Consider the following 108134-nt stretch of genomic DNA (forward strand, 5'->3'; position numbering starts at 1 on the left):
TCGAAGGCAAGATCTGCGCGGCGCGTTTTGCCCGCGAAACCAAGATTCCTTACCTGGGCATCTGCTTGGGGATGCAAGTGGCCACCATCGAATTTGCACGCCATGTGGCAGGGCTGACCGACGCCAACAGCACCGAATTTGTGCCCGATTGCCCCCATCCGGTGATCGCCCTGATCACCGAATGGAAAGACGCGGACGGCAGCATCAAGACACGCACCGAAGACTCGGACCTGGGCGGCACCATGCGCCTGGGCGCTCAAAGCTCGGACGTGGTCAAGGGCACGCTGGCGCACAAGATTTATGGCAACGTGGTCACCGAACGGCACCGTCACCGGTTTGAAGCGAATGTGAATTACCTCGACAAGCTGCGCCAGGCCGGTCTGGTGATCTCGGCGTTGACCCAGCGTGAACACCTGACTGAGATTGTCGAATTGCCGCAAGCGGTGCACCCGTGGTTCATGGGGGTGCAGTTCCACCCCGAGTTCAAATCCACCCCCTGGGCTGGTCATCCGCTGTTCAACGCGTTTGTGCGCGCAGCCCTGGACCAGCAAGTCACCTCCACCCCTGAGAAAGCGCTGGCCTGATGAAACTCTGTGGTTTTGAGATTGGCCTGGATCGGCCGTTTTTCCTGATTGCCGGGCCCTGTGTGATCGAGTCAGAACAATTGCAGATGGACACGGCGGGCACGCTGAAAGAGATCACGACCAGCCTGGGCATCCCGTTCATTTTCAAAAGCAGTTTTGACAAGGCCAACCGTTCCAGCGGTAACACCTTCCGTGGCCCGGGCATCGACAAAGGCCTGGAGATTCTGGCCAAGGTCAAACGTGAACTGGGTTTGCCGGTGCTCACCGACATCCATTCTGAAGACCAGATCGCCCAGGTGTGTTCGGTGGTGGATGTGTTGCAGACACCGGCCTTTTTGTGCCGCCAGACCGATTTCATCCGCGCTGTGGCCCAGAGTGGCAAACCAGTGAACATCAAAAAGGGCCAGTTCCTGGCCCCCGGCGACATGAAAAACGTCATCGACAAAGCCCGCGCAGCGGCGCGTGAAGCAGGCCTGGTGGAGGACAACTTCATGGTCTGTGAACGGGGTGCCAGTTTTGGCTACAACAACCTGGTGAGCGACATGCGTTCGCTGGCCATCATGCGTGACACCCAGGCGCCTGTGGTGTTTGATGCCACCCACTCGGTGCAACTGCCCGGCGGCCAAGGCACCAGCAGTGGCGGCCAGCGCGAGATGGTGCCGGTGCTGGCACGTGCGGCGGTGGCCGTGGGTGTGGCGGGCCTGTTCATGGAGACCCACCCGAACCCGGCGCAGGCTTTGAGCGACGGCCCCAATGCGGTGCCGCTCAAACACATGAAAGCCTTGCTGGAAACCCTGCTGGACCTGGACCGGGTTACCAAAAAGCATGGTTTTCTTGAAAATGACTTCTCGGCGTGATGCAATCACACCCCACAAATAACTATTTTTCCCTTGTGTTTAACTACTGAAAGAAGCCAATGAGTGCAATTGTAGATATCGTAGGTCGTGAAATTCTGGACTCCCGTGGCAACCCCACGGTCGAGTGCGACGTGTTGCTGGAAAGCGGCACCATGGGTCGCGCCGCAGTCCCAAGCGGCGCTTCTACCGGAAGCCGCGAAGCGATCGAACTGCGTGATGGTGACAAGACCCGTTACCTCGGCAAAGGCGTGTTGAAAGCCGTTGAGCACATCAACACCGAAATCTCGGAAGCCGTTCTCGGCCTGGACGCGTCGGAACAAGCTTTCCTGGACAAGACCCTGATTGACCTGGACGGCACCGAAAACAAATCCCGCCTGGGCGCCAACGCGATGTTGGCCGTCTCGATGGCTGTGGCCCGTGCTGCTGCTGAAGAGTCTGGCCTGCCGCTGTACCGCTACTTCGGCGGCATGGGTGGCATGCAAATGCCCGTGCCGATGATGAACGTGATCAACGGTGGCGAACACGCCAACAACAACCTGGACTTGCAAGAGTTCATGATCATCCCCGTGGGTGCCCCCAGCTTCCGTGAAGCCCTGCGTTACGGCGCAGAAGTGTTCCACGCCCTCAAGTCCATCCTGCACGACAAGGGCATCAGCACCGCCGTGGGTGACGAAGGTGGTTTTGCGCCCAAGGTTGAAGGTGGCCATGAAGCCGCGATCCAGCTGATTTTGCAGGCGATTGACAAAGCCGGTTTTGTCGCTGGTGAACACATCGCCCTGGGCCTGGACTGCGCTGCCAGCGAGTTCTACAAAGATGGCAAATACCACCTCGAAGGTGAAGGCCTGGTCTTGAGCGCCGAAGAGTGGACCGACATGTTGGCCACCTGGGTCGACAAGTACCCGATCATCAGCATCGAAGACGGCATGGCCGAAGGCGACTGGGACGGCTGGAAAGTCTTGACCGACCGCCTGGGCAAAAACGTGCAGATCGTGGGTGACGATTTGTTCGTGACCAACACCAAGATCTTCAAAGAAGGCATCGACAAAGGCATTGCCAACTCGATCCTGATCAAGATCAACCAGATCGGTACCTTGACCGAAACCTTCGCCGCCATCGAAATGGCCAAACGCGCCGGTTACACCGCCGTGATCAGCCACCGCTCTGGCGAAACCGAAGACTCAACCATTGCCGACATCGCCGTGGGTATGAACGCCTTGCAGATCAAGACCGGTTCCCTGAGCCGCTCTGACCGCATGGCCAAGTACAACCAACTGCTGCGCATCGAAGAAGACTTGGGTGAAGTCGCTTCCTACCCTGGCCGCGCTGCGTTCTACAACCTGCGCTAAACGCCAGTTGTGGGCAGACGCCTCGTCCCGACCCTGCTGATCACGCTGCTGCTGCTGTTGCACGCGCAGCTGTGGTTGGGCCGGGGCAGTTTGCCCAAGGTGGCGCAATTGCGCGCCGATCTGGCCGACCAGCTTCTGAAAAATGAACAGTCACTGCAGGCCAACAGCCAGCTGGAGGCTGAGGTGCAAGACCTGAAAGAAGGCCTGGAAATGGTCGAGGAAAAAGCCCGCATGGAACTGGGCATGGTGAAAACCAACGAAATCTATGTTCAGATTTCACGTTGAGGCCGACCCGCTCGGCCTTGAACGGATGGCAGGCTGACGTCCAGCCCCTCGCAACAAAAAACCCTCTCACAGCGTGTTGTCCACGCATCGCCGCCTACAATGGGGTCGTCTGTCGTGTTCGCTGGGCTGTATATTCCTTGAACCAATGCTCATTGAGCCAGGGCTTGGAACATTGTGTTGTTGGCGTGATCATCTCGCGTTAGATGAACCCAAGACGACACTGACCTCGCCCACCTGAACCCCGGTTCAGGATGCCGGTCTGGTGCCACGGCAGACACCTTTCTTTGAACACCGCCATCTTGGTGTTCACCGCACACGAAGTGCCGGCCCATACTCAATGGGTACAGTGCACAGCCTTTCCCAAAATAGAATAAGCTTTTTGACCTCCAGCCCTTATATATCAAGGGCTGGTAGCTATCAATTAACAATCACCGAAAAAGCCGGAGAATCTCAATTTGTGATCCACTCAAAGCGGCATTACGGGGTCGCTAACGCGCCCCTCAACTCTTTATGCCACCTATCGGTGGCGTTTATCTCCGCAACTCAAGCTGATCAAGTCTTTCATCTTCCTGATCTTGATGCCGCATGCGATGTCAGATCACTTGCTCGTTTCGTCCGTGATCGGTAAGCGCGCAGCCAACCCATCTTGACCGCAGCGCCGAAGTTGAGGCAGTTGCCAGGAATCAAATAGCATAGCCAGAACTGGTGGCTGACAGCGATGGGGCAATAGATCTGCGATCTGGCTATTGCGCTGAGTCGGCAGTCGTGTCAGCACATCTTTCAAGTAGGCAAACGGATCATGCCCATTGAGCTTGGCACTCTGGATCAGACTCATCACCGCCGCAGCGCGCTTGCCCGCGCGCAGTGAACCGGCAAACAACCAGTTGTTCCTGCCGATGGCAATGGGACGAATCTGGTTCTCGATATGGTTGTTGTCCACCGGCAGTTGCCCGTCGTAGAGGAAACGCGTGAGAGGCCCCCAACGTCTGAGGCTGTAATCAAGCGCTTTGGCCGTAGCTGCTCCATCAGGGACCTTCTGCCGATTCAAGATCATCCACTGATGCAAAGCATCCAGCAGTGGTTTTGATTTCTCCTGGCGTATTCGCATTCGTTCATCGGGCGGCAGTTCTTTGACTTCGCGCTCAATCTCGTAGACCCTGGCAATCTGCTCCAGTGCACTGTGTGCGATCTGACTCTTGTTGCTGGCATGCAAATCAAAGAACTTGCGCCGTGCATGGGCCAGACAGCCCACTTCGGTCACCCCCTGGGTCATCAATTGCTTGTAACCACTGAAGTCATCACACACCAAGCTGCCACGCCAGTCACCCAGAAACAGTTTGGCATGCTCCCCAGCGCGGCTGTCGCAGAAGTCATAGACCACCGCCTTGGTGTCCTCAAAGGCCCCGGCCGCATACGCCCACAGGTAAGCGCGGTGGGTTTTACCGGTACCGGGCTTGAGCATCTGCACTGGGGTCTCATCGGCATGAATGACACTTTGGCTGAGGATGTCGGCCTTCAGTGCATCGACCAAAGGTTGCAACTGCACCCCGCAACTGCCCACCCAGGCGCCAAGTGTGGAGCGCGGTATGGCCACGCCCGCGCGACCAAAGATGACTTCTTGCCGATACAGCGGTAGATGGTCTGCAAACTTGGCCACCAGCACCTGGGCCAGAAGACCCGTGGTGGGAATGCCTTTGTCGATGATGTGTGCCTCCACCGGGGCCTGGATCAGCGTTTGGCACTGGGCACAGACCCATTTGCCACGGATGTGACGCTGCACACTGAAGACACCGGGCTGGTAATCGAGCTTCTCGGCGACATCCTCACCGATGCGCTTCATCTGACAGCCGCAAGCGCAGGTAGTGGAGTCCGGTTCGTGCTGGACCTCCACACGGGGAAGATTCGCTGGCAGTGGCTGGCGTTTGGGTTGTTCCTTGATCCGGGGTGCCGGTGCATCGGTGGCACTGATCTGTTCGATCTCGTCGCTCACTGCTTGCAGGTCCTCATCAAGCGTTTCGTCAAGCAGGCTTCTTTGCTCTGCGCTGAAGCGCTCACTCTGGGCAGCAAACTTCAGGCGCTTGAGATACGCGTTCTCATGCGTGAGTTTGTCGATGGTGGCTTGTTTGAAGGTGACCGTCTGCAGCAGGGACTGCACCACGTCGCGCAGTTCGTCTGCACTCATGTGGGGGAGTTGCTCAGGGGTGAACACCATGACACGCAGTGTATTTCTGGTGAACGAAAGGCACCATTGGTGCTTATCTGTATTGACTCAAATGCTATCTATTTCGATGATTCAGACCATGGTGATGATGCCTGCCTCGCCCAAGCGTTGCCAGGGTAGTCCCAACACCAGGGCATCCAATTGGATGCGGCTCAAAGTCACACGGTTGGAGCCATTGAACGCACTGGTCAGAGGCCACACGAAGTGGCCCTGGTGCAGCCGTCTGGCGGCCAGCCAGATGCCAATGCCGTCGTGCACCAAGACTTTGATGCGAGTAGCTCGTTTGTTCGCGAACAAATAGGCCGTGTGCGGGTGGGCCGCACCAAACACCGACACAACCCTGGCCAAGGCAGTGTCGGTGCCAGCGCGCATGTCCATGGGCGCAGTTGCCAGCCAGATGGCGTCGATGCGGATCATTTGAAGGATTACTTGAGAATGGCCCGGCTCCATTGCGCCAAGTCGGCAGCGGCACTGGCGGGCCAGGTGAGAATCATGGACACGGCGCCTTTGTGCAGCTCAACCTTGATGAGGTCTGTGTTCGGCAGTTCAGGCGTTGCAGTGGCGGGGAGTTTGACGGCAATGAACGCGGGCTCGGGTGGTGAAGTTACCAGTGACTGAGCAGCGGAGCTGCAGACGATGCGTTGGTGGCGCCCACTTTGTTGGTGTTCTTTGAGCCAACGGTGCAGCACGTTGGCGTTCATGCCATGCTGCCCGGCTATGGCAGCGATGGAAGCACTGGGAATTTGGCAGGCCGCTACCAGCTCAGCTTTGAACTGGCTGCTATAGGTACGGTGGGTGCGTCGGGCCAGATACTTGGCGAGGTCTGGGTCTTTGAGCATGGTGTGCACGATGGGTTACGTGCACACGATCTTGCGAGATGCGAGAGTTCAGTTCAAGATGGGTTGGCTGGACGCTTACCGTGATCGACCATGGGGTGTCCCTCCTCCATACGGTAGCTCTTTTGATGCGTCAGACTTCGAAACACTTCCCCCAGATACTTGCGCAGCTCCGCGTACAACGCCTTTCGTCATATCAGGCAATAAAAAAGGGAGCCGAAGCTCCCCTTTTTTAATTGAACTGACATCAGCTGTTTTTTCTGCGACGTGAATAACTCAAGCCTGCAACTGCCAAACCAATCAAGGCAAGTGAGCCTGGCTCTGGCACTGACTGGGTGTTCGACAATTCAAATCTGGCAGTGTGAGTTGAACCTGAGGCATTCAGGTCATCAATTGCGTACAAAACAGACCCACTGGAATCCTTGAACACAATATCGTAAATATCGCGAGAAGAGCAGCAGTCCGTGCGACCCCAAATTTGAAACAAATCAAGTTCAGCAACGCTGGCAAAAGTGATCGTCAGCGTATCGAAACTGGTGTCTCTTCCTTCATGGAAGATATTTCCACTGCCAAAGTCGCCCAACGTGCTGCCATCAATTGCCTTTGCTGGCATTGAAATCGAGCTCCACCAGTCAGGTGCATTGGCGGTAGCACCGTTCGATGCAAGTGCCACATTCACCGCCGATGTGTTGAATGCTTGCACTTCAGCCACCTGGAGATAAAGGTTCATCGCGTTGGAAATTTCAATTGTTTTAACGCCAACCAATCCGGCATGCGCCGTGACAGTCAACCCCGTCAACAACGATAAGGCAATAGTTGCGCCTTTTAAAAACCGGGGAATAGCAGAGTTCAACATGCAGAAAGTTTCATAAAAGTTTGCGATAGACAATTTAAAGCAAAAAACGCGCCAAATATCAAATACAGAAAAAAACCAAGCAAAATCAATAGCCAAGAAATCAAAAGTTGAACTGCCATAGTGACTCACCTGCGGGAAAGGAAAAAATGTAAAAAATTCCGACAGTTGACAGTGAATGTGCAAAGAAGAAGAGACAGAAACACGTTGACAAGCAAATTTCAGTCCTTGGCAGTTTGGACAAGTTGCATGTGCTGCGCCAGCTTGGTCAACACCATGTCAATGTGCAGATATTGTTCTGCGTAAGCACGGGCGGCCACACCTAGACGATTGCGAAGTACCTCATCGTTCAAAAGCACTTTAATCGCCGCCAGCATCGCTGCTGCGTTCTCGGGTTGCACAACCAAACCGCACTGCGTGTCTGGCCCAGACCCGGCAACCACGCGGGAAAGTTCTGTACCTGCATGCGCGGTTGCTATCACGGGTTTGCCGCTAGCCAAAATACCTGTCAATTTACTAGGCATCACCAAATCAGCAGCATCTGCGCGTTGTGGCAGCAAATGAATGTCCGCCATGACCAACAAATCGTTTAGTCGGTCTAGTGGTTGCAGTGGCAAAAAAAACACGTTTATCAAACCAGTGCACGCCAATTGCAACGCAGACTTACCAGCACCATCACCACAAAACACAAACACAAGGGGCCTGCTGTCAGATTTAGCGAGGTCAGTTGCATGCAAACGGGCAACTTCGGCCAAGATCTCCAAACCTTGTTTGCCCCCCATGTTGCCGCTGTAAAGCGCCACCACGCAGTCTGTGGGCAAACCCAATAACACCCGATAGGGGTTGTCGCCAACGTATTTGGTCTTGGGGCGGATGGCAGCTATATCCACCCAGTTGGGTGCCAAAAACGTATGTCGTGCAGGCACACCCTTGGCCAGCAACAAATCCAGCATCCTGCTGGAAATGGTGGAAACCACGTCAAACCGCCGCATCAGCCAGCTCTCACAGCGTTCAACCACCTCGCGGATACGCTTACCACGCAGCAAGCCCATACTGAAGGCAGCGTCCACCTCAAAGTCTTGAATGTGCAGCCACGCCTTGGCCCCCGACAAACGCGCCACCACGACAGCGCAGGGCGCGCAAAACAAGGCGGGCTCTACCACCCACACCACATCAGGCCGCCAAAAAATCTGGCGCAGCATGACCGGCACGCTTGACAAGGCGAAACTGGCCAGATGCACAAGCCGACTGGCGCCACCGGGCTTGGCTGGCACCCACAGCGGACAGCGCCAGACATCCACCCCCATAGTTTTTTCAGTTGACCATGTCCTGGCGCTGTAACCCACACTGACTGCCCACGCTGGGTAATAAGGCGGTGCAGTCACCACGCGGACCTCATGCCCATGACTGACAAGCCACGCAGCCATTTCGCCGGTGTATTTGCCAATGCCTGTGAGTTCGGGGGAAAAGTTGATGCCGTACAGAAGAATTTTCAAGTCGCCAACCTATTTTTTAATTCGTTTCGGGAAGAAATTGAATGCTAAATCGCGTTCAAAACAACGCTCAACAGACTGTTGCACCAACAAAGAATGATGGGCAAATTAGGAGGCTGCCTTTTTTTGACCCAAAAATGCAATCGAAGTCAAATTGAATTTACTAAGCAAGACATGTACAGCGATTGGGCCAGATATCCCCATGACCATTCCAAAGAAAATATTGACTAATACATCAGTAATGCCAAGCTTGACTAACACCACCCTTACTGCCGCAAGAAAAAAAACATGGTACAAGTAAATAGAAAAAGAAAAATTACCAATGAATATCAGTATTCTATTTTGGATTCCCAAGGAATACAACATAAAACAAGAGATTAAACCAAATATCAATCCAAACAAACTGTCTTTGCCCCAGCCACCACTTCCATATGACTCAAATTTATAGTAGGCAAAAATCAGGAATATCGCAATTGCTACAAGTTTTACGGCTCGATCGGATTTAAAGTCGTCAATTCGCAAAATGCCAAGCAACGCCCCAAAAGAGAAAAAAGGCAGCAAAAAGAAGAATCCGGAAAGAGAAAATATATTTATATCAGACGGAAGTAAAATCAGACAAATAGAACCAAAAATCATCCCTAACAAATACTGGATTAGTGGTTTCTTGACAAGAAATGATAGAAGCAAATGAAAAGAAAAAACCAGAAACATTGCTTGTAAAAACCAATAATGAAATCGACTCATCCACAACACACTGAGATAGTAATCAATGGAATCACCTGTAACACCGATATTTGCTACGCCACTATTTTTTTGGACATAAACGAATAACGGCCCAACAAAAATCAGAGGCACAAGTAGCCGAACTACCTTGCCTTTCAGAAATGCCGACCTTTTGCCAGCGACAATACCTCTAAAGGAAAAAACAATACCGCCAAGAAAGGCGAATAAAGGCATGCGTGTGTGTTCAAGCGTAACGTTGAATAGGTGAAAAACGTTTCCCTCATCAAGCCGAAGCCCAGAAGTTAACGGGTAGCCAATCAAATGGCCAAAAACCAATAAGAAACAAGCAAGCCCTCTCAAGGTCTCTAGATTTAAGTCGCCTTTTTTAGCTATTACAGCGTGTTGGCTTGTTGCGGTCTTCACAGGGTTTCTGACATAACAAAATTTCAGTTACCCGTTGCGTTTTTGGCAGGTGGTCCTGCAAACGCCCGCGCGCCCATGAACTTCATCTGGTAGTCGCTAACATTGCGGTGACTCTGCGCCGACACGATGAGGTAGAAGTTCTGCAGGCGCGCCACCTCGGGCACATAGGGCGGCCCTGCTTCCAGCACCTTCTGGCCGTTGAGCCACCACCGCACCGTCAACGTCTTGGGTTCGTACGACACCCCGAACACATTGGGCTGCATACGATCTAGCGGCACCTTTGACGTCGGGTTGGGGTTCTGGATTTTTTTGTGATTGGGCCAGATGCCAGACCACGAAATGGCCGTATGGTGCCCGCCAGGTCCAAAGCCACCTTCATCAATATCCAGCTCAAACCATCGCTCAAAACCGCTCGGATCCGGATCGTAGACATCCTCCATCCGCAGGTTGTGCTCGATCGGCATCAGCCAGACGGCCGGAAAATTGTCGCGGTCATTAGAAGAGATGGAGACCTGTGCCTCGATGTAAAACGGCCTATCCCCTTTCAGCAAAGGAAAAAAGCCCCGGTAGGAGTTCGTCTTGACCATGGCCACCAAGGCACCCCGTTTGATGATCAGGCCGTCGTCTGCCTGCGCGTAAAAGCTTGAGTCCTTGGGTTTGCCGAACCACACCCCGCTGTAATACTTCTTGCCATCGGCCTTCCCGGTGAAATCCACGTCAACAATCTGCGGACAGTCCCGGAACAAGGGTTGATCAGCGCCAACTTCGGCGGCCCCGGCCGGTATCCCGTCTAGCCGGCAGATCAGTTGATCGGCAGAATGAACAATGCCTGCCCATGACAGGCACGAGGCCGCCAGAGCAAGTTGGCAAAGGAGAACGGTGGACTTGATATGCATATGGTTCATCCCAAAGAAGTTGTGTTGCCACGGCCATCCGGGGCCGCCGTCAGCGCCACCAGCTTGTGCCCGGTGTGGCGGCTCAGCTCGGCGCATATCTCGGCCTTGTCGCTCAGGTGGGCAATGGCACGCTCCAGCTCCATAACCTTTGTGCCCACCAAAAAGCGGTACCAGTAACCTTGCAGAAAGTGGTAAACCAGCCCACTGCGGCCATCCAGAAAGCCCAACTGAAAGATATAGCGCCACAAAAAGTACAGCGTGGCGCTCAGTGTGAACGGGATGCGGTTGTACACACGCTCTTTGGCCCAGCGCTTGAATGAGGCTTGCACGGATGCGCTCCCGCTGTTCAGTGTCTCGTCCCGGGCGAACAGCTGCAAACGGTGATTGAGCACCTCAATGGCCTCACGTGTGGCGTACTTGTTGTGCTTGTCCGTGAAGTAGGTCAGATCGTTCAGATTGTGGTCGGCAAACCCGCCCTCAAACGTGACCGTGCGCCCATCGGTGACGGTGATGTGCTCGTCCATCCAGCGGTCTTCAACGCGACCTTTGCCACGCCGAAATACACGCAGCATCAGCAGCGGGTAACGCCCACCATGCCGAACCCAGCGGTCCATGAAGATGTGCTTGCGCTTGAGATTGATGCCAGTGACTTCGTTTGGCAGCTGGGGCAGCTTCGCTGCAATTTCGCGGGACAGATCGGGCTCAATGATTTCGTCGGCGTCCAGCCGTAGCACCCAACTGGTAGCCAGCGGCGCGTTGTCCATGGCCCATTGAAATTGCTTTGCCTGATTAACAAACGGGTGGTACAGCACTTGTGCACCGCGTTCGGTGGCGATGCGTACGGTGTCGTCCGTCGAGCCCGAATCGATTACGAAAACTTCTGTTGCAATGCCCTTAACTGAATCCATCGCACGTGCAAGGTGCATGGACTCGTTGTAGGTAAGAATGATGACGGCAAGGTCAGGTGTCATGAACATCTTTCATCTGGCGGGCCTTGATCAGCTTGGCCGGGTGGCCCGCCCAAACCGACCACGGCGTATTGATTGAGCGGGTGACGACCGCCCGCGCCCCGACGACGACGCCATCTGCAATGGTGACACCCGGTGCAATAAAAGCCTCAGCTGCGACCCAGCATTCGGAGCCGATGCTGATGGGCTTAAACGTTAGCGGCATCGCCTGGTCTGAATAGTCGTGGCTGCCGGTGCACAAATAGCACCGTTGCGACACAACGCTCATGCGACGAATGCGGATCAGGGCAAAGTTGTAGAGGTCCACGGAGTGTCCTATCGCAACAAACTCGTCAAGCTCCAGGTTCCAGGGCATCAACACCTTGACGCCTGGCATCACCAGGCAGTTCTTCCCGATGCGTGCGCCGAACACTCGCAAGAAAAAGATTCGGATGAAACTGCAAGACTTCGGCAGCCAGCGCACCAGAGGTTCCGCAACAAATGTCCATAGGCCTCTGGCAATTTGGCTTTGCCAGCCCCACCGCGTTTTACTTTTGGACAAGTCAATCATGGCGAGCCACCCGCCTTCAAGCGGTTGACCAGCTTTTTTGCCGATGCACTTGTCAGATACAAACCTCTGATGCAAAGCCGCGCGACTAATGGCACACGAAGAATGTCGCGCTGAACCGCCCAATTTTCCGATCGTCCTTTTCCCTGCTGTTGATTTGAAACGCCACTCATGTCAAACCGGCAGATAGGCACGGACAGCCGCAAACATTTGGCCCCCCGCATGATGGTCTGGGAGGTAAATGCATAGTCGCCCGCAATGCGAAATGCGGGTTTATACCGGACACCACCAATGAAATCCTTGCGGAAAAGCATGGATTGATGGTTGCCGAACATGCCGTAGTACACAAACCGATGGTGTCGAGCCGTCTTGAGCTGCGTGCGGCCGTCACTGAACTCCAGCAGGCAATTGCCATAGACTAGATCGTGATGGTTGGTGAGGGCCGGTGCAACGTTCTCCAAAGTCTTGGCTGAACAGAAGCTGTCGCCGCCATTCAGAAACATCAGCCAGTCGCCTGAAGCTTTTTCCATGCCTTTGTTCATGGCATCAAAAATGCCGTTGTCCTTCTCGCTGACCCATGAAATACGGGGGTCTTTGATGTTGTCCAAGAATTGAACAACCTCTGGCCCTGAGCCTCCGTCAATGATCAGACATTCAAAGTCACCGAATGTCTGATCGGTGATCGACTTCAATGTCTTTTTAAGGCCAACCATATCTTTGAAAGTGATGGTGATGATGGATATTTTCATGGCTTGATCAAATATGTGTGATGGGCATCCTGGTGAGGATGCCGATGCTCAGCATGTTTGCATGTTCGTTTTTCGAGGATCACCAACGCGTACGAGGAACCGCATTGCCTATGGGCCGCACCATGCGACCAACCTGTGTCGGCGTCGGTGCTCGGCCGCCCAGCAGCGGTTTCAAGACCGCAGGCGCAACTGTGATGCCGATTCGAATGGCGATGACCGATGAGACCAATACCAGCAAAGGCGCGCAGATGAAATACGTCAGCACTGCGGCGGACGAGTTAGCTAACCCAGCACGCACAAAGACCATCCACCAGACCCCCGCCGCCATCCCATGGGTGCAAAAGATAAAAAATGCCAAGGGTTCGTACCGCAAAAGAAACTCGCCGAAAGGGTGTCCGCGTAGCAGACAGGCCACATGCCAGAACACCACAGAGCTTGCCGCAAAAAGCGCCATAGCTGCTGCGCCGTAAGCAGCGGAATGGGGCAGCGAAAGACTCCAGCCAGGCGGGGCGTATCCATACATGGGAGCAACAGAGAGCACCACTAGGATGAGGGCGCTGGCAGCCACGACCGTCTTTGGCAAACCATCGGTTGGTATGGCCACCGTACGACTCCACAGGAGACACCCCCCAAAGAAATAAAGTGGAATCCCGCTATTGATGAAAAGCGACCCATCTGCATTCAGTATGGCGTTGATGAGCAGGGCCGCTAGGGTTAACAGTGGTGCCTTGTGGACTGCCAACAGCAGCAGGGGTGACATCAAAAAGCAAACGAACACATCCCGAAGGAAATAAAGCGGCATCATGGCAGGCGCTGCACTGATGGCCAGCACCGCATTGGGCCAATCTGACGCAGTTGGAACACCGGCCAAGCCCGCCTCCAGAAACTCTTTGAAGATGTAAATCAGGTTCCATAGAACCAGCGGCACGATCAACGAATACAGCTTGTTTTTCAGTTCGTACGAGAAGCTGCGTGCACTCATCGACTTGGCCAGCAAATACCCTGACACCATACTGAGCAAGGGCACGCTGCCTTGGCCCAGCAGCAGTCGAAGAAAATAGATGACGCCTTCTTGGGATAGCAACGTGGTCGGCACGCCAGATGAATAAGGTTGTGCGTGGGCATACACCAGCAGCAAAATGCAAAGCACCCTGGCGAGACTTATGCATTCCGAGAGCTGTGGTTTCATCAACGGCATAGATTTCCCTCTTGTTTTTTGCGGGCGTTCAGTTGTCGAGAGCAGATTGCGCTGAAACGGATGAAAGTCGTTGAGCCTCAACCGCAAAGCGCGCAGCCGCAGCGCTCCCGCCCAGCCTGACCGACTCTTGCGCCCGCAGCGCCGCACGGTCCCAATGGAACTCGAAGCAGAAACTCCGCAGGCGCTGCAGCAATGCTTTTGCATTGCCAGCCTCAAAAACATAACCGTTGCGCCCGTTCTCGATCACGTCGCTGGCCCCGCAGCGATCACTACAGATCACCGGGGTACCGACCATCAGGGCTTCGTTAACCACTGCGCCCCAACCATCAAACTTGCTCGGTAGCACCAGCACATCGGCGGCTGCCATGGCTGCCACGATTTCTGCATTGGGCATACCTTGCGAGTAGCTCACCCGCTCAGATATGCCGAGCTGGGTCGCCAGCGCCTTAAGCCTTTGCTCTTCTTCGCCTTTACCGATGATGCGAAGACGTGCCGATGGCACATCCAGCTGGCTGAACGCTGTCAGCAACAGATCAACCCGCTTGCGCACAATCAACTGGCCCACGTACAGAATTTCCTTATGGTCGCGCTTCACAGGTGAATGTTGAACCGGGGTGCTGTCCACCACATGCACAAAAGGCACGATACGTTCCCGCGGGTAACCACAAGCCGTGAAGAACCTGGCACCGCCATAACGACCGGAATGTCCGATGCAAAACACACCTTTCAAATGACGGCGGTAGCGCAGAGCGTCCCAGGTATAGGCCAGCCAGCGAGGGAACAACCGCAGGCCCGGTTCGTATCGGTTTTCCGTCATCAGGAAGCGTTTCACCGGGGCGCCAAAGCTGGCGTTGAAGGCGGTCTGTGGTAGCGCGAAGCCCCGCAAGCCAAAGAACACCTGCACAGACCCAGGTAGTCCGGCAAGTTCGGTAATCTCGGTCGCTGTGGGTGCAACGTACAACTTTACCTTGCCGGTGTCTGGCACCGGATAGCCCAGCACGCGGTAGTTGCTCGGCAACTCTTCTTCTACGCACCAGTGCACTGTGTTGCCTGGGATGTTCGCTAGCTCGCGGATGTACGCGGCCTGGTGAAACATGAGGTAGGGGTGCCAAAAGACGTACTGCATAGTCTGGGCTCAGCTGGCTGAGTTTGCGCGACCCAATGAGTCTGGAGGAGGAGGTACAACAAGAGCACGCAACCAATCTGCTAGCCGATGTAGGGTGAATGCAAATACGGGGATGGGCGCTAGCGCGATGACAAGCAATATCGTGTAACCGAGACCAAGATTCAGGCTTTCGAGCAAAACAAGCCAAGGGCCTTGAACCAGATAAATTTCCAGCGTCAGCCCAGATAACCAATAGACGGCGTGTCGTGCGCTGGTCTTGCTTAACAATTCCAATATTTTTGGGGAGCAAAAAAGATGAAACGAATAATAAATAATTGGATAAAGTAACAGGTGATTTACGAACTGAAACTCCGAAAATCCAAAACGAAAAAGGGTGAGTTTCATCACTACAAAGGCCAAGTACGACAGCAGAAACATTCCAATATTCAGGCTATTCGCTTTGGGAGTAATTCCGGATTTGGCAACAACCGACCCCATAACCGTGATACAGAAGTAATTGATGATCTTGACAAAGTTCTCACTCTCTACAGTGAACTTGCTCAAATCAAGCTGAAGATACAGATAGATATATGGGACGATGAGTGGAGCCAGGGCAAGGATCGCGACACGGGGGCGCAACCGGGCAATGCTAAACAAGGGTATGTAGAAGAGCATGACGGCTGGAATGAACCAGAACGGCGTTGGCCATATCAGGGACTTAAAAAAATCGAATTCCTTTTGGTAGTAAACCGAATTGGCAAGAAGCGCTGGGCCAAACATCAGTAAAACCGCTGGATAGAGCCTGAGAATGCGTCGCTTGTAATAGTCGAGAAACGATGGTGACCGCGCTGCTGCGGCGCTCGCTGTTAGGGCGCAAGTGACGCCGAAACCCGATAGGAAAAAAAACAAGGAGTTGCCGATCGCGCCGCCGGACGCTATCCGCGGGTCCGGGACAAAAGCGTCAAGATGCGATAAGGTGATCAACACAGTTGCGATAAACAACATTAATCGAGTATCTACTTGTCGGTTTATCATATATACTACTTATTTAATGAAATTAAATTAAATTAATGATCAGATATTCGAAATTTTTACATTAAATTCAATTATTATTCATGATTTAGAAATATTAATATAAAAATCAAATTACCGACATTGGCTTTATTTGATGCGGCGGAAGCTGCACAGCAAGAAATGCGGCAAGAATAATAAATGAAGCCGGATTTCCGATAGAGATAAGGTACCTCGCGAAAATAGATTCAACCAAAGCAAAAATGAGTACGGCGATTATTTCCGGACTCATTGTTACTGAATCAAAATTTCGGATAGAGTTAATCAACACTCTAACCAGCAACACAGTAACCAAAAGAGTTAATGGCAAGCCTATTTCGTATATTAAGGTGATGTAGGAATTATCTGAATCAAATGCTATTTCATCCGACCAGCTACGAAACCCGTGACCAAAAAATAGAACTAATGGCTGATCCTGAATCATTTCAATGAAAGCCGCCCAATTCTGGAAACGTCCGGTTCCACCTGAATTGATGCCACGACTGGCTGAATTAATATCAAGAATTTCAAGTATATAGTCGCTTTTCCATATAACCAAAGCTGCGATGCCAAGAAGGGCAATAAATAGAACAAGGTTGTGTTGGCGCGCCAACACCGTGGGTGTTGCTTCCTCCTTAGGGCGCGTAATAACAACCACAATTATGGAAGTGACTAGTAACGCAAGAATACTACCTCTTGAACTGGTGGCCAAAATAATTGTTAAAAAAAGGAATAGAAGAGGTATTATTACAAAATAATTCGGCTTCGTATCAATTCTAAACATGCGTGCTATCAACAAAGCGGCAGCAGTTCCAATGAAGTGTGCTGCAAGATTGGGATGATTCCCAAAGGGTCTAAGTCGAAAGAGACCCTTATTTGTTTGGGTCGCACTCAGAGCAACGCGAATCGAATCAAAATCTAATATGACAAGTGTTAACACCAGAAATGCACATGCATACAAGTAAAGCGATGCAAGGCTATGAAAATCATACTTAGTTGAAATCCACTTGGCTGAAAATATAGTCAACGTAAATAGAATCGAATAAGCGATAAGTTGAAAATTTTCGTAAAAGGCAGAAGTGAGTGCTGAAAGAAACGCGCACGGTACGGCAAGTATCCAAAAAAGAATCTTTTGTTCTTCTCTTGAAGAATTTTCAGGATGACTCGCCCGAACAATCAACCCAAAGGCAACTAAAAAAAATATCGCAATGAGCTGTGGCACGAAAGCGCCACCCGCAGGCGATATACCAGCCAGATAGAAGGCCATCACAGCAAACCAGCCTGCAAAAAAATCGAGTTTCATCTCGTAGTACTTAAGTTACGGAGTTCTCTTAGCAGTAAGGGCACAAGGGCTACTTCACCAAATGCCAACACATAAGACATGGCTACCACATTAGTCGTGTTTACAAGAGTCAGGTATGCCGCAGCCAATGAAATCAATGTAGCCAATAAAAGTAGCCGCGACAGTCTCTGAGTTTTGTTGATTGAACTAAGAGAAAGACTGATGGCGAGAATGGCCGATTGTGCAGTTGCTGATACCGCAACTGGCACGAACAGTGCTGGTGGAAGATGAATTTTGTCCGACAGCCAGGTCACGTTGATTTCCGACAGAAAAAAGAAAGTAAAAACGGAAGTGGCTATGAGTAACGCGGTTGACCCGGCCATAGCAAAAAAGGCGAGTTTTTTAAACGTTTTAAATTCATTTCGGCCCCAATAGAGCGTTAACTCATGTTGAATCGACGCCAAACCAATACCGATAGGTTGAATAGCCACGCGCGACAGGGTTCTGGTTGATGAGTAGACTGCCGCCAGCGTTGGGCTTATCAGGGCGGAAATCAGTAAAACAGGGGCGTGCAACGTGAGGTGTTGAATCGATGCTGTTAAGGCAAGCCCCCTTCCCGCTGATGCAACTTCTTGGACGGAACTATTGGTTACTGCTGCGGGAAATTCATCGAAGTATTTGTTAGCTTTAGCAATTGCGATGCTGCTATATAAAATCCGAATCACAAGCGCGATCAATGCAATGACAGCAATGTTGTTAAATAATGTATATGCAACAACGTAGGTGACTAATTCGAAAAGTCGGCCAATATTAATGAAATATATGGCCTTATCAGGTTTACCTTGGTGCCGTTGGGCGGCGCTATATACATTGACTGTAGGTTGGAGCGCACTGTTGATTGCAAAAAGCAAACAACACAATGCTATTTCTAGACCACCATCTGTTTGCCTTAGATTCAAAAAATAGTAGACACACAAGATTAGTGCGAATGTACTCAAAGTTATAAGTACGTATTTAGTCGCTAATTTTTTAGTTTGAGCGGCAATTAGCTTGGCCTCTGCCTGTTGTCCTTCAGACAATAGGCAGATATGGTTGGCAAGTGCCATAGTAACACCTAAATCTGCCAGTAGCATTAATTGGGTTATTCCAGTTATCGTTAAAATAATGCCGTAAGAATCAGCGCCAATATTTCTAATAGCAATAGCAGGGATCAATATCGTCGACAGAATGGTGATAGCTTGGCCAAATCCATGTGCACCAAGCGTTCTTAATACTCTGCCAATGTTCATAGCAGATGCTTTTTTTCAGGCAATAAGCTTATGAACATCTCGGAATAGTCTGGGTTGATTGAAGGCATCAGTGCTCGGTCGCCACCGCTGTGTCATAGCCGTGCGTTTTGAGCAAGGCATGTTGCCGTGCAACCGCCAGATCGTTGGCAACCATTTCTTTACACATGTCTTGCGCAGTGATTTCGGGGATCCAGCCAAGGTCTTTTTTGGCCTTGGAGGGGTCGCCCAGCAGGGTTTCGACTTCGGTGGGACGGTAGTAGCGCGGGTCGACCTTGACGACGATGTCACCCACTTTGAGGGCAGGGGCGGCGTCGCCAGTGATGGCGGTGACCACAGCGTGTTCCTGGTCGCCTTCACCATTGAATTCAACGGTGATGCCCAGGGCAGTAGCTGTCCAGGTGATGAATTCACGCACGCTATATTGCACGCCGGTGGCGATGACAAAATCCTGCGGCTTGTCTTGCTGCAGCATCATCCATTGCATGCGCACATAGTCTTTGGCATGACCCCAGTCACGCAGGGCGCTCATATTGCCCATAAACAGGCATTGCTCCAGCCCTTGAGCGATGTTGGCCATACCGCGAGTGATCTTGCGGGTAACAAAAGTTTCACCACGGCGCGGGCTCTCATGGTTGAACAGGATGCCGTTGCAGGCATACATGCCATAGGCCTCGCGATAGTTCACCGTGATCCAGTAAGCATACAGTTTGGCCACGGCGTAAGGGCTGCGCGGGTAGAAGGGAGTGGTTTCCTTCTGCGGTATCTCTTGCACCAGGCCATACAGCTCGCTGGTGCTGGCCTGGTAGAAGCGGGCTTTTTTCTCTAGCCCGAGGATGCGGATGGCTTCGAGCAGGCGCAGGGTGCCCATGCCGTCCACGTCGGCGGTGTATTCGGGGCTCTCAAAGCTGACGGCGACGTGGCTTTGTGCACCCAGGTTGTAGATCTCGTCGGGCTGGGTTTCTTGCACGATGCGGATCAGGTTGCTGGTGTCGCTCAAATCCCCGTAATGCAGTTTGAAGCGGGCGTTGTTGATGTGCGGGTCTTGGTAGATATGGTCTACCCGGGTGGTGTTGAACGAGCTGGCGCGCCGCTTGATGCCGTGCACGATGTAGCCTTTCTCGAGCAGGAGTTCAGCGAGGTAAGAGCCGTCTTGCCCGGTGATGCCAGTGATGAGGGCGACTTTGGAGGCTGCAGCGGGTGTGGTCATGGTGGTTTCCGGGTTTTGATTGCTATCGAATATGTATCTATTCGCGCTTATTAAATAAGGGCTAGAAGGTGTTTTTTCTTGAAACTGGTGGGGCGACGGCTTTATTTTTACGCCGTAGTCTCAACAAAATCGGCGTAGGCCTGGCGCAGGCCGCTGGCCAGGTCGGTCTTAGCTTGCCAGCCCAGGCTGTTGAGCCGGGTGCTGTCCATCCACTTGCGTGGGGCACCGTCGGGTTTGGTGGCATCAAAGGTGATTTGGCCAGGGTAACCCACAGCTTTACCGACGGCGTGGGCCAATTCAGAAATGGTGATGTCGCTGCCATAGCCGACGTTGATGTGGCTTTGCATGGGTCGGGTGTGGGTTTGGTACAGGGTATCGGCCAGGTTCATCACAAAAACACTGGCACTGGCCATGTCGTCAACATACAAAAACTCGCGCTTGGGTATGCCGGTGCCCCAGATGGCAACTTCGGGCGCGCCAGCCACTTTGGCCTCATGAAAACGGCGGATCAGCGCCGGGATCACATGGCTGTTTTCGGGGTGGTAGTTGTCACCAGGGCCATACAGGTTGGTCGGCATCACGCTGCGGTAGTCACGGCCATATTGGCGGTTGTACGACTCGCAGAGTTTGATGCCGGCAATTTTTGCCACGGCATAGGGTTCGTTGGTGGGCTCCAGGACACCGGTGAGCAAGGCCGATTCGGTCATGGGCTGGGCGGCCATGCGCGGGTAGATGCAGCTCGAGCCTAAAAACAGCAGTTTTTGCACGCCATGGGTGTGGGCGGCGTGGATGACATTGGCCTGCACCATGAGGTTGTCATAGATGAAGTCTGCCGGATAGGTGTTGTTGGCATGGATGCCGCCCACTTTGGCAGCAGCCAGGTAAACCTGACTGGGTTTTTCAGCTGCAAAGAAGGCTTGCACGGCGGCCTGGTTGCACAGGTCCAACTCGGTGCGGCTGCGAGTGAGGATGCGGGCTTGCGGCACACCCTGCTGGATCAGCGTGCGGACAATGGCTGAGCCAACCATGCCACGGTGACCGGCGACAAAGATTTTTTGGTCAGAATTGACCGTTGACTGTGTAGACATGTGAAATATCCCTGAGTTTTAGCAAGCTTGGTCCACGTTTTCCGGAACTTCTTGTAGACGTTTTTTTGATCACGAAGGCACTGTTTTGAGCAGTAGCTATATCAGTCCTGGAAGCACCCAGCCCGATAATGATCAGCAGCCAAGCCTGCAGTCGGGCTGCCTGGCCAGAATGGTTATTGAAAGAGGGTGTCAGCTTGTTCACAAAATCGGTTTCAAACAGTAGGCAGCGCGTGTGGCGCGTGATGGCGACTTTGCTGGCGGTGATGTTGCCCGTGGGTTTGTGGGTGGGCGGTGCGCAGCCGATAGCCGTGGGACTGATTCCTGCGCCATGGGACAAGCTGGCTCATGCAGGCGTGTTTGCCCTGTTGGCCATGGCACTGGGTTATGCCAGCGGCCTGCGCAGACTTGCCCTGCTGCTGCTGGCGTTTGCCGGCGCCTTGGGCGTGGGCGTGGTGGACGAGTGGCATCAGTTGTTCCTTCCAGGGCGCAGTGCTGACCTGGACGACCTGACCGCCGACGCCATAGGCGCCGCACTGGGTGCGTGGGCCATTTACTTCAAGCATCGTTAAGCACCGAGCCGATCAGCGCCACGCCGCTGGCCTGCAGGCGTTGGGCGAGCTGGGTGGTGGCGGTGAGCAAAGAGGTGTTTTTGCGCGTCACGATCAGGGCGGCTCCGGCGCGAGCGGCAATGACCTCGGCGTCGGCATAGTCAGCACCGGCGGGCGTATCGATCAAGATCACGTCAAATTGCTGAGAAACACTGTGGAGCTGCCTGCCAAAGCTGGTGTTGCCCAACAACTCTTGAGGATTGGGCGGTACGGCACCAGCGGGCAGCACCACCAAGTTGCTCAGGCCGGGCACAGCCTGCATGGCTTCTTCCAGGCTGGCACGGTCTGCCAACACGGCCGACAAGCCGTGACCGCGCTCCAGCTTGAACAGGCTGTGCTGGCCGCGCTCGGGTTTGGCGCGTAGGTCGGCATCAATCAGCAGCGTACGCTGGCCTTGCTGGGCAAAAACGATAGCCAGGTTGGCGGTGACAAAGCTGCGGCCCTCACCCACGCCAGCACTTACCACAGCCAGCACCTTGCGAGCCCGGTCACCATTGAACCAGCGCAGCATGAGCTGGCTGCGCACGGCGCGTATGTTTTCGCTGGCCACACCAAAGGGCTGGTAGGCGGCCACCAGTTCTGGGCTGAGACGGGTGTCGGCCGGGCTCAGGTAGGCGTAGTGAAACTGTTGGCTCAGTGCCTGGTCGATATCGTCTTTGGTGAGCAGATTCAGGGCAATGGCGGCTTCGCCAAACGGGGTGTGATTTTGCACCTGGCTGTCGAGTATGCGCTGCAGGTTGGCCGGGCTCAGGCGGCCACTGGCCAGCAGAATGTCACCCATGCTGCGGCTCGCGGTGTTGATGGGAACAGGAGCGTTCATGCGGGGACTCCGGTGTGGGCAATGCTGCCAAGCAAAGGCAGTTTGAGCACGTCAGCCAGGTCGGCAGCGCTGCGTACGCGGGGGTTGGCCAGTTCAAGCAGCAGCGCCAGACCCACGCCCAGCAGTGTGCCCAAAAAAATGGACACCAAGATGTTCAGCAACACCCTGGGTTTTGACGGGCCCGCCGGGGTCGAGGCGGGGTTGAGCAGCGCGATGTTGGTCTGATTGGCCTGGCTCTCGATGTTGGTTTGTGAAGCGCGCAGACTCACCGCCTCAAAGGCGCGCTGGGCAGATTCAATCTCGCGGCGCAACACGTTGAGCTCGTCACGCTGTTTGTTCAACGCCAGCACGCGGGCTTTTTGGCCAGCCAGGGCACCTTGTAGCTGGGCCTCGCGCTGTTTGCCAACCCGGTAGGTGGTTTCGATGCTGCTGGTGATTTGGCGGGTTTCCTGGGCCAACTGGGCCTTCAGGGTGGCCAGTTCGGCTTCGCTGCGCTGGGTTTGCGGGTGGTTTTTGCCCAGGTTGCCACTGTTCTCGGTGAGTTTGGCTTCCAGGCGGGCAATGTCGGCTTTCAGGCCATTGATCAGTGGACTTTGCATAACCTCGGCCACGGTGTCAGCCTGAGTGCTGCCGCGTTTGCTTTGGCTGTCTGTGGTCAGGGCCTGAATGCCGGTGAGCTGGCTGCTGGTCTCATTCAACTTCGCAGTTTCGAAGTCAACCCGCTCGTCCACCGAGGTGATGCCGTTGGCCTGCTGGTAGTCAGACAGGGCCTTTTGAGCGATTTCAAGTTTGGCGCGAGCGGCTTTGGTTTGCTCTTCAAAAAACGCAGCGTATTGCCTGGCTGGCGCAAGACGCAGATCCAAATTGACGTTGATATATGACTGGGCAAAGGCGTTGGCGACTGCGGCAGCAAAGTCGGGGTCGGTGCCGGTGTAATTGATATTGACGACGTTGCTTTCGCGGCTGGGTTTGACGCCCAGCTGCCTTTCCAATTCGGTCGCAAGCCAGTCAGTAAGCTGACCCCTGCCGCCAGTGGCATCGCGCCACTGCTGCTGCACCATGTCGTTGGTGTCACGCATGAGCAGCTTGACCACGTCTTTGGCAACGCGGTCGCTTTTGATAATGTCAATCTGCGTCGCCATGTAGCCGGGGGCCACCGTGCCTTGCAGCGTGAGGCCACTAACCAACTCTGGCGATTTGACATCAATCACCACAGCGGCACTGGCGGTGTATTGTTTTGGCAGCAGCAGATTGACGGCCACCGTGGTGACCATGGTGGCCAACAAGACCAGCAACGCCACTTTGTAGCGCGCTCGCAGAATAAGGAATAGCTGTTGGACAGTCATCAGAACAGGCTTTCTTTGACATAGATGACGTCATTGGGGAACACGGTGTCGGTGAGCTGAGGCTCCAACTCGGTGATGCTGCCGCTAGCGTCCTTGCGATGCAGGCGCAGGCGTTTTTCGGAGCCGCGGGTGGTGGGACCGCCGCCTTGGGCCAGAGCCTGCATCACGGTCATGCCGCGCTCAATGCGGTAGGCACCAGGGCGTTGGGCTTCGCCATAGATATAGAACACCGGGGCACGGTGCACATAAATGGCGTCGCCGCCTTGCAGCACGATGTCCTCTGCAGCGTCGTCTGTAAGAAACAGCTGGGGAATGTCGATGAGCTTGCGAAAAGGCTTGCCGCCACGCACGCCGGTGACGATGGCCATGTCGTCACCGGTGGTGGTGGCACCACCTGCGTTGGCCAGCATATCGGTCACACGGGTGTTGGCTGTTTCCATGGGAAAACGACCGGGGCGGTTGACCTGACCCAGAACGGCCACCTGGTTGCCGCGGATTTGCGTGAGCAGGATGGTGACCTGAGGCTGCTTGATGAAGTCACCGGCCTGAAGCGCGGTGGCAATTTTTTTCTCGGCCGCGCCAATGGAGAGACCACCCAGGCTGACCGTGCCGATCAGTGGGAAGGTGATGGTGCCGTTTTCTGAAACGCGAGTTTCGATGGTGAGATCAGGGTTTTGAAACACCTGGATGCGCAGGGCATCACCCGCACCCAGCGGGTAGTCAGGCTGGGTGGTACGACTGGGGAGCAAGTTGCCTGCCGCCGACTGTGCGTGCGCCAGTGGGCCAAGGCCGCCCAGGGTGACCAGGGAGGCAAGCAAAAGGTGGATCAGGCGGAAGTGACGGGTGGGCATGGACATCTTTGATGTGGATAGATTCTAGGGAGTATGAAATAGCAGATGTGGTGTTTCATTCCAACCATCCACTCCATTTTTTATAGCTATAGACCAATTGATTTTGAAGGGTAGAGCCGTATTTCTCTTTCGATATGGATGTGTGGACATGTGGTGGAGGCATGGCTAAAAACTGAAATCGGCCGACAGTTTGCCCACGGTGCTGCTGTAGTCAAGCGGGGCAAGATTGGTGACGGCGGCATCACGCGTGCTTTTTTTCAGCGAGGCGTTGAAAGCCACAAACTGGAAAGGCTGCCAGTTGAGTGACAAGCTGGCGTCACGCAAAGTGTCCTTGCGCTGGGTGATCGACCCAGCGTCGGGCGCGCCCAGGTAGTCGATGTAGGTCAGGTCATAACGCAGGCCCAAATAAGTTTTGCTACCAATGCGCCAGGTGGGGCCAAGTGATAGCCGGTTACTCAGGGTGTGATTGGAGTAGCCAGTCTGATAACTGCCGAGTTGACGAGCCCAGCTTGCGGCCAGGGCAGTTTTGCCGGTGATGTTCCAGTTGATGGCAACACCTGTGTTAAAGCCACTGTAGTCGCGTTGAGGCTGACTCGGGTGGTTGCGGTCGATGTGAACGGCGCTTAAGTTAGCGGTGGTGTTGCCTGACAGTACCCAGGACAGGTTGACCCCATTGTCAATCTGGTCGAATTCGCGATTGTTGGCGCTGGCGGTGAGGTATCTGCCGCTGGAGGTTTTGAGGTTGTAGGTGAACACACTGTTGGAGCCAGATGCACGGCGCACGCCCACGCTGGCCGTGTTGGCGTTGTAGTCGTCCCCCGTACCCAGAGCCACCTGATTGGTTTGGTTGGTGCGCGACAGACCGGCCAGCAAGCTCCAGGTGCCGTCCATGTCATAAATGGCGTCAAACCCGGTGTTGCTGGTGGTACGCAGGTTGCGCTGGGTGACGTCGGGAGCGTCAGAAGGATTGTTGGGTGTTACCAGGCGGTCCGCAGTCAGGCTGCCATGAAAACGCGGTGTGATGCTCCAGCGCCAGGCGGCAGCGTAGTTGGTGGCCGTAAAGCTGTATTGGCTGAAGTTTTGGTAGCTGTAGTCGAGCACGCTCAGGTCCAACTCCAGGCGTTGCAAGCTGTAGGCTTTGTTGAAGGACACTCCCAGCGTGCTGATGCCAATGCGCTCGGCCGTGCTATCGCGGCCAGTTTGGGCCGAGACGTTAGCGCTGGCGGGCAGGCGCTGCAGGTTGCTGTCGGACTGGAGTGTGTAGTCGGCGCGGAACATGAGCGTGTCTTGGACTTGGACAAGGTCTTGCTGCTGCGCCCGCGCAGACGTTGTACTGATCAACGCCAGCAGAGTCACCAGCCAAAATGCTTGGGCTTGCAGCATGGCTCAATAAGCCTTCTGGTCTTTCAAGACCAGGCGAATGGTTTTCAGGATGATGTCGATGTCAAGCTGCAGCGACCAGTGCCGCAGGTAGTCCAGGTCGTAGTCAATACGACCCTGCATCTTGTCCAGAGTGTCGGTCTCCCCCCGGTAGCCGTTGACCTGGGCCCAGCCGGTGATGCCGGGCTTGACCTTGTGACGCACCATGTAGCCCTTGATGAGTTTTCGGTACAGCTCGTTGTGAGCCACAGCGTGCGGGCGGGGGCCGACGATGCTCATGCGCCCCTGCAAGACGTTGACAAACTGGGGCAACTCATCAAGGGAGGTGCGACGCAAAAAGGCGCCCAAGGGGGTAATACGGGCGTCGTTCTTTTGTGCTTGCTGGATGTTGCCACCGTCTTCGGTAACCGTCATGGAGCGAAATTTGTAGACCAGGATCTCCTCACCATCGAGTCCGTAACGACGCTGCTTGAAGATGATGGGCCCGGACGAGGTCAGCTTGATGGCAATGGCAATGATCAGCAAGACCGGAAAGATCAGCGCCAAGATCAACACCGAGAAAACCACGTCGCTGATACGTTTGACAGTACCGTTGGTGGCCTTGAACGGGGTTTCGCAGACTGAGATCACCGATGTGCCACAGACGCTGTCGGCTTGCCCCTGGATCAGGTCAGTAACAAACATATCTGGCACAAAGTAAATCGAAGCAGTGGTGTCCTTGAGTTCATCCAGCACATGCAGGATGCGCGGCTGGGACGCCATTGGTAAAGACAGATAAATGAGTTTGATATTGTGGTCGCGCACAATGTGTGCCAACTGTTCGTGTTTGCCCAGCAGCTTGTAGCAATTGTTGGTGTCCAATCGTTCAGGGCTGCGGTTGTCCACAAAACCAATCAGCTTGATGCGTGAGTAGAGCGAGGCCGTGATGCCATTGGCCAGCGCCAAACCCTGTTCATTCATGCCCACAATCAACGCACGTTGGGCCGGACCCTGCCAGCTGAGCAGTAAAGGAGCCATTCTGCGAATGGCAAGGGCACTCCCGAACTTGCTGAGCGGCGCCAGCCACAACCACGTGTAAAGAACGCGTTCAGAGAAAGCGCTGGTATAACCCGTGACCCAACCCATGAGCAGCAGCAAGCTGGCGGTCCAGGCCCAGTTGATAACACTCTCACCGGCCAAGGACGCCACCGATGCTTGGAGGCGAGCGGTGCCCGGAAAAGATATGGCAAAGGTCACCAGCGACAACACAAGATATTGGGGCAGGATGGCGCCCTCAAAATAATGCGACAGCGCCCACAATGAAAACACATAGGCGACAGGACCAACAAAGGCCTCAAACTGGCTGAGCAGGTTGTCATTGCCCAGAGTGGATGTCCTCACTGCCGGTTTGACAGACGCAGGTGGCAAAGCCACCGGGGCATCAAGCAGACTGGGCATTTCAGGCATAACTGGTCAAGGCGGTGACTTTGCCCACGGCCTGGGCACGGTTGCTGACATTGAGCTTCTTGAAAATGTTTCTCAGATGGCTCTTGATGGTGAATTCGCTGATGGTCAAGATGCGCCCGATCTCTGAGTTGGTCTTCCCCAGGGCAACCCATTGAAGAACTTCTTCTTCTCGATCAGACAAGCTGCTTTCAAGCATCTGTTGCGGTACCTTCGGATCGTCTGTCAAAGGGCCCGGTTGGGTTTGATGTGGCAGCAAAGCAACCTGACGCAAGCTGGCGTCAATGTAGGGCAGCACCTTGGCCATGGCGCTACGTTGGCTTGGACTGAAAGTAGGTATGTCGCTAAAAGCCAAATACAGACAGTCTTGGCTGCCACGCTCGTCTCGCATACCGTGCACCAAGACACAACGCATTGTTCCCAAGGCGTCTTTCAGTTGGGAGTTTGGGGTGGCATCTTGCAAGGAAAAACCGTCAACACCGGCATTGATGACAAAGGGAGTACCACCAAACTCGCTCCATCGCGTGAACATGTGAAGCAGCATCGGCAGGATGGCGTCAGGGCATGAGTTGTGCGAACGCACACCAACCAGCGGGGAAATAATGTCGTGGCTGAGCTTGCCCTTTTCGAAGTTGCCCCAAGCCGCAATCAGGATGGCGTGTGGCAGGTAGTGCTGCATGTCGCCTTGCAGCCAAACCATCGCATCAAAATGGCTGCGTACTTGTGCAGCGCGGGCAACAGCGTTGTGAAATCGGTGCAGGTCATATTCGGACGTGGACGGTAAAAGAGCCATGGTTGTGCATTTCATTGATAGCAATGAGCGATTCCACACAAATCGAGGACAAGCTTCCGTGCGATGGCGCACTGAGCAAGCCCCCACAACGGAAACACCACAGGTCAGGTCATTTTTTGCAAGGAGGCGGATTTCATCCGCCCCTCTTTGGTGCATTCTCAGAAATAGCTCAGGAGTTGTTCGACTTGAAGCGGCGCCACACGATGACGGCCATCGTGCCAAGACCCAACAAAATCATGCGGGAGCTTTGTGGCTCGTTGGTCAAACTTGCTGTGGATGCAAAAGCGCTCAGGCTCGACACGGCGAATGCGGCGGCTGCAGTGAGGGATGTCAGTGTCATGGTGTATTACTCCGTGGCAAGTAGCAAGATCACTACGGGTAAATACTAATTGCGTACCCTCTCATCGTCGATAGTCCGTTCGGACTAGTCTGACGCCCTCAAACCCACATTGGCAACACGGCTACCCGGAGATCAAATGCCTGAGGTGATTGGCTTTGCTTCAAAGAAAACCAACATCGGCCAGACCTGGCAACTTGTCGTTGGTAGCATGACGCAATTTGCTGGTGGTGGTGTGAAGCAAAGCGAGCATGATCTTGTTGCTCAAACGTGGGTGATCTGACAACAAGGCCATGAATTTGTCATGGGTGAGCACAGCAAAATCACTGGGCAAAGTGGTGACACAGCTGGCAAAGCGTTTTTGCCCGTCGAACATGGACATTTCGCCAACAATGTCGCCAGGCTTAACGACGTAAATCACTTTATCAAGGCCCTCGTGCAACTGGGTAATGACAGCGCCGCCCGTGATCAGAATAACCAAGTAGTCCCCCTCCTCGCCCTCGCGCAACACGGAAGAACAACGCGGTACACCAAAACACTCAAGGTAATCACCGAACAACAGGATTTCACGGCGGTTAATCCCCTCCAACAGACGCCCAGCCTGAACGGCGTGGATGAATTCGTTGAGATAGTCTCTAACTTTGCCCAGCGGTTGCACGCCTGGCTGGAGCTCTGCAAAGGGTGAATTCATAACTCGATAACTCCGCCTCAGGTGTCAAAACACAAGGCTGATTATCGAAGGACGTAACAGAGAGTAACAATAGCTCCAACGAACTATATGAACCCATGGAGGCGATACATTGCTACCAAAACCTCATGCATAGCACATCGCCAGATGTTGTAAATACGATAAAAAATTGTCACATTTTGAAGATACCCTGCATCCAATCAAGATGCAAACTTGTTTAACTGCTCCGAATTTTTGACACCAGATGGTCTGGTGTGATTTGGAGCAAACCATATTTCAACTTTGAATATTCTCCAATCATCACTATCTCCTGCGGATATTCACCATTACCACCGTGTGGTCTCCCAATCAGCGGGGATTCGGACTCACTTCGACATGCTGATCTGGCTACAGGGGGAAATGCAGTATTACCTTCCGCATGACATCATGATCGCGGTATGGGGTAACTTCAACGAAGGTCAACTTCGCCACGACGTGATTTCACCCATGACCGGGGTCAGGTCACACAATGTGAACACCGACACACTGTCGCCGCTGCTGCTGCAGCTCTACCATCGCTGGACGCAGTACAGCAAAAGCCCCTACGCCATGAAAGTAGGAGAAAGCGGCTTTTTGTTGGAAGACACCGGGCTCCAATGCATGCTGGGTGATGCCCTGAAGTACATGCGTAGCGCGATGGTGCACGGCATTTGCGACGAGCGCCACGGCATTGAGTGTCTGTATGTCTCATTCAGCACCAAACCGGACTACAGCCAAGTGGACAGGGCGACTGTCACCGCAATCCTGCCTTACATTGATTCGGCCTTGCGTCAAGTTAGCCACTTACCTGAGCAGGCAAGCGTGGGCCCATTGACCCTGAAAGAGAACCTGAAACCCACCCATACCTTGTCAACCCGAGAAGTGGAAATCATGTATTGGGTGGCACTGGGCAAAACCAACCCTGAAATTGGCTGCATCCTGAACATCAGCGAATTCACCGTGAAAAACCACATGCAGCGGGTTTTCAAGAAGCTTGATGTGATCAACCGGGCGCAAGCAGTGAGCAAGTTCAAAGAGCTGTGTGCCTAGCGGACCTCCAAGTAAAATACCCAACCTTCACCCATAAATTGACCCCTTGCGTCGATCGTCTGTGTTTTCACAAACCGGTTCAGCGGGCCGCCCTGGTACCCGGTAATACCCTTCTCTGGTTTGATTGATGCACTTTGAACCCTCTCTGATTTTTGCCCTTGGCCTGCTCGGCCTGATCTCAGGTTTTTTGGCGGGGCTGCTGGGGATTGGTGGCGGCATGATCATGGTGCCGTTTGTCACCGCCATCCTCTCCGACCAGGGTGTTGATCCGCAGCTATCGATCAAGATGGCCATTGCCACCTCCATGGCCACCATCGTTTTCACCTCCGTGTCGAGCTTGCGGGCGCACCACAAACGTGGCGCCATCCGTTGGGACTTGGTCAAAAGCCTGGCGCCAGGCATCGTTTTGGGCGCGGGCATCGCCAGCATCGGGGTGTTTACCGTTTTGAAAGGCTCGGCCTTGGCTTTGGTGTTTGCCTTGTTTGTGGGGTTTTCCGCCACACAGATGTTTTTGGACAAAAAACCTGCGCCAAGTCGCTCGGTGCCCGGGCCGGTGGGTCTGGTCGGTACCGGTTCGGTGATCGGCTTTTTGTCCGGTTTGGTGGGGGCTGGTGGTGGTTTTGTCAGCGTGCCCTTCATGACCTGGTGCAATGTGCCAATTCACGCGGCGGTGGCCACCTCGGCCGCGCTGGGTTTTCCCATCGCGCTGGCCAATGCACTGGGTTTTGTGGTGGGCGGCTCCGGTGTGGCCCATCTGCCCCCCTACTCCCTGGGTTACATCTGGTTGCCCGCTCTGATGGTGATTGCCAGTTGCAGCATCCTGACCGCCCCATTGGGTGCCGCAGCGGCCCACAAACTCCCGGTTAAACGCCTCAAACGGGTGTTTGCCAGCATCTTGTATCTGCTGGCGGCTTACATGTTGTACCGTGCTGCGGTCAGCTGGTAAGGCGTTACCCCAGAGGTATTCCGTTCTAGAAAACGCTTCTGAGTCTGCGAAGGCCACTCCGGTGGCCCCCGTCTGGTTCAGGCGTCCACCCAGGCACACTCACAGGTGAAGTGACGCAGGAAGGGCGGCTGTTTGGTGATCTTCACACCGCGAATGCTGGAAGCCTTTTGCTTCACCTCAGCAATCACTTCGGCAGCATAGTCAAAGTGGCTCTGGGTATACATGCGCCGAGGGAAAGCCAGCCGTACCAGTTCCATGCTGTGATAGGTCTCGGTGCCGTTGGCCAAGCGTTTGCCAAACATCACTGAGCCGATTTCCACACCACGGATGCCCCCCTCTAGGTACAGGGCATTGCACAGCGCCCAAGCCGGGTAATGGGCCACCGGCATGTCGGGCAACACGGTACGGGCGTCAATGTAGACCGCGTGGCCACCGGTGGGTTTGACAAAACTCACACCCGCTGCCTCCAGCCGCTCACCCAGGTATTCGGCGGTGCGCAGGCGGTAACGCAGGTAGTCTTCCTGCATGCCCTCCTCCAGCCCCACCGCCAGCGCCTCCAGGTCGCGCCCAGCCAAGCCGCCGTAGGTGGGGAAACCTTCGGTCATGATCAACACGTTGCGCACCGCGTCCATCCACTCTTCGCTGCGCAGCACGATGAAACCGCCGATGTTGACCATGCCATCTTTCTTGGCACTCATGGTCGCACCGTCGGCGTAAGAGAACATCTCTTGCACGATGGCCTTGATCGAGGTGTTTTCGTAACCGGGCTCGCGCATCTTGATAAACATGGCGTTTTCAGAAAAACGGCACACATCCATGATGAAAGGTTTGCCGTATTTCTTGAGCAAGGCAGCATAAGCGCGGATGTTGGCCATCGACACCGGCTGGCCGCCACCGGTGTTGTTGGTGACGGTGATCATGCCAAACGGGATCTGGTCGCCGCGCGTTTTCAGCAGGGCCTCAACCCGCTCCAGGTCGATGTTGCCCTTGAAGGGGTGAATCGTCGCGGGTTGTGTCCCTTCGGCAATCACCAGGTCCAGCGCCTCGATACCCAGGTACTCCAGGTTAGCGCGGGTGGTGTCAAAGTGACAGTTGTTGGGCACCACATCGCCTTTTTTGCAGACGGCGGTGAACAGCACTTTTTCTGCGGCACGACCCTGGTGGGTCGGCACAAAGAAGTTCATGCCGGTGATGTTCTGGATGACTTTTTCCAGCCGGTAAAAACTGCGTGCACCGGCATAACTCTCGTCACCTTCCATGATGGCGCCCCACTGGCGGCTGGACATGGCGCCGGTACCGGAGTCGGTCAACCAGTCGATCAACACGTCTTCGGCGTGTAATTTGAAGACGTTGAGTTTGGCGGCTTCCAGCAGCTGAACCCGCTCCTCACGGGTCGTCATACGAATGGGTTCAATGCTTTTGATGCGAAAGGGTTCAATCAGGGTTTTGGGCATGTTTTGCTCGTCTCAGTCAATGGAGGCGAGAAGGTAGCATCGGTTTTAAGCGCATGGTGTCGGTTAAAACCAACACTTCTCAACCAGCGTGGCGATCCCAGCGACGAGCACCCGGGATCGCCGTCGAAACTGACGCAACCTCGCTCAGAGCTTAAAAACAGCCACGGTCTGCACCAAGTCATTGGCCTGGGACTTCAAGCTACTGGCGGCAGCGGCCATTTCCTCGACCAGGGCCGCGTTTTGCTGGGTCACCCGGTCCATTTGCGTGACGGCTTCACCCACCTGTGACACACCCAGGCTCTGTTCTCGGCTGGCGGCACTGATCTCACCCACCACATCCACCAACCGGGCGATGCTGCTGACCACCTCGCTCATGGTGCTGCCCGCCTGATCTACCAGCGCCGTGCCACTGGACACACGTTCCACGCTGGTGTTGATCAGGTTCTTGATCTCTTTGGCTGCGTCGGCGCTGCGCCCGGCCAAAGACCGCACCTCGCTGGCCACCACGGCAAAACCGCGCCCTTGTTCACCCGCGCGGGCGGCTTCCACCGCCGCGTTCAGCGCCAGGATATTGGTTTGGAAGGCGATGCCGTCAATCACCGCAATGATGTCGCTGATTTTGCGCGAGGCCTCGTTGATGCCACCCATGGTCGCCACCACGTCGGCCACCACCCGACCACCCTGCACCGCCACACTGCTGGCATGTACCGCCATCTGGCTGGCTTGAGCCGCGCTCTCTGCGTTGTGCTGCACCGTGGCACTGAGCTGTTCCATGGAGGCAGCGGTTTGCTCCAATGCACTGGCCTGGCTTTCGGTGCGGTCCGACAAGTCCTGGTTGCCCTGGGCGATCTCGGAGCTGGCGGTAGCCACACCTTCCGAACCCTCACGTACATGCCGCACGATGGCGGCAAAACGGTCACGCATGGTCCGCAAGTCATACAAGATGCTGCTGCTGTCCTGGGGTCGCAGCTCGATGTGGGTGGCCAAATCTCCCTGGGCAATCCGCTGGGTCAGGTCACTGACAACACGGGGTTCACCACCCAACTGGCGCAGGATGCTGCGCGAGATCAACCAACCAAAACCCGCCAACAGAGCCAGTAGCAACAGGGTGCCAGCGGCAAAACCGATGGCCCGGCGCCAGACCGCCGCATTGACGTTGTCGACGTAGACGCCCGAGCCAACGACCCAGCCCCAGGGCTCAAACCCTTTGACATAAGAAATTTTTGGCACCGGCTCGGTATGGCCTGGCTTGGGCCAGACATAACTGACAAAACCATCACCAGCGGTTCTGACCTGCTTGACGAAGTCAACAAAAATGAACTGCCCGGTGGGGCTTTTGAGGCCTGAGACGTCCGTGCCTTCGAGTTCGGGTTTGATCGGGTGCAGCACCACGTAGGGGCGCATGTCATTGATCCAGAAATACTCGGAACCGCTGTAACGCAATTGGCGCAGTGTGTCGATGGCTTGCCGTTGGGCGTCATCCTGTGTCAGTTTGCCCTGTGTTTCCAGAGCGTGAAAACGCGTCAGCACACCCTGCGCGATTTCTACCGTCTGACGCACGGCCGTTTGCCGTTCTTCCAGGATCAGGGCACGTTCTGACCAGAGAAACACACACGCCAACAACACCAGACCCAACATGGCACCGGTGATCAGCAGGGTCAAACGCCGAACGATACTCATCGAAGTCAATGTCAGCATACAAGTTGTCTCTGTGTGATCAGCGTTTTTGCAGCGCCATATCCACTCCCCGATTGGCCAGTTCATCGGCCCGCTCGTTACCAGCATCCCCATTGTGACCCCGCACCCAGCGCCACTCGATCTGGTGGGCGCCGCCGTTGACCAAGGCATCCAGGCGCTGCCAAAGATCAACATTTTTGACCGGTGCCTTGGTGGCCGTTTTCCAGCCGCGCGCTTTCCAGCCCGGCAGCCACTCGGTCATGCCCTTGAGCACATACTGGCTGTCCACATGCAGCGTGATCTTGCACGGGCGTTTCAGGGCCGACAAGGCCTCAATCACCGCCATCATCTCCATGCGGTTGTTGGTGGTATCAAGTTCGCCGCCACACAGTTCTTTTTGCGCCTCTGGCGACTTCAGCAACGCGCCCCAGCCGCCCGGGCCGGGGTTGCCCTTGCAGGCGCCGTCGGTATAAATATCAATGCTATTCAATGTGTTTGTCCATGTGTTTAGGTTTGTGTATCATTTTGGCCTGTAGCCCTCATGTTACCTGAGCTATTAGCTATAGTAACAGGAGCAACCGCCAAGCGTCTGACGGCCTTTCGGGCGGGGTTGATCAGTGTCATACCTCGCACCCGCTTGACCGCCACCAGGCAATACACCGAGCCCAGGATCGGCCACCAGCGCTCGCCAGCCTTGTCCATCCAGTTGAAACGCTGCAACCAGGCCTGGCTGGAGCAGGCCGGCCGGTAGCAGCCAAAACGGCCGTCTTCAATCTCCAAATTCAGCAGGCTCAGCCAGTCACGCAGGCGCAGATAACCAATACATTCACCCGATGACGGCAGCAGCAGGCGCTGGGCGCCCATCCAGCGGAACCAGTTCGGTCGCCGCTGGCAAAAGCCCCACATACTCAATGGGTTCAGTCCACAAATCACCACCCGGCCTTCAGGCACCAGCACACGTGCCACCTCACGCAAGACGCCGTGCGGATCGACGGAGAGCTCCAGCGCATGCGGCATCACCACCAGATCGAGGCTGTTGGCCGAAAACGGCAAGGCTGAAAAGTCCGTGACCAGCGCCACGCGTGGGCTGGCGGATGGCTCCTGCGGCAAGATGCTGGTTTCTGTCGGGGTTTGTGTGGCCAGCCAGCGGTGTGGCATGCGGTTGGCCTCGAGTGCATTCAACTCCGGCAAGCCCAGTTGCAGCGCGTGAAACCCAAACACATTGCCCACCGCCTGCGCCATTTGCGCGCGCTCCCATGCCAGCAGGTACTGCCCTGGCGGAGACGCCAACCAATCGTGCATCCCTATAATTTGACCGCTCATGAACTTAATTCCACTGCCTGCTTTCAACGACAACTACATCTGGATGCTGCACGATGGACAGCGTGCCCTGGTGGTGGACCCCGGCGATGCCCAAGTCGTTTTTGAGGCCATCAAACGCCTGGGAGTCCAACTCGAGGCGATTCTAGTCACGCACCATCACCATGATCACACCGGCGGTGTGACCGAACTGCGCGAGGCCACCGGCGCCCAGGTGTTTGGCCCCTTGCTGGAGCAGGTGCCCGAACCTTTGATGCGCTTGGCCGGTGGTGATGTGATTGAGCTGCTGGGTTGGCGCCTGCAGGTGATCGACGTGCCCGGCCACACCGCTGGTCACATTGCGTTCTACACCGAGCCCCAAGGTCAATACCCGCTGCTGTTGTGTGGTGACACCTTGTTCAGCGCGGGTAGCGGACGCCTGTTTGAGGGCACCCCGGCGCAGATGCTGACCTCACTGGGCAAACTGGCGGCTTTGCCCGACAACACCCGCGTCTGCTGCGCCCATGAATACACAGCCAGCGGCCTGGTGTTTGCCCATGCCGTTGAACCCGACAACCAGGACGTGGTCAGCCACCAGGCCACCGTCCAAACGCTGCGTGCGCAGCACTTGCCCAGCCTGCCTTCGAGCATCGGGCTGGAAAAAGCCATCAACCCTTTTTTGCGGACACACCTGCCCGGTGTGATCCGCGCCGTGCAGCAATTTGACGCCACCGCGCAAGACCCAGTGCGTGTTTTTGCTGCGCTGCGAACCTGGAAAAATCAGTTTTGACACATTTTTTGAAATCGGCAGCGCTGCTGCTTTGTCTTGTGCTGGTGGGCTGCGCCAGCACCACCCCAAGTGGACAAACGGACACTTACACCCTGGCCACCACACCCAGTGCACCAGGAGTGCGCAACGACAACAGCGCGCCCGGATTACGCAACCCGATCTACCCCAGCGGGGGTTTGCGCGCCTTGCCGAGCCTGACACTGAGCTCGCTGCCGGTGCATGCCCTAACCCCACCAGCCAATATGTGGGACCGCATCCGCCTCGGCTTTGCCATGCCCGACCTCGACAACGACCTGGTGCGTGACCGCGAGCAGTGGTACGCCACCCGGCCCGACTATGTGCAACGCATGACCGACCGGGGTGGCAAATACCTGTTCTACATTGTGGAAGAACTGGAACGACGCGGCATGCCCACCGAGCTGGCCCTGCTGCCCTTCATTGAGAGTGCTTTCAACCCGCAGGCGGTCTCCAGTGCCCGGGCGGCAGGCATGTGGCAGTTCATGCCCGCCACCGGCAAATACTTCGAACTCAAGCAAAACATGTTTCGGGATGAGCGGCGTGATGTGCTGGCCTCCACCCGCGCCGCGCTGGACTACCTGCAACGTCTGTACGGCATGTTTGGTGACTGGCATCTGGCGCTGGCCGCCTACAACTGGGGCGAAGGCAGCGTCTCCCGGGCCATTGCCAAAAACAAAAAACTGGGCCTTGGCACCAGTTACCTTGATTTGAAAATGCCGATGGAGACGCAGTTTTATGTGCCCAAGCTGCAGGCCGTCAAAAACATAGTGGCCGACCCGGACAAGTTCAACACCTTTTTGCCCGCCATTGGCAACCACCCGTATTTCCAAACGGTGGAAATTCGCCGTGACATCGATGTGGCGCTGGCGGCCAAACTGGCCGAGGTGCCTCTGAGCGACTTCCGGGCGCTCAACCCGTCGGCCTCCAAACCGGTGCTGCTGGCGGCAGGTACACCCACCATTTTGCTGCCCTGGGACAACGCCGAGGTGTTTCAGGCCAATCTGGAGGCCTATGGCGGCAGCGGACTCGCCAGCTGGACCGCCTGGATTGCACCGACCACCCTCAAACCGGCTGACGCCGCCAGCCGCTTCAACATGTCAGAGAACGAGCTGCGCGAGGTCAACAACATCAAGGGTCGCATGCTGATCCGTGCCGGCTCGACCTTGCTGGTGCGCCGTGACAGCAGCGTGCTCAATGACGTGAGCAACCATGTGGCTGACAACGGCCAGCTGTCGTTGGCGCCCGAGGTGGTGCTGCGCAAGACCAGTGTCAAAGCTGGCAAAAAAGACAGCGTGGCCTCCCTGGCCAAACGTTATGGTCTGAACGCGGCGGAAGTCGCACGCTGGAACAACGTCAGCGCGTCAGCCGTCTTCAAGGCCGGGCAAAAAGTGGTGGTGTATTTGCCCGCACGCGCGAGCCGGGCCGTGAGGGCGGCACCGTCAAGCAAAGCCGCACGCTCATCACCGGGAAGCAGCGCAAAAAAAGCCGCCAAGGTGCCAGCGCGCAAAAAAGCAGTTGTAGCGCCCAAGAAAACGGCGCCAGCCAAAAAGAAGTGATCTGTGTGAGGCCGGGCGCTTGATCGGCGCACCGCGCACCAACCGGATTCAGCGCGGTATCGGCCCGGGGTTTAACGGTAGCCAGCAAACAAAATGGCAATGTTGAGCCCCAAGCCCAACAACCACACCACACTGCGCAGGCTGGCCTGGTTGGCCACATACAGCAGGATGTAGACCAGCCGCAGCACCACAAACAGGGCGGCCAGTACATCCAGCCGAGCCTGGTAGGCCCCCAACTGGTGGGCGATCACCACCGCGCCGATGAAAAACGGCAGCGCCTCAAAACTGTTGGCCTGCGCGGCATTGGCGCGGGCACGCCAGTCGGTCTGGCTGGCCAACCAAGCGCGCGGGTGTTTGTTGTCAAACCCGCCTTGCTGCGGCGGCTTGGTGAACATCCCCCACTTGGCGATACCGGCGCACACAATCGGCAACAAAGCCGCGATCAACACACACCAGTAAGCCAGGGTGAACGAGGGCAACAGCATGACAACTCCTGAGGGGGTTAACGCCGGTCGACCAGCGCGTGGGCAATGGTACCCAAATCGACATATTCCAGCTCGCTGCCCACCGGCACACCCCGTGCCAGACGGGTGAGCTGCAGGCCCCGGCCTTTGAGGCCTTCTGCAATCACATGCGCCGTGGCTTCGCCTTCGGCGGTGAAGTTGGTGGCCAGAATCACCTCGTGCACGGTGCCGTCCAGCGCCCGGTCAAACAGCTTCTTTAACCCAATGTCTTTGGGTCCGATGCCGTCCAGCGGGCTGAGTTTGCCCATCAGCACAAAATACAGCCCCTTGTAGGCGCCGGTGCGCTCCACCGCCGACTGGTCGGCCGGGGTTTCCACCACACACAGCTTGCTGGCGTCGCGCCGATCATCCAGGCAGGTGGCACAGACCTCGGCCTGGGTAAAGGTGTGGCACAGCGCACAGTGCTGGATGCTGTGGGTGGCCTCATTCAAGGCTCGCGCCAGCGTCTCGGCGCCCGCACGGTTGTGCTGCAACAGGTGAAACGCCATGCGCTGCGCCGATTTCACCCCCACGCCCGGCAGGCAGCGCAGCGACTGGATCAGCACCTCAAGCGCATTGGTGTCAGACATAAAAGTGAGTGCTCAGTAGAAGAACGGTATTGGCAACCAACGCGGCGGGCGTAGCGAGCCAGCGTCAGCCTAGGCGGACGGAGCGCAGCAACCGGAACGTACTTCCTGTACGTGAGGATTGCGAGCACCGCCCAACGACGGATTACGCTGGCTCGGTAGCCACCCTCAGAAAGGGAATTTCATGCCGCCGGGGAGGCCTGGCATGCCTGCAGTGATCTTGCCCATCTTCTCGGCCGATGTCTCCTCGGCCTTGCGCAGCGCCGCATTAAACGCAGCCGCCACCAGGTCTTCGAGCATGTCCTTGTCATCGGTCAACAAACTCGGGTCGATGGTGACACGGCGCACCTCGTGTTTGCAGGTCATGGTGATCTTGACCAAGCCCGCGCCGGATTCACCGCTGACTTCGATGTTGCCCAGATCGTCCTGGGCTTTTTTCATGTTTTCCTGCATCGCCTGCGCCTGCTTCATCAAGCCTGCGAGTTGTCCTTTGTTGAACATGGGGTTCCTTCAGTTGGTGATAAAAAAGATTCTCGAGCACCTGCGCATCACAGCGGCTTGATGCTGCCTGGCACAATTTTCGCGTCAAATTCCCGCATCATCGACTGCACAAACGGGTCGTTAAAAACGATTTTTTCGGCAGCCAACTGGGCTTGCGCCGCTGCCGCCGCGTTGCGTTTGGCCGGGCTGTCCGTGACACGCCCCACCTCAATCACCAGGCGCACCGGGTGCCCGGCGACGGCCAGAGCGGTGGTCAGGCGGTCTTTGCTGCCAGCATGGTTGAGCGACTCGCGCTCGACGCGCAGCAGCCAGTCGTTGCTGTCACGCGCCACCAGCTGTGACTGCAAGGCCAGTTCACGTGCCATGGCGTTGATGGCCTCTGCGGCAACCAAGGCCTGCACCGTGTTATGCCAGAAGTCACCCTCGGGCGTGGTGCTGATCGCGTGAGGGGTGTTGGCGGCCACCACATCACGTGCTGAGTCCGCTTGCACCCGCACCGGGAATGCTTCAATGTTTGCAGCTACTCGCCCTTGATCTACAAGGGCTGGTGCCTGATTTTGCTCAAAATTCTTGCTAGCAAGCGGCGGCTCAGAGGGATCTCTGATCGGCAGGCGCTGGCCTTCTGGCACAAGCTGCACCGCTTCATTTTCAGGAGCAACTGACCCTTGAGATACGAGGGCTACAGGTTGATTTTGTTCATCTGGCTCGGCGCCATCGTCCAGCGCAGTGCCAACAACCTGGGCCACCGGAGCAACCGGCTGAACCGGCGCGACAGGTGCACTGGGTGGCGGCGGCGCCGGAGGTTCAGGCGCGGGCTGCGGGGTTTTCAGTGTTTTTTTTTCAGCCACAGCGCGGGTGGCGCTGGTCGCCGGTTTAAACGCCAGCAGCCGCAGCAGCACCATGGTCAGCGCCGCGTAGTCGTCGGGCGCCAGACCCAGCTCGGTACGGCCATGCAGGCAGATGCTGTAGAGCAACTGGGTTTCGTCCATCGGCAGCAGCGCGGCCAGGCGTTGCAACTCGGCCTGCTCGGGGTCGGTGTCGTCTTCAGCCGCCATGCCAGGCACCGCCTGTAACACCGCCATGCGTTGCAACACCGCGCTCATTTCCTCCAGCGTCGAGGCGGCACTCAGGCCATTGAGGCGCAGCGTCTCGGAGGTGTCAACCACCGTCTTGCCATCACCCCGCGCCAGCGCGTCAATCAGGCGAAACACATACGAGCGGTCCACACTGCCAAGCATCTGGCGCACCATGGCCTCGGTCAGCGCACCAGAGCCAAAAGCAATCGCCTGGTCGGTCAGACTCAGGGCGTCGCGCATGGAGCCCCGTGCGGCGCGCGCCAACAGGCGCAGCGACTGCACATCAGCAGCCACCTGCTCGACCTCCAACACCTTGTGTAAATGTTCGCGGATGGTCTCAGGCGCCATCGGGCGTAAATTGAACTGCAGACAACGCGACAACACGGTGACCGGCACTTTTTGCGGGTCGGTGGTGGCCAACACAAATTTCAGGTACTCGGGCGGCTCCTCCAGCGTCTTGAGCATCGCGTTAAACGCGTGGCCGGTGAGCATGTGCACTTCGTCGATCATGAAGACCTTGAAGCGACCCTGCACCGGCTTGTACACCGCCTGCTCCAGCAGCGCCTGCACCTCGTCCACACCGCGGTTGGAGGCAGCGTCGAGCTCGGTGTAGTCGACAAACCGGCCGCTATCAATATCCGTGCACGCTTGGCATACACCACAAGGGCTGGCCGTGATACCACCAGTGCCATCTACCCCCTGGCAGTTGAGCGATTTGGCCAGAATGCGCGACACCGTGGTTTTGCCAACCCCGCGTGTGCCGGTGAACATATAGGCATGGTGCAGCCGCTGCGTGGTCAGGGCGTTGGAGAGCGCCTGCACGACATGGTCCTGCCCGACCATTTCGGTGAAGTTGCGGGGACGGTACTTGCGGGCGAGCACGAGATAGGACATCCGGCGATTCTAAGGTGCCCCACCCTGCTCACCGGGCGTTCTAGCCCGACTTGTCATCTGGCCTGGGTTCGGGATGCGGGACGCCCGCGACCTATTACAATAGTTAGCGACGGGCCTTCCCACATGGTGAAGCGGCCAACCGGGTCAGGTGGGGAACCAAGCAGCCCTAACTGTGGAGCCAGTGCTGGGGTCAAGGTCCGTCACCACCCTTTTTTCTCGTTGGTCGGTGGCCTTGCCGTCGGCAGTTTCAGTTTGCTTGTGACATAGCAAACTGGCGCCCACCGCCATAGAACGGCCACAACTCGCAGAGTCAACAAGCTGCCAACACAGGTATCTCGCCACTCTCTTTTAAAGAGCAGCAGAGCCTTGTATCACCTGGGCCAGCGGCCTACTTCTTGTTCAAATAGCTCAAAACACCCTGCCCCGCCTTGGCGCCACTGGCCAGGCAGGCGGTCAGCAAGTAACCACCGGTGGGGGCCTCCCAGTCCAGCATTTCGCCAGCGCAGAACACCCCCGGCAACGCTTCGAGCATCAGCTTGTCGTCTGCAGCTTCGAACAACACACCACCAGCGGTGCTGATGGCCTCGTCCAGCGGTCGGGTGGCCTGCAACGTGATGGGCAAAGCCTTGATGGTTTGCGCCAGAACAGCCGGGTCGTGCATCTGCTCTTTGGACAGGGTTTCGTGCAACAACGCCGCTTTGATGCCTTCGATATGCAAGCGGCTCTTGAGGTGGCTGGAGAGTGATCGTGTGCCACGCGGGTAAGCCGCCTGCGCCAACACCCACTCGGGCGAGCGGTCCGGCAACAAATCCAGGTGAAACGTGGCTTGGCCGCTGGCAATGATCTCGTCGCGCAACAGATGGGATGCCGCGTAGACCAGGCTGCCCTCCACCCCGGTGACCGTGGCAACAAACTCTCCGCGTCGCTGGAACTGCACACCTTGCGAGGTGGTCAGCGAGATCGCCACCGACTTGAACGGCTGCCCAGCAAAATGGCTGGCAAAGTAGTCACTCCAGCCGCCCAACACGTCAAAACCGCAATTGGCCGGCAACAGGGGTGCCACCGCCACCCCACGGTCACGCAGCCAGGGCACCCAGGCACCGTTGGAGCCGAGCCGCGCCCAGCTACCGCCCCCGAGCGCCAGCACCACCGCATCCGCCTGCACCTGAACCGGGCCGTGGGTCGTGTCAAAGTGCAGGTTACTCAGGGCGTCCTCGCCGGTGCCCCAGCCCGTCCAGCGGTGGCGCATTTGAAACTGCACCGCCGGGCCATTCTCCGGATGGCGCAACCGGCGCAGCCAGGCACGCAGCAAAGGCGCTGCCTTCATGTCAACCGGAAAGACCCGGCCCGAGCTGCCCACAAAGGTCTCAATCCCGAGTGAACTGGCCCAACTGCGCACGTCGCCCGAGTCAAAGGTCTCAAAAATCGCCTCAATCTGCTGGCGACGTTGCCCATAACGAGAGGCAAAAATATCCGCAGGCTCGGAGTGGGTCAGGTTCAGCCCCCCCTTGCCTGCCAGCAAGAACTTGCGCCCCACACTGGGCATGGCGTCATACAGGCAAACCGCCACGCCAGCCCGTGACAAGACCTCGGCCGCCATCAACCCGGCCGGGCCGGCGCCAATCACACATACATTTTTCATAGAGACCTTAACTTTCTTTTGCGGATATTTACTGGCCTGCTAGCCACATGGCTAAGGCAGGCGGTGACGGTGAGCTGGGGATATTTCTGTCACAATTTCGCTATTAATTATTTTTTTAAAAATCTGTAACAGGAACAAACATGGCTAGTGAACTGATCAAACATGTGTCCGATGCCTCTTTCGAGACCGATGTCCTCCAATCCGGCGTGCCGGTGCTGGTCGATTACTGGGCTGAATGGTGTGGCCCCTGCAAAATGATCGCGCCGATTCTGGACGAAGTATCGACGGCTTACGAAGGCAAACTGCAGATTGCCAAAATGAATGTGGATGAAAACCGTGACATCCCGGCGAAGTTTGGCATCCGTGGCATCCCAACCCTGATGCTGTTCAAAAACGGCCAGCTGGCAGCCACCAAGGTGGGCGCCCTGAGCAAGGCCCAACTGACCGCTTTTATTGATCAGCAACTCGGCTGAGTTAACGTGGTAGCGGGCCGCGCTGCGCCCGCACTCTCCAGCAGCGCAAAACCCGGTTTTTTCCTGTCATAATCCGAGCACTCTCCAACTGCCCAAGTGGGTTGGTCAGAGTCTCCGGCAGAGGCTAACGCGACTTCTCACAACAAGTCCGGCCGTCAAATCCTCCCCCACATTTGCTTTTCACATTGATTGCGTCAATCCATGCATTTAAACGAACTCAAGGCACTGCACGTGTCAGAAGTCCTCAAGCAAGCCGAAGATCTTGAGATTGAAAACACCGGGCGCATGCGCAAACAGGAGCTGATGTTTGCCATCATCAAGAAACGCGCCCGTGCCGGGGAACAGATTTTTGCCGACGGCGTGCTCGAAATTCTGCCCGACGGCTTTGGTTTCTTGCGCAGCCCGGACACCAGCTACACCGCCTCGACAGACGACATCTACATCAGCCCGAGCCAGGTGCGACGCTTCAACCTGCACACCGGCGACATGATCGAAGGTGAAGTGCGTACACCCAAGGATGGTGAGCGCTACTTTGCCCTGAACAAACTCGAAAAAGTCAACGGCGGCGGCCCCGAAGAAAACAAACACAAGGTGATGTTTGAAAACCTGACGCCACTGTTCCCCAAAGAGCAGATGCGTCTTGAGCGCGACATCAAGGGTGAAGAAAACATCACCGGGCGCATCATTGACATCATCGCCCCCATCGGCAAAGGCCAGCGCGCCCTGCTGGTGGCCCCACCCAAGAGTGGCAAAACGGTGATGATGCAGCACATTGCCCACGCCATTTCGGCGAATTACCCCAACAGCCACATGATGGTTCTGCTGGTGGACGAACGCCCCGAAGAAGTGACCGAAATGCAGCGCACCGTCAAGGGCGAGGTGATTGCCTCCACCTTTGACGAACCCGCAGCCCGCCACGTGCATGTGGCTGAAATGGTGATCGAGCGTGCCAAGCGCTTGGTCGAATTAAAAAAAGACGTGGTGATCCTGCTCGACTCCATCACCCGTCTGGCACGCGCCTACAACAACGTGGTGCCTTCGTCCGGCAAGGTGTTGACCGGTGGTGTGGACTCCAACGCCCTGCAACGACCCAAGCGTTTTCTGGGTGCCGCGCGCAATGTGGAAGAAGGTGGTTCACTGACCATCATCGCCACCGCGCTGGTGGACACCGGCAGCCGCATGGACGAAGTGATTTTTGAAGAGTTCAAGGGCACGGGCAACTCTGAAATTCACCTGGACCGCCGTCTTTACGAAAAACGGGTGTTCCCGTCGATCCAGCTCAACCGCAGTGGTACACGCCGCGAAGAGTTGCTGCTGCAACCAGAAATTTTGCAAAAGACCCGCATCCTGCGCCAATTCCTCTACAACATGGACGAGATCGAATCCATGGAGATGGTCTTGAAACAGATGAAAGCCACCAAGAACAATTCCGAGTTCTTCGACATGATGCGTCGGGGTGGCTAAGCACAGCTGGTTTATAATCCAAGGCTTTTCGCGAAAAGTACGAGCGGCTTTGAATTGCACATCGGGTTTGTGCAAGGGCTGACGCGGCTAACGCAACTGATGGAGAACATATGAAAAAAGGCATTCACCCCAATTACCGCGAAGTTTGCTTCCAGGACATGTCCAATGGTTTCAAATTCGTCACCCGCTCTTGCGCCAGCGCCAAAGAGATGATCACCATGGAAGACGGACGCGAGTTGCCTTTGTACAAGCTCGATACCACCAGTGAATCGCACCCCTTCTACACTGGTACCCAAAAGTCGGTGGACAACATGGGTGGCCGCGTCGAACGCTTCCGCAACCGCTTCGGCAAAACCGCTGCCAAGTAAGCATTTCTTGCGTTCTGCCAAAGGCAGCCGGGTCATTCCGTGCTGCCTTTTTCTTTGCGCAAAACATCCGTTCTATCTGAACTGCCCCCCACCGTGAATCTCCCCACCCCGGCCATAGTTGCCCAGGATGCCGTGCGCCGCCTCCCCCGCGTGGCGCTGTGGTTGTTTTGCCTGGCCTATGTGTTGCCGGGCTTCCTGGGGCGTGGGCCTTGGAAACGTGAAGACATCACCACACTGGGCTACATGGCCGAACTGGCCAAAGGTTCGGCAGACTGGTGGCATCCTACGCTGGGTGGTTTGGCACCTGAAGTGCATGCCTTGCTTCCCTACTGGTTGGGCGCTTGGGCCATGCAGTTGGCACCGGCCTGGGTGTCGGCAGATTGGGCGGCACGTTTGCCATTTGTGTTGCTCTTGGTCACCACGCTGCTGGCCACCTGGTACGGCACCTATTACCTGGCACGCAGTCCGCTGGCCCAGCCGGTCGCGTTTGCGTTTGGCGGTGAGGCCAAACCCACGGACTACGCGCGCGCCGTGGCAGATGGCGGCCTGCTGGCCTTCATTGCCTGCCTGGGGCTGGCGCAACTTGCACACGAAACTACACCCGCTCTGACGCAGCTGTGTTTCACAGCCCTGGTGTTTTATGCCACGGCGGCCCTGCCCTACCGTGTTTTGATGCCGGGCATGGCGGCCGTGGCCGGTCTACTGGGCATGACCCTCTCGGGTGCACCGAGCATGGCGCTGGCTCTGGGCGTGGGTTGTGCAGCTATTTACCTGCTGGAATCCAAACACAACAGCGGCGAAACCAGCAACCGAAAACTCAGGGCGGCTGGTCTGCTGGTCATCACACTCGTGTGCGCAGCGCTGTCGACCTGGCTCAACCTCTGGCAATGGCGGATCGACTTGCCACAAGCCAGCTGGCGCGAGTGGCAGAGCTTGGGGCGGCTCTTTCTGTGGTTCACCTGGCCAGCCTGGCCGCTGGCCCTGTGGACACTGTGGCGTTGGCGTCACCTGCTCTTGGGCGAGCGTTTTGCCAGCCGACATCTGTGGCTGCCCCTGTGTTTTGCCCTGGTGGCCAGTGCAGCGACCTTGAGCACCCATGCGGCGGACCGATCACTGCTGCTGGGTTTGCCAGCGCTGGCGGCACTGTCTGCATTTGCCTTGCCAACGCTGGGGCGCAGTGTGGCGGCCTTGATTGACTGGTTCACGCTGATTTTTTTCAGTGGCTGCGCCCTGATCATCTGGGTGGTGTGGGTCTCCATGCAGACCGGGTTCCCCGCACGACCGGCCATGAATGTGGCCAAGCTGGCACCAGGGTTTGTGCACAGTTTTTCTGCAATTCCTTTTTTGATAGCAGTATGTGCAAGTCTGACATGGGCTTGGCTCGTCTATTGGCGCGTAGGTCGGCACCGCTCGGCACTCTGGAAGAGTGTGGTCCTGCCTGCCGGTGGGGCCGCTTTGTGCTGGCTGTTGCTGATGACACTGTGGTTGCCCTTGCTCGACTTTGCCCGCAGTTATGTGCCGATGGTGCAACAGGCTGCCAAGTTGTTGCCTGATAACCCAGGCTGTGTCTCAACGCTAGGGCTGAGCCGCAGCCAGACAGCCGCCTTGCAGCTGCATGGTCAGCTCAAGCTCATGCCCTCCAGCTCTGGGGCCAAGTGCGCCTGGTTGATTGCTAACGGAGAAAATCCCAGCACCACGGCGGGCTTTGTGCCCGGCAAACCCTGGTTGCTGCGCGACAGCATCCACCATCCGGCGACCCCTGGCGAAAAGATCTATATCTTTGAGCGCCAGGCTCACTGATGTGCGGCGCGCAGGCGCGTCGCCGGAAAGGTGATGCGAAATCTTGCACCCTGTCCCAGCTTACTTTCGATCGCCAGATTGGCGCCATGGCGTTGAACCACATGCTTCACAATCGCCAAGCCCAGACCGGTGCCACCGGTTTCACGGGAGCGGCTGCGATCAACGCGGTAAAACCGCTCGGTTAAACGCGGGATGTGCTCAGGGGCGATACCCGGGCCGGCATCGACCACCTCAAACTCGGCTTGCCCGTCTGGCAGTTGCTTGAAGCTGACCCCGATGTGGCCACCCGGTGGTGTGTAGCGAATGGCGTTGCTGACCAGGTTACCCATGGCACTGTGCAATTCAGTGGCCACACCAGCGATCTCGCCCTCAAAGGCACAGTGAAAATCCAGCGCATGCACTTGCTGCTCATTGAGGTTGACCACCGCTGTCAGGGCACGCGCGTCTTGCTCCAACTGCCGCATCAAGGTCGGCACCGAGCTCCAGGTGTCGACACTGGGCGACGGACTGCCTTCCAGCCGTGACAGCATCAACAAATCACTGACCAGACTTTGCATACGCAGCGACTGCTGTGCCATCAGCGTCAGGTAGCTGTCACGCTCATCAGTGGCCAACTCCAGGGTTTGCAAGGTTTCCACAAAACCAGCCAGCACCGTCAGGGGTGTGCGAATTTCATGGGACACATTGGCCACAAAGTCACGCCGCATGGCTTCGGCTTGTTCAACGGCGGTGACGTCGCGCGACAACAACAAGAGACGACCACCCCCATAGTGGTAGAGCTGCACCGACAGGCGAACCGGCCGTGTGGCCGTGCTCTCACGCCCGGCCATCAGCAGTTCCTGGTCAAAAGCGCGCCCAGACAGATAGGCCGCAAAGGCTGGGTCGCGCACCAGGTTGACTATGTACTGCTGCAGATCACGCTGGGCATCCAGACCAAAATGCACCGCCGCCGTCTGGTTGCACCACTCGATGCGAGATTGGTTGTCCAGCAGCATCACACCGTTGGGCGAAGCCTGCAGCGCTGACAAAAAATCATGGAGGCGGTTTTCACCCTCTTCAATGGTGCGGCGTTGCGAGCGCAACAGCCGCTGAGCCCGTTCCAGGACTTCGCCCCACAACCCCCATTTGATGGGTGGAGAGTCTGCGCGCTCCGGGCTCAGCCAGTGCAGCGCGCGTGCGGCCCGGGTGCTGTCCAACACCAGCCACAGCGCCGAACCACCCAGGGCGCCGATCAAGGCATCGACCAGCTGACTCTGTCCCGTCACGCCAAGAAACCAACCCAGAGCCGCACCCACCAACTGGAAAGCGACAAAGCCGCAGATTCGCAAAAACATCAATAAGTCTTCTTGGCAACTTATGCCACAGCAGAGGTGGAGCCTGTGCTTTGATTCTGGGTGGTGATGCGGTAGCCAGCACCGCGCACGGTTTCGATCATCGCAGCCGCGCGTTCGCCCAGCGCTTCACGCAACCGCTTGACATGGACATCCACGGTGCGCTCTTCAATGAACACATGGTCGCCCCAGACCTGGTCCAGCAGTTGCGAGCGGCTGTGCACACGTTCGGCGTGGGTCATCAGGTAATGCAACAGTTTGAATTCCGTCGGGCCCAGCTTGAGCGCCTGGTCACCAAAGCTCACCCGATAGGTGGCGGCGTCCAGGCTGAGCTGACCCATGGTCACCAGCGTGGCCTCCTGCTCGGGGGCACGGCGGCGCAGCACCGCACGAATGCGGGCCAACAGCTCCCGCGTTGAAAACGGCTTGCTGATGTAATCATCGGCACCGGCATCCAGGCCAGCCACGCGGTCTGGCTCATCACCCCGTGCGGTCAGCATGATGATGGGCACATCTTTGGTCCGGGGATGGGCACGCCAACGCTTGGCCAGCGTCAAACCCGACTCTCCGGGCAGCATCCAGTCCAGCAAGATCACATCGGGCAACACCGAGTCGAGCTCCGCCTGGGCCGTTGCGCTGTCCATGGCCCAAATCGGGCGGAAACCACTGTGTCGCAAGTTCACCGAGATCAGCTCGGCAATGGCGGGCTCATCCTCGACGATCAGCACACAGGGGACTCGCCTCATTTCACCACCGACTCAATCTCGTCCATGGCCGCATGCCGCACGTCGGCCCCCTTGACGATGTAGATGATCAGCTCAGCGATGTTTTTGGCATGGTCACCAATACGCTCAATGGCTTTGGCCAAAAACAGCAAATCCAGACTCGGCGAGATCATGCGCGGGTCTTCCATCATGTAAGTGATGAGTTTGCGCACAAAGCCGTCAAACTCTTTGTCAATCAGGTCATCTTCCTTGAGGATGGACAAGGCGGCCGAGGTGTCCAGCCGGGCAAAAGCGTCCAATGCCTTTCTGAGCAGACCAGAGGCCAGATCAGAGGCCACCCGCAACTCCAGCGAGGGCAAGGCGCGAGGAGCACCACTGCTGATGATGGACAACACCATGCGCGCAATTTTTTCCGCCTCATCGCCCACACGCTCCAAGTTGGCGGTGGCTTTGGAAATGGCAATCAACAGCCGCAAGTCGCGGGCTGTCGGTTGACGCCTGGCGATGATGCTGGAGAGTTCGCGGTCAATATCGACTTCCATCGCATTGACCTTGGCTTCAGCGGTCACCACCTGTTGGGCGACTTCCACACTGAACTGCGACAAGGCATAAATGGCTTGGCGGATTTGCGACTCCACCAGCCCGCCGAGTTCCATGACACGGGTGGAAACAGTACCCAGTTCGCTGTCAAATTGGGACGATAAATGTTTTTCAGGCATGAGATTCCTCGGTGATGACTAACCAAACCGGCCAGTGATGTAGTCTTCAGTTTCCTGGCGGTTGGGCTTGAAGAAGATTTGCTCGGTGGCGCCAAACTCGACCAGGTCACCGAGGTACATATACGCCGTGTAGTCGCTGCAACGGGCAGCCTGCTGCATGTTGTGGGTGACGATGACCACGGTGTAATCCTGTTTGAGTTCGATGATCAGCTCTTCGACCTTGGCGGTAGAGATCGGGTCCAGCGCGGAGCAGGGTTCATCGAGCAGGATCACCTCAGGCTTGATCGCCACACCTCGGGCAATACACAGCCGCTGCTGCTGACCACCCGACAGGCTGGAGCCACTTTGCTTGAGCTTGTCCTTGACCTCGTTCCACAGGGCCGACTTGCGCAGTGCCCACTCCACCCGCTCTTCCATGTCGGTGGAGCTCAGTTTCTCAAACAGTTTGACACCAAAAGCGATGTTGTCGTAGATGGACATGGGGAAAGGCGTGGGTTTCTGAAACACCATGCCGACCTTGGCGCGCAGCAGCGCCACATCTTGTTTGCTGGTCAACAGGTTTTCACCGTCGAGCACCACCTCACCTTGGGCGCGTTGTTCCGGGTACAGCTCGAACATGCGGTTGAACACCCGCAACAGCGTGGACTTGCCGCAACCAGAGGGGCCGATGAAGGCCGTGACCTTTTTCTCGGGAATGTCGAGATTGATGTTTTTGAGTGCGTGGAATTTGCCGTAGAAGAAATCCAGGTTCTTCACCGCAATCTTGGCAGGCTGTGTTTTTTCAGTAGTCATGGTCATGAAGTTGTTTGAGGTGTGTCTACGGGTCTAGTTCTTTTGCCGTGTCAACACACGCGCCAGAATATTGAGGCCCAGAACCGCCAGGGTGATCAAAAACACGCCAGCCCAAGCCAAATGTTGCCAGTTTTCATAAGGACTCATGGCAAATTTGAAGATGGTGACAGGCAAGCTGGCCATGGGTTCACTGAGGCTTGAGGTCCAGAACTGGTTGCTCAAAGCTGTGAACAACAACGGTGCGGTCTCACCTGCAATCCGAGCCACCGCCAGCAAAATCCCTGTCACCACACCGGCCCGTGCCGAACGCATGGTGATGCTCAGAATCACTTTCCATTTGGGTGCGCCAAGGGCGTAAGCTGCTTCGCGCAGGCCAGGTGGCACCAGCTGCAACATGTTTTCGGTAGTGCGGATCACCACCGGAATCACAATCAGGGTCAATGCCATGATGCCCGCGTAGGCTGAAAACGATTTGAAGCGTGTCACCACCACCGCGTACACAAACAGGCCAATCACAATCGACGGGGCCGACAGCAGGATGTCGTTGACAAAACGTGTCACACTGGCCAACCACCCCTTGGTGTTGAATTCGGCGAGATAAATGCCTGCCATGATGCCAATCGGGGTGCCCACAAAGGTGGCCAACATCACCATCAGGAATGATCCGTAGATGGCATTGAGCAAGCCCCCTTCGTCATTGGGTGGCGGTGTCATCTGGGACAGTGCGGCCCAATTCAACCCGGCAGTACCGAGCCGAACGGTTTCAAACAAAATCCAGAACAACCAGAACAAACCAAAAGCCATCGCCATCATCGACAAGATCAAGGCGATGATGTTGACCCGTTTGCGAGAGGCATAACGGGTGGCTCGCATCTCGTTGAGCGCTTTGGCCCGGAGCAAAGTTTCAGCGGTGCTCATGACTTGGTTCCTTCGCTCTTCTTAAGTTGTGACAGCAAGAGCTTGGACAACGAGAGCACCACAAAAGTGATAAAAAACAACACCAGTCCAAGGTACATCAGCGACGCCTGGTGCAAACCTTCACCCGCCTCGGCAAATTCATTGGCCAAGGCAGAGGTGATACTGTTGGCGGCCTGAAACAGACTCAGTGAATCCAGTTGGTTGAAATTGCCGATTACAAAGGTCACCGCCATGGTCTCACCGATGGCTCGACCCAAGCCGAGCATGATGCCACCCACCACACCCGCCTTGGTATAAGGCAAGACCACGGTGGAGACCACCTCCCAGGTAGTGGCGCCCAGGCCATAGGCCGATTCTTTGAGCAAGGTGGGCGTCACCTCAAACACATCACGCATCACCGCCGCAATGAACGGGATGATCATGATCGCCAGAATGATGCCGGCCGACAAGATGCCGATACCCACCGGCGGGCCGGAGAACAGCGCCTCCAGATATGGCACACCCTTGAACAGTTTTTGCAAGGGTTGCTGCACGTAGGTGGCCAGAATGGGGCCAAACACCAGCAGGCCCCACATGCCGTACACAATCGACGGAATAGCCGCCAGCAGCTCAATCGCAGTCCCCAGAGGGCGCTTGAGCCAGGCTGGCGACAGCTCGGTCAAAAACAGGGCGATGCCAAAACTGACCGGCACCGCAATCAGCAACGCGATGAACGAAGTCATCAGCGTGCCATAAATCATCACTAGGCCGCCAAACTCTTCCTTGACGGGATCCCAGGTGGTGGAGGCCAAAAAGCCCAAGCCGTATTTGCTGATGGCAGGCCAGGCACTGACCGTCAAGGACAGCAAAATGGCGATCAGCAAGCCCAGCGTCAGCCAGGCCGCACCCTGGGCCAACCAGCCAAAAAGGCGGTCAGCCAAAGGTCCCGAACGTGCTGTCTTGACAGGAGGAAGTCTGTTCATATCACGCGCGCCAGTGGTAGGTGAAGGGATGGCGTCATCCCGCGCAGAAAGTGTAGCTGACACGTGTGGCTCTCCTGCTGTCAATTCAACGGGTTGGGACGGTGGTTTACTTCAATGCCACAGGTTTGCCAGAGGCATCCTTGACGTTGGCCCATGATTTTTCGATGGTCGAAATCACCGCATCAGGCAGCGCCACGTAATCCAGAGCAGAAGCGGCCTTGTCACCATTCTTGAACGCCCAGTCAAAGAACTTGAAGGTTTCGGTGGCGTTGGCTGGCTTGTCCTGCACGTTGTGCATCAGGATGAAGGTGGCGGTAGAAATGGGCCATGTGCCTTTGCCTGGCTGGTCAGTGATCAGCTGGTAAAAGGATTTGTTCCAGTCAGCACCTGCAGCTGCAGCCTTGAAAGCTTCTTCGCTGGGTTCCACAAAAACGCCGTCCTTGTTTTTCATCAAGGTGTAGGTCATTTTGTTTTGTTTGACATAGGAGTACTCGACATAACCAATCGAGTTCGGCAGGCGGTTCACAAACGAGGCCACACCTTCGTTGCCCTTGCCACCCGCACCCACTGGCCAGTTGACCGCTGTGCCCTCACCGACCTTGGCTTTCCATTCGGCATGCACACGGCTCAGGTAGTTGGTGAAGTTGAAGGTGGTGCCAGAACCGTCAGCACGGCGCACCGGTGCGATGTCGGCATCCGGCAAAGCCAAACCTGGGTTCAGCGCCTTGATGGCCGCGTCGTTCCATTTGGTGATCTTGCCCAGATAAATGTCACCCAGCACCTGGCCGTCAAGCTTCATCTGACCCGGGGCGATACCCTTGATGTTGATCACTGGCACCGTACCACCAATCACAGTGGGGAACTGGAACTGGTTTTTGGCTTTCAGAACATCGTCGGTCAGCGGCATGTCAGAGGCACCAAAATCCACAGTTTTGGCGTCGATTTGTTTGATGCCAGCGCCCGAACCCACAGACTGGTAGTTCACCTTGACGCCGGTGGCTTTGTTGTAGTCGGCTGCCCATTTGGCATACAGAGGTGCGGGGAAGCTGGCGCCCGCGCCAGTGATTTCTTGTGCACTGGCGGCACCCATGCCGATAAACGCCAAGGCGGTGGTGGTCAAAATGGTTTTGAACGTGTTGGTCATCATGTAGAACCCTTTCAAGGTTGAAGCAGAAAAACGGGAATGCCTGCTGAACGAACCGTAATTTAAGACACCAATATGTCAATACCGTGACAACAACTGTTTTACCCCTTAAACAATTGTCCAACTTAGACGACTGTCACACGACCGTCATCAAAATTTAGCACCCACTGAGCTACCCTAGAAGGTGAGCCATGCGCTGGGCGCTGGCGAGACCATCAAGCGGGCCGCACAAGCGGCCCGCAATCACTCTACCTACGGAAAGAAGCTACATGCTTGCGATCAAGAAAGCCCGCAAACTCATCGAAACCAACCCCAGTGATCCGGCGGCACAAATCATTGCCCGCCTGGTGCTGGCGCTGGAAAGTGCATCCAGCATCTCGGTGGCGCAGCTTTACCAACTCGACGACAAACGGTTCGAACTGGCGCTGGAAATACTCGACGAATGGCGGCTTGACCGGCACTACGCCAGCAAACTGCGCCTGCTCGACTCCAGTGCCCTGGCGCAGGAATTGGAAGCCTCGGCAACCGAGCCACAACTGGTGCCCGCAGCCTAAGCCCTCAAAAAAACTGCAACACCCGTGTGCTGACGCCGCCCTGGCCACCACGGGCCTCACACAGAAAGCCACAACTGGCCGCTGTGTGAGGATACCTACCTGCCTCATTGCATCACTATTGATAGCTATTAGCCCATATAAAATAAGGGCTAGAGGCCAAAAATACTTATAAATCACCAAACAAACGGCGACACCGGTGACCGTGTGTGGTGCACCATCTCTGCTGCACCAACCCACCCCGCCAAGCGCTGACAACACAGCGTCACTGAAATGTCTTGTGTTTGCCATCAACACGTCACACGCTGGCGTCACCATCACGTATCCAAACTGCGGAGCGTGACATGCAAGCACTGCCAAAACCCACTTTGTTCCCGGCAGAGCAAGCGCTCTTTGACGCCTTGCGGCGTGTTGACCACGGCCTGACACCCCCCTCCCCCCTGCCGCCTGGCCCAGAACCCACAGAGCCCAACCACACCCATTACCGCGCCATCTTTATTTCTGACCTGCATCTGGGCACACCGGGCTGCCAGGCCCAGGCTTTGCTGAGTTTCATCAAGGCCAACCGCAGTGACTACCTGTACCTGGTGGGTGACATCGTGGACGGCTGGCAGCTGCGTCGGCGCTGGTACTGGCCGGAATCACACAACGATGTGGTGCAAAAGCTGCTGCGCCGGGCGCGTAAAGGCTGCCGCATCATTTATGTACCGGGCAACCATGACGAATTTGCGCGCGGTTTTTTTGGCCACCAGTTTGGTGGCATCGAAGTCTCGGACGACGCCATCCACACCACCGCCGACGGCCAGAAACTGTGGGTGACCCATGGTGACGCCTTTGATGGCGTGATCCAGTGCGCCAAATGGCTGGCCTACCTGGGTGACAACCTGTACGAGTTCACCCTCAAACTCAACCGCTACCTCAACCATTGGCGCACCAAACTGGGCATGCCTTACTGGTCCTTGTCGGCCTACCTCAAACACAAGGTCAAAAAAGCCATGATGTATGTGGCCGATTTTGAAGAAGCCCTGGCCCACGAGGCCAAACGCCGTGGTCACCACGGTGTGGTGTGTGGCCACATCCACCGCGCCGAAATGCGGCAAATCGACGGCATCCTGTATTGCAACGACGGCGACTGGGTGGAGAGCTGCACCGCGCTGGTGGAACACCACGACGGGCGGCTCGAACTGGTGCACTGGGCACCCTCGGTGGCCACCCAAGGTCAAGCGGATCAGACAGCGGCCTGCCAATTCGCGTAAGCCTTTGGGCAAATCGTCACAGAAATGTCATGCGTGTTTCATAAACTGCGCCGCTGGCCCACGGTTGCACCTTCTTGATGAACGACTTACACGTATTGACGTCTTTTTTGCCGCCTGTCGCGCAGTTCTGCGCGCTGGAGAGCAGTTATCCAGAGCCAGAGTGCCTGACACCGGTTCTGAGCTCCAACGCGGTGCGGCGTGGTCGTGGCACCCTGGCGACTTTGCTGCGGCGCAAGATGCTGTACCCGGTGTTTCAGCCGATTGCATCGCTCGAAGACGGCAGCATCTATGCCCACGAGGCACTGATCCGGGGGCCGGAGGGCTCGCCGCTGCACACCCCTGACAAACTCTTGCAGGCGGCTGAGTTTGAGAGCCTGAACTTTGAATTCGAAAACCAGTGTGTGCTGACGGCCATGGCACGCTGGGGCAGTTTGCGTGAGGCCGGACGCCTGTTCCTCAACATCAGCGCGGACGCACTGATCCAGGCACTGGCGCAATGCGAGTTTGAGGGCCTGATGGCGGTGGCCAACACGCTGGGCATCTCACCCCGCATGTTGGTGTTGGAGATCACCGAATACGAGCGGGTGGCCGACATGGACCAACTGGCCCTGGCGGTGCGCCAGATTCGCGCAGCGGGTGTGAGCCTGGCGCTGGACGATTTTGGGGATGGACGTTCGAGCTTGCGCTTGTGGTCCCAAATCAAACCTGAGTTTGTCAAGATCGACAAATACTTCACCAAAGACATCAGCCAGTTCGCCGACAAGCTCAAAACCATCCAGGCCCTGCAGCAAATTGCAGCCATTTTTGGCACCGCGCTGATTGCCGAGGGCATTGAAACCGAAGAAGACCTTCATGTCCTGCGCGACATGGGTATTCCGTATGGGCAAGGTTACCTGCTGGGGCGTCCTGCGCACCTGCCACGCTTTCAAATTGAACCCAAAGCCCGGGTGACCTTGCGTGATCGCAGCATCGCCGTGTTCCCAGAGATGCGACGCACAGCCAGCGTTGGTTCGATCAGCCGCCTGGCGGTGATCAAGGCGCCAACCGTCAGCCCGACAGCCACCAACGACGAGCTGGCGCGTGTATTTTTCAGTCACCCCAAGCTGCATGCCATCGCGGTGGTGGATGAGGTCCGTCCGGTGGGCATCATCAACCGCACCACCTTCATGAACGAGTACAGCAAGCTGTATTACCGCGAAATCTGGGGGCAAAAGTCGTGCATGAGCCACGCGAACCTGGAGCCCCGCGTGATCGAGCGCAACCACAGCGTGGACGACCTGGTCGGCATCCTGACCTCGGACGACCAGCGTTATCTGGTGGACGGCTTCATCGTGACCGACAACGGGCGGTATGAAGGCATGGGAACCGGTGAACAGCTGGTGCGCTCGGTGACCGAAACCCGCATCGAAGCGGCCCGCCATGCCAACCCACTGACCTTTTTGCCCGGCAACATCCCGATCTCACAACACATTGAACGGCTGTTGGCCAGCGGTGTGCCCTTTGTGGCGTGTTATGCCGATTTGAACAACTTCAAACCCTTCAACGACCAGTATGGTTACTGGCGTGGCGACGAAATGATCCGCCTGCTGGCCAGCCTGTGCCAGGCACATTGCGATCCGCGACGGGACTTTGTCGGCCATGTGGGTGGGGACGATTTCATTTTGCTGTACCAGAGCGATAACTGGCAGATGCAGTGTGAAGCCATCATTGCGGAGTTTGCGCAGCAGGCCCGCGCCTTGTTTGACGAGACTGCACGTGCGGCAGGTGGCATCCAGGCCGAAGACCGGCACGGTGTGCCACGGTTCTTCCCACTGACCACCTTGTCCATCGGTGCCGTCATCATCCACCACGATGAGTTCACCAATGCCGAACAGGTGGCCTCGGTCGCGGCACGCGCCAAACACGATGCCAAGACCAGCGAGAAAGGTCTGCAGATCCGTGTCAACAAAGGTATGTTGTTAGCAAGTTTGTAGCAATAAACTCTTAATAAATAAGGGCTGGAAGCACTTTTTTCCAATAAACTTGGCGCGCCAGGCCGATCTCAAAACAAGGCCACTTCCTGCCCCAGCATCACCCGGGTGACCAGGGTGACACCACCCTCCGTCACATGAAAACGCTTGGCGTCTGCCACCGGGTCCAGGCCAATCTGGGTGCCCTCCGGCACCGTGCAGTTCTTGTCAATGATGCATTTTTTCAGGATGCAGTTGGCACCCACCTGGACATTGGACAAGATGATCGCGTCCTCCACCAGGCAATGGTTGTGGATACGCACGTCTGAGAACAACATGCTGCGCCGCACCGTGGCGCCGCTGATGATGCAGCCACAAGCCACCAGAGAGTCCAAAGCTGTGCCTTGGCGGCCGGGTTCGTCGTGCACAAACTTGGCGGGCGGGCTGTGTGGCTGCCAGGTCCAGATCGGCCACTCGTTGTCATACAGGTTCAGATGGGGCGTGACCTGAACCAGATCCATATTGGCCGTCCAATACGCGTCCAGGCTGTGCACATCTCGCCAATACGCAGGTTTATCGAGGTCTCCCACGCGGCTGTCTGCGTAGTTCTGCGCGTACACGCGGTGCTGGCGAACACAATGGGGAATCACGTCTTGGCAAAAGTTGTGGCTGGAGTTGGGGTCATCGGCATCCCGCTGCAACTGGGCGTACAAGAAGTCGGCGTTGAAGACGTAAATGCCCATGCTGACCATCACCGAGGCGCTCTCACCACTCTGGGGCTGCCCGTTGCTGCTACCCAGCCCCACCACACGCTGCGTGTCATCCAGCACCAGCGACGCAAAACGCTGCGCCTCACTGGCAGGCACCGGCATACAGGCCAGGGTCAGGTCGGCCTGGCGCTCCACATGCGCGGCCAGGATGCGACCATAGTCCATGCGGTAGATGTGGTCCCCTGAGAGCACCAGCACATAACGCGGCGCAGCCCGGCGAATTTCGCGCAGGTTCTGGAACACCGCATCCGCACTGCCGCGGTACCACTGCGACTCGTTGAGTTGCTGCTGGGCCGGCATGATCTCGATGAACTCGCCCAGGCGACCGTCCAGAAAACTCCACCCCAGTTGCAAATGACGGATCAGGCTTTGCGCCCGGTACTGGGTGGCCACACCCACGCGCCGCACCCCGGAGTTCACACAGTTGGACAACACAAAATCGATGATGCGGAACTTGCCACCAAAAGCCAGCGCCGGTTTGGAACGCCAGTCGGTCAGCTCGTGCAGGCTGCCGGCGTGGCCACCCTCCAGGATCATGGCAAAGGTGTTGCGGGTGACCTGGCTGACAAAACGCGGTTCGTGTCGGCGCCCGCTGCGCTCGTCTGGCTCTGGCTCAAATCTCATGGTGTGTCTCCTGGTTTAGACCATGCGCCAGCGCTGACAGTCTCAGGTCAGCAGCAGCGCCATCGAAGGCAATCTGAACTGGGCGGCCACATCGCGCAGCCCTGCGGCCTGGTCCTGCAGGTTCTGCGCCGCTGCGGCCGACTCTTCGACCACCGCCGCGTTCTGCTGGGTCAGGCTGTCGAGCTGGGTCACCGCCTGGTTGATGTTGGTCATGGTGCCGCTCAGGGCCACACTGCCCGCATGGATCTCGCCAATGGCCGCCGAGACACGTTTGACCGAGTCCACCATGTGCACCATGGTGTCAAGCGCTTGTTGGGCCTTCTGGGTGCCGAGTTCGATCTTGCTGGCAGAAGACCCGATCAGTGATTTGATCTCACGGGCCGCTTGCGCAGACCGGTTGGCCAGGGTCCGCACCTCGGCCGCCACCACCGCAAAACCACGCCCTTGCTCACCGGCACGCGCTGCTTCCACCGCGGCGTTGAGCGCCAGAATATTGGTCTGAAAGGCAATGCCATCAATCACCGCAATGATCTCCACAATCTGGCGGGACGAGGTGTGGATGTCTTGCATGGTCTGCATCACCTCGGCCATCACGGCGCTGCCCTGGGTGGCCTCCTGACTGGCTGATTTGGCCAGCGCATCACCCCGGCTGGCGGCCAGTAGCGAGCTGTGCATGTTGGCCGCCACATCCTCGATGGAGGCGGCGGTTTGCTGCAGATAGGACGCCGCCGTCTCGATCCGGCTCGACAAATCCAGGTTGCCAGCGGCAATCTCCGTGGAGCCTTCGGCCACACTGTGGCTGGCGGTCTGCACCTGGTGCACCAAAGTGTGCAAAGACGTTTGCATGCGGCTCAGGGCAATCAGCAGCCGACCAGCTTCATCGCGGTTGTGGCCGCCAAAGTGGTGCGTCAAATCGAGCGAGGCCACCCGATCGGCGGTGTCCACCGCCAGCTGGATCGGTGTTTTGATGCTGCGAATCAGCCAGACCGACAACACTGCACCCAGCAACAAGGCACACACACTGAAGACCACCAGGCCCCAGCGTGCGTTCAGGCTCAGTCCAGCAATACCCTGCGCCGAGGTGTCGATCTTGGCCCGCTGGGCATCCTCGAGTTGTTTCACTGCAGCCTGCAACTCGGTGGCTGCGGGTGTGAACTGTTCGGTGTAGGCCTGCTCAATCTTGGCGGTGACACCACCGTCACGCGCCGCAATCAGATCCTGCAGTGATTTGGCAAACCGGGTGTTGGCGGCTTGCATGCGGACCAAGGTGGCTTGGTCTTCTGGCGCTGTGAGTTTGTCACCGAGTTGAACCAGCAAGGCCGCTACCTGGTCGGCCGTCTGTTTGATCTCTGGCATCAGGACATCACCGACCTGGGGCTCAGAACTCAAGGCCAAACCTTTGGTGCGGGCCACATTCACCAGAATATGGCGCTGCAGGTCGGCCGCCAGGCGCTCGGTGACCATGACCTCACCCACCATGCGCTCGGTGTCCCCACTGACACGTTGCAGTGACCAGAACCCAATGCTTGAGCCCAGCAAAGCCACCGCCAGAACCAGCGCCAGAACGACCGCTATCTTGCGCGAAAACGAGCCCGTGGCCCCGGTGGCAGACGCGTCATAACGATGTGACATGAACGACTTCTCTTTCCTAATCATCGACCTGTGCTGGCCAGACAAATGACGTCCCAAAACCAGCACTGAGCCTGTAGAAAGTATTGTGTGTCACTGATATTTCAGCGCTGTGACAGCCACTGCGCCACACGTGCCAAGACCCAGGGTCCGTCGTCCAGCGGCAAGTCATGGCCGGCGCCAGGATGTATCTGCAAGGGGCATTGCCAGACCGCCGCCAGGCGGCGTGAACAGGCCACACTGACAAGGTTGTCCAGCTCGCTGGCCAACAACAGACTGGGCACAGCCAAGGGGCCAGCAGGTGCACAAAAGCGGGCCGCCGCCCACAGCTGGCACAGGGCATTGCCACCCGACACCGGGTTGGCACGACGCAGCGCCAGCCACTGCGGCAAAACAGAGGCATCCCTTCCACGGCTGGTGATGCGCAAAATGGTTTGTTCACACAGCTCGTCCGAGGTGCCGGGCCAGGCCAGGCGCAGCAAGCTGAGGTAATTGGCGGGTCGCAGGCGCTGGTAAAACGGGTTGAAGGGCCGCATGCTGGTGTTGATGAGCACCTGGGCGGCCACCTCCTCAGGGCGACTGTGTGACCAGGCCACCGCCACCATCGCACCCAGCGACATCGCCAACAGATGGTAGGGTGGCGCCATCTGGCGCTGGGCCAGCTGGGCGCGGCAATCCGCGACCAGGCCCTCGACAGTCGTTGGGCTGCGCTGATAGTTCAGACGCCCGTTGCCAGGCAAGTCCAGGGTCACCACCGTGTCCCCTGGAAAAGCCTGCTGGAACAGGCCCAGAAAGTCACCCCAATGGCGGCTCTCCCGGGTCAGTCCGCGTAACAAAATCCAGGTGGCCATGTTTGTTCAGTACCAATCTTGCAAGGCTTGGGCATGGTGTTGCGCCCGGGTCTCTGCGCTGGGCAACCACAGGCGGTAACCACAGGCCGCGCGCGACAAAAAATCCAGCAGCAACTGGTGCTGACGCAGCACACGCTGTTGGCGATGCTCGATCAGCGGGTTGAACATGCCGTGGCGCGAAAACAGCTGGCGCGGATTTTTCTTGACCCACAGCCAAGAGCCCATCTCCAGCGTCAAAGGCAAAAAAACCCGATCAGACTGCGCACAGGACTGCAGATACAGGTGATCCCACACATCACCATGCGCCAGATACTGCAGGCTTTGCGGCTCAATCAGGTAACGGTGGTGGTTGTTGGACTGCACAAAAATGTGTTTAAGGGCTTGCATTTCTGCCAGGTGTGCCATGGGCGCACGTTTGTGCGCAAACGGAAACCAGACACGGTCACGCGCACCAAAGCCAGAGTGACAGTCAACCGAAACACTGAAGTCGCGCGTCAGTAACTCAGCCGCTACCACCTCACACAGCGCCTGGTTTTCAAGCTCCATCACCCCACTTTTGGGGCCACGATACCAGGGCAGCCCCGAGCTGATGCGCTGCCCACCCACTAGAAACGGCACCGGGTCACTGGCGTTGACCGGGGCATTGCGCATCAGATCCACCCCATTGGGGTTGGCACGCGTGCCCAGCGCCATGCCACCTGGGTTGATGATTGGCATAAACACCAGGCGCACGGTTTCGAGCTGCCGGTGCAAGGCACTGTCCCACTGCAGCCGCATCACCAGGCTGTGCAGGTACGCAATCACCACCTCCGCCCCAATGCGCTCCAGACCATGCACCCCCCCAAAATAGCCCACCCCAGGCACAGCCACGTCGGGGTTGCCAAGGCAGATGACATGCACCGGGTAGGTACCGCCACCGGGCAAACTCACCTGACAGGCCACGCGTGACGACAAACGCCCGGCACCCAATTCGATGACACGCTCCAGCGCATCCAGCTCAGGTAACTTGGGTGTGGTCACGGGGTTTCTGGTTCAACAAGGCGTTGTGCAGGCAACATGCGACAAGAGGCTAGTGGGCGGACATGTCAAGCACGTGACAAGGGCCTGCTTCACGGGCTGTGAGTGCTGTCACACCGTTGTCACCCGCATGGGCTAACTTCATCAACCATCTGCCACCCTGACACCCACACCATGCCCCTCAAAGCCAATTTTTTTCGCCTGTTGGCCATACCCGCCTGCCTGGTGTGGGGCATCCTGGAGCTGATTTCTCTGCAGCGGGCACGCCGCTTGACCAAACGCTGAGCGCTTCACAGCAGCCAGGCATGGCGCCTTGGGATCACCGCACCAGCCCAGCGGCTCACAGCCTCTTGACGCGGGTCTGTCGACTTTCCAGATGTTTGAGTGCCAGAAACGTGATGACGCCGATCAGTACCGCCCCACCCAGAAACGCACCATACGCCACCGGCCAGGGAATGCCTTGGGTCATCATCGAAAACTCGGACATGCCACCCATGCCCGCCAGAATATTGATGGGGGTGAACACCACACCAAACACCGTCAGCTGGTTGATGCGCCGGTTCTGGTTGATGTTGATGAAGCCAATGGTGGCATCCATCAGGAAGTTGATCTTGTCGAACAGAAACGAGGTGTGGCTGTTGAGTGACTCGATGTTGTGCAGGATCTGCCGAGCGTCCTCCCCTTGTGAGGTCGACATGATCTTGCTGCGGATCAAAAAATGGATGGCGCGCTGGGTGTCCAGGATGTTGCCCCGGATGCGGCCATTGAGGTCCTCTTGCTCGGCAATGTCGCCCAGAATGGCGGCGGCCTCACGGTCGGTGATGACCTCGCTGAGCACCTGGCGCCCGACCTCACCCAAGGTGGCGTAAATGTCTTCGAGTGAGTCGGCCGAGTACTCCACGTCGGCGCCATACAAGTCCAGCAGCACATCGGTGCAGTCAGACACATAACCGGGCTGGGTCAGGGTGCGCCGGCGTTGTAATCGGAACACCGGCAACTCCTGGTTGCGCAAGGTGAAAAGAACCCCCTGATGCAACACAAAACTCACCGGCACACTGCGCGACTTGCCCTCGCGGTCCAGCAAAAAGTTGGAATGCAGGTGGATGTCACCGTTGTCTTCAATACGGTAGCGTGAGCTCGCTTCCAGGTCGGTTACATCATCGGGGTCCGAGAAAGTCAAGCCAAAATGCAGACCAACAAAATTGCGCTCGGCTTTGCTGGCACCCAGCAGATCGATCCAGATCGGCTGCAGACCTTCCAGACTCTTGCGACCTTCCACGGCAATTTGCCGCAGACGCCCATCCACCAGCACAAAGGCATTGATCTGGCTTTCGTTGAACGCAGGCTCCCGGCTGTCTGCCAGCAGCGCCCGAAGTGAATCGGAGATTTCCCACAAGACGTCGTTTTGCCGCTCGGCAGATAACTGCGCCCACAACAACATCGCCTCGTCTACCGGCAAAGACTCCAGGATGGTGCCAATCTCGCTGGCAGGCCATGGGGACAGCAGATTGTGCAGCTCGGCCAGATGTTGGCGCTGAACCAGCGTTTCCACGATGGCCTGTCGCGGCATGCTCTGGTTGTGGACCAAACTCTCAATGCGCTTTTGCTTCTTGAGCAGCTCGGACACCTTCTCTGCGGGCACACTCATGCAGCCCGCGCCTCAGACCAGCTCACCTTCGGGTGTGCCGCATGAATTCGCTGTTCTGATCCTTGATCAGATGGCGATAGGGAACATTCCAGTCCTGCTGCAGACCGGTGATCGGCTCGACCGCCTTGCTGTCCTCAAACTCCACCTGCGCCTGTCGGCACAGCGGGTCATCGGGGCCATAACGGCGGTAGAGCTTGTGAAACAGTCGTTCGAGATTGTCCAAGTGCCTTGTCATGATGATTCCAAGCTTTCAGACCCTAAACACGCAGGCATAGTAGCCAATGGACAAGTCACTCAGATGACAAAGCGCCAAAGTTTTGACCCAAGGCAACAAGCGGCCAAATGCCAGCAAACACGGCAACCATTTAGCAAAATTGTCATCAAGATTTCACACAACAAGCCTAGGAAATTCGGCACATCCGAGGACGCCAACGGCTTGAACACTGCAATGACGGGGGCCGCGTTGAATGCTATGCTGACATCCGTCAAAAAAAAGCAATCACCAACATGCAAGATGGAATGCGCCTGGCGGCAGTGGATTTGGGCTCCAACAGTTTTCGCCTGGAATTAGGCCATGTCGAAGGCGGCAAGTTTTGCCGCAGCGACTACCTCAAAGAAACGGTGCGACTCGGCAACGGGCTCGACCAACAGTCCAGATTAACGCCACAGGCCATGCAACGGGGCTGGGACTGTCTGGGCCGCTTTGGTGAACGTTTGCGCGACTTTGCCCCGGACCGGCTCAGCGCGGTCACCACCCAGACCTTGCGTGAGGCCCACAACCGCGACGAGTTCCTGACCCAGGGCGGCCGCTTGCTGGGCCACGCCATCGAGGTGATCTCGGGCGAGCAGGAAGCCCGCCTGATTTACCAAGGTGTGGCGCAGGCCCTGCCCGATACCACCGACGAGCGCCGTCTGGTCATCGACATTGGTGGGCGATCTACCGAGCTGATCATTGGCAGCGGCAGCCAGACCCGGCAGATGGCCTCGTACCCAGTGGGCAGTGTCGGCTGGTCCATGCAGTATTTTCCGGACGGTGAACTCTGCGCACCCGCCTTCGCAGCCGCAGAACAGGCTGCCAAGACGGTGTTGGCACCCGCATTGGCTTTTTGCGCCCCCCACCAATGGGACAAGGCCTACGGCTCAGCAGGCACCGTCAACGCGGTGGTGGATGTGCTGGCGGCCGCGGGCTGGCCGCCTGGCCACGTCAGTCAGGACGGCCTGGACTGGCTGCTGGAAAAATTGCTGGCCGCCCACAGCGCCGGTCAACTCAGCATGATGGGGCTGCGTGAAGACCGCAAGGCCATCATTGGCGGCGGCTTGAGTGTGATGCGGGCCTTGTTTGCCCTCTTGGGCATCAGCCGACTGGAGCAGTCGCTGGGTGGCCTGCGCCATGGCCTGCTGATGGACCTGATGCGTCAACCAGCCTGAGCCTCACCCGGTCTCTGGCGCCCACAAAAAAAGCCCGACGTCTGCCGGGCTTTTTTTATGAATCACACACAGCCCAGGGGCTGTGGCAAATCACTCACATGTGGTCGATCATGACCTGGCCGAATCCGGAGCAGCTCACCTGGGTTGCACCTTCCATCAGGCGGGCGAAGTCATAGGTGACCTTCTTGCTCTTGATCGAGCGTTCCATCGACTTGATGATGGCATCGGCCGCTTCGACCCAGCCCATGTGACGCAGCATCATTTCAGCGGACAGGATCTCGGAACCCGGGTTCACATAGTCCTTGCCAGCGTACTTGGGAGCGGTGCCGTGCGTGGCTTCAAAACAAGCCACCGAGTCTGACAGGTTGGCACCCGGGGCAATACCGATACCACCCACTTGTGCGGCCAGCGCGTCAGACACGTAGTCACCGTTCAAATTCAGAGTGGCAATCACGCTGTACTCGGCCGGGCGCAGCAAAATCTGTTGCAAGAAGGCATCTGCAATGCTGTCCTTGACGGTGATTTCTTTGCCGGTTTTCGGGTTCTTGAACGAACACCATGGGCCGCCGTCAATCGGCACTGCGCCAAACTCTTTTTGCGCCAGGCCATAAGCCCAGTCACGGAAGCCACCTTCGGTGAACTTCATGATGTTGCCCTTGTGCACGATGGTCACGCTGGGCTTGTCGTTGTCAATGGCGTATTGCACGGCCTTGCGCATCAGGCGCTCAGTGCCTTCGCGCGACACCGGTTTGATGCCGATGCCCGAGGTGTTGGGGAAACGGATCTTGGTGACACCCATTTCCTCTTGCAGGAACTTGATGATTTTTTGTGCCTTGGGCGACTCGGCTTCAAATTCGATACCGGCGTAGATGTCTTCCGAGTTTTCGCGGAAGATCACCATGTTGGTCTTCTGCGGCTCTTTGACTGGGCTGGGCACACCGTCAAAGTACTGAATGGGGCGCAAGCAGACATACAGGTCCAGCTCCTGGCGCAAGGCCACGTTGAGCGAACGGATGCCACCACCCACGGGGGTGGTCAGCGGGCCTTTGATCGACACCACATACTCGCGCAGGGCGGCCAGGGTTTCTTCGGGCAACCAGACGTCGGGGCCATAAATCTTGGTGGATTTTTCACCGGCATAGACTTCCATCCAGTGGATCTTCTTCTTGCCGCCGTAAGCCTTGGCCACAGCCGCATCCACCACCTTGATCATCACCGGGGTGATGTCAAAACCGGTGCCATCACCTTCAATGAACGGGATGATCGGCTGATCCGGCACGTTCAGTGAATAGTCGGTATTGACGGTGATTTTTTGGCCTTCGGAAGGCACCTTGATGTGCTGGTACATGAATATAAGTCTCCGTGGATGGATCAAAAACAAGGCTCACCCACTCGGAATGAACCAGAATTTCATTCTAGACGCAATACTTGACTCTTTTCCTCCTAATCACCTGCAAGTGCATGCCGTGCGCCTGCATCCAGCGACAACACATCACCCGCGCTGTGCCATCCACTGCAGCATTTGCGTGAAAATGAGGTCATGAATAAACTTCTCCTCACCATTCTGTGCTGGGCCGCTGCCAGCGCCAGCCTGGCCCAGAACGCGCCCCAGATGGACCTGCCACGTATCAAACTCAGCGCGGGCATGTACCTGATCGACACCCAGGTGGCAAGCACCCCCGAGCAGCGAGAAATCGGCCTGATGTTCCGCCAGCAAATGCCCCAGAACGAGGGCATGTTGTTTGTGTTTGGCTCACCCGCCGAACAATGTTTCTGGATGAAGAACACCCTCTTGCCACTGACCGCTGCCTTTGTGGCCGACGACGGCAGCATCGTGAATCTGGAAGACATGAAACCGCAAACCACCAACTCCCATTGCTCGAAAAAACCGGTGCGTTATGTGCTGGAGATGAACCAGGGCTGGTTTGCCAAAAAAGGCATCAAGGCCGGGACCAAGCTCGGTGGTGAACCCTTTGCCAAATAGACTTCTTGATTGATAGCTATCAGCCCTTGAAATATAAGGGCTGGAGGCATATTTTTCTTATAAAAAAAGCCACCGCTAAGGTGGCTTTTTTGTGGGCAAAGACGCGTTGATCAGGCGAAATTGGCCTGGGCAAACGACCAGTTGACCAGCTTATCGAGGAAGGTTTCGACAAACTTCGGACGCATGTTGCGGTAGTCGATGTAGTAAGCGTGTTCCCACACGTCGACCGTCAGGATGGCGGTGTCGCCAGTGGTCAGCGGGGTGCCAGCGGCGCCCATGTTGACGATGTCGAGCGAACCGTCGGCCTTTTTCACCAGCCAGGTCCAGCCCGAACCGAAGTTGCCCACAGCGGACTTCACGAAGGCTTCGCGGAAGGCGGCGTAGCTGCCCCACTTGGCGGTGATGGCGGTGGCCAGGGCGCCGGTGGGTTCACCACCGCCGTTGGGGGTCATGCAGTTCCAGAAGAAGGTGTGGTTCCAGATTTGCGCGGCGTTGTTGTAGATGCCGCCGCTGGACTTCTTGACAATCTCTTCGAGGGTGAAGTTTTCAAACTCGGTGCCTTTTTGCAGGTTGTTGAGGTTGACCACATAAGCGTTGTGGTGCTTGCCATGGTGGAATTCCAAGGTCTCTTTGGAATAGTGGGGGGCCAAAGCGTCGATGGCAAAGGGCAAAGCGGGCAAGGTGTGTTCCATAATTTCCTCAGAGTGGTTTTGCGAAAAATCAAATTGTAGAAAGTTTCAGGTGATTTGGTCGGTCACGGTCAATTCAACCGTGCCGTCCATGAGGGTGGCTGACAAGGCCTGCCCGACATGGGTCTGGCTGACACGCGTGACCGCCTGGCCTTGTCCATCACTGAGCCAGGCATAACCCCGCTCCAGCACCAGATGGGGGTCCAGCAAACCCAGGCGGAGCTGGGCACGCTCCAACCGCTGGGACTGCGTCTGTAAACCACGGCTCAAGGCCATCGGCAACTGCGCGGCCAGCCGCTGCAGATGTTGGCTGCGCAACTGCAGCGTATGCCGGGTACCACTTTGCAAACGCTGGGCACAGGCACTCAGGCGTAACTGCTGGCCCGCGAGTTTGGCCGAGGGCCGACCCAGCCGTGCCAGCGCGTTGTCCAGGCGCTGGTGTTGCCGGTCCAGGTGTCGCTCCAGGGCGTCTTGCAGGCGACGCTGCACCGCGTCCAGCGCGCCCAGCCAGGCCTCGCGCGGCTGGGCCACCAGTTCAGCTGCGGCAGTGGGGGTGGGGGCGCGCAGGTCGGCCACAAAATCGGCGATGCTGAAATCGGTTTCATGGCCCACACCACAGACCACCGGCACCGGACTGTTCGCAATGACACGGGCCAGCGCCTCGTCGTTGAAGGCCCACAGGTCTTCCAAAGCCCCACCACCGCGCACCAGCAGGATCACGTCGACCGGCGGCGGTAGCGTCACCCCACGCGCTCGCTTATAAGTAAAATCGGCCTCTAGTCCTTGTTCCACCTGGGTCAGATGGTACAAAGTTGATAGTGACTGGATCAACTCGGCGGGTGCCGCCAAGCCCTGCACCGAGGCTGGCGCCAGCACCACCGGGATGTGGGGCACACGTCGGCGCAGCGCCGTCACCACATCATGCAAGGCTGCCGCACCAAGCGAGGTGACCAGCCCGATGGCGCGTGGCATCACCGGCAAAGGCCGTTTGCGCGATGCATCAAACAGACCCTCAGCCTCCAGCTTGGCCTTGAGCAACAAAAACTGCTCAAACAGGTTGCCCTGCCCGGCGCGGCGCATGCTGTCGACAATCAGCTGCAGGTCACCACGCGGCTCATACACACCGAGTTTGCCCATCACCTCCACCAGTTCACCGTCGCGTGGCGCAAAATCCAGTGTGCTGGCGGCACGTTTGAACATGGCGCAGCGCAACTGGCCGCTGGCATCTTTCAACGTGAAATAACAGTGGCCACTGGCCGCACGCGAAAAGCCCGACAACTCGCCGCGCACCGTCACCGGGTTAAAGCGCGCCTGCAGCGCATCGGCAATCGCTCTGCACAAGGCGCCCACGGCCCACACCAGGGGTTTACCCTGTGTATTTTTTATATCAACCATGACACAAACCCGTTGACAAATGGCGTGTGCTGGAGACGCCAAATACAAGTCGTCCACAGTTTGGTGAAACTACCCGGGACCCAAAAACAGGAGCGAAGAATCTCGCAACTTCGGTAAAGACCATTGATTTCATTGAATTTTTTACTGCCTAATTTGTCATCAAGGTGTCAGGATCCAAGCTGCATGCGGCTTGCAGCCACTTGCACCAGGGCTTCTCCACAAAGTTATCCACAGAAATTGTGGGCAGTCGGTGTGCTTCACGGCACAAGGGCTGCGCCATAATTGCCCGGCTATTCTCACGAGCGGAGTCCCAATTTGTTTTCCATCATACAAGCCGCAGGCTGGCCGATCTGGCCCTTGATCGCCTGCTCCATCCTGGCGCTGGCCCTGGTGATCGAGCGTTTTCTGAGTCTCAAAGTGGCCAAGGTGGCGCCCCCCAGTTTGCTCGACGAGGTGATGACGGTGACCCGCAACGGTGTGCCCGGTGCCGAAGTCATCAACCAGCTGGAGAAAAATTCGGCCTTGGGTGAGGTGTTGGCCAGTGGCCTGCGCACCCTGACCCAGAACCCGCGCTGCAGTGACGATGAGTTGCGCGCCGGCATGGAGAGTACCGGCCGCCTGGTGGCGCACCGGCTGGAGCGTTACCTGAGTGCGTTGGCCACCATCGCCTCGGCCGCGCCGCTGATGGGTCTGTTTGGCACGGTGATTGGCATGATCGAGATTTTTGGTTCACAAACCCCCAGCGGTGCCACCGGTGGCAACCCGGCGCAGCTGGCGCATGGCATTTCGGTGGCCTTGTACAACACCGCGTTTGGCCTGATGGTGGCGATCCCGGCGCTGATTTTCTGGCGTTATTTCCGCGCCCGGGTGGATGAGTATTTGCTCACGCTGGAACTGGCCGCCGAACATCTGGCACGCCACCTGATCAGTTTGCGCAAATAAGGCTTTTTCAGCATGAACTTTCGTCCCCGCCCCAAGGAAGAGCCCGAGATCAATCTGATCCCGTTCATCGACGTGTTGCTGGTGATCCTGATCTTTTTGATGCTCTCCACCACCTACAGCAAGTTCACCGAGTTGCAGCTGCGTCTGCCGGTGGCTGATACCGAGGCGCAGCGTGATTACCCCAAAGAGGTGCTGGTCTCAGTCAGCAGTGAGGGCAACTTCAGCGTCAACAAACTGCCGGTACTGGGCCGCAGCGTGGCGGAATTGGCCGACGCTTTGCAAACGGGTGCCAAGGCAGGTGCTGAGTCGGTGGTGATCATTTACGCCGATGCCGCCGCCCGCCACCAGTCGGTCATCACGGTGATGGAGGCCGCCAAACGCGCTGGCCTGTCCCACATCACCTTTGCCACCCAGTCGTCCGGCGCCAACTAGTGCGCCGGTGCCAGCAGCAGCCTGGACAACACCCTTTTTCTCAGCCCCACGGTCGGCCCCATGCCCCCTTCACCCACCCCTGCCTGGCAGCAGACCTTGTTACGCGCCTGGACACAGCGCGGGCTGCTGGCCTGGTCGCTGTGGCCGCTGTCCCTGCTCTACCGGCTGTTGATTGGGCTACGCGCTGCCTTGTTCCATACGGGCCTGCTGGCGACACGGCGTGTGGCTGTGCCGGTGGTGATTGTGGGCAATGTGGTGGCGGGTGGCGCAGGCAAAACCCCGGTGGTGATCGCGCTGGTAGAGCATCTGCAGCGGCGTGGCATCCGGGTGGGTGTGATTTCGCGTGGTTATGGTCGCAGCCAAGCGGGTTGCCAGGAAGTCACCCTCCAGCGCGCGGCGCAAGAGGTGGGGGACGAGCCGGCACTGATCCACCGGCGTACCGGTGCACCGGTGTTTGTGGCCGAGGAACGCGTGCACGCCGCCCAGGCGTTGCTGGCGCGCCACCCACAAACCCAGATCATCCTGAGTGATGACGGGCTGCAACACCTGAGCTTGCACCGTGACCTGGAGATTGGTGTGTTTGACGAGCGCGGTGTCGGCAACGGCTTTTTGCTGCCAGCGGGGCCTTTGCGCGAGCCCTGGCCGCGTCGACTGGACCTGGTGCTGCGCTCAGGCACAGCGCCCATGTTTGATGGTTTTCGGATTCGGCGCACACTGGCTGACCATGCCGTGACGCAGGACGGCAGCCAGATCCCGCTGCATGAGCTGGCGAGCCAGCCAACTGCACCCCTGTTGGCGCTGGCCGCGATTGCCCAGCCCGAGGTGTTTTTTGCCATGCTGCGCCAGCAGGGTTTGACACTGCAGAGCACCCTGGCGCTGCCGGATCACTACGATTTCAAGAGCTTTTCAACCAATGAATACAAGGGCTACAGGCTGATTTGCACCGAAAAAGACGCGGTCAAACTGTGGCCACTGTGCCCCGATGCCCTGGCCGTGCCGCTGATGGCGGTGTTGCCAGACGAGGCCTGGCAGGCTTTTGACAGCCGGATTGAGACCCTGTTGGCCCCCGCCACGCCCCCCTGAGAAGCTATCATCACGCCATGGACACACGACTACTTGAACTGCTGGTTTGCCCGGTCACCAAAGGACCGCTTGAATACAACCGCGAGACGCAGGAACTCACCTCACGCAGTGCCCGTCTGGCCTACCCGGTGCGCGACGGCATCCCGATCCTGCTCGAAAACGAAGCCCGCACACTCACCGACGAAGAACTCGGGCTCTGAGCCCACACGCCACCACTGCACCGAGGAGTTTTCCCGTGAGTTACACCGTCTTGATCCCGGCCCGGATGGCCTCCACCCGCCTGCCCAACAAACCCCTGGCCGACATTGCCGGTGTGCCAATGGTGGTGCGGGTGGCGCAACGCGTGATGTCACTGACCCAATCGCAGGAAGCGGTGCGGGTGGTGGTGGCGACCGACAGCCCGGAGATTGTGGCGGCCTGTCAGGCCCACGCGGTGGACGCCATCCTGACCCGCGCCGACCACCCCTCGGGCTCGGACCGCCTGGCCGAGGCTTGTGGCTTGTTGGGTCTGGCCGATGACGAGATTGTGGTGAATGTCCAGGGTGACGAACCACTGATGGCACCCACCCTCGTCACCGCCGTCGCGGCCTTGTTGCAAAATACGCCGCAAGCCCATATGAGCACGGCAGCCCATACTATTGATACGGTAGCGGACTTCCACAACCCGAACTTTGTCAAAGTGGTGCTGGATGCACAGAACATGGGCCTGTATTTCAGCCGCTCACCGATCCCCTACCCGCGTGACAATCCGGCCCAGCTGCCCAGCCCGCTGCCACTGCGCCACATCGGCATTTATGGTTATCGCGTGGGTTTTCTGCGCCAGTTCCCGCAGTTGGCGCAGGCTCCGCTGGAGGTCACCGAGGCGCTGGAGCAGCTGCGGGCCTTATGGCACGGCTATCGGATCGTGGTGCATGTCACCGAACACGCCCCTGGCGCGGGGGTCGACACCCCGGAAGACCTGGCGCGCGTGCGTCAGGTTTTTGACCAGACATCGGCCAAGCTGTAAGCCACCCGGCAGCTGGCCCATGCTATTCTGAATCACCCACGTTTCGTGCTTTGGACCCGTCCAACTGAGCAGAGAACGGTTTTGACTTTTTTATAACTTCCCGAGGACACGCATGAAACTGATCTTGTTGGGCGCACCTGGCGCTGGTAAAGGCACCCAAGCCACCTTCATCTGCCAGAAATACGGCATTCCACAGATTTCCACCGGCGACATGTTGCGCGCCGCTGTCAAGGCAGGCACCCCGCTGGGCATCCAGGCCAAGGCCATCATGGACGCCGGTGCCTTGGTCAGCGACGACCTGATCATCAACCTGGTCAAGGAACGCATCACCCAGGCCGACTGCGCCAACGGCTTTTTGTTCGACGGCTTCCCGCGCACCATCCCGCAAGCCGACGCGATGAAAGCCGCCGGTGTCAAGCTGGACTATGTGCTGGAAATCGACGTGCCGTTTGATGCCATCATCGAACGCATGAGTGGCCGCCGCTCCCACCCGGCCTCTGGCCGCACCTACCATGTCAAGTTCAACCCGCCCAAAGTGGCCGGCGTGGACGACGTGACCGGTGAGCCGCTGGTGCAACGCGCCGACGACCAGGAAGAAACCGTCAAGAAACGCCTGGAGGTCTACAGCGCCCAAACCCGTCCGCTGGTGGACTACTACTCGGCCTGGGCCAAGAGCGAGCCCACAGCGGCCCCCCAATACCGCGCCATCAGCGGCACCGGCAGCGTTGAAGACATCACGGCCCGGGCCTTTGCCGCATTGGCCAGCTAAAGCTGCTTGTTCCAACACCCCAAAGCCTGATGCCCAGCCTGGGCCTCAGGCTTTTTTTATGGCCTGTGCCTTGCCAAAGGGGCGGCTGGCCTCAAAAACCCGGTCGCTTTTTTTAAAACTCGGCTGTGGCCAAAGTGATGAGAAACGTCGCTTAAAAACTCTCCCACTCATCACCACCCGCCTTGGCTTGGCTGCTGTTGCTCAAGGCTGCAGTTTGAGGTGCGGCCTTGACAGCCGCCTTCTTGGCCGGAACAAAAGCCTTGGGTGCACGGACCACCGCGCTGGTGCGCGCGGCGGGTGCTGAGAACCCACGGTCTTGCCCCGCTGCCAGTTTGAACACCGCCACCGTGCCCACCAGATCTTGCGCCTGGCTCTTGAGGCTGCTGGCGGCTGCGGCCATCTCCTCCACCAAAGCCGCATTTTGTTGCGTGGCCTGGTCCATTTGTGTTACCGCTTCACCGACCTGGCTGACACCCTGGCTTTGTTCGTTGCTGGCGGCGCTGATCTCACCCATGATGTCGGTTACCCGTTTGATCGAGTTGACCACCTCGGTCATGGTGGTACCCGCTTGATCCACCAGAGCGGTGCCTTGTTCAACGCGCTCGACGCTGTTGTTGATCAAGGTCTTGATTTCTTTGGCGGCTTCGGCACTGCGGCCAGCCAGGCTGCGCACTTCTGATGCGACGACCGCAAAGCCTCGCCCTTGCTCACCAGCGCGGGCGGCTTCCACCGCCGCGTTGAGCGCCAGGATATTGGTCTGGAACGCGATACCGTCAATCACCGAGATGATGTCGCTGATCTTTCTTGAGGCTTCGTTGATGCCTTTCATGGTGTCGACCACCTGGGCCACCACCTCACCACCTTGTACCGCCACGGTAGACGCACTCAAAGCCAGCTGGTTGGCCTGGCGCGCGTTGTCGGCGTTTTGTTTAACCGTGGAGGACAGTTCTTCCATGGAGGCAGCGGTTTCTTCTAAAGCACTGGCTTGGGATTCGGTGCGGCTGGAGAGGTCGTGGTTGCCCTGGGCGATCTCAGCGCTGGCGGTGGCCACAGACTCAGAGCCCACTCGCACTGATGAAACCACCCCAATCAGGGCAGTCTGCATACGGGCCATGGCAGCCATCACACTCGTGGTGTCACCGCTGCGAACATGCAAAGAAGCACTCAAATCACCATCTGCCACCCGGCTGGCCACATGGCTCAAGTCAGTCGGTTCAGCCCCTAGCGCACGGGTCAAGCTACGGGTAATCAGCACACCAGCCAACACAGCCAAACCAAACGCCAAAATGCAAACACCAATCAGAATATTGCGTTGCGTGATGTAGAGCGCTGCTGATTCGTCTACCAGTTGGGCTGAACGCGCTGCCGTGAACTCGGCGTAACTGGCTGCCGCTTGAGCCAAGGCCGCTAAAAGGGGACGGCATTCGGAGTTCATTTTTGCAATGGCTTCTTCATGCTGGTTGTTGAGCGCCAATTCAACAATGCCCATGGCCACCGGGGCGTAAGCCTGTTCAATTTTGTCCATCTCCCCAATCAAGCGTCGCGCCTCGTCGGGAATATCTGGCGCTTGGGCCATGCTTTTGAGCTTGGCCATGCGCTCCACCACATTTTTTTGCGCCTGCATGACCTTGTCTTTTTCGACCACCACGTCTTCTGGACGTGTGACCAATACCAAATTGCGCGCGGCAATAGCACGACTATCCACAGCTTGTTGCACACCTGAAGCCAGCAAGACACGTGTGTTGGCGCCTTTGACGTAACTGTCAAAACGGCTATCGGCATCTTTAAGCGTCTTCGCGGCAAAGCCGGAAACCAACAAGATCATCAAGGCCAAGCCACCAAACGACCAGGTCAGCTTTGCACGCACTGTTAAGTTGTTCATAAAAAATTCCAAGTAGTTGTGGCTGTATCAAGCCAATGAAAAAACCAAGCCCATCGCCGCGCTGGACATCCGCTTGTTGCTGTCCATCAGAACCAGCGTGGGGTTATTCAGCAAACCAAAGGCCTGTTGGTCACTGTTCAAAGAGATCGGTGCGATCACGCAACGCAGATTCACCGCACCCAGGACATGTTCGGGTGCATTGGCCAGATGAGTGGGGCGCTCGAACGAACGGATTCCTTGCAGCTGCAAGATATCAATGCCGTACTCCTCGTCGCCCAGTTTGAAAGCCAAAAACTCGCTGAGTGCCAGTTCTTGCGTATCGGCTTGAGAGGCCACCGTGTCTCTTGTGCTGCGAGGCACTGTTGCTGTTTGAGTCATGCGACCGCCGTGTTTGATTATTTAAAAACTACATTATTTGTCAAAATTATATATTTTTTAAAAATTCATGCACGCTATCCACTGCATGCCACTTCAAAGGCACTTCTGCGAGGCCCGTGACACAGCAAAGAGCCATGCCAGGCATGGGTTCCATGCCCGGTTGTGGATGGGGGCAGACAAGGCAAAACCTGGGCCACCAGTCAGAGCCAGCCCGACAGGTGATGCCGCCAAAAGCACCACGGAGTGGCACAACTGCAAACCCGCTAGAAGCGCAGATTCGTTCGGCGGGGTTTCACCACAAAATCCACCACATAGCGGACAGGGGCATTAGACGATCAAAAGCGACAGCAGCAACGCCACCCGTGCCTTGACCGGGGACAACCCCTGCGCGTGGGCAAATTCGCTCTGGGCAGTCGCCAACACACGGCCCCGGGCGCAGCGGGTGGAGCGCACCACCTTCACCCCTGCCTTGACGGCCTGGCGCAACGCCGCTTCCAGATCCTGGTGCATCGTGCCGTTGCCGGTGCCAGCCACCACCAGGCCACGCAGCGGCGCCACACCTTCACGTGGGCACAGCAAGGCATCCACCACCTCACCACCACAACCCGCGTAGTTCATCACAATCTCGACGCGTGGCCAGTTTGTCGCATTTGGTATATCTTTGATAGCTATATGCCCTTTATCTAAAAGGGCTAGAGGCCAATTTCGTACTAATCTGAGTTGTCCTTCCTCGACATACCCGAGCGGACCCGCGTCGCCCGAGCTGAAAGCGTCGACCTTGTAGGTGTGCTCCTTTTGCACCTCCAGGCCGCTGTGCACCGTGCCCGCACACACCACCACAACGCCATGCGCGCCGGGCGTTAGCGCCACGGCCACCGCATCCATCAGGTTTTGTGGGCCATCCGGCGTCTGCGCCGAAGCGGGCCGCATGGCGCAGGTCAGCACCACGGGTTTGGCATGGATCAGCGCGGCTGGCAAAACGGCGTGTAAAAAATAAGCGGTTTCTTCCAGCGTGTCGGTGCCGTGGGTGATGACCACGCCACTCACATCGGCCTGCGCTAGGTGGTGAACCACCCGCTGCGCCAAGCTCAGCCAGATGTCGAACCGCATGTCCTTGCTGTCCACCTGGGCCACCTGCTCACTGATCAATTCATGGCCAGACAACACACCACCTAGAGCGGGCACAGCGTCCAGCAATTGGGCCACACCCACCTGGGCTGCGGTGTAACCAATGTTGTCAGCCGCGTTGCTAGCGGTGCCCGCGATGGTGCCACCGGTGCCCAGCACCACCATTTTTTTGGAAATTAATTCAGATACCACTTGCACACTTTCAAAAACTGATTAAAAATACAGTTACTGGATAAGAAAACAGTACCACCCACAAGGAGTCAGCATGCTCACCCGTCCCAAACTGACCGACCGCCAGCAACAGATCCTGGATCTTATCCAGAGTGCCATCACACGCACAGGTGCCCCACCTACACGCGCCGAGATCGCCGCAGAGCTGGGTTTTAAGTCCGCCAACGCCGCCGAAGAGCATTTGCAGGCACTGGCCCGCAAGGGCGCCATCGAGCTGGTCAGCGGTACCTCACGCGGCATCCGGCTGCGCAGTGATGACTTGCGCTCCATCAACGAGTCGCGCAACGCCCAGTTTGCAGCCCCACTGGCAGCGCTGGCGCAGTTGGCATTGCCGCTGATTGGTAGGGTGGCGGCTGGTTCACCGATCCTCGCGCAAGAACATGTGGACAGAACCTATTACGTCGAGAACAGCCTGTTCCAGCGCAAACCCGACTACCTGCTCAAGGTGCGCGGTATGTCCATGCGCGATGCAGGCATCATGGACGGTGACTTGCTCGCAGTACAAACCACCCGCGACGCTAAAAACGGTCAGATCGTGGTGGCGCGTTTGGGTGAAGAGGTCACCGTCAAACGTTTCATGCGCAACAAAAACATCATCGAACTGCACCCTGAAAACCCGGACTACCAGACCATTGTGGTTGAACCCGGTGAGCCGTTCGAGATTGAAGGCCTGGCCGTGGGCCTGATCCGCAACACCATGCTGATGTGAACCCGCTCCACCACCCTGCCCTTCACCCCTGAACCACCCCTGTGAAAGCCCGCACCATGAACCACGCATCCACCACGTCGTCTGTTTTGCAATCGTTCAAGGTGCTTTGGCAGTGGCTGATGGCCAAGCCTGGGCAGCCGCTGCCATGGGTATCCAAGCCAGGCGCTACCTCAGACGAGGCGACTGCACCCAGCAGGACAGATGCCAGCGCTCTGGACAAACCCACCTACACCTCGGAGGCCCACAAGCTACCGGTTCGGTCCAGTCGGCCGGTACGGGTGCTGCAGGTGATGGAGTCTGGCCAAAACCCTAATCAGTCAGGACGTTTGCGGATTTCCGGGCGCATGGCCGACGTGTGTGCCGAACTTGACCGGCTGGCAGCACGTGAGGCACTGCAACACTGAAATCAGGCAATCAGGCACCCGGCGCTGTTGGTCGGGTGGGTAAAAGTTGGTAATTCTGGCAGGCAGCTTTGGTCTGCCTGATCTCGCCAAGGCACAATCGGCAGCATGAATATTGTGATTTTGGACGACTATCAGGATGTGGTGCGCAAGCTGGCGTGTGCTGCCAAGCTGGAAACGTTTCAGGCCAAGGTGTACACCAACACCGTCAAAGGACTGGGGCAATTGACCGTCAGGCTCAAAGACGCTGATGTGATCGTGCTCAACCGCGAGCGCACCCATTTGCCCCGTGCGGTGATTGAAAAGCTGCCCAAGCTCAAGCTGGTGGCACAAACTGGTCGGGTTGGCCCGCATCTGGATGTCAGTGCGTGCACCGAGCGCGGTATTGCAGTCGCAGAGGGCACCGGCTCGCCGGTGGCACCCGCCGAGCTCGCTTGGGCCTTGATCATGGCGGCCATGCGGCGCCTGCCGCATTACATTGGCAACCTCAAACATGGCGCGTGGCAACAATCGGGCTTGAAGTCCAGCGCCATGCCGATCAATTTTGGTCTTGGCGTCACCTTGAAAGGCCGCACGCTTGGCATCTGGGGTTATGGCCGCATTGGCCAGTTGGTGGCGGGTTACGGGCGCGCGTTTGGCATGCGGGTGCTGATCTGGGGCCGGGCGCCTTCGCGGGAGCGCGCCGTGCTCGACGGATTTGAGGTCACCAGCACCCGGGAAGAGCTGTTTGAGCAATGTGATGTGTTGTCTCTGCACCTGCGCCTGAACGAGGAGACCGCTGGCGTGATCAGCGCAGAAGACTTGGCCAGAATGAAACCGACCGCGCTGCTGGTCAACATCTCACGCGCCGAACTGATACAGCCCGATGCACTGCTGGGGGCACTCAATCGAGGTCGCCCCGGCATGGCCGCTGTGGATGTCTACGAGTCTGAGCCGATTCTGCAAGGCCACGCTTTATTGCGCCTGGAAAATTGTGTGTGTACACCGCATATCGGTTATGTCGAGCTTGACAGTTACGAGATGTATTTTGGTGCCGCGTTCGACAATGTGGTGAACTTCATCAAGGGGCGCCCCACCAACATCGTGAATCCCGGCGCGCTGCAGGTCAGGCGTTGAGCATCTGCACAGTCGCTTTGCCCGACTGTGCCAAACTGCCGATTCAAAAAAAAAGAAGGAACACGGACACAGCGTCTTTAAAAAATGCTGTTGTGCTAGCAGGCCAAAGTCACGCAGAATATCCCTGCGCCGTTGTGACATCGGGGCCAGACTGAAGCAGAACACACTGAAAACATCGATTTGTGTTGCTGCGGTTTGAACCACACCGATTTGCGGCACAGCTATTGCTTACAGCCATGCTTCGTTTCTTCTATTTTCGGAGTACCCAATGAAATTTGAGTTATTGATGCGCCGCCTGAGCATCCGCCTGCGTATGTGGGGTGCTATCGGCATGGTGAGTACCGCACTGTGTCTGATTGGCGGCATCGGCATCGCTGCTCAGTTGTATGCCAACAACATCACCGTCCATCTGGTCACCCGTGACGTGACCTCCATGACTGAGGTGGGGCGTCTGCAACAGGCCATGCGTGATTTGCGCATCAACGAAAAAGACATGGTGATCCAGTATGAAAACTCGGTCGAAGCCTCCAAGCACAAGGAAGCCTGGACTGCGGCTTATGCACAAATCGAAAAGTCTGCGCAAACACTGTCCCCTTTACTTCCTGAAGAGGAACAACGCCAACAGTTAACGGTGATCCTGAATGACATGCAGCTGTTCAAAACCGAGTTTGCCCCGATGGCGGCACAACTTGAAAACATGGGTTTCCCATCTGCACAGGTCGCAGCGGCCACCATTGGAAAACTTCAACCCATCATTGACCGTGCCAATGCCAGCCTCACCGCATTGGCCGCAGAACTTCAAACTGCCACAGAAACCAACCAGCAACAACTGCAGGTAACCCTGAACAAGGTGATCTGGTTGATCGTTGGTATGACGCTGTTGGTGCTGATCATCATCATTCCGCTGACGCTGGCCAACATGAATTCGATCTGCCACCCGATTGACCAGGCCGAACGTATGGCGCGCGCCATCGCCACGGGAGACTTGACAAGACAGCAAATCGATACCGGAGGAAACGACGAAACCACGCACCTGCTGGTGTCTTTGTCTGACATGCAGACCGCACTCACCCAATTGGTTGGACAAGTGCGCAACACCACCGACAGCATCGCGACCGCCAGCGCTGAAATCGCCAGTGGCAACCAGGATTTAAGTGTCAGAACCGAACTGACTGCCAACCAGTTGCAGCAATCAGCGTCCAGCATGGACCAACTCACGGCCACGGTGCGCCAATCAGCGCAAGCCTCACAACAAGCCAACCAACTGGCGGCCTCCGCTGGTCAGGTAGCGGCTCGCGGCGGCCAGGTGGTTGCGCAAGTGGTCAGTACCATGAACGACATCCAGGCCAGCTCCAGAAAGATCAGCGACATCATCAGCGTCATTGATGGCATCGCTTTTCAGACCAACATCCTGGCGTTGAATGCAGCCGTCGAAGCCGCACGAGCGGGAGAACAAGGACGCGGCTTTGCGGTGGTTGCCAGTGAGGTCCGCAGCCTGGCCGGGCGCTCGGCGGAGGCGGCCAAAGAAATCAAAGGACTGATTGGCGCCAGTGTGGAACGCATTGACGCTGGCACGCGCCTGGTCACCGATGCCGGTCACACCATGGAAGACATCGTCGCTTCTGTTCAGCGCGTGACCGACATCATGGCTGACATATCGAGGTCGTCGTCAGAACAGGACCGCGAAATCCAAGGCGTCAATGCGGCTGTTGCCAATCTGGATGAGATGACACAACAGAATGCCGCCTTGGTGGAGCAATCTGCTGCAGCGGCACAAAGCATGCGTGAACAGGCACAAGTCCTGTCCACGCTGGTGGCCACGTTCAAATTGAACGACGTCACCCAGGACACGCCCCGACTGGTTGGATCACCAACCCTGCTGACCATGTGAGACAGTGGCTCAGGAACTGAGCGCCACTGAACCCAGTGACGCTCAGCAGTCAGACAACCTTAACGTGACACATGTCTGAGCCCTGACCACAACGCATTGAGGTCCAGAAAGTTCCACTGAGCCGGGTCTTCACGGTTGACGATCTTCTCTTGCGTCGACGGGTGCGACAAGTCAATCACGCTGGGCACAATGCGCATATTGGATTTGGTGGAGAAAAAGGCCTTGATGACGGGCATGGTCAGTGACTTAGGTGACTGCTCGATCACCACACCAATGCGTCCGGACTTCAATCGAACCAGTGAGCCCACCGGATAAATGCCCATACTTTTGACAAACGCCTGAAACACCTTGGGGTCAAAGTGTCCGGCCCACTCGGCCATGCGGCGCAAGGACTCGGCCGGATCCCAGCCTGATTTGTAAGGTCGGTTGGAAGTGATGGCATCGTAAACGTCACACACCGCCGCCATCTTGGCATACAGGCTGATGTTTTCACCGTTTAACCCTTCAGGATAGCCACTGCCATCTATTTTTTCGTGATGATGGAGCACCACGTCCAGTGACACGGCATCCACAGCACTGCTGGCGGTGAGTATTTTGTAACCCTCAGCAGGATGGGAGCGCATGACGTCAAACTCAGCATCAGTCAACTTGCCAGGTTTGTTGAGCACCTTGGTCGGCATGGCGACCTTGCCCATGTCATGCAGCAGGCCAGCCATGCCGCACAGTCGTGTCTGCGTGTCATCCAAACCCATCTGCTTGGCCAAAGCCACCATCATGGCGCACACCGCCACCGAATGCATGTAGGTGTAATCATCAGCCGTTTTGAGACGAGCCAGGCTGATAATCGCCCCAGGGTTGCGCGCGATTGAGGCAGAAATGTCTTCAACCAGCTGCAGAGCCCCCCCCACGTCGACAGCTCTGCCCATGCGGGCCTCCTGAAACATGGAGACCACAGCAGCTTTGGAGCGTTGGCAAATGAGCGCGGCACGCTCCAACTCTTGGCTCGCTGGTACGGTGATGGGATGGGAGGGCGCTGGGGGCGATTGCTCAATGATGGATTGTTTGGCAACAGGCACTGAGAACGCCTCTTGCCCAATGTCGATCATCGCGCCAAGGGACACGTCCAAGCCTTTGCTGCAATCGATCATCACCTCTTTGACGCCGCTGGCCAAAATCAACTCAATGTCTTTTGGGTCCTTGAGCACAAACTCGGTACGCCAGAACGGATGATCTATCCAGGCGCCACAAAACTCCTTGAGGTGCATACCCAACTGGAGTTGATCAACTTGAATACGTTTAAGCATGTTTTGATGTTGTCAGCCTCCGCCCACCGTCGGAAAAAGCTGCGACAGCGCGACTCAACGCATCTGCCTTGCCAAAAGAGTTTGGCACAAACCTATCACCAACAACGGCCAACCAAGTCCCGTTTCGTGAATTTATTCGCAGATGCTAGGTGCATATGAGGCTCCTAGCACAATGTCACACAGCCCTTGTGGAGGTCTGACTAATGCAGATGACGGGGTTTACGCCCCCCGCCGTGGCCCATGCCACTGGAACCACCACCCGAACCGCGTGGCGGCTTACCCAGTTGCAAGGAGTTGACCAAGTCATCAAATCGCTGGCTAAACAGGCTATCGATGGCAGCAACAACACCACCGAGCTCAGCGCCATCAAAGTGACGCTCCATCAGATTGACCACATCCTGCACCAACAAGTCACGTTGCACCTGCATGATGGAAGCCGGGTCTGGTCCAACAAACAGCATGACAAAGTCATCCCGTGACTCAGCATCCGAGGCGTCTTCTTCGTCGTCCTCGTCAAACTCTGTATCGTAAAAAGTCACCTCAATGGCGGCGCCAGATTGCGCCACATCATTGAGGTTCATGCACATTTCATCCAACGCCTGACGAAAGTCGTCGTCACCTTCGACAGTCCAGCACATTTGCAACAAATGCTCCTGGGAATCAAACTTGATACCGGGCTCATCTTCGTAAAAGCTGCCAGACGCTGCAACCAAAGATTTGGCACCCGCATATTTCCAAAGCGGCTTGAGTGCGTCCTGCAGATTGTCAAACGTCACATCGGTGCGTAAAGCCACCTGACCATGGACATGAATTTCAAAAGGGGCGTTATAACGTGCCATAGAGCTGGAGTTTAGTGGTGCCCGAGACCGGAATCGAACCGGTACGCCCGTTATTCACGAAGCGGCGGATTTTAAGTCCGATGTGTCTACCTATTTCACCACTCGGGCACGGGTCTATTGTGAAACAAAAAAGCCCCGCACATGAAACTTGCGAGGCTTGCTTGAGCATTTTTGAGCCCGTATCTGGAGGCGCGACCCAGAGTCGAACTGGGCTAGACGGATTTGCAATCCGTTGCATAACCGATTTGCTATCGCGCCAAAACTTTGACAAAAAAGGGAAGCGGCAGCTTCCCTTTTGAAATATCTGGAGCGGGAAAAGAGTCTCGAACTCTCGACCTCAACCTTGGCAAGGTTGCGCTCTACCAACTGAGCTATTCCCGCAAGAATGCAAACCTAAGTTCACATCAAATAAAACCTGGAGCGGGAAAAGAGTCTCGAACTCTCGACCTCAACCTTGGCAAGGTTGCGCTCTACCAACTGAGCTATTCCCGCGTTGCAAGCCCATTAGTATAAGATAAAAATGGGCTTGTTTGATCTAAAAATTAAAAACTTTGTCAGTGTTTCACGGCACCTGACAGTTGTGCGGGTTCAATCACCACATCCGTCGATGCGGCAGCGACAGGTTCATCTTCGGGCAGCGGTGTTGGCATACGCTCAAGCGCAATTTCCAAAACCTTGTCAATCCAGCGTACCGGCACAATTTCAAGCCCATTCTTGACGTTCTCAGGAATGTCTTGCAAGTCCTTGGCGTTTTCTTCAGGGATCAACACCGTCTTGACGTTGCCCCGCAACGCGGCCAGCAGTTTTTCTTTCAAACCACCAATAGCCGTGACCTCACCCCGCAAGGTGATCTCACCAGTCATCGCCACGTCACACCGCACTGGAATACCTGTCATGGCGGACACAAAGGCAGTGGTCATGGCAGCACCTGCACTCGGACCATCTTTAGGCGTTGCACCATCAGGGACGTGAATGTGGATGTCTTTCTTCTCAAAAAACTCATCCTTGATCCCCAACCTGCGAGAGCGACTGCGCACCACCGTGCGCGCCGCCTCGACTGACTCTTTCATCACATCACCCAAAGAGCCGGTACGCGTGATCACACCCTTGCCAGGCATCATGGCTGCCTCAATGGTCAACAAGTCACCTCCGACCTCGGTCCAGGCCAGCCCCACCACCTGACCCACCTGATTCTTCTTCTCGGCACGGCCATAGTCGTACTTTCGCACACCCAGAAAATCGTTCAGATTGGCACCGTTCACCGTGACCAGACCCGCCATTTTCTTGAGCTGCAAACCCTTGACAACCTTGCGGCAGATTTTTGAAATTTCTCGTTCCAAAGAACGTACACCTGCCTCACGTGTGTAATACCGCACGATGTCACGTACCGCTTCTTCAGTCACCAGCAGTTCAGACTCCTTCACACCATTGTTCTGGAGCTGCTTGGGCAACAGGTACTTGATCGCGATGTTGGTTTTTTCATCCTCGGTGTAACCCGCCAAACGAATGACCTCCATGCGATCCAGCAGCGCCGGTGGAATGTTCATGGAATTCGATGTCGCCACAAACATCACGTCACTCAAATCAAAGTCAACCTCGACGTAGTGGTCGCCAAACTTGTGGTTTTGCTCAGGGTCCAGCACTTCCAGCAACGCACTCGAAGGGTCACCCCGGAAGTCTGTCCCCAACTTGTCAATTTCATCCAACAAAAACAAGGGATTACGCGTACCCACCTTGGACAGGCTTTGCAGCACTTTGCCTGGCATGGCGCCAATGTAGGTGCGTCGATGACCCCGGATTTCGGCCTCATCACGCATACCACCCAGCGCCATGCGCACATACTTGCGCCCGGTGGCCTTGGCAATGGATTGCCCCAGCGAGGTCTTTCCTACGCCCGGTGGCCCGACCAAGCAAAGGATAGGTGCCTTGACCTTGTCCACCCGTTGTTGCACCGCAAGGTATTCCAGGATACGGTCTTTGACCTTGTCCAGCCCGTAATGGTCTTCGTTCAACACAGCCTCGGCATTAGCCAAGTTGTGTTTGATCTTGGTCTTGGTGGCCCATGGCATACCGGTGAGCACATCAATGTAATTGCGCACCACTGTTGCTTCGGCCGACATGGGCGACATCAATTTGAGCTTTTTGAGTTCAGCCTCAGCCTTCTTCAAGGCCTCTTTCGGCATCTTGGCTGACTTGATCTTCTTCTCGATCTCTTCAATGTCAGCGCCGTCTTCACCTTCGCCAAGCTCTTTCTGAATGGCTTTCACCTGCTCATTCAAATAGAAATCGCGTTGGTTCTTCTCCATCTGCCGTTTGACCCGGCCACGAATTTTCTTGTCCACATTCAGAATGTCGACTTCGCGTTCAATCTGACCATAGAGGTTTTCCAGACGATCCTTGATGCTGGCCAGTTCTAAAACAGCCTGCTTGCTTTCAAGCTTCAAAGGCAGATGTGCTGCGATGGTGTCCGTCATACGACCTGGATCGTCGATGCTGGCAATCGAGGTCAAAATTTCTGGCGGGATCTTCTTGTTGAGCTTGACGTACTGGTCAAACTGTTGCATCACCGCGCGGCGCAGGGCCTCGATTTCACTGGCCTTGTTCTTGGATTTGCCTTCAGCCTCAGCAATAACCTCGACCGGTGTGATGCTGGCGACAAAATAAGACTCACCATCGGCCACTTTGGTCACCACCGCACGTTGCTGCCCCTCGACCAACACCTTGACCGTGCCATCGGGGAGCTTGAGCATCTGCAAGATGGTGGAGATACAACCAACATCAAACATGTCCGTGACCAACGGGTCATCCTTGGCAGCCGCTTTTTGCGCCACCAACATGATGCGCCGATCGACACTCATGGCTGCTTCAAGCGCTTTGATGCTCTTGGGACGACCCACAAAAAGCGGGATGACCATGTGGGGAAAAACCACCACATCGCGCAATGGCAACAGCGGCAAATCAAGAGAATCAGCAGGTAATGGTGTGTGGTCAGACATAAAACATCCTTTTGTTACCTGTCGGATATGGAGCGGCGTGGCCGCATTTCAAGCGGCCAGCCCATTATCAGCAGGTCATAAAAACGCGATGGGGGCAAAAAACCCCCGAAGACAGACCAAATCAAGCCTTTTTGGCCACTTCGCGGTACACCAGCAAAGGTGGCTTGTTTTCTTCGATGGTGGATTCGTCAAGCACCACTTTCTCAACGTTCGAGGCATTGGGCAAATCGAACATGGTGTCGATCAGTGCCAGTTCCAGAATAGAGCGCAAACCGCGCGCACCTGTTTTACGAGCCAGCGCCTTTTTGGCGATGGCATTCAAGGCCGACGGGCGGATTTCGAGATCAACCCCCTCCATCGCGAGCAACTTGCTGTACTGCTTGACCAAGGCGTTTTTTGGCTCCGTCAATATCTGCACCAGCGTCTCTTCGCTGAGTTCACCCAATGTCGCGACCACGGGCATACGGCCCACCAGTTCTGGGATCAAGCCAAACTTGATCAAATCTTCTGGCTCAACCTCTTTGAACACCTCGGTCAGATTGCGGATTTGCTTGCTTTTAACGGCAGCACCAAATCCGATGCCCGATGATTCTGTGCGGTTGTCGATGACTTTTTCCAAGCCAGCAAAAGCACCACCGCAGATAAACAAAATGTTGGTAGTGTCAACCTGAACAAAATCCTGATTGGGGTGTTTGCGCCCGCCTTGCGGAGGCACACTGGCCATGGTGCCTTCAATCAGCTTCAGCAATGCCTGCTGGACACCCTCGCCCGACACGTCACGGGTGATCGATGGGTTGTCAGATTTGCGTGAAATCTTGTCAATTTCATCGATGTAAACAATCCCGCGCTGCGCACGCTCCACCTCGTAGTTACAACTTTGCAGCAGTTTGAGGACGATGTTTTCGACGTCTTCACCCACATAACCTGCTTCGGTCAAGGTGGTGGCGTCCGCCATGACAAACGGCACATCCAGCATGCGAGCCAAGGTTTGCGCCAACAGTGTCTTGCCCGAACCCGTGGGACCAATCAGCAAGATATTGCTTTTGGACAACTCCACATCGTCTTTGGAAGACTTTTCCTGGTGCTTCAAGCGCTTGTAATGGTTGTAAACCGCCACCGCCAAAATACGTTTGGCCGGCTCCTGACCAATCACATAGTTGTCCAGATTGGCCTTGATTTCGGCCGGCGTGGGCAACTCGTTCTTGCCAACGGTGTCAGTGGACTGAGGCAACTCATCACGAATGATTTCGTTGCAGAGCTCAATACACTCATCACAGACAAAAACCGAGGGGCCAGCAATCAGTTTCTTGACTTCATGCTGGCTCTTGCCACAAAACGAGCAATACAGCGTTTTTTCGCCGGAGGAGCCTTTTTTTTCGGCCATTTGAACTACGCCCTTTTTGAGATAACCTGGTCAATCAGACCATATTCCTTGGATTCATCAGCCGACATGTAGTAGTCACGTTCGGTGTCGCGTTCAACACGTTCCAGCGGTTGCCCTGTGCGCTCTGCCAAAATTTTGTTGAGCTGCTCACGGGTTTTCAGAATTTCACGCGCCTGAATTTCGATTTCTGTCGCCTGACCCTGGCTGCCGCCAGACGGTTGATGAATCATGATCTTGGAGTTGGGCAGTGAAAACCGTTTGCCTTTTTCACCTGCTGCAAGCAGAAACGCACCCATGCTGGCGGCAAAACCAGTGCACAGTGTGGACACCTGCGGCTTGATGAAATTCATGGTGTCGTAAATTGCCATACCGGCGCTCACGGAGCCACCTGGCGAGTTGATGTAGAACGAAATGTCCTTGTCCGGATTTTCACTCTCCAAAAACAACAACTGCGCCACCACCAGATTGGCCACATGGTCATTAACCGGGCCGACCAAAAAAATGACACGTTCCTTGAGCAGACGCGAGTAAATGTCGTAAGAACGTTCACCACGGCCTGACTGCTCAATCACCATGGGCACCATGCCCAAATTCTGTATGTCCATTGCACTCCCGCGAAGGTTTGGGTTAGATCTCAAAAACTGGCTCTACTGTAGCTAAAAACACAAGCCAATAAATGAAATGGGGCTTGTTTGTCTGACTACAAGCCAGACCCAAGCCCCAATTTAAAGACCGACAGTGGCAAACGCTTAGTTTTGCGCCATCAGCTCGTCAAAGCCAACCGCTTTTTCAGTCACTTTAGCCTGAGACAACACGAAGTCAGTCACGTTGTTTTCCAGAACAATGGCTTCCACCTCGGCCAGACGCTTGTTGTCGCCGAAATACCAACGCGACACTTCGGCGGGTTTTTCGTAGCTGGCAGCCAACTCATCCACATGGGCCTTGATTTGCTCCATCTTGGCTTGCAAGCTGTTGGCACGCACCAACTCAGCCACCACCAGACCCAAACGCACACGGCGCTCAGCTTGGGGACGGAACACATCGTCGGGAATCGTGACCTTGTCCGCATCTTTGATACCGCGTTGCTTGAGGTCAGCGCGAGCACCTTCGAGCAAACGGGCAATTTCAGCCTGAACGCTGGCATTGGGCAAGTCGAGTTCAGCCTTGGCCACCAGCGCATCCATCACGGCGGTCTTGTTACGAGCCAGCAAGCGGAACTTCACTTCACGCTCCAGGTTCTTCTTGATGTCAGCGCGCAAACCTTGCACGGTGGCATCTTCAATACCGAGCGATTTGGCCAGCGCATCATCCACCTCTGGCAGATGAGCCGCTTCGATCTTCTTGACCGTGACCATGAAGTCAGCAGTTTTGCCCGCCACATCCTTGCCATGGTAGTCAGCAGGAAAGGCCAACGGGAAGGTCTTGCTCTCGCCCGACTTCAGACCCAAGGTGGCTTCCTCAAACTCCTTGAGCATCTGGCCATCACCCAGGATGAACTGAAAGTCTTGCGCCTTGCCACCATCAAACGGCTCACCGTCAATTTTTCCTTCAAAATCAACGGTAACGCGGTCACCCGTAGCAGCCTGGCTGTCATGGGCGCGCTGGGAGAAAGTGCGACGTTGCTTACGCAGGATCTCGAGGGTTTTATCGATGGCGGCGTCGGTCACCTCGGTGGTGATTTTTTCCACCTCAGCGGTACTCAAATCACCGATCTTGACTTCAGGATAAACCTCAAAAACGGCTTCAAAAGCCAACTCACCCTCGGGCGCACCGTCTTTTTCGTTGATCTTGGGCTGACCTGCCACGCGCAATTTCGCTTCGTTGGCGGCATTAAAAAACGCCTCACCCACCTTGTCGTTCATCACTTCGTATTGGACCGAATAGCCGTAACGCTGGGCCACCACATTCATCGGCACCTTACCCGGGCGAAAACCATCCATCTTCACGGTGCGGGCCATCTTCTTCAAACGTGCACTGACCTCCGCCTGAATGGTGTCCAGGGGCAGGCTCAACGTCATTTTGCGTTCGAGCTTCTCAAGAGTTTCTACAGCAACGGCCATCTTTCATCTCCAAAAATATGAGTGGTGCGCGGGGCGGGACTCGAACCCGCACACTGTTGCCAGCGTCAGGACCTAAACCTGGTGCGTCTACCAATTTCGCCACCCGCGCAAATTAATGGGGGCTGGTAAAAACCGCCCCCAGAAATTGGTCAGCCTTGGATTTTAACCTGAGGCACAGCCCCCACTTGCTCCACCCCATCGCTTAAATCTTGAGAAATTGCCGTAGCTCGGCTATTTGCTGTGGTCAGTCACCCTGAACCAGGCGGCATACATGGCGGGCAAAGCCAACAGCGTCAGCACCGTTGCCACGATCAAACCACCCATGATGGCCACCGCCATCGGCCCCCAGAACACCGAGCGCGACAGCGGAATCATCGCCAGCACCGCAGCGGCTGCGGTCAGCACAATCGGGCGCAGCCGGCGCACGGCCGCGTCCACAATCGCCTCCAAGGGGGCCACACCGCGGGCGCGGTCCTGCTCGATCTGGTCAATCAGGATCACCGAATTGCGCTGGATCATGCCCATCAAGGCGATCACCCCAAGCAGCGCCACAAAACCGAAGGGCCGATTCAGCAGCAATAACGCCGCAGCCACACCCACAATGCCCAAGGGCCCGGTCAAAAACACCAGCACCGCCCGGCTGAAGCTGTGCAACTGCAGCATCAGCAGCGTGAAGGTGATGAACAACATGATCGGGATACCCGCCACAATCGCCGCCGATCCTTTGGCGCTCTCCGCCACCGCACCGGCGACCACAATGCGGTAGTCACCCTGCCCGGCCTGCGCCCATTGGGCCTCCAGTACCTTGAGCTGCGGCAGCAACTCCTGGGTCACGGTGGCGCCCTGTTTGCCGTCAGCAATGTCACTCTGCACGGTGATGGCGTAGTCCCGCCCCTCGCGCCAGAGCACACCGGGCTCCCAGGTGAACACTGGCTTGGCAATTTGCAGCAACGGCACCGACTGGCCCGAGCTGGTGGGCACATAAGCATTGGCGATGTCGGTGATGGCGCTGCGCTCATCGAGCGGCTGGCGCAACACGATGTCAATCAGTTTGTCTGCCTCGCGGAACTGGCCAATGCTGCTGCCGCTCAGCGTGGTTTTGGTCGCCTGGGCAATGGACTGGCTGCTGACACCCAGCGCACGCGCCTTGGTCTGGTCCACCTCCAGGCGCATGACCTTGATCGACTCATTCCAGTTGTCATTAACACCCCGGGTGTGCGGGTTTTGCCGCATCAGGGCCTTGACCTCGTCGGCACGACTGCGCAAGCCCTGCGGGTCTTGGCCGATCACCCTGAACTGCACCGGGTAGGCCACCGGTGGCCCGTTGGCCAGCAGTTGCACCCGACCCCGCACCTCGGGAAACTCCTGGGCCAGCAGCGCCGGCAGCTTGTGGCGCAAACGCTCGCGTGTCGCCAGATCCTGGGGCAACACAATCAGCTGCGACACATTGGTCTGCTGAAAAATCTGCTCCAGCGGCAGGTAAAAACGCGGCACGCCAGAACCCACCCATTGGGTCACCGACACAATGCCCGGCTCGGCCAGCAGGCGCGCCTCCACCCGTTTGGCCACCTCTTCGGTGTTGGCAAAAGCGGTTCCCTCGGGTGACCACAGGTCCACCGTGATTTCCGGGCGCGCCGAATCCGGGAAAAACTGCTGCTGCACCTGGCCCATGCCAAGCAGCCCCAGCACAAACAGCAGCAGCGTCACCGCGATGGTGAGCCAGCGTCGGCGCACACAGGCGCTCACCGTGCAGCGAAACCAGTTGTAAAACGGGGTGTCGTACATGTCGTGCACTTCGCCGTGTGCCAGCACCGCGCCACTCTCGGCATGGGCCACCACATGCGGCGGCGCAGTCAACAGGCGCACACCGAGGTAGGGCACAAAATACACCGAGACGATCCAGCTCAAACACAACGCAATCACCGTCACCGCAAAAATCGCAAAGGTGTATTCACCGGTCATCGACTTGGCAACACCAATCGGCAAAAAGCCGGTGGCGGTGATCAGGGTGCCGGTCAGCATCGGCATCGCGGTGATCTCGTAGGCAAAGGTGGCGGCGCGCACCTTGTCAAAACCCTCTTCCATCTTGCGCACCATCATTTCCACCGCAATGATGGCATCATCCACCAGCAGGCCCAGCGCGATGATCAGTGAGCCCAGCGAAATCTTGTGCAGCCCGATACCCCAATAGTGCATCGCCAAAAAGGTCATCGCCAGCACCAGCGGAATGGTGATGCCCACCACCAGCCCAGGGCGCATGTCGAGCGTCCAGCGCTTGAAAAACGGGTGGGTGCCAGGGCGCTTGTGCAAACCCAGGCTCAGGAAGCTCACCGCCAGCACAATCGCCACCGCCTCAATCAACACCTTGACAAACTCGTTCACCGAGTTGGCCACCGACTTGGGCTGATCCTGGATTTGCGCCAGGGTCACCCCCACCGGCAAGGTTTTGCCGATGTGTTGCGTGGCCAGGTCCAGAGCCTTGCCCAGCGCAATGATGTCGCCACCCTTGGCCATCGACACACCCAAGGCCACCACCTCCTGGCCCTGAAAACGCACTTTCACCGCCGGTGGGTCCACATACGCGCGCCGGATGATGGCAATGTCGCCCAGTCGGAGTTGTTTGCCCGCCACCCCGGGCGCACGAATCGGCATCGCAGCCAGCTCATCCACCGCGGTGAACTGGCCAGCCACCCGCACCTGCACCACATCCAGCGGGGTTTGCACCGCACCGGCCGACTCCACCGCGTTTTGTTGTGTCAGTTGTGCCAGCACCGTGTTCATGTCCAGGCCGAGCTGTGCCAGCCGTTTGGCCGAAATCTCGACAAACAGCTTTTCCGCTTGGTCACCAAACAACTCGACCTTGGCCACATCGGGCACCCGCAGCAACTGCTGGCGCACCTCGTCGGCAAAGGTTTTGACCTCGGCATAACTGAAACCTGGGGCTTGCAGCGCGTAGATCACGCCAAACACATCCCCAAAGTCGTCGTTGAAAAACGGGCCTTGCACACCCTGCGGCAAGCTGTTGCGCATGTCGCCAATTTTTTTGCGTGTCTGGTACCAGACGTTGGCCACCTCGTCCCCGCGCGCATGCTCCTTGATCTGGAAGATGATTTGCGACTCACCCGGCTTGGAGTAGCTGCGGATCTTGTCGGCGTAGGGCACCTCCTGCAGCGTACGCTCGAGCTTGTCGGTGACCTGCTCGGCCATTTGCTGTGCGCTGGCACCGGGCCAGTAAGCGCGCACCACCATCGCCCGGAAGGTGAAGGGCGGGTCTTCGTCCTGCCCGAGCTGGAAGTAGCTGGCCGCACCCAGCACCATCAGCACCACCATCAGAAACCGTGTCAGCGGCGCATGCTCCAGCGCCCAGCGTGACAGGTTAAACCCTTGGTTGTTGTCCAGATCGGGGCTCGTCATACGCGCCTCACTGCGCCGGGGCCGACACGGCAGCGGTCGGGGCGGCGCTAATCAGCGCCTGGGGCGCTACACCGTTGATAGCTGTCTGCGCTTGACTGGTCAGGGCTTGAGGCACACTTGGCTTGTAAATCGTGACTTTCTGACCGGGTGTCAACACATGCACACCGGCGGTCACCACCAACATGCCGGGGCTCAGGCCGCTGGCCACCACCACCTCGTTGCCGTCGGCGGTGGCGATCTGGATTGGTTGCAATCTGACCGTCATCGTGCCGGTGTCCAGTACCCAGACCACGGTGGCCTGGCCTTCCTGGCGCAAGGCGGTGGTCGGCAGCTTGATGGCCTGCTGGTTGCTGCGCTGCAAGCCAGCCGGCAACACCGACACCGTGCTGCCCAGCGCCAGATCACTGCTGGTGGGCAGCGCCGCCTTGACGGTGAAGGTGCGTGTCACCGGGTCGGCGCTGGCGGCCACCTCGCGTAGCTTGGCGGTTTGTGAGCTGCTCGCCACCCAGCCACGCACCACCACGCTGGCACCCACCTGAATCCCGCCCAGTTTGTCCTCGGGCACGGCAAACACCACATCACGCGCACCGTCCTGTGCCAACTGCACCACCGGTGTACCAGCGGCCACCACCTGCCCCACCTCAGCCAACACCGCCGTCACCACACCGGACACATCGGCCACCAGGTTGGCGTAGGCCGCCTGATTGGCCTGCGCCGAGAGTTGCGCCTGGGCGGTGTCCAGCTGCGCCTGCGCCGCTTTCAGGCTGGTGTCGCGGCGCTCCAGTTCGGCCGCACTGATGAAGTTTTGTTCTTTGAGAGACTGGAAACGCTTGAAGTCAGCGGCGGCCAGGTCGCGGTTGGTACGGGCTGCTGACACCTGGGCGCGTGCCGCATCCGCCGCCAGTTTGAGGTCTTGCGGGTCCAGCTGGGCCAGCACCTGTCCAGCCTTGACACGCTGACCTGGTTCCACCGTGCGGCTGACCAGCTTGCCACCGACCCGAAATCCCAAGCGCGACTCAGCACGGGCACGCACCTCGCCAGCATATTCCAGCCCGGCCACCAGCGGCTGGGCACCCACCGTCATCACCTTCACCGCACGCACCGGCTCCTCGGGGACCGCTGGTTTGGAACAGGCCACCAGCAGCAGGCCCAAGGCTATAGTCAGGCTCAAACCCGGCCAGCGGGTGGTGGATGCTTGCAAGGGCATAAGACGGTACTTTCAAAAAACAAACACACTACTGACCAATTGGTTATTAATTTTAGGCCAATGCGCTGCCCTGTCAATTCATCACTTGCTCCGCCACCTTACCCGACCGTCACGCCCTGAAAACCGATCCCGCCATGAGCCCATCAGCACCCACATCCCCGGCCAAGACAGCACCACCGCAACAAGCATTGACCCACTACGAGAACTTTCCGGTAGCCTCTCTGCTGTGTCCGCCACACCTGCGCCCGGCCATCACTGCCATCTACCACTTTGCCCGCACCGCCGATGATCTGGCCGATGAAGGTGAGGTCGATGTACGCACCCGTCTGGCTGACTTGCAGGCCTACCGTGCCGACTTGCTGGCCGTCGCCAGCGCTCAAGCCGACAGCGGCCGCTGGACCAGCGTGTTTGCACCTTTGCAACACATCGTGCAGACCCACCAGTTACCGGTGCAGCTGCTCACCGACCTGCTTGAAGCTTTTGAGCAGGACGTGCGCCACACCCACGAGCAGCGACGCTACACCGACGAGACCGAGCTGCTGGACTACTGCAGGCGCTCGGCCAACCCAATCGGGCGGCTGCTGTTGCACCTGTATGGTGTGACAGACCCCCTGTCGCAGCAGCAAAGTGACCAGATTTGCAGCGCCTTGCAGCTCATCAATTTCTGGCAGGACGTGTCGGTGGACGCCCAGCGCGGACGCTGGTACATCACGCAGGCCTCGCTGGTCCGTTTTGGCCTGACCGAGGCCGACTTTTCGCCCGCCAGCCAGAACCCAAATGCTGCGCGTTTGATAGCTGACAATGTCCTCTCTGCAAGGGCTCTGATGCTCCAAGGTGCGGAACTCCCGATGAAGGTGCCAGGGCGCGCGGGCTGGGAATTACGACTGGTGGTGCAAGGTGGGTTGCGCATCCTGGACAAGATCGAGGCTTTGGGCTGTGTCACTTGGCAAAAGCGGCCCAAGCTGGGGCTTTGGGATGTGCCGGTGCTGCTTTGGCGGGCTGTTTGGATGAGGTGAGTTTTTGTCTTTTGTTTTCCGTTTTGGCTTGCCAGCCGGGTGACTTACCCCCACTCACTCCCCCCCGCCCTCTCCCGCCCCGCCGGGCGGAAGAGGGAGCTAACCACCGTATTTGGCCAACACCTTGAGTCAGGACGTACCAAGTGATGGGCCGGTGGTGTAAACACGTTTTATAAGAAATTGGCCTCTAGCCCTTATTTATAAAGGGCGAGTTGCTACTTATTTTGTACAACCTGTATTTCGCAGCGCCTATTCCACCACTGGCCAGCCGCTTGGTACGTCCTCTGTTTGAACACATGGCCACATACGGCGGTTAGGCTCCTCTTTCCGCCCCGGCGGGGGTGGAAAGAGGCGGGGGAGATAGGGGGGATTAACGCGCGGAGCGACAAACGAACACGCTTGCCCCAAAGGCAGAGGACTTCGAAAACGCGGCGAAATGTATCCCCCGTATAAACTCGGCCCCAACCAACCGAACCCATGACTCCCCAAGACTACGTCCAGCAAAAGGCCGCCGCCTCCGGCAGCAGTTTTTATTACGCTTTTTTGTTCCTGCCACCGCCCCGGCGTGCCGCCATCACCGCGTTTTATGCGTTTTGCCGCGAGGTCGATGATGTGGTGGATGACGCCACCGACATCGGTGTGGCCGCCACCAAGCTCGCCTGGTGGCAACAAGAAGTGGCCAAATCTTTTGCCGGGCAAGCCAGCCACCCGGTGATGCAGGCACTGATGCCGCTGACCCAGGAATTTGCGATTGAGCAGCGCCACCTGCAGGCGGTGATTGAAGGCTGCCAGATGGACCTGAACCAGACCCGCTACCTGGACTACCCCGGCCTGCAGCGCTACTGCCACCTGGTGGCCGGTGTCGTGGGCGAAGTCGCAGCGCAGATTTTTGGCCAGACCCAAGCACAGACCACCGCCTACGCCCACACCCTGGGCCAGGCGCTGCAGCTCACCAACATCATCCGCGACGTGGGTGAAGACGCGATGCGTGGCCGTATTTACCTGCCGGTCAACGAGCTACAGCAGTTTGGTGTCACCGCGCAGGAGATTCTGAACCGCAGCTATTCGGACCGTTTCACCGCTTTGATGCGTTTTCAGGCCCAGCGAGCACAAGGCCTGTACGACCAGGCGTTGACCCTGCTGCAAGCCGACGACCGCCGCGCCCAGAAACCCGGCCTGATGATGGCCAGCATCTACCGTGCGCTGCTGGGTGAGATCGAGCGTGAAGACTTCAAGGTGCTGCACCAACGTATCAGCCTCACCCCGCTGCGCAAGTTCTGGCTGGCCTGGCGCGTGCAGGCGCTGGGGCGCATGTAACACCCTTGGTTGTGGCCGCAGGTTTGAACATTGCCGTGGTGGGCGCCGGCTGGGCCGGCCTGGCCGCTGCCGTGAGCGCCACGCAGGCGGGTCATACCACTACCGTTTATGAAGCAGCAGAGTCTTTAGGTGGAAGGGCCAGAGCCCTAAAAGCCACTTTTCCAGACGGCACACCAGTGGTCCTGGACAACGGCCAGCACATCCTGATTGGTGCGTATTCAGACACCCTGGCGCTGATGCGGCAGGTGGGTGTGGCGCCAGAGCAGGTGCTGCTGGATCTGCCGATGGCTTTGCGTTTCCCCGATGGCCTGGGCATCCGTTTCCCGAACTGGCCGACGCCGCTGGACGCGCTGGGTGGCATCCTTGGAGCACGCGGCTGGTCGCTGGTCGACAAGTGGTCGCTGTTGCGCGCCGCAGCAGGCTGGCAGCGCCAGGGTTTTGTCTGTGACGACTCACTCAGTGTGGCCGCTTTGTGCCGCAGCCTGACCCCTCGCATCCTGGCCGAACTGATCGAGCCGCTGTGTGTGTCGGCGCTCAACACACCGGCAGACCAGGCCAGTGGTCGCGTTTTTTTGCGGGTGCTGCGCGATGCCTTGTTTGGTGTGGCGGGTGGCTCGCACCTGCTGCTGCCCACAACCGACCTGGGTGCGTTGTTGCCGCAGGCTTCGGCTGATTGGCTGCAGCAACGCGGCGCTCAGGTGCTGTTTAAAGCGCGGGTGGAGGGCTTGCAGCGCTGCGGCACCCAGTGGCAGCTGGCGGGCTCCGGTCTGGGCCCAGCGGCTGAGAAGGGGTTTGACGCGGTGATCTGGGCCACTTCAGCATCCAATGCAGTTCAGGCTCTTATGAAATTTGGGATAGATGCTCCTGAAAACATATCAAATGCGGTGCAGAGCTGGGCGCAGACCGCGCAGGCCCTGCAGTTTGAGGCCATTGCCACGGTCTACGCCTGGTCGGCCAACGCCCGCCTCAGCCAGCCCATGCTGGCGCTGCGCAGCAACGCCGCGCAGCCAGCGCAGTTTGCGTTTGACCGCGCAGCACTCGGCGGCCCAAAAGGCTTGCTGGCCTTTGTGGTGAGTGCCGCCCAGAGTGACCGCGCCACGCTGCAGGCGCAGGTGCTGGCGCAAGCCAAGGCGCAGCTGGGGCTGGACCTGTTGCCGGTGCTCACCGTGGTGGAAAAACGCGCCACTTTTGCCTGCACCCCCGGCTTGCAACGCCCGGCACAACACATTGCACCAGGCCTCTTGGCCTGTGGCGACTATGTGGAAGGCCCCTACCCGGCCACGCTGGAAGGCGCTGTGCGCAGCGGCATCGCTGCCATCCAAGCACTGAGCCTGGGCGCCGTGGGCACTTGAACACGCACATTGGCCTCGTATGATGCGGCCATGAAACGGATTTTTGTCGCAGACACACCATGAAGCTGGCTTTCAAAATTTTTGTGGGCCTGTTGCTGGCCCTGCTCTTGGCGGCGGTGGCGGGTGGCTTTTGGTACGTTAACGGCAAAAAACCACAACGCTCGGGTACGCTGACGCTGACCCAGCTTAGCGCACCGGTCACGGTGCGTTATGACGAGCGGGGTGTGCCCCACATCAAGGCGGGCAGCGAGTTGGATCTGTACCGGGCACTCGGTTATGTACACGCCCAGGACCGCCTGTTCCAGATGGAAATGGCACGCCGCCTCGCGCAAGGTGAACTGGCTGCGGTGCTGGGGCCGGATCTGGTCAAAGTCGACAAGCTGTTTCGCACCTTGCGCCTGCGTGAACACGCGGCCCAGGTGGTGGCCAAGCTCGACCAGAACAGCCCGGCCATCAAGGCACAGCTGGCGTACCTGGACGGCATCAACCAGTACCAGGCCAGCCACCCGGCGCCGATGGAGTTTGACTTGGTGGGTATCCCCAAGCGTCCGTTCACCCTGGCCGACACGGTGGCGGTCTCGGGTTACCTGGCCTACAGCTTTGCCGCCGCCTTCAAAACCGAGCCGGTGCTGACCTATGTGCGCGACGAACTGGGGTCGGACTACCTGCGCATCTTTGACCTGGACTGGCATCCCCTGGGGGTGCTGAGCAAAGCCAACACCGCCAGCCTCCAACCCGACTGGCGGGCCCTGAACCAGCTGAGCCAGGCCGCCAACGAGGTGCATGAGGTGGCTGGTGTGCCGCTGTTTGAGGGCAGCAACGCCTGGGCCGTGTCGGGCCCACGCACATCGAGTGGCAAACCGATGCTCGCGGGCGACCCGCACATCAACTTCAGCGTGCCCTCGGTCTGGTACGAGGCGCACCTGAGTGCACCTGGTTTTGAGCTGTATGGTCACTTCCAGGCCCTCAATGCCTCGGCCCTGATGGGCCACAACCGCCAATTCGGCTGGACACTGACCATGTTCCAGAACGACGACATGGACCTGGTCAAGTTGCGCACCAACCCCAACAACCCGAACCAAGTGGCCTACATGGGTGAGTGGGTTGACCTGCAGACGACCCAGGAGACCATCCAGGTCAAGGACGGCAAACCGGTGACGCTGACACTACAACGCGCGCCCCAAGGCCCGGTCATCACCAGCGCTTTTCGCGACAACCTGGGTGAGGGGCAACCCGTGGCCATGTGGTGGACCTTTCTGGAGACCGAGAACCCAGTGCTGGACGCGTTCTACGAACTCAACCGCGCCGACACCCTGCCCAAGGCACGCGAAGCCGCCAGCAAAATCCACGCGCCCGGCCTCAACATCGTCTGGGCCAATGCCGGTGGCAACATCGGCTGGTGGGCAGCTGCCAAGCTGGTGATCCGCCCCGAGGGCGTGCAGCCGATGTTCATCCTGGACGGTGAAGAGGAAGAGTCGGACAAGCTGGGCTTTTACCGCTTCAGCGACAACCCGCAAGAAGAAAACCCGGCGCGTGGTTACATCGTCTCGGCCAACCAGCAACCGCTGGCCCCCAGTGGTCTGCCGGTGGCGGGGTATTACAACGCTTATGACCGGGCCCAGGCGCTTGAAGACCGTCTGGGTGATGACAAGATCCAGTGGAACGCGCTCAACACCCAGTCCCTGCAACTCAGCACCCAGACTGCCTACTACTGGCGGATGCTCAAACCCCTGCTGCCGCTGCTCAGCGAGGTGGTGCGTGACCCAATGGAGCGCTCGGTGTTTGACAGCCTGACGGTCTGGGATGGGCAGTACACCCCGTACAACATCCCGCCCACGGTGTTCACCCAGCTCCTGTACGAGCTGACCCAAGCGGCACTGGCAGACGAACTTGGTGAAATGCAGTTCAAGAACCTTCTGAGCACCCGGGCGCTGGACCTGGCCCTGCCCCGCCTGGCACAAGACGAGGACTCCCCCTGGTGGGACAACATCAACACCAAAAAAGTCGAGACCCGCCAGGACATTGTGCGCATCGCCTGGCGTGCCACCGTGGCCCACCTGAAGGCCACTCTGGGCGACAGCCCCAACGACTGGGGTTGGGGCGGTGCCCACACCCTCACCCACAAACACCCGCTGGCGGTCCAACAACCACTGAGCTGGCTGCTCAATGTCGGGCCGTTTGAGGTGGGTGGCGCCCGTGAGGTGCCCAACAACCTGTCGCAAGCCATCAGCCCGGCCCCCTGGCAGGTGGTGTACGGCCCCTCCACCCGGCGCATCATTGACTTTGCCGACCCCGGCCAGGCCCGTGGCATCAACCCGGTGGGGCAAAGTGGTGTGCCGTTTGACAAACATTACCAGGATCAGGCCGCCGCCTACGCCGTGGGTGGCTACATGCGGGAATACCTCAACGAGACTGACGTGGCCATCAACACCCGCAGCACCTTGAGTTTGCAGCCCAGCCGTCGCTGATCTGGACCATGCAACCCCCACTCTGCGTCTCATAAACACCACATGCACCGCGGCCTGCCGCCGTGGGTGAAAATGCAACAATGTCTCTTTTTCTTCCCCCTTACGCCGCCGAGCCGCCTTTTGCCCACGGACAGGTGCCACGGACTGGCGTTTTGTACTGCAACCTGGGCACCCCAGACACCCCCACCACCCCGGATGTCCGACGTTTTCTGGCCGAGTTCCTGAGTGACCCCCGTGTGGTCGAAATCCCGCGCCTGATCTGGCTGGTGTTGCTGTACGGTGTGGTGCTGCGGGTGCGGCCAGCCCAGTCGGCTGCCAAATACGCCAGCATCTGGAGCGCAGAGGGCTCGCCCCTGAAAGTCTGGACCGAACGGCAGACCCGCGCCCTGCAGGCCTGGCTGACACAACGCAAACACCAGGTGCTGGTGCGTTACGCCATGCGTTATGGCAGCAGCTCTATCCCCAGCCAGCTCGATGCCCTCAAGGCCGAAGGCGCCACCCGGGTGCTGATCGTGCCGGCTTACCCACAGTATTCGGCCACCACCACCGCCAGCCTGTGGGATGCGGTCTACAAATGGGCCTCTACCGTGCGCAGCATCCCGGAATTGCGCTTCATCAACCACTACCACGACGACCCGCACTACATCGCCGCACTGGCATCAAGGGTGTCGCACCACTGGCTGGTCCATGGCCGCCCGGATGTGCTGGTGATGAGTTTCCATGGGGTGCCTGAACGCACGCTGCATCTGGGCGACCCCTACCACTGCGAGTGTTTCAAAACCGCACGTCTGCTGGCAGAACAACTGGGCTTGAGCGCCAGTGAATTCAAGGTGACCTTCCAGTCCCGCCTGGGCCGCGCCAAGTGGCTGGAGCCCTATACCGAACCGACCTTGATCGAGATGGGCAAAGCCGGTGTCAAACGGGTGGATGTGGTCTGCCCGGCCTTCACCTGTGATTGCCTGGAAACCCTGGAGGAGATCAACCAGGAGGCCCGCGAGGCCTTCCTGCATGCCGGTGGCCAGAGTTTTCACTACATCCCCTGCCTCAACGACGACGAAGCCTGGATTGCTGCTTTGGGCGAGATCACCCAGAAGCACCTGATGGGCTGGCCTACACAGTCGCTGCCCGACCCACAGGCGCTGGCGGCGTCCAAGGCCGCTGCGCAGGCACTGGGTGCGGAGGTTTAGGTCCTACCCCGAGATCACCCCGGTGGTGATCCGGGCTTCAGCGCACCATCACGCCTGAGAGCTGCTGCATGATCTCACGGCCAATGGCAATCAACGGCACGGTTTTCTCAACCCCGCCGCGTTTCACCGCCTCTTTGGGCATGCCGTAGACCACACAACTGGCCTCGTCCTGCGCCACGGTACGGGCACCTGCCTTGCGCATCTCGGCCAGACCCGCCGCACCATCGTCGCCCATGCCGGTCATGATCACACCCAGGGCATTGGCCCCGGCACATTTGGCCACCGATCTGAACAACACATCGACGGACGGGCGGTGCCGGTTCACCAGCGGGCCATCCATCACCTCCACGTAATACTGGGCACCAGTGCGGCGCAACAGCATGTGTTTGCCACCCGGCGCAATCAGCGCGCGGCTGTTGACCACACGGTCATTGTTCTGCGCCTCTTTCACCTCGATCTGGCACAGGCTGTTGAGCCGCTGGGCAAAGGCGGCGGTGAATTTCTCAGGCATGTGTTGCACGATCACAATGCCCGGCGTCACACGCGGCAGGCTGGTCAGCACCACCTCCAGCGCCTGGGTGCCACCGGTTGAGGTGCCCAGGGCCACCACCCGATCGGTGGTCTGGATCATGGCCGAGTGTTTGTCAGCGGCGGCCATGATCACATCGGCGGTGTTTTTGGCCGACACATGCAGCGCCTTCACATTGGCCTTGGCGGCCGCCTTGACGGCTGTCACCATGTCTTCGCTGGCGTCTTCCAGAAACTGTTTGAGGCCAATCTTGGGTTTGGCAATGATGGCCACTGCACCAGCGGCCAACGCCGCCATCGAGGTTTTGGCACCCGACTCCACCAGGGTGGAGCAGATCACCACCGGTGTGGGCCGCTCGGCCATCACCATTTTCAGGAAGGTGATGCCGTCCATACGCGGCATCTCAATGTCGAGCACGATCACATCGGGCCACTGCACCTTCATCCGCGCCATCGCCAGAATCGGGTCGGCCACCGCTGCGATGACCTCGATCTCGGGGTCTTGCGCCAGCTGGCTGGCAACCACCTGGCGCACCACCGCAGAATCATCCACCACCAACACCTTGATGCGACTCATGTCGAAGCTCCTCCGGCTGCCCGTTCAGCAGCGATTTCCAGATGCGATGGCCGGACTTGTCGCGCCCAGACATCACCATTACTGACATTAAAAATAATCTGTCGATGGCCCACCCCGTACAGGCTCTCGGTCACCACCTCAATGCCCTCGTTCTGCAGCAACAAACGCGCGGCCTCACCGTTGCGTTGCCCCACCGTGATGGCACTGGCTCGCGGTTGGTCCGGAAACATGTTGCCACCCCCAAAAATCTTGGCCTGACACTGCCGAGGGTTGATGCCTGCGGCTTTTAGATCCTTGATCATCCAGCGCAAGGCCTCATCCCCATAACGACCGTCCATCACATTTTCATGCACCGCCACACTGCGGGTTGGTAGCAAAAAATGCGACATGCCGCCCACACAGGCATGCGGGTGCCACAGCGTGATCGACACACAGGAGCCCAAAATGGTGCGAATCTGAAAGCTGGCGTCTCCCACAAACAGCTCACCTGGCTGCAGGAAGATGTCCATCAGGTCTTTCAGACGCGTCATCTCAGACTCCTTTGCGGTAAATCGCTGGCGCCACCATCGTCACCGCCTGGGTGATGTCATTGAGGCTCTCGGAGTGCCCAACACAAAAGTAACCACCTGGCTTGATGGTGGCAATCACCCTTGCCACCACATCACGTTTGGTGTCGTTGTTGAAATAAATCATCACGTTGCGCAAGAAAACCACATCAAACTGTCCCAGCTCGGGCAGTGCCGCGTTCAGATTGACCTGGCGAAATGTCACCTTGCTGCGCAGGCCACGCTCCACCAGAAAATACCCATCATAGGGGCCGCCCCCTTTTCGGCAAAAGCGCCGCAGATACTCCGGCGGGATGTGTCGGCCACGCTCCATCGGGTACAGGGCACGGCGCGCGCCGTCAATCACACGGGTGCTGATGTCACTGCCCAGAATCTCCCACGGAGTGGTCTGTATACAGTCAGCCAGCACCATGGCCATGCTGTAGGCTTCCTCCCCGCTGGAGCTGGCCGCACTCCAGACCCGAAACGACTGGGGACGGCTGCGCTCTTTCAAAGCCTGGCTGCGCAGAAACTCAAAGTGTTTGGGTTCGCGGAAAAAATAGGTCTCGTTGGTGGTCAACAAGTCGACCGCCATCTGCACCTCTGCCGGATACTGACCCGACTTGAGCAGCTTGAAGTACGCACCAAAGCTGCTGAGCTCATGCGCGGCCAGGCGTTTGCCCAGCCGCCCTGTCACCAGCGCCTTTTTGGCGTCCCCCATGGTGATGCCGGCTGCGTCAAAGATAAAACGCTGAAACTGGGCAAACTCGGCGTCAGAAATGGAGACAAGCTGCACGATCAATCCTTGGGCAATTTTTAATGGTTTTGGCCTCTAGCCCTTAATATAAAAGGACTAGCAGCTATTAAATTCATACCAATCCACCAACCTCCCTGCTCCCCTGGGCTCTGGCCCAGCCACCCAGCTCAGCCCGCAGCGTTTGCCAACTGCCCCATCTGGCTGATCTCCTGCATCGACAACACATGGTTGACGTTGAGCAAAATCACAAACTTGCCGTTGACTTTGGCAATGCCTTCGATGAAGTCCGGGCGGATCTTGGCGCCAAAACTCGGTGCCGGTTCAATCTCACTGGTGGGGATCTCCAGCACCGCCTGCACCGAGTCCACCACCACCCCCATGGCCTGTTGTTCTCCCTCCTCGTTGGGCACCTCCACAATCACGATGCAGGTGCTCTTGATCACCGGTGTGCTGGGTTTACCAAAGCGGTTGGACAAGTCCATCACCGGCACCACCGCACCACGCAGGTTGATCACCCCACGGATACACGCGGGCATCATCGGCACCTCTGTCAGGTTGGCGTACCAAATGATCTCTTTGATACAAAGAATGCCAATCGAGAACATCTCACCACCGAGCATGAAGGTGAGGTACTGCTTTTCTTCCACCACACTCTGGCTGGCCCCGGGCTTGGTGGGGTCCGTTTTGGCCACTGTGTTCATGTCCGGCTCCTGTCAAAACTTGGTGAAGTGGGCTTCATCCAGCTCCTCTCCCAACCCTGAGGCAGGGCTTTGCGCCAACCTGGCGACCGAAGGTTTGTTGGGCACTTTGCTGCTTGCGCTGCTTTTGCGAACCTGCGGCTGGACTACACGTCCTTGGGAGGCACCATTGAGCTTGAAGAAGGACATGGTTTGCTGCAGCTGTTCGGCCTGGCCACTCATCTCCTCAGAGGTGGCCGCCAGCTCTTCGGAGCTGGAGGCGTTTTGCTGGGTGGTGGTGCTCAGTTGGCTGACCACCGAGTTGATCTGGCCCACACCACTGCTTTGTTCGGTCGATGCGGCTGTGATCTCTTGCACCAGGTCCGAAGTTTTGCGGATGTTGGGCACAATTTCGGCAAGCAAACGCCCGGCTTTCTCAGCCAGTTCGACACTGTTGCCTGCCACCTCACCAATCTCCTGGGCTGCAATCTGGCTGCGCTCTGCGAGTTTGCGCACCTCAGCTGCCACCACCGCAAAACCTTTGCCGTGTTCACCGGCACGGGCGGCCTCAATCGCCGCATTCAAAGCCAGCAGGTTGGTTTGCGCGGCAATGTCGTCGATGATGCCGATCTTTTTGGCAATCTGTTTCATGGCCTCCACCGTGGCGTTAACGGCTTCACCACCATCAGAAGCGTCTTTGGCGGCTTTGCTGGCCATGACGTCGGTGACCTTGGCGTTTTCGGTGTTTTGCGCAATGCTGGCAGTCATCTGCTCAATGCTGGCACTGGTTTCCTCGACACCGGCAGCTTGTTCACTGGCCGCCTGACTCAGGCTTTGCGCGGTGGCGCTAACCTCTTCTGCCGCGCTGGCCAAAGCCTGGGCGCCGCTGTTGACGTCAGAAACCACTTGAGACAGTTTGCCAACCATGTTGCTCATGGCCTGCAACATCTGCCCGGTCTCGTCCTTGGACGGGTTGTCAATACGCACTGTCAGGTCACCTTCAGCTAGGCGGTTGGCTGCCGACAAAGCTTGGTTCACAGGACGTGTGATGGAGCGAGTCAAGAACCACGCAATCAGCGCGCCAAAAACTATTGCCGCGCCTGCTAGGGAGAGCATCAAGCGAAATGCACTGTTATAAGCCTCAACCGCAGTCTCATACTGCTCTTTGGCGTTGGTTTCCTGAAGGGCCGTGTTTTCGTCCAAAGCATCCTGCCACTTTTGCACAGCGGGCCCAGCCACGTTCATCAGCAGGGCCAGCGCTTCGGCGTCCTTGTTGGCCTCCTTCAAGTCCAATATCTTGTCGGTCAATGGGCGCGCTTCTAAGGCTGCCGCCTTAATCTTGGCACGGATAGCATTGCCGGCATCACTGGCCGGGAACTTGTTCAAGGCCTCCCAAGCTTCTGTGTACTGTTGACGAAGTGAATCGATCTTTTTCTTTTCGGTCGCACGCATTGACGGATCATCAAGCAACATCATCGTCCGCGTGATGCGTGTGATCACGTGAACGGCCTCAGACATGACAGAGTTCAATTTGATCTTGACCATTCTGTCTTGCACAGTGGCATCAAGCTGTGTCTGAATGGTCGACATGGAATGGATGGCAACCGTTGCCAAGCTTGCCATCAGCGCCAACACAACAACAAAACCCAGGCTTAGGCGCACGCCAATTTTCATATTTGCAAACATCACATTCCCCTTTGAGTCAGTTTCTGTACCATGCCAAAACGCACCTTCCGTGATCGTTCGGCGTCCTGATCGTTGTCAGCTTGCCCGCCCTGGTTTGGGTTCACGTTGAAGCTGGTGGTGTCAGCCCGCAACGTTTGCCAGCTGCCCCATCTGGCTGATCTCCTGCATCGACAACACATGGTTGACGTTGAGCAAAATCACAAACTTGCCGTTGACCTTGGCAATGCCTTCGATGAAGTCCGGGCGGATCTTGGCGCCAAAACTCGGTGCCGGTTCAATCTCACTGGTGGGGATCTCCAGCACCGCCTGCACCGAGTCCACCACCACCCCCATGGCCTGTTGTTCTCCCTCCTCGTTGGGCACCTCCACAATCACGATGCAGGTGCTCTTGATCACCGGTGTGCTGGGTTTACCAAAGCGGTTGGACAAGTCCATCACCGGCACCACCGCACCACGCAGGTTGATCACCCCACGGATACACGCGGGCATCATCGGCACCTCGGTCAGGTTGGCATACCAAATGATCTCTTTGATACAAAGGATGCCAATCGAGAACATCTCACCACCGAGCATGAAGGTGAGGTATTGCTTCTCCTCCACCACACTCTGGCTGGCCCCGGGCTTGGAGGGGTCCGTTTTGGCCACTGTGTTCATGTCCGGCTCCTGTCAAAACTTGGTGAAGTGGGCTTCATCCAGATCGTCTGCATCACTCGTGCTGTGACTGTGGCTCAGTCGGACCACTGCCGGTTTATGGGCCAATTTGCTGTTGGCGCTGCTTTTGCGCACCTGTGAACGTACCACCCGCCCCTGGGGGGCACCATCAAGCTTGAAGAAGGACATGGTTTGCTGCAGTTGCTCAGCCTGACCACTCATTTCCTCTGAGGTGGCCGCCAACTCTTCGGAGCTGGAGGCGTTTTGCTGAGTGGTGGTGCTCAGCTGGCTGACCGCCGAGTTGATCTGACCCACACCACTGCTTTGTTCGGTCGATGCGGCTGTGATCTCTTGCACCAGGTCCGAAGTTTTGCGGATGTTGGGCACAATTTCGGCAAGCAAACGCCCGGCTTTCTCAGCCAGTTCGACACTGTTGC

The 108134-nt window shown here is 57.5% G+C and carries 100 protein-coding genes, 5 tRNA genes, 1 other RNA gene and 2 pseudogenes (1 of these 108 only partly in view); 35 read left to right on the forward strand and 73 right to left on the reverse strand.

All coding sequences use genetic code 11. The features are described 5' to 3' along the window. The 4 genes in view from FDG13_RS10340 to FDG13_RS10355 are tightly spaced (at most 59 nt apart) and all read left to right on the forward strand, a layout consistent with a single transcriptional unit that may run on beyond the window. Positions 1–584, forward strand: the 3' end of a protein-coding gene (locus tag FDG13_RS10340; RefSeq protein WP_078363371.1) for a CTP synthase. It extends 1084 nt beyond the left edge of the window; the window shows 584 of its 1668 coding nt (coding positions 1085–1668); its start codon lies beyond the left edge, outside the window; the stop codon is at positions 582–584. After that, positions 584–1441 (forward strand): 3-deoxy-8-phosphooctulonate synthase, encoded by an 858-nt coding sequence (gene kdsA / locus FDG13_RS10345; RefSeq protein WP_180127350.1) that lies wholly within the window; start codon positions 584–586, stop codon positions 1439–1441. The genes FDG13_RS10340 and kdsA overlap by 1 nt, the downstream gene beginning before the upstream one ends. A gap of 59 nt (positions 1442–1500) precedes the next feature. Next, a complete protein-coding gene (gene eno, locus FDG13_RS10350; RefSeq protein WP_180127352.1) occupies positions 1501–2787 on the forward strand; it encodes a phosphopyruvate hydratase in 1287 nt (428 codons plus the stop codon). A 9-nt stretch (positions 2788–2796) separates the two neighbouring features. Continuing rightward, positions 2797–3072, forward strand: a complete 276-nt coding sequence (locus tag FDG13_RS10355) for a septum formation initiator family protein (RefSeq protein ID WP_180127354.1) — start codon at positions 2797–2799, stop codon at positions 3070–3072. 706 nt (positions 3073–3778) lie between these two features. Here FDG13_RS10355 and FDG13_RS10360 read toward each other — a convergent pair. The 5 genes and pseudogenes from FDG13_RS10360 to FDG13_RS10380 form a co-directional block, all read right to left on the reverse strand. After that, a pseudogene (locus tag FDG13_RS10360) lies at positions 3779–5284 on the reverse strand (IS66 family transposase); the annotation flags it as partial. A gap of 81 nt (positions 5285–5365) precedes the next feature. Then, a complete protein-coding gene (gene tnpB, locus FDG13_RS10365; RefSeq protein WP_180127355.1) occupies positions 5366–5710 on the reverse strand; it encodes an IS66 family insertion sequence element accessory protein TnpB in 345 nt (114 codons plus the stop codon). Between the two features lie 8 nt (positions 5711–5718). Further along, entirely contained in the window at positions 5719–6132 is a 414-nt protein-coding gene (locus FDG13_RS10370) for a transposase (RefSeq protein WP_180127357.1), read from the reverse strand. A gap of 244 nt (positions 6133–6376) precedes the next feature. Then, positions 6377–7114, reverse strand: coding sequence for a PEP-CTERM sorting domain-containing protein (locus tag FDG13_RS21370; protein WP_180127359.1), 738 nt, complete (start codon positions 7112–7114; stop codon positions 6377–6379). An 89-nt stretch (positions 7115–7203) separates the two neighbouring features. Next, positions 7204–8430: a glycosyltransferase WbuB gene (locus tag FDG13_RS10380; RefSeq protein WP_370528206.1), complete on the reverse strand. Its 1227-nt coding sequence runs from the start codon at positions 8428–8430 to the stop codon at positions 7204–7206. On the opposite strand from FDG13_RS10380, the gene FDG13_RS21375 reads away from it, so the two are divergent. After that, positions 8380–8526: a hypothetical protein gene (locus tag FDG13_RS21375; protein ID WP_370528207.1), complete on the forward strand. Its 147-nt coding sequence runs from the start codon at positions 8380–8382 to the stop codon at positions 8524–8526. The genes FDG13_RS10380 and FDG13_RS21375 overlap by 51 nt on opposite strands. Positions 8527–8583: 57 nt before the next feature. On the opposite strand, the gene FDG13_RS10385 is transcribed toward FDG13_RS21375, so the two are convergent. From FDG13_RS10385 to FDG13_RS10440, 12 genes are all read right to left on the reverse strand, one after another. After that, the gene (locus tag FDG13_RS10385) at positions 8584–9621 is read right to left on the reverse strand and encodes an acyltransferase (RefSeq protein ID WP_180127363.1); all 1038 of its coding nucleotides are present in this window, start codon (positions 9619–9621) and stop codon (positions 8584–8586) included. 23 nt (positions 9622–9644) lie between these two features. Next, complete coding sequence (locus FDG13_RS10390; RefSeq protein WP_180127365.1) at positions 9645–10517, reverse strand: hypothetical protein; 873 nt, start codon at positions 10515–10517, stop codon at positions 9645–9647. A 5-nt stretch (positions 10518–10522) separates the two neighbouring features. After that, a complete protein-coding gene (locus tag FDG13_RS10395) occupies positions 10523–11488 on the reverse strand; it encodes a glycosyltransferase family 2 protein (protein ID WP_180127367.1) in 966 nt (321 codons plus the stop codon). Continuing rightward, positions 11478–12035 (reverse strand): putative colanic acid biosynthesis acetyltransferase, encoded by a 558-nt coding sequence (locus FDG13_RS10400; RefSeq protein ID WP_180127369.1) that lies wholly within the window; start codon positions 12033–12035, stop codon positions 11478–11480. Before FDG13_RS10400 ends, FDG13_RS10395 begins: the two co-directional genes overlap by 11 nt. Next, a complete protein-coding gene (locus tag FDG13_RS10405; protein WP_180127371.1) occupies positions 12032–12781 on the reverse strand; it encodes a glycosyltransferase family 2 protein in 750 nt (249 codons plus the stop codon). Before FDG13_RS10405 ends, FDG13_RS10400 begins: the two co-directional genes overlap by 4 nt. 79 nt (positions 12782–12860) lie before the next feature. Beyond that, positions 12861–13979: an acyltransferase gene (locus FDG13_RS10410; RefSeq protein ID WP_180127373.1), complete on the reverse strand. Its 1119-nt coding sequence runs from the start codon at positions 13977–13979 to the stop codon at positions 12861–12863. A gap of 28 nt (positions 13980–14007) precedes the next feature. Continuing rightward, the gene (locus FDG13_RS10415) at positions 14008–15075 is read right to left on the reverse strand and encodes a glycosyltransferase (protein WP_180127375.1); all 1068 of its coding nucleotides are present in this window, start codon (positions 15073–15075) and stop codon (positions 14008–14010) included. 39 nt (positions 15076–15114) lie between these two features. Next, complete coding sequence (locus tag FDG13_RS10420; RefSeq protein ID WP_180127377.1) at positions 15115–16089, reverse strand: acyltransferase; 975 nt, start codon at positions 16087–16089, stop codon at positions 15115–15117. 136 nt (positions 16090–16225) lie between these two features. Then, positions 16226–17437, reverse strand: coding sequence for an O-antigen ligase (locus tag FDG13_RS10425; RefSeq protein ID WP_180127379.1), 1212 nt, complete (start codon positions 17435–17437; stop codon positions 16226–16228). After that, positions 17434–18705, reverse strand: a complete 1272-nt coding sequence (locus tag FDG13_RS10430; RefSeq protein WP_180127381.1) for a lipopolysaccharide biosynthesis protein — start codon at positions 18703–18705, stop codon at positions 17434–17436. The genes FDG13_RS10425 and FDG13_RS10430 overlap by 4 nt, the downstream gene beginning before the upstream one ends. A 67-nt stretch (positions 18706–18772) precedes the next feature. Continuing rightward, positions 18773–19912 carry a GDP-mannose 4,6-dehydratase gene (gene gmd / locus FDG13_RS10435; RefSeq protein ID WP_180127383.1) on the reverse strand — a complete coding sequence of 380 codons (1140 nt, stop codon included), beginning with the start codon at positions 19910–19912 and terminating at the stop codon, positions 18773–18775. 107 nt (positions 19913–20019) lie between these two features. Continuing rightward, positions 20020–21000, reverse strand: coding sequence for a GDP-L-fucose synthase (locus tag FDG13_RS10440; protein ID WP_180127385.1), 981 nt, complete (start codon positions 20998–21000; stop codon positions 20020–20022). 242 nt (positions 21001–21242) lie between these two features. Here FDG13_RS10440 and FDG13_RS10445 point away from each other — a divergent pair, with 242 nt between their 5' ends. Further along, positions 21243–21569 carry a VanZ family protein gene (locus FDG13_RS10445; protein ID WP_180127387.1) on the forward strand — a complete coding sequence of 109 codons (327 nt, stop codon included), beginning with the start codon at positions 21243–21245 and terminating at the stop codon, positions 21567–21569. On the opposite strand, the gene epsG is transcribed toward FDG13_RS10445, so the two are convergent. The 8 genes from epsG to FDG13_RS10485 all read right to left on the reverse strand — a co-directional run bounded on the left by epsG (position 21556) and on the right by FDG13_RS10485 (position 29269). After that, positions 21556–22428, reverse strand: coding sequence for a chain length determinant protein tyrosine kinase EpsG (gene epsG, locus FDG13_RS10450; protein ID WP_180127390.1), 873 nt, complete (start codon positions 22426–22428; stop codon positions 21556–21558). The two genes, FDG13_RS10445 and epsG, sit on opposite strands and share 14 nt — an antisense overlap. Further along, positions 22425–23774 carry a chain length determinant protein EpsF gene (gene epsF, locus FDG13_RS10455; protein ID WP_180127392.1) on the reverse strand — a complete coding sequence of 450 codons (1350 nt, stop codon included), beginning with the start codon at positions 23772–23774 and terminating at the stop codon, positions 22425–22427. The genes epsG and epsF overlap by 4 nt, the downstream gene beginning before the upstream one ends. Then, positions 23774–24625, reverse strand: a complete 852-nt coding sequence (gene epsE / locus FDG13_RS10460; RefSeq protein WP_180127394.1) for a polysaccharide export protein EpsE — start codon at positions 24623–24625, stop codon at positions 23774–23776. The genes epsF and epsE overlap by 1 nt, the downstream gene beginning before the upstream one ends. A 165-nt stretch (positions 24626–24790) precedes the next feature. Then, complete coding sequence (gene epsL, locus FDG13_RS10465) at positions 24791–26008, reverse strand: XrtB/PEP-CTERM-associated polysaccharide biosynthesis outer membrane protein EpsL (RefSeq protein WP_180127396.1); 1218 nt, start codon at positions 26006–26008, stop codon at positions 24791–24793. 3 nt (positions 26009–26011) lie between these two features. Further along, positions 26012–27442, reverse strand: coding sequence for an undecaprenyl-phosphate glucose phosphotransferase (locus FDG13_RS10470; RefSeq protein ID WP_180127398.1), 1431 nt, complete (start codon positions 27440–27442; stop codon positions 26012–26014). A 1-nt stretch (position 27443) separates the two neighbouring features. Next, positions 27444–28397: an XrtB/PEP-CTERM-associated transcriptional regulator EpsA gene (gene epsA, locus FDG13_RS10475; RefSeq protein ID WP_180127400.1), complete on the reverse strand. Its 954-nt coding sequence runs from the start codon at positions 28395–28397 to the stop codon at positions 27444–27446. 13 nt (positions 28398–28410) lie between these two features. Next, complete coding sequence (locus FDG13_RS10480) at positions 28411–28581, reverse strand: PEP-CTERM sorting domain-containing protein (RefSeq protein ID WP_180127402.1); 171 nt, start codon at positions 28579–28581, stop codon at positions 28411–28413. Between the two features lie 160 nt (positions 28582–28741). After that, on the reverse strand, positions 28742–29269 hold the full coding sequence (locus FDG13_RS10485) for a cyclic nucleotide-binding domain-containing protein (RefSeq protein ID WP_180127404.1): 528 nt from the start codon (positions 29267–29269) through the stop codon (positions 28742–28744). A 279-nt stretch (positions 29270–29548) separates the two neighbouring features. Here FDG13_RS10485 and epsA (FDG13_RS10490) point away from each other — a divergent pair, with 279 nt between their 5' ends. Next, positions 29549–30334, forward strand: a complete 786-nt coding sequence (epsA, locus tag FDG13_RS10490) for an XrtB/PEP-CTERM-associated transcriptional regulator EpsA (protein ID WP_255435188.1) — start codon at positions 29549–29551, stop codon at positions 30332–30334. Positions 30335–30461: 127 nt separating this feature from the next. Beyond that, positions 30462–31280, forward strand: coding sequence for a sulfite exporter TauE/SafE family protein (locus FDG13_RS10495; protein WP_180127406.1), 819 nt, complete (start codon positions 30462–30464; stop codon positions 31278–31280). Between the two features lie 77 nt (positions 31281–31357). Here FDG13_RS10495 and FDG13_RS10500 read toward each other — a convergent pair whose 3' ends face one another. From FDG13_RS10500 to FDG13_RS10515, 4 genes are all read right to left on the reverse strand, one after another. Then, entirely contained in the window at positions 31358–32734 is a 1377-nt protein-coding gene (locus FDG13_RS10500; protein ID WP_180127408.1) for a tryptophanase, read from the reverse strand. A gap of 144 nt (positions 32735–32878) precedes the next feature. Continuing rightward, complete coding sequence (locus FDG13_RS10505) at positions 32879–34432, reverse strand: methyl-accepting chemotaxis protein (protein ID WP_304621512.1); 1554 nt, start codon at positions 34430–34432, stop codon at positions 32879–32881. 19 nt (positions 34433–34451) lie between these two features. Next, positions 34452–34901: a ribonuclease HI gene (gene rnhA / locus FDG13_RS10510; protein WP_180127410.1), complete on the reverse strand. Its 450-nt coding sequence runs from the start codon at positions 34899–34901 to the stop codon at positions 34452–34454. Between the two features lie 17 nt (positions 34902–34918). Further along, positions 34919–35734 carry a class I SAM-dependent methyltransferase gene (locus tag FDG13_RS10515; protein ID WP_255435189.1) on the reverse strand — a complete coding sequence of 272 codons (816 nt, stop codon included), beginning with the start codon at positions 35732–35734 and terminating at the stop codon, positions 34919–34921. Between FDG13_RS10515 and gloB the strand changes: the two genes are divergently transcribed. Further along, on the forward strand, positions 35733–36500 hold the full coding sequence (gene gloB, locus FDG13_RS10520; protein ID WP_180127412.1) for a hydroxyacylglutathione hydrolase: 768 nt from the start codon (positions 35733–35735) through the stop codon (positions 36498–36500). The genes FDG13_RS10515 and gloB overlap by 2 nt on opposite strands. Next, entirely contained in the window at positions 36497–38074 is a 1578-nt protein-coding gene (locus FDG13_RS10525) for a transglycosylase SLT domain-containing protein (RefSeq protein WP_255435190.1), read from the forward strand. Before gloB ends, FDG13_RS10525 begins: the two co-directional genes overlap by 4 nt. Positions 38075–38145: 71 nt before the next feature. On the opposite strand, the gene FDG13_RS10530 is transcribed toward FDG13_RS10525, so the two are convergent. From FDG13_RS10530 to dnaX, 4 genes are all read right to left on the reverse strand, one after another. Further along, a complete protein-coding gene (locus FDG13_RS10530; RefSeq protein ID WP_180127414.1) occupies positions 38146–38559 on the reverse strand; it encodes an MAPEG family protein in 414 nt (137 codons plus the stop codon). A gap of 17 nt (positions 38560–38576) precedes the next feature. Next, on the reverse strand, positions 38577–39167 hold the full coding sequence (recR, locus tag FDG13_RS10535; RefSeq protein WP_180127415.1) for a recombination mediator RecR: 591 nt from the start codon (positions 39165–39167) through the stop codon (positions 38577–38579). A gap of 165 nt (positions 39168–39332) precedes the next feature. Beyond that, complete coding sequence (locus FDG13_RS10540) at positions 39333–39665, reverse strand: YbaB/EbfC family nucleoid-associated protein (protein WP_078363384.1); 333 nt, start codon at positions 39663–39665, stop codon at positions 39333–39335. A gap of 47 nt (positions 39666–39712) precedes the next feature. Continuing rightward, on the reverse strand, positions 39713–41635 hold the full coding sequence (dnaX, locus tag FDG13_RS10545) for a DNA polymerase III subunit gamma/tau (protein WP_180127417.1): 1923 nt from the start codon (positions 41633–41635) through the stop codon (positions 39713–39715). 108 nt (positions 41636–41743) lie between these two features. On the opposite strand from dnaX, the gene ffs reads away from it, so the two are divergent. After that, positions 41744–41840, forward strand: an RNA gene (gene ffs, locus FDG13_RS10550) — signal recognition particle sRNA small type. Between the two features lie 183 nt (positions 41841–42023). Here the strand turns inward: ffs and FDG13_RS10555 are convergent. Next, positions 42024–43277 carry a TIGR03862 family flavoprotein gene (locus FDG13_RS10555; protein ID WP_180127419.1) on the reverse strand — a complete coding sequence of 418 codons (1254 nt, stop codon included), beginning with the start codon at positions 43275–43277 and terminating at the stop codon, positions 42024–42026. Between the two features lie 140 nt (positions 43278–43417). Between FDG13_RS10555 and trxA the strand changes: the two genes are divergently transcribed. The 4 genes from trxA to FDG13_RS10575 all read left to right on the forward strand — a co-directional run bounded on the left by trxA (position 43418) and on the right by FDG13_RS10575 (position 47382). Beyond that, the gene (gene trxA, locus FDG13_RS10560; RefSeq protein WP_180127421.1) at positions 43418–43750 is read left to right on the forward strand and encodes a thioredoxin TrxA; all 333 of its coding nucleotides are present in this window, start codon (positions 43418–43420) and stop codon (positions 43748–43750) included. A 201-nt stretch (positions 43751–43951) separates the two neighbouring features. Continuing rightward, on the forward strand, positions 43952–45214 hold the full coding sequence (gene rho, locus FDG13_RS10565; RefSeq protein WP_180127423.1) for a transcription termination factor Rho: 1263 nt from the start codon (positions 43952–43954) through the stop codon (positions 45212–45214). A gap of 110 nt (positions 45215–45324) precedes the next feature. Beyond that, positions 45325–45582: a type B 50S ribosomal protein L31 gene (locus FDG13_RS10570; protein WP_180127425.1), complete on the forward strand. Its 258-nt coding sequence runs from the start codon at positions 45325–45327 to the stop codon at positions 45580–45582. Positions 45583–45675: 93 nt separating this feature from the next. Further along, on the forward strand, positions 45676–47382 hold the full coding sequence (locus FDG13_RS10575; RefSeq protein WP_180127427.1) for a hypothetical protein: 1707 nt from the start codon (positions 45676–45678) through the stop codon (positions 47380–47382). Here FDG13_RS10575 and phoR read toward each other — a convergent pair. The 7 genes from phoR to pstS all read right to left on the reverse strand — a co-directional run bounded on the left by phoR (position 47376) and on the right by pstS (position 53973). Beyond that, positions 47376–48716: a phosphate regulon sensor histidine kinase PhoR gene (gene phoR, locus FDG13_RS10580; protein ID WP_180127429.1), complete on the reverse strand. Its 1341-nt coding sequence runs from the start codon at positions 48714–48716 to the stop codon at positions 47376–47378. The genes FDG13_RS10575 and phoR overlap by 7 nt on opposite strands. 20 nt (positions 48717–48736) lie before the next feature. Beyond that, on the reverse strand, positions 48737–49459 hold the full coding sequence (gene phoB / locus FDG13_RS10585; protein ID WP_180127431.1) for a phosphate regulon transcriptional regulator PhoB: 723 nt from the start codon (positions 49457–49459) through the stop codon (positions 48737–48739). Beyond that, positions 49456–50157: a phosphate signaling complex protein PhoU gene (phoU, locus tag FDG13_RS10590; protein WP_078363394.1), complete on the reverse strand. Its 702-nt coding sequence runs from the start codon at positions 50155–50157 to the stop codon at positions 49456–49458. Before phoU ends, phoB begins: the two co-directional genes overlap by 4 nt. 18 nt (positions 50158–50175) lie before the next feature. Then, entirely contained in the window at positions 50176–50955 is a 780-nt protein-coding gene (gene pstB, locus FDG13_RS10595) for a phosphate ABC transporter ATP-binding protein PstB (protein WP_370528202.1), read from the reverse strand. A gap of 27 nt (positions 50956–50982) precedes the next feature. Continuing rightward, positions 50983–51867: a phosphate ABC transporter permease PstA gene (pstA, locus tag FDG13_RS10600; RefSeq protein WP_180127433.1), complete on the reverse strand. Its 885-nt coding sequence runs from the start codon at positions 51865–51867 to the stop codon at positions 50983–50985. Further along, positions 51864–52829: a phosphate ABC transporter permease subunit PstC gene (pstC, locus tag FDG13_RS10605; RefSeq protein ID WP_180127435.1), complete on the reverse strand. Its 966-nt coding sequence runs from the start codon at positions 52827–52829 to the stop codon at positions 51864–51866. Before pstC ends, pstA begins: the two co-directional genes overlap by 4 nt. 106 nt (positions 52830–52935) lie before the next feature. Further along, complete coding sequence (gene pstS / locus FDG13_RS10610; RefSeq protein WP_180127563.1) at positions 52936–53973, reverse strand: phosphate ABC transporter substrate-binding protein PstS; 1038 nt, start codon at positions 53971–53973, stop codon at positions 52936–52938. 269 nt (positions 53974–54242) lie between these two features. Between pstS and FDG13_RS10615 the strand changes: the two genes are divergently transcribed. The 3 genes from FDG13_RS10615 (at position 54243) to FDG13_RS10625 (ending at position 57753) form a co-directional block, all read left to right on the forward strand. After that, positions 54243–54527 (forward strand): hypothetical protein, encoded by a 285-nt coding sequence (locus tag FDG13_RS10615; RefSeq protein ID WP_180127436.1) that lies wholly within the window; start codon positions 54243–54245, stop codon positions 54525–54527. 341 nt (positions 54528–54868) lie between these two features. Continuing rightward, a complete protein-coding gene (locus tag FDG13_RS10620) occupies positions 54869–55780 on the forward strand; it encodes a UDP-2,3-diacylglucosamine diphosphatase (protein WP_180127437.1) in 912 nt (303 codons plus the stop codon). A gap of 77 nt (positions 55781–55857) precedes the next feature. Next, positions 55858–57753 carry a phosphodiesterase gene (locus tag FDG13_RS10625; RefSeq protein WP_180127438.1) on the forward strand — a complete coding sequence of 632 codons (1896 nt, stop codon included), beginning with the start codon at positions 55858–55860 and terminating at the stop codon, positions 57751–57753. Between the two features lie 68 nt (positions 57754–57821). Here the strand turns inward: FDG13_RS10625 and glgC are convergent, their stop codons facing one another. The 6 genes from glgC to FDG13_RS10655 form a co-directional block, all read right to left on the reverse strand. Next, the gene (gene glgC / locus FDG13_RS10630; protein ID WP_180127439.1) at positions 57822–59123 is read right to left on the reverse strand and encodes a glucose-1-phosphate adenylyltransferase; all 1302 of its coding nucleotides are present in this window, start codon (positions 59121–59123) and stop codon (positions 57822–57824) included. 42 nt (positions 59124–59165) lie between these two features. Then, entirely contained in the window at positions 59166–60755 is a 1590-nt protein-coding gene (locus FDG13_RS10635) for a methyl-accepting chemotaxis protein (protein ID WP_180127440.1), read from the reverse strand. A 101-nt stretch (positions 60756–60856) separates the two neighbouring features. Next, positions 60857–61603: an alpha/beta fold hydrolase gene (locus FDG13_RS10640; protein ID WP_180127441.1), complete on the reverse strand. Its 747-nt coding sequence runs from the start codon at positions 61601–61603 to the stop codon at positions 60857–60859. Between the two features lie 6 nt (positions 61604–61609). Continuing rightward, positions 61610–62623 carry a M14 family zinc carboxypeptidase gene (locus tag FDG13_RS10645; RefSeq protein WP_180127442.1) on the reverse strand — a complete coding sequence of 338 codons (1014 nt, stop codon included), beginning with the start codon at positions 62621–62623 and terminating at the stop codon, positions 61610–61612. 337 nt (positions 62624–62960) lie between these two features. Beyond that, entirely contained in the window at positions 62961–64268 is a 1308-nt protein-coding gene (locus tag FDG13_RS10650) for a CorA family divalent cation transporter (protein ID WP_180127444.1), read from the reverse strand. A gap of 22 nt (positions 64269–64290) precedes the next feature. Continuing rightward, positions 64291–64503 (reverse strand): hypothetical protein, encoded by a 213-nt coding sequence (locus tag FDG13_RS10655; protein ID WP_180127446.1) that lies wholly within the window; start codon positions 64501–64503, stop codon positions 64291–64293. 272 nt (positions 64504–64775) lie between these two features. On the opposite strand from FDG13_RS10655, the gene FDG13_RS10660 reads away from it, so the two are divergent. Then, positions 64776–65696, forward strand: a complete 921-nt coding sequence (locus FDG13_RS10660) for a Ppx/GppA family phosphatase (RefSeq protein ID WP_180127449.1) — start codon at positions 64776–64778, stop codon at positions 65694–65696. 94 nt (positions 65697–65790) lie between these two features. Here FDG13_RS10660 and icd read toward each other — a convergent pair whose 3' ends face one another. Then, positions 65791–67044, reverse strand: coding sequence for an NADP-dependent isocitrate dehydrogenase (gene icd, locus FDG13_RS10665; protein WP_180127451.1), 1254 nt, complete (start codon positions 67042–67044; stop codon positions 65791–65793). Between the two features lie 192 nt (positions 67045–67236). On the opposite strand from icd, the gene FDG13_RS10670 reads away from it, so the two are divergent. After that, the gene (locus FDG13_RS10670) at positions 67237–67680 is read left to right on the forward strand and encodes a DUF192 domain-containing protein (protein ID WP_180127453.1); all 444 of its coding nucleotides are present in this window, start codon (positions 67237–67239) and stop codon (positions 67678–67680) included. 110 nt (positions 67681–67790) lie between these two features. Here the strand turns inward: FDG13_RS10670 and FDG13_RS21120 are convergent, their stop codons facing one another. Then, positions 67791–68372, reverse strand: a complete 582-nt coding sequence (locus tag FDG13_RS21120) for a superoxide dismutase (RefSeq protein ID WP_242473136.1) — start codon at positions 68370–68372, stop codon at positions 67791–67793. A 45-nt stretch (positions 68373–68417) separates the two neighbouring features. Further along, positions 68418–69764: an exodeoxyribonuclease VII large subunit gene (xseA, locus tag FDG13_RS10675; RefSeq protein ID WP_255435191.1), complete on the reverse strand. Its 1347-nt coding sequence runs from the start codon at positions 69762–69764 to the stop codon at positions 68418–68420. Positions 69765–70079: 315 nt separating this feature from the next. On the opposite strand from xseA, the gene FDG13_RS10680 reads away from it, so the two are divergent. From FDG13_RS10680 to adk, 6 genes are all read left to right on the forward strand, one after another. Next, positions 70080–70706, forward strand: coding sequence for a MotA/TolQ/ExbB proton channel family protein (locus tag FDG13_RS10680; RefSeq protein WP_078363407.1), 627 nt, complete (start codon positions 70080–70082; stop codon positions 70704–70706). 12 nt (positions 70707–70718) lie between these two features. Next, positions 70719–71138, forward strand: a complete 420-nt coding sequence (locus tag FDG13_RS10685) for a biopolymer transporter ExbD (RefSeq protein WP_078363408.1) — start codon at positions 70719–70721, stop codon at positions 71136–71138. A 60-nt stretch (positions 71139–71198) separates the two neighbouring features. Then, positions 71199–72221 (forward strand): tetraacyldisaccharide 4'-kinase, encoded by a 1023-nt coding sequence (gene lpxK, locus FDG13_RS10690; protein WP_180127455.1) that lies wholly within the window; start codon positions 71199–71201, stop codon positions 72219–72221. Between the two features lie 17 nt (positions 72222–72238). Beyond that, positions 72239–72421: a Trm112 family protein gene (locus FDG13_RS10695; RefSeq protein WP_075587109.1), complete on the forward strand. Its 183-nt coding sequence runs from the start codon at positions 72239–72241 to the stop codon at positions 72419–72421. 35 nt (positions 72422–72456) lie between these two features. Continuing rightward, the gene (kdsB, locus tag FDG13_RS10700) at positions 72457–73227 is read left to right on the forward strand and encodes a 3-deoxy-manno-octulosonate cytidylyltransferase (RefSeq protein WP_078363410.1); all 771 of its coding nucleotides are present in this window, start codon (positions 72457–72459) and stop codon (positions 73225–73227) included. Between the two features lie 112 nt (positions 73228–73339). Then, positions 73340–73996 (forward strand): adenylate kinase, encoded by a 657-nt coding sequence (adk, locus tag FDG13_RS10705; protein WP_180127457.1) that lies wholly within the window; start codon positions 73340–73342, stop codon positions 73994–73996. Positions 73997–74147: 151 nt separating this feature from the next. On the opposite strand, the gene FDG13_RS21305 is transcribed toward adk, so the two are convergent. The 3 genes from FDG13_RS21305 to FDG13_RS10720 all read right to left on the reverse strand — a co-directional run bounded on the left by FDG13_RS21305 (position 74148) and on the right by FDG13_RS10720 (position 77549). Beyond that, positions 74148–75878, reverse strand: a complete 1731-nt coding sequence (locus tag FDG13_RS21305; protein ID WP_180127459.1) for a methyl-accepting chemotaxis protein — start codon at positions 75876–75878, stop codon at positions 74148–74150. A 27-nt stretch (positions 75879–75905) separates the two neighbouring features. After that, complete coding sequence (locus FDG13_RS10715; RefSeq protein WP_180127461.1) at positions 75906–76256, reverse strand: chemotaxis protein CheW; 351 nt, start codon at positions 76254–76256, stop codon at positions 75906–75908. Between the two features lie 327 nt (positions 76257–76583). Then, the gene (locus FDG13_RS10720) at positions 76584–77549 is read right to left on the reverse strand and encodes an asparaginase (protein ID WP_180127565.1); all 966 of its coding nucleotides are present in this window, start codon (positions 77547–77549) and stop codon (positions 76584–76586) included. A gap of 100 nt (positions 77550–77649) precedes the next feature. Between FDG13_RS10720 and lexA the strand changes: the two genes are divergently transcribed. The 4 genes from lexA to FDG13_RS10740 all read left to right on the forward strand — a co-directional run bounded on the left by lexA (position 77650) and on the right by FDG13_RS10740 (position 81732). Continuing rightward, positions 77650–78324, forward strand: a complete 675-nt coding sequence (gene lexA / locus FDG13_RS10725; RefSeq protein ID WP_180127463.1) for a transcriptional repressor LexA — start codon at positions 77650–77652, stop codon at positions 78322–78324. A 56-nt stretch (positions 78325–78380) separates the two neighbouring features. Continuing rightward, positions 78381–78728, forward strand: coding sequence for a hypothetical protein (locus tag FDG13_RS10730; RefSeq protein WP_180127465.1), 348 nt, complete (start codon positions 78381–78383; stop codon positions 78726–78728). Positions 78729–78833: 105 nt separating this feature from the next. Next, positions 78834–79841, forward strand: coding sequence for a D-2-hydroxyacid dehydrogenase family protein (locus FDG13_RS10735; protein WP_180127467.1), 1008 nt, complete (start codon positions 78834–78836; stop codon positions 79839–79841). A 268-nt stretch (positions 79842–80109) separates the two neighbouring features. Continuing rightward, positions 80110–81732: a methyl-accepting chemotaxis protein gene (locus tag FDG13_RS10740; protein WP_180127469.1), complete on the forward strand. Its 1623-nt coding sequence runs from the start codon at positions 80110–80112 to the stop codon at positions 81730–81732. Between the two features lie 59 nt (positions 81733–81791). Here the strand turns inward: FDG13_RS10740 and FDG13_RS10745 are convergent, their stop codons facing one another. From FDG13_RS10745 to FDG13_RS10805, 13 genes are all read right to left on the reverse strand, one after another. Beyond that, positions 81792–83036 carry an HD-GYP domain-containing protein gene (locus tag FDG13_RS10745; protein ID WP_180127472.1) on the reverse strand — a complete coding sequence of 415 codons (1245 nt, stop codon included), beginning with the start codon at positions 83034–83036 and terminating at the stop codon, positions 81792–81794. Between the two features lie 200 nt (positions 83037–83236). Beyond that, positions 83237–83875, reverse strand: a complete 639-nt coding sequence (locus FDG13_RS10750; protein WP_180127474.1) for a DUF6806 family protein — start codon at positions 83873–83875, stop codon at positions 83237–83239. A 15-nt stretch (positions 83876–83890) separates the two neighbouring features. Then, positions 83891–83983: transfer RNA gene (locus FDG13_RS10755), tRNA-Leu, on the reverse strand. A gap of 76 nt (positions 83984–84059) precedes the next feature. Beyond that, positions 84060–84133: transfer RNA gene (locus tag FDG13_RS10760), tRNA-Cys, on the reverse strand. 47 nt (positions 84134–84180) lie between these two features. Beyond that, a tRNA-Gly gene (locus FDG13_RS10765) sits at positions 84181–84256 on the reverse strand. A gap of 35 nt (positions 84257–84291) precedes the next feature. After that, positions 84292–84367: transfer RNA gene (locus FDG13_RS10770), tRNA-Gly, on the reverse strand. 62 nt (positions 84368–84429) lie between these two features. After that, entirely contained in the window at positions 84430–86871 is a 2442-nt protein-coding gene (lon, locus tag FDG13_RS10775; protein WP_180127475.1) for an endopeptidase La, read from the reverse strand. Between the two features lie 121 nt (positions 86872–86992). Then, on the reverse strand, positions 86993–88255 hold the full coding sequence (clpX, locus tag FDG13_RS10780; RefSeq protein ID WP_180127477.1) for an ATP-dependent Clp protease ATP-binding subunit ClpX: 1263 nt from the start codon (positions 88253–88255) through the stop codon (positions 86993–86995). A gap of 5 nt (positions 88256–88260) precedes the next feature. After that, positions 88261–88860 (reverse strand): ATP-dependent Clp endopeptidase proteolytic subunit ClpP, encoded by a 600-nt coding sequence (gene clpP, locus FDG13_RS10785; RefSeq protein WP_304621513.1) that lies wholly within the window; start codon positions 88858–88860, stop codon positions 88261–88263. Positions 88861–89004: 144 nt separating this feature from the next. After that, positions 89005–90315, reverse strand: coding sequence for a trigger factor (gene tig / locus FDG13_RS10790; protein WP_180127479.1), 1311 nt, complete (start codon positions 90313–90315; stop codon positions 89005–89007). A 22-nt stretch (positions 90316–90337) separates the two neighbouring features. Continuing rightward, a tRNA-Leu gene (locus tag FDG13_RS10795) sits at positions 90338–90424 on the reverse strand. A gap of 122 nt (positions 90425–90546) precedes the next feature. Beyond that, entirely contained in the window at positions 90547–93729 is a 3183-nt protein-coding gene (locus tag FDG13_RS10800) for an efflux RND transporter permease subunit (RefSeq protein ID WP_180127481.1), read from the reverse strand. Between the two features lie 7 nt (positions 93730–93736). Continuing rightward, complete coding sequence (locus tag FDG13_RS10805; RefSeq protein ID WP_180127483.1) at positions 93737–94936, reverse strand: efflux RND transporter periplasmic adaptor subunit; 1200 nt, start codon at positions 94934–94936, stop codon at positions 93737–93739. A gap of 134 nt (positions 94937–95070) precedes the next feature. On the opposite strand from FDG13_RS10805, the gene hpnC reads away from it, so the two are divergent. From hpnC to hemH, 5 genes are all read left to right on the forward strand, one after another. Further along, entirely contained in the window at positions 95071–95952 is an 882-nt protein-coding gene (gene hpnC, locus FDG13_RS10810; RefSeq protein ID WP_180127485.1) for a squalene synthase HpnC, read from the forward strand. Positions 95953–96429: 477 nt separating this feature from the next. After that, complete coding sequence (gene hpnD / locus FDG13_RS10815) at positions 96430–97269, forward strand: presqualene diphosphate synthase HpnD (RefSeq protein WP_180127487.1); 840 nt, start codon at positions 96430–96432, stop codon at positions 97267–97269. Positions 97270–97280: 11 nt separating this feature from the next. Next, positions 97281–98621 carry a hydroxysqualene dehydroxylase HpnE gene (gene hpnE / locus FDG13_RS10820; RefSeq protein ID WP_370528203.1) on the forward strand — a complete coding sequence of 447 codons (1341 nt, stop codon included), beginning with the start codon at positions 97281–97283 and terminating at the stop codon, positions 98619–98621. Between the two features lie 59 nt (positions 98622–98680). Next, on the forward strand, positions 98681–101089 hold the full coding sequence (locus tag FDG13_RS10825) for a penicillin acylase family protein (RefSeq protein WP_180127490.1): 2409 nt from the start codon (positions 98681–98683) through the stop codon (positions 101087–101089). A gap of 80 nt (positions 101090–101169) precedes the next feature. After that, positions 101170–102276, forward strand: coding sequence for a ferrochelatase (hemH, locus tag FDG13_RS10830; protein ID WP_180127492.1), 1107 nt, complete (start codon positions 101170–101172; stop codon positions 102274–102276). A gap of 37 nt (positions 102277–102313) precedes the next feature. On the opposite strand, the gene FDG13_RS10835 is transcribed toward hemH, so the two are convergent. The 7 genes and pseudogenes from FDG13_RS10835 to FDG13_RS10865 all read right to left on the reverse strand — a co-directional run. Beyond that, positions 102314–103381: a chemotaxis response regulator protein-glutamate methylesterase gene (locus tag FDG13_RS10835; RefSeq protein ID WP_180127494.1), complete on the reverse strand. Its 1068-nt coding sequence runs from the start codon at positions 103379–103381 to the stop codon at positions 102314–102316. Then, positions 103378–103911: a chemotaxis protein CheD gene (locus FDG13_RS10840; protein ID WP_180127496.1), complete on the reverse strand. Its 534-nt coding sequence runs from the start codon at positions 103909–103911 to the stop codon at positions 103378–103380. The genes FDG13_RS10835 and FDG13_RS10840 overlap by 4 nt, the downstream gene beginning before the upstream one ends. A gap of 1 nt (position 103912) precedes the next feature. After that, complete coding sequence (locus FDG13_RS10845) at positions 103913–104722, reverse strand: protein-glutamate O-methyltransferase CheR (RefSeq protein ID WP_180127498.1); 810 nt, start codon at positions 104720–104722, stop codon at positions 103913–103915. Between the two features lie 128 nt (positions 104723–104850). Then, positions 104851–105384, reverse strand: coding sequence for a chemotaxis protein CheW (locus FDG13_RS10850; protein WP_180127500.1), 534 nt, complete (start codon positions 105382–105384; stop codon positions 104851–104853). 12 nt (positions 105385–105396) lie between these two features. Beyond that, on the reverse strand, positions 105397–107046 hold the full coding sequence (locus FDG13_RS10855) for a methyl-accepting chemotaxis protein (RefSeq protein ID WP_180127503.1): 1650 nt from the start codon (positions 107044–107046) through the stop codon (positions 105397–105399). 120 nt (positions 107047–107166) lie between these two features. Then, complete coding sequence (locus FDG13_RS10860; protein ID WP_180127505.1) at positions 107167–107700, reverse strand: chemotaxis protein CheW; 534 nt, start codon at positions 107698–107700, stop codon at positions 107167–107169. Between the two features lie 12 nt (positions 107701–107712). Next, positions 107713–108134, reverse strand: a pseudogene (locus tag FDG13_RS10865) (methyl-accepting chemotaxis protein); the annotation flags it as partial.

Origin of the sequence: Rhodoferax sp. BLA1 (assembly GCF_013416775.1) — a bacterium.
Classification (GTDB): domain Bacteria; phylum Pseudomonadota; class Gammaproteobacteria; order Burkholderiales; family Burkholderiaceae_C; genus Rhodoferax.

Excerpts from the sequence above, each read along its gene's own strand:
- FDG13_RS10655 (WP_180127446.1), bottom strand. The coding sequence starts at position 64,503 with ATGACAAGGCACTTGGACAATCTCGAACGACTGTTTCACAAGCTCTAC.
- FDG13_RS10685 (WP_078363408.1), top strand. The coding sequence starts at position 70,719 with ATGAACTTTCGTCCCCGCCCCAAGGAAGAGCCCGAGATCAATCTGATC.
- phoR (WP_180127429.1), bottom strand. The coding sequence starts at position 48,716 with ATGTTTTTGCGAATCTGCGGCTTTGTCGCTTTCCAGTTGGTGGGTGCG.
- FDG13_RS10740 (WP_180127469.1), top strand. The coding sequence starts at position 80,110 with ATGAAATTTGAGTTATTGATGCGCCGCCTGAGCATCCGCCTGCGTATG.
- icd (WP_180127451.1), bottom strand. The coding sequence starts at position 67,044 with ATGTACCAGCACATCAAGGTGCCTTCCGAAGGCCAAAAAATCACCGTC.
- phoU (WP_078363394.1), bottom strand. The coding sequence starts at position 50,157 with ATGCCTGAAAAACATTTATCGTCCCAATTTGACAGCGAACTGGGTACT.
- hpnC (WP_180127485.1), top strand. The coding sequence starts at position 95,071 with ATGAGCCCATCAGCACCCACATCCCCGGCCAAGACAGCACCACCGCAA.
- tnpB (WP_180127355.1), bottom strand. The coding sequence starts at position 5,710 with ATGATCCGCATCGACGCCATCTGGCTGGCAACTGCGCCCATGGACATG.
- FDG13_RS10730 (WP_180127465.1), top strand. The coding sequence starts at position 78,381 with ATGAACCACGCATCCACCACGTCGTCTGTTTTGCAATCGTTCAAGGTG.
- FDG13_RS10485 (WP_180127404.1), bottom strand. The coding sequence starts at position 29,269 with ATGAATTCACCCTTTGCAGAGCTCCAGCCAGGCGTGCAACCGCTGGGC.
- FDG13_RS10695 (WP_075587109.1), top strand. The coding sequence starts at position 72,239 with ATGGACACACGACTACTTGAACTGCTGGTTTGCCCGGTCACCAAAGGA.
- FDG13_RS10470 (WP_180127398.1), bottom strand. The coding sequence starts at position 27,442 with ATGCCCAGTCTGCTTGATGCCCCGGTGGCTTTGCCACCTGCGTCTGTC.
- FDG13_RS10835 (WP_180127494.1), bottom strand. The coding sequence starts at position 103,381 with ATGAGTCGCATCAAGGTGTTGGTGGTGGATGATTCTGCGGTGGTGCGC.
- epsG (WP_180127390.1), bottom strand. The coding sequence starts at position 22,428 with ATGAACGCTCCTGTTCCCATCAACACCGCGAGCCGCAGCATGGGTGAC.
- FDG13_RS10390 (WP_180127365.1), bottom strand. The coding sequence starts at position 10,517 with ATGCATATCAAGTCCACCGTTCTCCTTTGCCAACTTGCTCTGGCGGCC.
- clpP (WP_304621513.1), bottom strand. The coding sequence starts at position 88,860 with ATGGACATACAGAATTTGGGCATGGTGCCCATGGTGATTGAGCAGTCA.
- FDG13_RS10720 (WP_180127565.1), bottom strand. The coding sequence starts at position 77,549 with ATGGTGGTGCTGGGCACCGGTGGCACCATCGCGGGCACCGCTAGCAAC.
- FDG13_RS10750 (WP_180127474.1), bottom strand. The coding sequence starts at position 83,875 with ATGGCACGTTATAACGCCCCTTTTGAAATTCATGTCCATGGTCAGGTG.
- FDG13_RS10625 (WP_180127438.1), top strand. The coding sequence starts at position 55,858 with ATGAACGACTTACACGTATTGACGTCTTTTTTGCCGCCTGTCGCGCAG.
- FDG13_RS10410 (WP_180127373.1), bottom strand. The coding sequence starts at position 13,979 with ATGCCGTTGATGAAACCACAGCTCTCGGAATGCATAAGTCTCGCCAGG.
- FDG13_RS10420 (WP_180127377.1), bottom strand. The coding sequence starts at position 16,089 with ATGTTGTTTATCGCAACTGTGTTGATCACCTTATCGCATCTTGACGCT.
- FDG13_RS10395 (WP_180127367.1), bottom strand. The coding sequence starts at position 11,488 with ATGACACCTGACCTTGCCGTCATCATTCTTACCTACAACGAGTCCATG.
- lpxK (WP_180127455.1), top strand. The coding sequence starts at position 71,199 with ATGCCCCCTTCACCCACCCCTGCCTGGCAGCAGACCTTGTTACGCGCC.
- FDG13_RS10855 (WP_180127503.1), bottom strand. The coding sequence starts at position 107,046 with ATGTTTGCAAATATGAAAATTGGCGTGCGCCTAAGCCTGGGTTTTGTT.
- gmd (WP_180127383.1), bottom strand. The coding sequence starts at position 19,912 with ATGACCACACCCGCTGCAGCCTCCAAAGTCGCCCTCATCACTGGCATC.
- FDG13_RS10570 (WP_180127425.1), top strand. The coding sequence starts at position 45,325 with ATGAAAAAAGGCATTCACCCCAATTACCGCGAAGTTTGCTTCCAGGAC.
- FDG13_RS10540 (WP_078363384.1), bottom strand. The coding sequence starts at position 39,665 with ATGTTCAACAAAGGACAACTCGCAGGCTTGATGAAGCAGGCGCAGGCG.
- epsE (WP_180127394.1), bottom strand. The coding sequence starts at position 24,625 with ATGCCCACCCGTCACTTCCGCCTGATCCACCTTTTGCTTGCCTCCCTG.
- eno (WP_180127352.1), top strand. The coding sequence starts at position 1,501 with ATGAGTGCAATTGTAGATATCGTAGGTCGTGAAATTCTGGACTCCCGT.
- FDG13_RS10650 (WP_180127444.1), bottom strand. The coding sequence starts at position 64,268 with ATGAGTGTGCCCGCAGAGAAGGTGTCCGAGCTGCTCAAGAAGCAAAAG.
- FDG13_RS10480 (WP_180127402.1), bottom strand. The coding sequence starts at position 28,581 with ATGACACTGACATCCCTCACTGCAGCCGCCGCATTCGCCGTGTCGAGC.
- dnaX (WP_180127417.1), bottom strand. The coding sequence starts at position 41,635 with ATGTCCTATCTCGTGCTCGCCCGCAAGTACCGTCCCCGCAACTTCACC.
- clpX (WP_180127477.1), bottom strand. The coding sequence starts at position 88,255 with ATGGCCGAAAAAAAAGGCTCCTCCGGCGAAAAAACGCTGTATTGCTCG.
- glgC (WP_180127439.1), bottom strand. The coding sequence starts at position 59,123 with ATGAGATTTGAGCCAGAGCCAGACGAGCGCAGCGGGCGCCGACACGAA.
- FDG13_RS10670 (WP_180127453.1), top strand. The coding sequence starts at position 67,237 with ATGAATAAACTTCTCCTCACCATTCTGTGCTGGGCCGCTGCCAGCGCC.
- gloB (WP_180127412.1), top strand. The coding sequence starts at position 35,733 with ATGAACTTAATTCCACTGCCTGCTTTCAACGACAACTACATCTGGATG.
- FDG13_RS10615 (WP_180127436.1), top strand. The coding sequence starts at position 54,243 with ATGCTTGCGATCAAGAAAGCCCGCAAACTCATCGAAACCAACCCCAGT.
- FDG13_RS10715 (WP_180127461.1), bottom strand. The coding sequence starts at position 76,256 with ATGACTCAAACAGCAACAGTGCCTCGCAGCACAAGAGACACGGTGGCC.
- FDG13_RS21375 (WP_370528207.1), top strand. The coding sequence starts at position 8,380 with ATGCCCATGACTGACAAGCCACGCAGCCATTTCGCCGGTGTATTTGCC.
- hemH (WP_180127492.1), top strand. The coding sequence starts at position 101,170 with ATGTCTCTTTTTCTTCCCCCTTACGCCGCCGAGCCGCCTTTTGCCCAC.
- FDG13_RS10400 (WP_180127369.1), bottom strand. The coding sequence starts at position 12,035 with ATGATTGACTTGTCCAAAAGTAAAACGCGGTGGGGCTGGCAAAGCCAA.
- FDG13_RS10640 (WP_180127441.1), bottom strand. The coding sequence starts at position 61,603 with ATGGCCACCTGGATTTTGTTACGCGGACTGACCCGGGAGAGCCGCCAT.
- pstC (WP_180127435.1), bottom strand. The coding sequence starts at position 52,829 with ATGAACAGACTTCCTCCTGTCAAGACAGCACGTTCGGGACCTTTGGCT.
- FDG13_RS10415 (WP_180127375.1), bottom strand. The coding sequence starts at position 15,075 with ATGTTTCACCAGGCCGCGTACATCCGCGAGCTAGCGAACATCCCAGGC.
- FDG13_RS10440 (WP_180127385.1), bottom strand. The coding sequence starts at position 21,000 with ATGTCTACACAGTCAACGGTCAATTCTGACCAAAAAATCTTTGTCGCC.
- FDG13_RS10635 (WP_180127440.1), bottom strand. The coding sequence starts at position 60,755 with ATGTCACATCGTTATGACGCGTCTGCCACCGGGGCCACGGGCTCGTTT.
- FDG13_RS10505 (WP_304621512.1), bottom strand. The coding sequence starts at position 34,432 with ATGCTGACATTGACTTCGATGAGTATCGTTCGGCGTTTGACCCTGCTG.
- lexA (WP_180127463.1), top strand. The coding sequence starts at position 77,650 with ATGCTCACCCGTCCCAAACTGACCGACCGCCAGCAACAGATCCTGGAT.
- FDG13_RS10555 (WP_180127419.1), bottom strand. The coding sequence starts at position 43,277 with ATGAAAAATGTATGTGTGATTGGCGCCGGCCCGGCCGGGTTGATGGCG.
- FDG13_RS10430 (WP_180127381.1), bottom strand. The coding sequence starts at position 18,705 with ATGAACATTGGCAGAGTATTAAGAACGCTTGGTGCACATGGATTTGGC.
- recR (WP_180127415.1), bottom strand. The coding sequence starts at position 39,167 with ATGTCTGACACCAATGCGCTTGAGGTGCTGATCCAGTCGCTGCGCTGC.
- pstS (WP_180127563.1), bottom strand. The coding sequence starts at position 53,973 with ATGACCAACACGTTCAAAACCATTTTGACCACCACCGCCTTGGCGTTT.
- FDG13_RS10495 (WP_180127406.1), top strand. The coding sequence starts at position 30,462 with ATGCACTTTGAACCCTCTCTGATTTTTGCCCTTGGCCTGCTCGGCCTG.
- FDG13_RS10500 (WP_180127408.1), bottom strand. The coding sequence starts at position 32,734 with ATGCCCAAAACCCTGATTGAACCCTTTCGCATCAAAAGCATTGAACCC.
- FDG13_RS10840 (WP_180127496.1), bottom strand. The coding sequence starts at position 103,911 with ATGACGCGTCTGAAAGACCTGATGGACATCTTCCTGCAGCCAGGTGAG.
- FDG13_RS21120 (WP_242473136.1), bottom strand. The coding sequence starts at position 68,372 with ATGGAACACACCTTGCCCGCTTTGCCCTTTGCCATCGACGCTTTGGCC.
- pstA (WP_180127433.1), bottom strand. The coding sequence starts at position 51,867 with ATGAGCACCGCTGAAACTTTGCTCCGGGCCAAAGCGCTCAACGAGATG.
- epsF (WP_180127392.1), bottom strand. The coding sequence starts at position 23,774 with ATGACTGTCCAACAGCTATTCCTTATTCTGCGAGCGCGCTACAAAGTG.
- FDG13_RS10805 (WP_180127483.1), bottom strand. The coding sequence starts at position 94,936 with ATGCCCTTGCAAGCATCCACCACCCGCTGGCCGGGTTTGAGCCTGACT.
- FDG13_RS10425 (WP_180127379.1), bottom strand. The coding sequence starts at position 17,437 with ATGAAACTCGATTTTTTTGCAGGCTGGTTTGCTGTGATGGCCTTCTAT.
- kdsA (WP_180127350.1), top strand. The coding sequence starts at position 584 with ATGAAACTCTGTGGTTTTGAGATTGGCCTGGATCGGCCGTTTTTCCTG.
- FDG13_RS10860 (WP_180127505.1), bottom strand. The coding sequence starts at position 107,700 with ATGAACACAGTGGCCAAAACGGACCCCTCCAAGCCCGGGGCCAGCCAG.
- lon (WP_180127475.1), bottom strand. The coding sequence starts at position 86,871 with ATGTCTGACCACACACCATTACCTGCTGATTCTCTTGATTTGCCGCTG.
- FDG13_RS10735 (WP_180127467.1), top strand. The coding sequence starts at position 78,834 with ATGAATATTGTGATTTTGGACGACTATCAGGATGTGGTGCGCAAGCTG.
- FDG13_RS10405 (WP_180127371.1), bottom strand. The coding sequence starts at position 12,781 with ATGAAAATATCCATCATCACCATCACTTTCAAAGATATGGTTGGCCTT.
- FDG13_RS10620 (WP_180127437.1), top strand. The coding sequence starts at position 54,869 with ATGCAAGCACTGCCAAAACCCACTTTGTTCCCGGCAGAGCAAGCGCTC.
- tig (WP_180127479.1), bottom strand. The coding sequence starts at position 90,315 with ATGGCCGTTGCTGTAGAAACTCTTGAGAAGCTCGAACGCAAAATGACG.
- pstB (WP_370528202.1), bottom strand. The coding sequence starts at position 50,955 with ATGACCATGACTACTGAAAAAACACAGCCTGCCAAGATTGCGGTGAAG.
- FDG13_RS10445 (WP_180127387.1), top strand. The coding sequence starts at position 21,243 with ATGGCGACTTTGCTGGCGGTGATGTTGCCCGTGGGTTTGTGGGTGGGC.
- FDG13_RS10800 (WP_180127481.1), bottom strand. The coding sequence starts at position 93,729 with ATGACGAGCCCCGATCTGGACAACAACCAAGGGTTTAACCTGTCACGC.
- hpnD (WP_180127487.1), top strand. The coding sequence starts at position 96,430 with ATGACTCCCCAAGACTACGTCCAGCAAAAGGCCGCCGCCTCCGGCAGC.
- rho (WP_180127423.1), top strand. The coding sequence starts at position 43,952 with ATGCATTTAAACGAACTCAAGGCACTGCACGTGTCAGAAGTCCTCAAG.
- epsL (WP_180127396.1), bottom strand. The coding sequence starts at position 26,008 with ATGCTGCAAGCCCAAGCATTTTGGCTGGTGACTCTGCTGGCGTTGATC.
- adk (WP_180127457.1), top strand. The coding sequence starts at position 73,340 with ATGAAACTGATCTTGTTGGGCGCACCTGGCGCTGGTAAAGGCACCCAA.
- xseA (WP_255435191.1), bottom strand. The coding sequence starts at position 69,764 with ATGGTTGATATAAAAAATACACAGGGTAAACCCCTGGTGTGGGCCGTG.
- FDG13_RS10745 (WP_180127472.1), bottom strand. The coding sequence starts at position 83,036 with ATGCTTAAACGTATTCAAGTTGATCAACTCCAGTTGGGTATGCACCTC.
- FDG13_RS10370 (WP_180127357.1), bottom strand. The coding sequence starts at position 6,132 with ATGCTCAAAGACCCAGACCTCGCCAAGTATCTGGCCCGACGCACCCAC.
- FDG13_RS10530 (WP_180127414.1), bottom strand. The coding sequence starts at position 38,559 with ATGCTGTTGCCCTCGTTCACCCTGGCTTACTGGTGTGTGTTGATCGCG.
- trxA (WP_180127421.1), top strand. The coding sequence starts at position 43,418 with ATGGCTAGTGAACTGATCAAACATGTGTCCGATGCCTCTTTCGAGACC.
- FDG13_RS10660 (WP_180127449.1), top strand. The coding sequence starts at position 64,776 with ATGCAAGATGGAATGCGCCTGGCGGCAGTGGATTTGGGCTCCAACAGT.
- FDG13_RS21305 (WP_180127459.1), bottom strand. The coding sequence starts at position 75,878 with ATGAACAACTTAACAGTGCGTGCAAAGCTGACCTGGTCGTTTGGTGGC.
- FDG13_RS10825 (WP_180127490.1), top strand. The coding sequence starts at position 98,681 with ATGAAGCTGGCTTTCAAAATTTTTGTGGGCCTGTTGCTGGCCCTGCTC.
- epsA (WP_180127400.1), bottom strand. The coding sequence starts at position 28,397 with ATGCACCAAAGAGGGGCGGATGAAATCCGCCTCCTTGCAAAAAATGAC.
- phoB (WP_180127431.1), bottom strand. The coding sequence starts at position 49,459 with ATGAGGCGAGTCCCCTGTGTGCTGATCGTCGAGGATGAGCCCGCCATT.
- FDG13_RS10850 (WP_180127500.1), bottom strand. The coding sequence starts at position 105,384 with ATGAACACAGTGGCCAAAACGGACCCCACCAAGCCCGGGGCCAGCCAG.
- FDG13_RS10515 (WP_255435189.1), bottom strand. The coding sequence starts at position 35,734 with ATGAGCGGTCAAATTATAGGGATGCACGATTGGTTGGCGTCTCCGCCA.